We start from the raw sequence: 115,343 nt of genomic DNA on the forward strand, positions 1-115,343 counted from the left end.
GCGGAGCGGGTCACATGGGGAGAGGAGCCGCAAGGGAGCGGACGGAGTTTTCCGCATAAAGCGGGAAACGGAGGAAGCGGACTTTGCGGCGACGACGCCCGGCGTGGCCTGCCTGCTGGACAAGTAAGAAAGTTTCGTGCCGGGCAGCTCCCGGGGGACCCCATGTGAGCCCAGCGGAGCGGGTCACATGGGGAGAGGAGCCGCAAGGGAGCGGACGGAGTTTTCCGCATAAAGCGGGAAACGGAGGAAGCGGACTTTGCGGCGACGACGCCCGGCGTGGCCTGCCTGCTGGACAAGTAAAAAGTTTCATGCCGGGCGGAGTCACCGTCCCCGGCAGGCGTACCACGCCTGAAAAATAGCCCATCCCGCCCCGGGTTTTACCCGGGAGGGATGCAGGGCGGGATGGTCTGGCCGTCTTCCATGCCCGACCAACCGGATGCTTCGCGGAAAAAACGATGTTTTTGAAAGCAGAAGTGCACTATTTTCGATTTTTCGCTTGACAAGTTTGAAAAATAACGTAAAATAATTGAATTGGGCCGCATGTGTCATCCTGCGCCCCGTTTACCGAGATTTCAGCGGCGTAGTTCTGCAAAAGTCGTTTTGAAACGCCAACGGAAAGAAGCATTTTTGAGGAGGCCAAACAGCCATGAACAGAAGATACCGCAAGACCATCATCGCCGGCAACTGGAAGATGAACAAGACCCTCTCCGAGACCCGCGCTTTTGCCGAAGAGCTCAAGCCCCTGCTGGGCAAGCCCAAGTGGTGCGAGGTGGTGCTGTGTGTTCCCTACGTGAACATCCCCGCCGCCGTCCGCCTGTTCAAGGAGTGCCGTGTGGCCATCGGCGCGGAGAACGTTCACTACGAGTCTCACGGCGCCTACACCGGCGAGGTCTCCGCGGAAATGCTCAAGGAGCTGGGCGTGAAGTATGTCATCATCGGCCACTCCGAGCGCCGCAGCTACTACAATGAGACCGATTTCACCGTCAACAAGAAGGTTCACGCCGCCCTGGAGGCCGGCCTGTACCCCATCGTGTGCGTGGGCGAGAGCCTGGAGCAGCGTGAGCTGGGCGTGACCATGGACCTGATCTCCTATCAGGTGAAGGCCGCGCTGGCCGGCGTGCCCGCCGAGAAGATGCGCCATGTGGTCATCGCCTATGAGCCCCTGTGGGCCATCGGAACCGGCAAGACCGCCACGGCCGAGCAGGCCGGCGAGGTGTGCGAGTCCATCCGCGCCGTCATCCGCAAGCTCTACGGCGCCCGCGTGGCCCGCTCCGTGACCATCCAGTACGGCGGCTCCATGAACGCCAAGAACGCCCACGAGCTGCTGGCTCAGCCCGACGTGGACGGCGGCCTCATCGGCGGCGCTGCCCTGAAGGCCCCCGACTTCGTACAGATCGTCAACGCTGCCAACCAGGAGTAAGCCTGCGGCGGCGGGCGGACCCGTCCTCCAAGGAGGGCCCAGAACGCGCCGCTCTTCTTCATTTTGTCAGAACCGAGGTTTATCTATGAGTAAAACGCCGACTACCCTCATCATTATGGACGGATTTGGCCTGACCGATGTGGAAAAGGGCAACGCCATCACCAACGCCCGCACGCCCAACCTGGACCGGATCTTTGCCTCCTGCCCGGGGTGCAAACTCTCGGCCTCCGGCCTGGACGTGGGCCTGCCCGAGGGGCAGATGGGCAACAGTGAGGTGGGCCACACCAACATCGGTGCGGGCCGGGTGGTCTTCCAGGACCTGCCCCGGATCACCAAAGCCATTCAGGACGGGTCTTTCTTTGAGAACACCGCCTATCTGGAGGCCATGGGGGACTGCAAAGAGCGCAACAGCGCCCTGCACCTCATGGGTCTGCTCTCCGACGGCGGCGTACACAGCCACATCACCCATCTCTTCGCCCTGCTGGAGATGGCCAAGCGCCAGGGCCTGAGCAAGGTCTATATCCACTGCTTCCTGGACGGCCGGGACGTGCCCCCCGCTTCGGGCAAGGGCTATGTGGAGCAGCTGGTGGCCAAGTGCAAGGAGCTGGGCATCGGCCAGGTGGCCACCGTCATGGGCCGGTTCTACGCCATGGACCGGGATAAGCGCTGGGAGCGAGTCCAGCGGGCCTACAACGCCATGGCCAATGGGGACGCCCCCTTCTGCGCCGACCCGGTGGAGGCCGTTCAGAAGTCCTACGATGCCGGGGTGACCGACGAGTTTGTGGAGCCCGTGGTCTGCACCAAGGGCGCCACGGTGAACGAGGGCGACTCCATCATCTTCTTCAACTTCCGCCCCGACCGTGCCCGGGAGATCACCCGCTGCTTCGTGGACAGCGCCTTCGGCGATGTGGAGCGCAAGCGGGGCTTCCTGCCCGTCACCTATGTGTGCACCACCGAGTATGACGCCACCATGCCCAATGTGTCGGTGGCTTTCCCCCACAAGGAGCTCCAGAATATCTTTGGAGAGTATATCAGCAAGCTGGGCCTCACCCAGCTGCGCATCGCCGAGACCGAGAAGTACGCCCATGTGACCTTCTTCTTCAACGGCGGCGCCGAGCAGGTCTTCCCCGGGGAGGACCGGGTGCTCATCGCCTCTCCCAAGGTGGCCACCTATGACCTCAAGCCCGACATGAGCGCCCACGAGGTGGCCGACGAGGCCGTCAAGCGCATCGAGAGCGGCAACTATGACGTCATCATCCTCAACTTCGCCAACTGCGACATGGTGGGCCACACCGGCGTGTACGAGGCCGCTCGCCTGGCCGTGGAAGCGGTGGACGAGTGCGTCAACCAGGTGGTGGAGGCCACCTCCCGGATGGGCGGCGTGACCCTCATCACCGCCGACCACGGCAACGCCGAGCGGATGCTGGACGCCGACGGCTCCACCCCCTATACCGCCCATACCACCAATCTGGTGCCCTTCTATATCGTGGGCGCCGATGTGAAGCTGCGGGACGGCCGCCTGGCCGACATCGCCCCCACCATGCTGGATCTCATGGGCCTGGAAAAGCCCGCTGAGATGGACGGCGAAACTCTCATTGAGAATTAAGGGCGTTTCCAGGCCCACCCCATGCCGGGGCAATTCACTTGTCCCGGCAGATGCAAAGAGACGGGGTCCCCATGCGGCCTGCCGCATGGGGAATCTGGAAAAGCCCGCTGAGATGGACGGCGAGACTCTGATTGAGAACTAAGGACGATTTCCCGCCATATATTCCCGCGTCAGCCCGCCCGGCCGGCCCGCGCCGGCCTCCCTTCGCGCGATGGGACCGGGCAGAGATAGAGAGCCCCTTCCGGGGCGCAGCCGGCACTGCCGGCGGGAGGGATTCCCTCCCACACTAGAAAGGAGTAGATTCCCCATGAAGCAGATCATTGAGATCGTTGACGTCCTGGGCCGTGAGATCCTGGATTCCCGCGGCAATCCCACCGTTGAGGTCGAGGTCTATCTGGACGACGGCACCATGGGCCGCGCCGCGGTGCCTTCGGGCGCTTCCACCGGCGTGCACGAGGCCTGCGAGCTGCGGGACGGCGACAAGGGCCGTTACCTGGGCAAGGGCGTGCTCACCGCGGTCGAGAATGTGAATACCGAGATCGCTGAGGCTCTGATCGGCATGAACGTGCTGGATCAGGTGGCCATCGACAAGGCCCTCATCGACCTGGACGGCACCCCCAACAAGAGCCGCCTGGGCGCCAACGCCATTCTGGGCGCCTCCCTGGCCTGCGCCAAGGCCGCTGCCGAGAGCCTGGGCACCAGCCTGTACAACTATATCGGCGGCACCAACGCCAAGGTCCTGCCCGTGCCCATGATGAACATCCTCAACGGCGGCGCGCACGCCACCAACAACGTGGACATTCAGGAGTTCATGATCATGCCCGTGGGCGCCTGCTGCTGGAAGGAAGCCCTGCGTATGTGCGCTGAGGTCTTCCACACCCTGAAGAGCGTCCTGAAGGAGAACGGCACCCCCGCCGCCGGCGTGGGCGACGAGGGCGGCTATGCCCCCAACCTGAAGAAGGACGAGGACGCCTTCAAGTGCATCGTGGCCGCCATCGAGAAGGCCGGCTACAAGCCCGGCGAGGACTTCATGATCGCCATCGACGCCGCTGTGTCCGACTGGTACAACGCGGAGACCGGCTGCTATGACCTGCCCAAGGCCAAGAAGAGCATGACCAAGCAGCAGATGGTCAACATGTGGAAGAAGTTCGCCGACAACTACCCCATCATCTCCATGGAGGACTGCATGGGCGAGGACGACGTGGAGGGTTGGCAGATGCTGACCAAGGCCCTGGGCGGCCGCGTCCAGCTGGTGGGCGACGACCTGTTCGTCACCAACACCGAGCGCCTGAAGATGGGCCTGGAGAACAAGATCGCCAACTCCATCCTCATCAAGGTCAACCAGATCGGCACTCTGACCGAGACCCTGGACGCCATCCAGATGGCCAACCGGGCCGGCTACACCGCCGTGGTCTCTCACCGCTCCGGCGAGACCGAGGACACCACCATCGCTGACATCGTGGTGGCCACCAACGCCGGCCAGATCAAGACCGGCGCTCCCAGCCGTACCGACCGTGTGGCCAAGTACAACCAGCTGCTCCGCATCGAGGAGGAGCTGGGCGACGTGGCGCAGTACCTGGGCAAGGACGCTTTCTTCAACCTGAAGTAAGGTAATAAAGGAATAAGAGGCCGCCGGCAGTTGCCGGCGGCCTCGTTCTATATGTCGCCCAGCTCCGGGGTACCCCGGCCGGGCCCAGCGAAGCGGGCCGGCTGGGGAAGAGGAAACGCAAGGGAGCGGATGGAGGGATGCCCATACCTGGGCGTCCCGAGTGGAGCGGACTTTGCGGCGACGAGGGCGACGTGGCGCAGTACCTGGGCAAGGACGCTTTCTTCAACCTGAAGTAAGACGGAAGCGCGGAGCCGTTGTGAGCAGGGCGGATGGACTGGAGCGAGGGCGAAAAACCAAAAGACTGCGAAGCAGGCTTTGTTTTGAACCCGAGACGGAGGGAAGCCGCCCGTCGCGAACAGGCAAAGCGTGACAAAATCAGAGCGCTGAAGTCCCGGAGCAGGCGCACAGGGGACCGCGGAGGCAAAAAAGCAGTTTGGCCTTTGGCCAAAGGTGTTTTTTGCGGAGCGGTTCACAGTGTGCCGTTGCGGAGGGACGGGAAGCGTGACAAGGAAATAACAAGAGGCCGCCGGCAAATAGCCGGCGGCCTCGTTCTATATGCGGGGTTTTTCAGGTTCAGCAAGGTACACCGTTTTATTTTTGAGACCTTCTAAAAAGTTTTTTGACATAGAAAAGTGTATTATTATACAGGAATATTTTCATAATTTGCCATTCTGGTCTGGGGAGAGGACAGAACGGGAGGCGACGGAGAACAACTTTGGTAGAATCCACAGACTTTAGAAATCTCTATAAAAAAGTTTTTCTATGAAGTTGACACATTTACCAAAAAAGTCTTATAATCTCTATAGGAGTTTTGGAGAGAGATAATATACTCCAACCTCCCAAATTGAAAGATGCAGATCACTGCAAGGAGAGGAGACATTTTCTATGTCCACAGGAACGAAAGAGACAAGCCGTTCTCTGTATGTCTTCGACAGCAAACCTCCCATTCGCAAAGCGCTGCCGATTTCACTGCAACACATCATGGCCATGTTCTTGGGAACCGTCACGGTGCCCATCGTCGTGGCCGGCGCGGCCGGAGCGGATCCGGCCACCAAGACCCTGATGATCCAGTACTCCCTGATGATGTCCGCTCTGGCCACCCTGATCCAGGCCTTCCCCCTGGGACCGGTCGGCTCCAAGCTGCCCATCATCTTCTGCGCGGGCTTTACCTGCGTGCCCGTGTTTACCCCCATCGCGACTCAGTACGGCCTGGCGGGCGCCTTCGGTGCACAGATCCTGTGCGCGGTGGTGACCATTCTGCTGGGTTTCTGCGTTGGAAAGCTCCATAAGTTCTTCCCCACCGTGGTGACCGGTACCATCATCCTGGCCATCGGTCTGTCCCTCTATCCCATCGCCCTGAAGTACATGGCCGGCAACGCCAGCTCCCCCAGCTACGGCCAGCTCAATAACTGGATCGTGGCCTTCATCACCCTGGCCGCCGTGCTGATCTTCAACCTGCTGGGCAAGGGTGTGGTCAAGATGGCCTCCATTCTCCTGGGCGCCGTGGTGGGCTACATCGTGGCCGTCTGCATGGGCATGGTGAGCTTTGACGGCGTGATCTCCGCCGGTTGGATCGCCATTCCCAAGCCCTTCTTCTTCGGCGCTCCGGTCTTTGACGTGTCCATGGTGCTCCCCGTGGTCCTGATCACCGTGGTCAACGTGATGCAGTCCGTGGGCGACATGACCGGCACCACCGTGGGCGGCTTTGACCGGGAGCCCACCAGCAAGGAGCTGACCGGCGGCGTGCTGGCCTCCGGCCTTGCAACCCTGCTGGGCGCCGTGTTCGGCGTGCCCGCCGTGTCCTCTTACAGCCAGAACGTGGGCATCGTCTCCATGAACAAGGTGGTCAGCCGCCGGGTCATCACCGTGGCCTCCGTCATCATGCTGGCCCTGGGCGTGGTGCCCAAGTTCAGTGCCCTGGTGTCCACCCTGCCCGCCCCCGTCATCGGCGGCGGCACCCTGATCGTGTTCGGCATGATCACCCTCACCGGCCTCAAGCTGGTGACCAGCGAGCCCCTCACCGCCCGCAACAGCACCATCGTGGGTGTGTCCATCGCCCTGGCCATGGGCCTGTCCACCCTGGAGGGTACTCAGGCTCTGGAGAACTTCCCCAGCCTGGTCCAGACCCTGCTGACCAAGCCCGTGGTGGTGGCCGGCGTCATGTCCTTTGTCCTCAACCTCATCGCTCCCAACAAGACCGTGGAGGAAGAGGCCAAGGAGCGCGCCGAGCTGGACGCCAAGTAATCCATTCTCTGTATCCGGAGCGGCCGGGACCTTTTGGGTCCCGGCCGCTTTTGCGTGTGTCCGAGCCTTGCGCCACGGGGCGAAATTTGATATAATCTCGGGGATAAAACGGAACGGAGGAGCAGCTATGGACACCATGATCATCGGCATCGCCGGGGGGACCGGTTCCGGTAAGACCACCCTGACCCGGCGGCTCAAGGAGCGCTTCGGAGGGCACGTGAGCGTGCTCTATCACGACAACTACTACAAACAGCACGACGACATGCCCTTTGAGGAGCGCTGCAAGCTCAACTACGACCACCCGGACGCCTTTGACACCGACCGGATGATCCAGGATATCCAGGCCCTGCGCCGGGGAGAGACCGTCCACTGCCCCACCTATGACTATACCGTCCACAACCGCTCCGCCGAGACGGTGGAGGTGCATCCCACCAAGGTCATCCTCATCGAGGGCATCCTCATCTTCGAGAACAAAGAGCTGCGGGACCTGATGGACATCAAGATCTTTGTGGACACCGATGCGGACGTGCGCATCCTCCGGCGCATCCTGCGGGACGTGAAGGAGCGGGGCCGCTCCCTGGACTCGGTGGTGGAGCAGTATCTGACCACGGTCAAGCCCATGCACGAGCAGTTTGTGGAGCCCTCCAAGCGCTGCGCCGACATCATCGTGCTGGAGGGCGGCCACAACATCGTGGCCCTGGACATGATCATCGAGCGCATCCGCAGCCACGTGGAGCAGGACTGAGCGGGGATCGATCCGCGGTTTTTTGGGCAGAATTTCATCGGATCTACACCCCTGGGGCGCCGGTACACGGGTACCGGCGCCCCGCTGTATGGCGGAACAAGCACCATTGCCCGGAGAGAAGGGAGAAATACGCCGAAATTGGAGGCACACCCTATACAGGGCGGTATGGGTGTGGTATAATACGCACTTGAATTTGAAAAAATCAGAATAGAGAGGGGAATGTCTGATTATGAACCGGATCGGCTTTGACAACGACAAATACCTGGAGATGCAGTCGGCCCACATCAAGGAGCGGATCTCCCAGTTTGACAACAAGCTCTACCTGGAGTTTGGCGGCAAGCTCTTTGACGACTACCACGCCTCCCGGGTGCTGCCCGGCTTTGCGCCCGACAGTAAAATCCGTATGCTCACCCAGCTCAAGGACAGCGTGGAGGTCATCATCGCCATCTGTGCCTCCGACATCGAGAAGAACAAGGTGCGGGGCGATCTGGGCATCACCTACGACGTGGATGTGCTCCGCCTCATCGACGCCTTCCGTGGACAGGGCCTGTTCGTGGGCAGCGTGGTCATCACTCAGTACGCCGGACAGCCCGCCGCCGACGCCTTCAAGCGCCGGATGGAGCACCTGGGCCTGCGGGTGTACCTGCACTATCCCATCGCCGGCTACCCCCACAACATCCCCCTCATCGTCAGCGACGAGGGCTATGGCAAAAACGAGTATGTGGAGACCACCCGTCCCCTCGCGGTGGTCACCGCCCCCGGCCCGGGCAGCGGCAAAATGGCGGTGTGCCTGTCCCAGCTCTACCATGAGTACAAGCGGGGCGTCAAGGCCGGCTACGCCAAGTTCGAGACCTTCCCCATCTGGAACCTGCCCCTCCAGCACCCGGTGAACCTGGCCTATGAGGCCGCCACCGCCGACCTGGGGGATGTGAACGTCATCGACCCCTTCCACCTCCAGGCCTACGGCAAGACCACCGTCAACTACAACCGGGACGTGGAGATCTTCCCGGTGCTCTCGGCCATGTTTGAGAAGATCATGGGGGAGTGCCCCTACAAGTCCCCCACCGACATGGGCGTGAACATGGCGGGCAACTGCATCTTTGACGACGAGGCCGTCCAGGACGCCGCCCGGCAGGAGATCATCCGCCGCTACTACAACGGCCTGAGCGACCGCCGCCAGGGCAAGGCCGACGATTCCCTGGTGTACAAGCTGGAGCTGCTCATGCAGCAGGCCAAGGCCAGCGCTGCCCAGCGCCCGGTCATCGCCGCCTCCCTCCAGGTGGCCGAGGAGACCGGAAACCCGGCCTTCGCCATCGAGCTGCCCGACGGCCAGGTGGTCACCGGCAAGACCACCGAACTCCTGGGTGCCTGCTCCGCCGCCCTGCTCAACGCCCTCAAGGTGCTGGCCGGCATCGAGCACGAGTACCATCTGATCTCCCCCGAGGCCCTCACCCCCATCCAGACCGTAAAGGTCAAGCACCTGGGCTCCAACAACCCCCGCATCCACAGCGACGAGACCCTCATCGCCCTGGCCATCTCGGCCGCCGCCGACCCGGTGGCCGCCAAGGCCCTGGCCCAGCTCTCCAAGCTGCGGGGCTGCGAGGCACATTCCACCGTGATCCTCTCCCAGGTGGACAACTCTACCTACTCCAAGCTGGGCATGCACCTGACCACCGAGCCCCAGTACGAGACCAACAAGCTCTACCACAGATAAAAAGTTTCTCAAAAATGCACTGCCCCCCATCCGTTCGGATGGGGGGTTTATCTTTGGCTGTGCGAGACACCATACCCAAAACCGGCGCGGCAGCTGCCCGGAATTGAGGCGTGGGGGTGACTCGGGGCCCCACGCAACCGGGACCTCCCAGGTGTGGATACCGTCAGGCCATGCCCCCCGGCCACCCGGTGTTCTGGTCTTTGCCAGGAAAAATGGGAGGGGGCCGGGGGAGTCTTCCCCCGGGCCTTCTTTCCGCCCCTTTCTTCGCGAAGAAAGGGGCGTTCCCGCCGAACAGGCGCGGCTCCCGGCAAAAAAACCGCGCCCCATCCGAGAGCGGACAGGGCGCGGAGAAGGGAGCTATTTACTTACATAGCTCCACGATGGCGTGGGTAAAGATCTTGCAGGCGCACAGGAGCTGCTCCACATTGGCCTGCTCGTCGGGGGCATGCATCTTGGGATCAAAGCCGGGGAAGACACAGCCGAAGGCCACGCCGCCGGGGATGTCGTGGACATAGGTGCCGCCGCCGATGGCCAGGGGCTTGGACTGGGTGTCCCCGGAGAAGGTCTGATAGCTCTCCATCAGGGTGGTCACCAGCTTGGAGTCGGCGGGGACGCAGTGGACGCTGGTCATGTCCGGGTCGGCGGTGACCGCGATGCCGTGGCGGGCCAGGCTTTCCTCACAGGCCTTCTTGCAGTTGTCCTCGTTGGAGGAGACCGGGTAGCGCACGTCGAACTTGGCGGAGAAGCCCTCCCCGTCCAGCTCCATGAGGGCCAGATTCAGGGTGAGGGGGCCGGACTCGGCGTCCTCCTTGGCGATGCCCAGGGCCTTGCCGCGGGTGTCGCCGAAGGGGAAGAGGGTGTGCATGGACCGGAGGGCCTGGGTGCTCTCGCACTCGGCCAGGGGGAGGCGCGCCAGCAGCTCCAGGAGGCCCGAGATGGCGTTGCGCCCGTCATCGGGGGAGGCGGCGTGGGCGTTCTGACCGGCGCAGTGGATGCGCACGGACTCTCCCTCGGCGGTGACGGTGAAGGGGGTGTGGGTGGCAGCGGCCACCGCTCCGGCCGCCTCCTCCACCTGGGCGGGGGTGAGACCGGAGACCACGCACTCGGCCTCGGGGGGCACCACGTTGGTGCGGAAGCCGCCCTTCAGGCCGGTCACCCGGGGCAGAGCGGTCTCCGCAGCCCAGCGCTTGCCGAAGGAGGGGTGGTAGTGGCCCTTCTCGATGTGGATGACCGGGAAGTCGGCGTCAGGGGTGAAGGCGTAGGGGGCGAAGGGGTGCTTGGAGTAGTAGTAGGCGATGTCGCCCGAGCCGCTCTCCTCATCGGTGCCCATGAGCAGGCGCACGTTGGCCGAGAGGGGAAGGCCCAGCTCCCGGATGGCCTTCATGGCCATCAGAGCGCAGACCACGGGGCCCTTGTCGTCGGAGACGCCGCGGCCGTAGAGCATGCCGTCCTTTTCCACACAGGTGTAGGGGTCGGTGGACCAGCCCTTGCCCTCGCCCACCACGTCCAGGTGGCCCAGGATGTGCAGGCGGGTCTCCTTGTCGTTCAGGTCGGCGGTGCCCACCTGGTTCTCATGGTTCTCGGTGTGAAAACCCCACTCGCCGGCCAGCTTCAGGCCCTCGGCCAGAGCGGCGGCGGGGCCGGGGCCGTAGGGCATGCCGGGCTGGGCCTCGCCCCGGACGCTCTTGACCGCCACCAGGCGGGAGATGGCCGCGATGAGGGTCTCACGGGCCTTGGGGTCGTCAAAATAGGCGTGGATCTGTTCCTCGTACATGGTAAATTCCTCCTTGCAGATGGGTCAGAGCTCACCGGGCTCGTCGGCGTCGCCGCCGCCCTGCTCGGCCAGCTCTCCCAGGTATTTGTACACAGTATAGCGGGAGACCTGGAGCCGCTTGGATACGAAGGGCACCGACTTGCGGAAGGAGAAGGCGTTCTTCTGATCCAGCAGGGCGATGACCTTCATGCGGTCCTTTTTGGTCAGGGAAGAGACCGGCTTCCCAACGGCGGCAATGCACTCATCAAAGATGTCGGCCAGGCGGCTGTCCCCGCCCTGCCACATGGCGCTCTGGAGATCGGCCTCGGCATTCATCAGGTCCACCAGGATGCGGTTGGCGTACACCAGGGAGGTGTAGTCAAAGTTGATGCCCAGGGCCAGGTTGTAGCCGTCCTTCCCCTCCTGGATGATGTGGAAGGTACTGCTCTTGATCTGCTGGCCCGAGGGGGTGGTGGCGTAGAGGTTGACGAAGTCGGTGGTCAGGGCGGTCATGTCCAGCTCCTTGGCGGTGCCCAGGATGTCCATGGTGGAGCCCACCGTGCGCCCCGACACATGGCCGTTGTAGATGGAGAGGATGGGATGCTTGGGGTCTCCCATATCGTGGACCAGGGTCTCACAGGAAGAGCCGAACATTTCCGCGATGCCTCTTGCGGTCCGGTCGAGAAATTCAAAAGCTTCCGCGCGGGTCATGGCGGAATCACCTCACAAAGCTGAAATCTGGGATAACAATTCATTTTAGCATCTTTCCCATGGGGAGGCAAGGGGGCAGAAGGGGCGGCACCCCAGAAAGGAGATGATTTATGCGGGGAGCTGTGATATAATAAAAAAACTGCGGGTCTTTCGACCCCACCAAGCGCGACTGGAGGAAGGAACCCATGCTTTTCAACTCCCTGGATTTCCTCATCTTTTTCCCCATAGTCACCCTGGCCTACTTCCTGCTGCCCCACCGGGTGCGCTGGGTGTGGCTTCTGGCGACCAGCTACTATTTCTATATGTGCTGGAACCCCCGGTACGCCCTGCTCATGGCCCTGTCCACCGGCATCACCTTTGTGAGCGGACTGCTCCTCCAGCGGGCGGGGCAGGTGGAGGACGGGGAAAAGCGCCGGCGATTGCGCCGGCTGTGGGTGACCCTGAGCTTTCTCTCCAACCTGGCCATCCTCTTCTTCTTCAAATACTGGGGCTTCTTCTGGGACAATGTGGAGGCCCTCTTCGCCCTGGGCGGGATCGCCCTGCACAAGCCGGTCTTTGATGTGATCCTGCCCGTGGGCATCTCCTTCTATACCTTCCAGGCCCTGAGCTACACCATGGACGTGTACCGGGGCGAGGTGGAGGCCGAGAAGAATTTCTTCCGCTACGCCCTCTTCGTCTCCTTCTTCCCCCAGCTGGTGGCCGGACCCATCGAGCGCTCCAAGAACCTGCTCCACCAGGTCCATGAGGAGCACACCTTTGACCCCCTCCGGGCCCGGGACGGGCTCCTCCTCATGCTGTGGGGCCTCTTTGAGAAGATGGTGGTGGCCGACCGGGTCTCCATCGTGGTGGACCAGATCTTTGACCACTACCAGGAGATGCCGGCCTGGGCCATCGTGCTGGGCACCGTGCTCTTCGCCTTCCAGATCTACTGTGACTTCGGGGGGTACTCCAATATTGCCATCGGCGCGGCCAAGGTGATGGGCTTCTCCCTGATGGAGAACTTCCGCCAGCCCTATCTCTCCAAATCCTGCGGGGAGTTCTGGCGGCGGTGGCACATCTCCCTGTCCACCTGGTTCCGGGACTACCTCTACATCCCCCTGGGGGGCAACCGGAAGGGAAAGAGACGCAAGTATTTCAACAACCTGGTCACCTTCCTGGCCTCCGGCCTGTGGCACGGGGCCAGCTGGAACTATGTGGTGTGGGGCGGCCTCAACGGAGTCTACCAGGTGGTGGGGGAGATCCTCCGTCCCGCCCGGGAGCGGCTGTGCGCCGCATTGAAGATCGACCGCTCCGGACGGCTCTGGCAGGTCCTCCGGGTGGGGATCACCTTTGTGCTCATCGACTTTGCCTGGCTCTTTTTCCGGGCGCCCTCCTTCTCCACGGCGGTGGACATGCTCCGCGTCCTTCTGGCGGGCGGCGCCGCGGTGGGCGAGGGCTTCACCCTGGGACTGGAGGGGGCCGAGCTGCGCCTCATGTTCCTCTCCATCCTGGTCCTCATGGCGGTGGACCTGTGCAACAACGCGGGGGTGGAGCTGCGGCGCGGGCTGGTGCGCCTGCCCCTGCCTGTGCGGTGGGTGTGCTACCTGCTGGCGGTGTATGTGATCCTGATCTTCGGCATCTATGGGCCGGGCTTCTCCGCGTCCCAGTTCATCTACTTCCAGTTCTAAGGAGGAGTGCGCCTTGTCATCCACGAAAAAATTCCTGCTCAGCGGCCTGGCCCTCTTCCTGCTGCTGGTGCTGACGGCGGGGCCGATCACCTGGATCTTTGCCCGCAAGTCCCTGGAGGGCCCCTGGGACATGACCAACAAGATCGGCGGGTTCTACAACGAGCCCCGGGGGGAGTTCACTGCCATGTTCTTCGGCTCCTCCCACATCTACGCCTCCCTCTCGCCCCTGGAGCTGTGGCATGAGACCGGGGTGAAGAGCTATGTCTTTGCCACCCAGCTCCAGCCCATGTGGGCCACCTATACCTATCTGAAGGAGGCCCTCAAGTACCAGTCCCCCCAGCTGGTGGTGGTGGAGTGCAACATGATGGGCAACAACACGGAGTACCACGACAACGGGGTGAACTTCTCCTATATGGACGACCTGCGCTTCTCCCTGGACAAGGTGGCCCTGGCCAAGGTATCCGCCCCCAAGGGGGAGCGGGCCCCTCTGCTGTGGAACTTCATGATGTACCACGGCCGCTGGGATGAGCTGGAGGAGGAGGACTACCACACCCGGAAGGAGGACCTCCACGACCCCTACAAGGGCTATGTGCTCCTCCCCGGACAGGCCGTCCGGCCCGAGACCATCCCGCCCGAGGAGGGGGAGAGCGGGGCCTTGAGCGAGAAGAATGTCTACTGGCTCAACCGGATCATCGACCTGTGCCAGTCCCGGGGGATCGACCTGTGGCTCATCAAGGCCCCCTCCAACACCGCGCTGGAGGAGACCCAGCGCTTGCGCATGGAGGAGGTGGCGCGCATCGCCGCCGAGCGGGGGGTGCCCTTTGACGACTTCAACAACAGCTACCAGGAGATGGGGCTGACGCTGGACGACTTCTATGACCAGCGCCATCTGAACGGCGGGGGCGCGGTGAAGTTCACCGACTATTTCGCCTACCTGATGAACCGGCGCTATCCGGACCTCTTCGCCGAGTCGGAGGACGCCGACTGGCAGGCCGACTATGAGGCCTATGCCGCCAAACTGGCCGAACTGGCCTGATTGTAAGAAAAAGCGCATGTCCCGGTAGGGACATGCGCTTTTTGATTGGGTGTTTATTTGGCCAGCCAGACCAGGTTCTTGTCGGTGACGAAGTTGGAGACGCTGTAGAGGACCAGGGCCTCGTCGATGCCGTTCTCCTGGATGTAGTCGGCCACCGAGAGCTTGTAGTAGCGGGGGTCCACCAGATGGATCTCCGAGAAGTGGGCGGTCAGGAAGGGGACCAGGCTGTCGGTGTAGGAATCCCGCACGATGAGGAGCTTGGGGGCGTCGGTGTGGGGGGTGCGCACCACGGCCAGGGGCTGGTTGCCGCCCAGGAACATGGAGTACTTGTCCTTGACGCTCAGGAAGGAGGTGTCGTAGAGGGGACGCTCCTCCTCCACCGGGTTGCCCTTGTTGTCATAGGTGTGGGAGGTGACGGTGATGCCGTCGGCGGGCACATAGGTGTCGATGCAGTCGGGGCGGACCCAGCGCACGCCGGAGGAGGAGAAGATGGTGCCGTAGAAGGAGTCGGACACGGTGGTCTTGGTGTAGTTGGAGAGGGGCACGGCCTCCATCCCCAGGGCGTCCATGAGGGCGGTGTAGCCGTAGTAGGCGCCCAGGCTCGTCCAGTGGTGGTCGGTGCGGTAGTAGATGTCCTCGTCGCTGTGGGCGTCCATAACAGAGTAGGTGTCATAGACCAGGGCGTTCTTCAGCGTGGAGGCGGCCTGGTCGATGACGGCCTTCTGACTGGCGTTGGGCGCGCCCTCGGGCAGGCGGTCGGACCAGATCTCCGCCGCGCCGGGAATGAGGGAGAAGTAGACGGGCACGCCCGCCTTCTGGGCAAACTGGTCCACATAGCTCAGGTTGTTGGCCACGTTCTGGGCGTCCGGGGTGTCAAAGCGGGTGATGAGGGTGTCCTCCTTGCAGAAGTACACGCTGTTGTTCTCCTGCTTGCCCATGGCTTTCTCGGTGCGGGCCTTCAGGTCCACCCAGGCGTCCCGGCCGGGGAACTGGTCGGTGGTGTAGGTCTCAAAGTCGGACATGAACTTGCCGTTGAGCACGGTCTCCACCGTGGGGGTGGGGAGCTGCTGAAGGGTGCGGTTCTCCAGCTGGGAGAAGGACTGGTCGGGGCTCACCGCGCCCGCCACCAGAAAGACCGCCAGGAAGGCGCAGAACAGAGCCGAGAGGAAGATACAGTAACGCTTGCTCATACAAACATACCTCCTATTAGAAACGGAAATAGAGGAAGGGGTTATAGGTGGCATCCACCAGATAGGCGGTGGAGAAGAGGAGGCCGGCCAGCACCAGAATGGGGAGGAGGACCAGCCGGGGCCGCTCCCGGAGGCGGCGCCACAGACCCGCCCCCAGGGGCAGGGAGGCCACGCACCCCACCAGCAGGGTCAGGCCGTAGGAGCGCAGGTAGTAGCCGAAGGCGGGGTCGGCCAGACCGCCCTGGGCCATGCCGAACATGGCGCCCAGGTAGGCCCCCATGTGGGAGAAGTCCTCCACAGCGAAGATGGCCCAGCTCACCAGTACGAAGAAGAGGGCGTAAAGGTGCTGAAGGGCGGCGGGCAGGCGCTTGAGATACTGGAGCAGGAAGAATTTCTCCACGATCAGCAGCACGGCGAAGTAGAGGCCCCAGATCAGGAAGTTCCAGCTGGCTCCATGCCAGATGCCGGTGGCGGCCCACACCACCAGGAGGTTGAAGAGGAGCCGGGGCTTGCTCACCCGGTTGCCGCCCAGGGGGATGTAGAGGTACTCCCGGAACCAGGTGCCCAGAGACATGTGCCACCGCCGCCAGAACTCGGTGATGGACTTGGAGATATAGGGGTAGTTGAAGTTGGGGATAAACTCAAAGCCCAGCATCCGGCCCAGGCCGATGGCCATGTCGGAGTAGCCCGAGAAGTCAAAGTAGAGCTGGAGGGAGAAGGCCACGATGCCCAGCCAGGCCCCCGCCGTGGTCAGCTCGCTCACGGGCATGGCCTTGTAGGCGTCCCAGAGCATGCCCAGGTTGTTGGCCAGCAGCACCTTCTTGGCCAGACCCACCACGAAGACCTGCACGCCGGAGGCAAACTGCTCCGGGGAGTGAGTGCGGTGCTCCAGCTGGTCGTCCAGGTCCTTGTACTTGATGATGGGACCGGCGATGAGCTGGGGGAAGAGGGTGACGAAGGTGCTGAAGGTGATGACGTTGCGCTGGCACCGGGCATCCCCCCGGTAGACGTCGATGGTGTAGCTCATGGTCTGGAAGGTATAGAAGGAGATGCCGATGGGCAGGCGGATGTTCAGCACCGGCATGAAGGGCAGGCCCACGGCCGCCAGGGACTGGGCCAGGAAGTCCCAGTACTTGAAGAAGAAGAGCAGGGCCAGATTGAAGATCACCGAGGAGGCCACCGCCATCCGGGCGCCCCGGTCATTGCCCTTGGCCTTGCACCGGGTGACCAGCATGCCATGGGTGTAGTCGATGGCGATGGAGGCAAACATGATGAGGATGTACTTGGGCTCCCCCCAGCCGTAGAAGATCAGGTTGAAGAGGAGGAGTACGGCGTTGCGCCATTTCAGAGGCGTCACATAATAGGCCAGAAGGACCACTGGCAGGTACAAAAAGAGAAAATACAGGCTGGAAAAGACCAATCACAATCACCTTCCAAAGGAAAAATAGCAGACGTCCGGGGCACGGCCGCCGCCGGACGCCTGCTTAGTATACCCGATATTTCTTACTTTGTATAGGTGTTGAAGGCAGAAACCGCCTCGTCGGCGTACTCGCTCACCACGAAGAGGACGTAGTTGCCATTGGTCACCAGCTGGTAGTTCTTCACCAGCTCATACTGCTCGGGGAGGTACTGGCTCCACTGCTGGTCCAGGGCATCCTGGCGGGCCTCCAGAGAGGCCTTCACGCTGTCCATCTTGCCATCCTTGACCTCGGCGATGAAGTACTCGGTGGCCGTCACATTGATGAGGGGGATCTTACAGACATAGTCCACCAGATCGTCGGAGGAGATGCCGTAGACCGCCTCCAGCGTGGCGGCATCCACGTCGCTGAGGGAGGGGAGATCGGAGCTCTTGGCGATCTCATTCCACACAGAGTCCACCGCGGAGGTGGCGGGAGCGGGCGTGGGCGTGGGGGCCGGAGTGGGGGTGGGCTTGGCCGTCGGCTTCGCCGTGGGCTTGGCGGTGGGTTTGGCCGTGGGCTGCGCGCTGGGCTTGGAAGAAGGTGCGGTGCTGGGGGCGGAGGAGCTCTCCGGCGCGGCGGAGGGAGTGGCCTCGGGCGCGGGGGTCTCCGAGGGGAGGAGGCTCTCGCTGGGAAGGGGCGCGGGGGTCTCGGAGACCACCGGCGCGGAGGGATCGGGCGAGGGCGTGGAGGGGGGCGTGGAGGCGCCGCAGCCGGTCAGAAGACCGGCGGTGAGGAGGCCGGCCAGGGCCAGAGAGGAAAAGCGGTGATTCATATGTGTCATAACTCCTTTTAAAAATACAAGATGAAATCAGATTTGCGCCGGAATCCCGGCTGCATGAAATTGGACGAGAGGGCGGGAGAAAAAGTTCCCGCAAAAAAGGACAAAGTTTCAAGGGGGCAAAAAAATCCCTCCGGCGCGTTGGCACCGGAGGGATTTTGCGCTGTGGTGTCGGAGGAGCGATCAGATCCGGGCCACGCCGGACTGACGGGCGGCCTCGGCCACAGCCTTGGCCACCGCGTCCTTCACGCGGGGGTCAAAGGCGGCGGGGATGATATACTCGGGGGAAAGCTCGTCCTCGCTGATGAGGGAGGCAAGGGCCTTGGCGGCGGCCACCTTCATGGCATCGTTGATGTCGCTGGCCCGCACGTCGAAGGCGCCCCGGAAGATGCCGGGGAAGGCCAGGACGTTGTTGATCTGGTTGGGGTAGTCGCTCCGGCCGGTGGCCATGACGGCGGCGCCGGCGGCCTTGGCCTCCTCCGGGAAAATCTCGGGGGTGGGGTTGGCGCAGGCGAAGAGGATGGGGTCCTTGGCCATGGTGCGCACCATGTCGCCGGTGAGGACGCCGGGGGCGGAGACGCCGATGAACACGTCGGCACCGGCCAGCACGTCGGCCAGGGAGCCGCTCTTCTTCTCCAGGTTGGTGACCTGGGCGATCTCCTCCTTGACCCAGTTCATGCCCTTCTCCCGGCCGGCGTAGACCGCGCCGGTGCGGTCGCACAGGATGATGTTCTTGGCCCCGGCGGAGAGGAGAAGCTTGGTGATGGCGATGGCGGCGGCGCCCGCGCCGTTGACCACGATGCGGACTTCCTCCATCTTCTTGCCCACCACCTTGAGGGCGTTGACCAGTCCGGCCAGGGTGATGACAGCGGTGCCGTGCTGGTCGTCGTGGAAGATGGGAATGTCGCAGCACTCCTTCAGACGGCGCTCGATCTCAAAGCAGCGGGGAGCGGCGATGTCCTCCAGGTTCACCCCGCCAAAGGAGCCGGCCAGCAGGCGCACCGTGTTCACGATGTCGTCCACATTCTGGCTGCGCACGCACAGGGGGATGGCGTCCACATCGCCGAAGGCCTTGAAGAGCACGCACTTGCCCTCCATGACGGGCATACCGGCCTCGGGGCCGATGTCCCCCAGGCCCAGTACGGCGGAGCCGTCGGTGACCACGGCCACGGTGTTCCACCGGCCGGTGAGCTCATAGCTCTTGGCGGGGTCCTTCTGGATCTCCAGGCAGGGCTGGGCCACGCCGGGGGTGTAGGCCAGAGAGAGGGCCTCCTTGGAGTCGACCGCCATCTTGGGGACGGTCTCCAGCTTGCCCTTCCACTGGGCGTGGAGCTTCAGGGATTCCTTTGCGTAATCCATGGGTCATTCCTCTTTTCATGGGAGAGTCAAAGTTGTCCGTCCAGGACGGACGGCGGCACGCCGCAGCGGACCGCGCCTTGCAGTATCCCCATTATACTACGGCGGGGGAATGGGATGCAAGAGGTGATGCAGGCGGGGCGGTTTCCCTTTACCGGGGAAAGGGGGCATGCTATAATATAAAGGATTGAATCCACAGAGAAAGGGGGCGCGGCCCTTGCGGAAGAACCTTCTGCGGCGGATGACGCTGTGCGCGCTGGTCCTGGCCATTCTCCTGGTCCTGCCCTGGGGCAGCGCCGCCGGGGAGCCTGAGGTCTACCAGCTGGCGGTGAACGAGAGCTTTCTGGACAAGGACGGCCTCACCACCGCCAATATGCCCGTGGCGGTGGGGGGGACCATCTATGTGCCCTACACCGTCTTTGACAAGAACAAGAACAACACCGGCGTGGACCTGGGGATCTCCTGTCTGGAGTACAAGGACGCCGAGTCCCACGCCCTGACCATGTTCAGCCTCAAAGGGACGCTCATCTTCGACATCAACGCCCAGACCTGTCTGGCCAATGACGAGTATGTGGAGATGCGGGCTATTGTCCGCAATGGAAAGACCTTTGTGCCCGCCAACGGGGTGTGCCAGTTCTTCGGACTCCAGTACAGCTACCGCCCCACCGAGACGGCGGGGACCCTCATCCGCATCAAGAACAGCTATGCCACCCTCAGCGACGAGCGGCTGCTCAACTCCTCGGAGTCCTACCGGCAGGACCGGTATGACCGGTACATCCAGAGCCTGAACGCGGTGCCCACCGCCACGCCCACGCCCACCCCGTCCGCGACCCCCATCCTCCCCGATCCCACGCCGGAGGTGCCCGAGGAGACGTCGGGGCTGTGGGTCTATCTGGCGGTGCGCTGCGAGGGGGAGGATACCCGGCTGGACGGGGCTCTTACGGCCCTGAAGCGCAGGGGGGAGCAGGCCCTCTTCCTCTTCCGGCCGGAGGAGCTGGCTGAATTGGACGAGCAGGTGCGCCGGGTGGTGGGCGCGGGCCACGCCGTGGGACTGCTGGTGGACGGCAGCGATGCCGAGACCACCCTCGCCGCCCTGGAGGAGGGCAACGCCCTGCTGGCCGATCTGGTCTGGAGCCGCAGCCACATCGTCTGCCTGGAGAACGGGAACGAGACCACCCGCCGGGCAGTGGAGGAGGCGGGCTGGCACCTGTGGAGCGCCAACCTGGACGCCTCGCCCTATGATGGAACGAGCGCCATGAATGTGTCGGGCATCCTCTCCCGGCTGGAAAAGCGGCGGAGCACCGTGCGCATGGAGCTGACCGGCAGCGCCGCCACCTCTGCCTCGCTGGAGCGGCTGCTGTTACAGATGGAACAGAACGATTACCGCCTGCGCCCGGTGCTGGAGACCGAGCTGGGCTGAGAGAACAACGGAGGGACAAGCGCGATGAGACGTGTATACATGGACAACGGAGCCACTTCTTACCCCAAGGCCCCCGGCGTGGGAGAGGCCATGGCCGACTATATCCTGAATGTGGGGTGCAACATCGGGCGGGGGGACTATGCCGCCGCCTACGACGCGGCCTCCCTGGCCCTAGAGACCCGGGAGCAGGTCAAGCGCCTGGTCAACGGCCCCGGGGCCCGGAACGTGATCTTCACCCCCGGCTCCACCCACTCCCTGAACTATCTCATCAAGGGCCTGCTGCGGCCCGGGGACCGGGTGGTGACCTCCCCCATGGAGCACAACGGGGTGCTGCGCCCCCTCACCCAGCTCCAGGCGGAGGGGGTGGAGGTGGACTTCCTCCCCTGCAATGACAAGGGCGAGCTGCTGCTGGAAGAGGTCCCGGCCCATCTGACCCCGGGGACCCGGGCGGTGGTCCTCACCCACGCCTCCAATGTCTGCGGCACCATCCTCCCCATCGGGGCGGTGGGCAAGCTCTGCCGGGAGCGGGGGATCCGCTTTCTGGTGGACGCCTCCCAGACCGCGGGGGCGGTGCCCATCGACATGGAGGAGATGGGCATTGACGGCCTGGCCTTCCCGGGCCACAAGGCCCTGCTGGGCCCCCAGGGCATCGGCCTCATGGTGGTGACCGACGCCCTGGCCGGGGAGCTCACCCCCCTGGTGGCCGGGGGAACGGGGAGCGTCTCCCACGAGCTCACCATGCCCTCCTTCCTGCCCGACCGCTTTGAGGCGGGCACGTTGAACCTGCCGGGGATCTACGGCCTCCACGCCGCCCTCACCTATCTGGAGGAGCAGGGGGAGGAGCTCCGGAAGCGGGAGCACAAGGTGGCCTGTCATCTCTGGGCCCGCCTCAAGGAGCTGGAAGAGGAGGGCCTGCGCGTGGTGGGCACCGACGATCTGACGGCGCGCACCGGGGTGGTCTCGGTGGACTTCACCACCGGGGACAACGGGGAGATGGCCTTCCGCCTGGAGCAGGAGTACGGCATCTCCACCCGCTGCGGCCTCCACTGCGCCCCCACCGCCCACCAGACCCTGGGCACCTATCCCCAGGGGACGGTGCGCTTCTCGGTGGGGCCCTTCACCACCTTTGAGGAGGCCGACTATGTGGGCTGCTCGGTGGAGGAGCTGCTCCTGAGCAGCCGGGACTGACCATGGGACACACCATTTTTCTGGTGGAGGACGAGGCGGGCATCCGGCAGGAGCTATCCGCCCTCCTGAGCCGGTACGGCTACCGGTGTGTGACCACCGCCGACTTTGAGGACGTGGCCGGGCAGGTCTGCGCCTCGGGGGCCGACCTGCTGCTGCTGGACCTGAACCTGCCCCGGTATGACGGCTACCACGTCTGCCGGGAGGTACGCCGCCGCTCCCAGATGCCCATCATCGTGGTCACCAGCCGGGCCACCGAGCTGGACGAGCTCATGAGCATGAACCTGGGGGCGGACGATTTTCTCACAAAGCCATACAATACACAGATCTTGCTGGCCCGGATGGCCCGCCTTCTCCAGCGGGCCTGTCCCGGCGTGTCCCCCGCCGTGAGCCGGGGCGGGCTCACGCTGGACCTGGGCCGGGGCGTGGCCGCCCGGAACGGGGTGGAGGTGGAGCTCACCCGCAATGAGAGCCGCATCCTCCAGACCCTGCTGGCGGCCGAGGGGCGCATCGTCTCCCGCAATGCCCTGATGGAGGCGCTGTGGAAGTCGGACGCCTTCGTGGACGACAACACCCTCACGGTGAACGTGGCACGGCTGCGCCGGCGGCTGGAGGAGCTGGGGCTCTCAGAGGTCCTAGCCACCCGGCGGGGACAGGGGTATCAGCTGTGTCTCTGATGGAATATGTCCGGGACCGGGCGGGGGTGCTGGCCGGGGGCGCGGTGTCCATGGCCTTTGCCGGGGCACTGCTGATGGCCCTGGGGGTGGACGGCCGGGCCATCGGCCTTCTGGAGCTGGTGCTGGCCGTGTGCCTTCTTCTGCCGCTGCTGGCCGATTGGCTGCGCCGGCGGCGCTTTTACCGGGCGGTGGAGGAGACCGGAGATGGGCCGGACGGGCTCTTTCTGCCCGATGCGCTGCCCGAACCCGACTTCTGGGAGGGGGAGCTCCTGTGCCGCCGCCTGGGAGAGCTGGGCCGGGCGGGCAATGACCGGCTGGGCCAGGCCCGGCGGGAGAGCCGGGAATACCGGGAGTATGTGGAGACCTGGATCCACGAGGTCAAGACCCCCATCGCCTCGGCCCGTCTGCTGCTGGAGAACCACCCGGGGACCCTGGCCGACGCATTGGAGGAGGAGCTCTTTCAGATCGACCGCTATGTGGAGCAGGCCCTCTTCTACGCCCGCAGCGGCACCGCCGAGCGGGATTACCGGGTGCGCACCATGGCGCTGGAGGAGTCGGTCCGGGCGGCGGTGCGCCAGTATGCCCGGCCCCTCATAAGGGCGGGCTTCCGGCTGGAGCTGGGGGAGTGGAAGGCCACCGTGTACACCGACCCCAAGTGGGTGGAGTTCATCCTGGGCCAGCTTCTGGCCAACGCGGTGCAGTACCGCTCGGAGCAGCCGGTGCTGCGCTTTGCCTGCCGGTGTGAGCGGGACGCGGTGCTCCTCACCGTGGCGGACAACGGCATCGGCATCCCGGCGGAGGACCTCCCCCGGGTCTTTGACAAGGGCTTTACCGGAGCCAACGGGCGGCGGGCCGCCCAGCGCTCCACCGGTCTGGGGCTCTACCTGTGCCGGAAGCTGTGCGCCCGGCTGGGCCTGTCCATCCGGCTGGACTCCCAGCCGGGGCAGGGGACTGAGGTCACCCTGGTCTTTCCCCGGGGGCGGTTCCACCAGCTGGAGGACTGGGCGGGGAGCGCCCCGGCAGAGCAGATGCCCATAGAATAAGAAAACGCGGCCCGGAATCTCGGAGGAGAGATTCCGGGCCGCATTTGTGTGCGGTTCGGCTCACGCGCTCTTGGACTGGACCGGCTCCCCGGTCTGGGCGGCCGGCGCGGGGAGGACCACCGTCATGCGGGTGCCCACCCCCTCCCAGGAGACCACCTCGAACCAGCCGCCGTGGCGCTCCACGATCCACTTGGCGATGGCCAGGCCCAGGCCGGTGCCGCCGGTCTGGCGGGTGCGGGACTCATCGGTGCGGTAGAAGCGGTCGAAGATGTGGGGGAGGGAGGCGGCGTCGATGCCCTGTCCCTCGTCCTGCACGGAGAGGCGGGCCTCGCCCCCCTCGCAGGAGACCGACAGGGTGATGGCCCCGCCGGCGGGGGTATACTTGATGGCGTTGTCCACCAGGATGCGCAGGGCCTGCTTGATGAGGCCCACGTCGGCCACCACGGGCACCGGGCCGCCCCACCGGGACTGGAAGCGGTGGCTGCGGTCGATCATGCCGGTCTCCTTGAAGACCTCGGCGGCGATCTCGGTCAGGTCAAAGGACTCCATCTCGATGTGCATGGAGTCGTTGTCCCCCCGGGCCAGGAAGAGGAGCTGTTCCACCAGCTCCTTCATGGAGTCGGCCTCGCTTTTGATGGCGTCGATGGCCTCCTGCCGGGTGGTGGGGTCGTCCTTGCCCCAGCGGTTGAGGAGGTTGGCATACCCCTGGATGACCGCGATGGGGGTGCGCAGCTCATGGCTGGCGTCCGAGACAAAGCGCATCTGGGAGCGGTAGGCCTCATCGATCCGGTCCAGCATGGCGTTGATGGCCCCGGCCAGGATCTGGAGCTCCTTCTGGGTGCCCGGCACCGAGATGCGGGTGTCCAGATGGGTGGCGTTGATCTGATCCAGCTTGCCGGCCAGGGAGCGCAGCTCCTCCGGGGACATGGCCCCGGGATGGCCCAGCCGGTTGGCGGCGGCGGCCAGCTCCTGGATGGGCTTGAGGGTGCGGCGGATGGTGCCCGCGTTGCGGAAGAGATTGCTCAGCAGAGAGAGGAGCTGGAAGAGGAGCAGCAGGCGCAGAGCCACCTCCATCACGGTCACCGGGCCCTGGATGTCCAGCCGGATGTCGTAGGGCTGTCCCTGGCTGCTGCGCAGCTCCACAGTGTAAGTGGCCCGGGTGAGCTGGGGGAGCCCCTGGCCGGTGGACGTCCCCTGGAGGTCAATGGTGTGGAGGGCATTCTCCAGCCCCGGGAGGGGGGAGACCAGAGGATAGGAGAGGCCCTGGGGCGGCCGGTCCAGGGCGGTCACGGTGTAGTCTCCCGCCGACATCCACACGGCGGCCTCGGCGGAGGGGACGCCCCGTTCCTCGACCAAGGCGGCGATGTCGGCGCACTGGTGCTCGGCCCAGAAGAGCATGCCCCCCAGGCACAGGGCGGCCAGCAGCAGGTCCATGACCAGATAGATGCCCAGCAGGCGGAAAAAGAGTTTGGTGTTGAGCCGCAGCACGATGGAGGACTTGATGCGCTGGAGGGGCGCGGCTGTCTCACGGGGAGATCGGGGCATACCATCACCTCTCTCGACGGATCATGTGTGAAACTCCAGCCAGGTCAGCACGGGGGAGAGGAGCTTTTCCGAGGTGAAATCGCCCCCCTGGACCAGAACGGTGTGCATGACCCGCTGTTCCGGCTCCTGGGACTTGGCGGTCATGCGGAGCATGGGCTGCATCATGAGCCGATACATCCCCCGCACCCGGTCGGGGGCGTATCCGCCCCGGAGGTAGAAGAGAGGGGTGCTGCCCAGACGGTGGGCGGCGGCCAGTCCCTTCACACCCTCAGGGGGCATGGGGGCAAGGCCCACGGCGCAGACGGCCTGGACCTCCCAGCGCTTGCGGGCCTGGGCCAGGCCCTGGATGCGCCCGGCGCACAGCCAGCCCAGATAGAGCACGCCCGAGCCGGGGGCGGGGAGCTCCTTCCGCTGGGACAGGTCATAGGCGGGGATGCCCGAGGCCCGGGCCAGCATCCCGGCGTAGCGCTTGGTAAAGCCAGTGTGGCTGGTATAGACAATGGCAGTGAGTTTTTTCATTTGGTACCTCCTCCGGTCTCCCGGATCACATAGCCCACACCCCGGACGGTGTGGATCAGCTTTTCGCCAAAAGGCTCCTCCAGCTTGGCCCGGAGGAAGCGGATGTACACATCCACGGCGTTGGTCTCGCCCACATAGTCAAAGCCCCACACGTGGTCCAGGAGGGACTCCCGGGTGACCACCTTCTCCTTGTTTTCCAGCAGATAGCGCAGGAGATCAAACTCCCGCCGGGTGAGCTCCACGGCGGTGCCCTGCATGGTGACGGCGTGGCGGTCGGTGTCCATCACCAGACTGCCCGCGCGCAGGGTGCGGGTGGGCATGGGGGCGCGCTTGCGCAGGGCGGAGCGGATGCGGGCCAATAGCTCTTCAATGGCAAAGGGCTTGGTAATATAGTCGTCGGCCCCCGAGTCCAGCCCGGAGACCTTATCCACCACGGTATCCCGGGCGGTGAGCATGATGACGGGGACCTGGCTCTCCCGGCGCAGGCGGCGCAGGACCTCCATGCCCGAGAGGGCGGGGAGCATGATGTCCAGCAGGATCAGATCAAAGGCGCCGGAGAGGGCCCGCTCCAGGCCGGTGCGGCCGTCAAAGGCCTTTTCCACCTCGTACCCCTCATAGCGCAGCTCCAGCTCCACCATGCGGGCCAGCTTTTCCTCGTCTTCCACCAGCAGGATGTGTTCGGACATAATGGATTCTCCTTCTCGGTCCGGACGGGGCCGGACCGGTGATCAGTCTTTGGGGGGACGGCGGCGGAAGGACTCCTTCCAGTCCTCCACCGTGTCAGAGACGGCGCCCAGAGCCCCGTTGAGGACCTCCAGGTTCACATGGGGGCTGGCGAGCCGGTAGCGGCAGCCTGCCACCAGGCCGATGAGCAGCAGGGGCAGGGTGATCCAAAAGGCGAACATCACCGCCAGAAGCAGGATGAGAAGGGGCACGGCGGTGAGCTGCCGGCCGTCCTGCCAGATCTCCAGCACGGAGCTGGGGCGGAGCACGTCGCCCACCGCCCGCAGTCCCTCCCGGATCTGCTCCCAGAAGGCGTCGCCGCTGTGGGCGCCGTTCCGCTCCTCCCGCGTCCGGCCCCGGTCGGAGGAAGCGGTGGGAGTGGCGGCGGGATGGGCGCCGGGGCGGGTGGAGTAGGTCCCCCCGCCGCCGGGCCGGAGCCGGCCCTGCCGCTCCAGTTCGATGAGGGCGTCCAGCAGATCGCCGTGGCAGCGCTCCAGCAGGTCCCGGGCCTCCTCATAGGAGAGACCGCTCTTCTCCCGCAGGCGCTCTACCTGTTCCAGTGTGATCTCCATGCCGCAGCACTCCTTTCGCCCCTGTCCTTCTCTCATAGTATACGGTACCAGGGGAGAAAAGGGATTTAGATTTTCTGAAATTTTCATTAAAATGGGAGGACACAGCCCCATTGTACCCCAGGGGCCCGGAGGGTGCAAGCAAAGAAATTGCCGTTTCCGTGCAACAAAAGGGGCGGCTGGATTGTATATCAGACAGAACGGCCAATGGGCCGGAAAGGATGTGCAGTCAATATGAAATACCATCAGATGATGCTCACCGCCGCCTGTGCGGTCAGTATGATGCCCGCGGCGCTGGCAGCCGCTCCCATTGCGCCCGCGCCCGTCTCCGCCCCTGCCGTGACCGTGGAGGGGACGGCGGTGGATCTGGGGGGAGCCGCCCCCTATCAGGAGAACGGCGTGTGGATGGTCCCCCTCCGGGCGGTGGCCGGTCCCATGGGCTATGAGGTCACATGGTGCCCGGAGGACAACGGCGTGCTGGTGGCGGACGAGGCGGTGAAGATGAACCTCACCTACGGGGTGGACAGCTATGCCCGGGCCTCGCAGACCGCGCTGGGCATGACTGCGCCCCAGTCCTACGGCGCCGGTCCGGAGGCCTGGGCGGGCGTGACCTATGTGCCGGCCGGGATGTTCTCCCTGCTGGGCTATACCGTGGAGGAGGGGGAGGATACCCTGGCCTTCACCCAGGAGCAGGCCCAGCTCCCCAACCCCATGGTGGCCTGGGACACGCTGGAGGAGGCCGAGGAGGCCGTGGGCTTTGCCCTGCCCGACTGGAAGGGCCTGGAGGGGCGCGAAATCCAGGAGGTCTTTGTGATCGGCGGGGAGCTTCTGGAGGTCCGCTATGAGGACGGCCTCACCTGCCGCATGGCCCGGGGCACACAGGATGTGAGCGGGGACTATCAGGTCTATGCGGAAGAGACCACCCGCACGGTGGACGGCCGGGAGGTGACCCTCAAGGGCAAGGATGGAAGGGTCTCTCTGGCCGTGTGGAATGACGGCACCTATACCTGGTCCCTCTCCTGGGCGGAGGGGGTTGCCCCGGAGACCCTGGAAGGCTTCCTGGCCTGAGCAGAGCTCCGCCGGGAAAGAACCCTTGGAAAGGAGGAAGGAAGATGGAAGATACGGCAGTGGAACAGGCGCTGGAGGCCCACGGCGCGGCCATCCTCCATCTGGCCTACGCCTATCTCCACGACCGGAGCGAGGCGGAGGACGTGCTCCAGGACACCCTGGTGCAGCTGCTCAGCCGGGCCCCCGCCTTTGAAAGCGGAGACCACGAGCGGGCCTGGCTCCTGCGGGTGGCGGCCAACCTGTGCAAGAACCGCCTGAAGGCCCCCTGGCGGCGGCATGAGGCCCTGCCGGAGGACTATCCCGCCCAGGGCATCCCGGAGGAGAGCGTGGCCCTCTTCCAGGCGGTGTGTTCCCTGCCGGTCAAGTACCGGGAGGTCATCCATCTCTTTTACTACGAGGACTACACCACCGCCCAGATCGCCCAGGTGCTGGGCAAGCGGGAGGGGACGGTGCGCTCCCTCCTGAACCGGGGGCGGGAAAAACTGCGTCAGATCTGGAAGGAGGGTGCGGATGGAACGCTATAAGCGGGCCTTTGACGGCATACAGGTCCCCGAGGACATGGCCCGGCGGGTCCGGGAGGGGAGACGCGCCCCCCAGCGCAGCCGCCTCCCCCGCTGGAGCGCGGCGGCGGCCTGTCTGGCCGTGGCGGTGGCCCTGGGCGGCTGGGGGATCACCCAGGGGATTTCCTCCCCCGCGCCCGCGCCCACTCCCACCACCGGGGTGAGCGTGGGAAACCCGGTCCAGCCGGCAGAGAATCTGGATGCCCTCCAGAAGGCGGTGTCCTTCCAGATCCAGCTGCCGGAGGAGCTACCCGAGGGATGGACCCCGTCGGCCTATACCGCCATCGGCGGCGTGCTGGCCGAGGTGCGCTATACGGATGGAAGCGGGGAGACCGTGCTGGTCTACCGCATGGGCGAAGGAGAGGACGTGAGCGGCGACTTCCAGACCTGGGCCTGGACCGATACCGTGGAGACCGGGGACGGACCGGTCACCCTGAAGGGGGACGGCACGGCGGTCTTTCTGGCGGTCTGGGTGCGGGACGGCCTTGCCTTTTCCCTCCAGAGCCAGCAGGGCATGACCGCCGAGGCCATCCTGGCCGCGGCGCAGTCGGTGAAATAAGTTTGTAAATAAGCGAAGAGCTCCCCGCGCCGAAAAGGCGCGGGGAGCTTTTTTAACGGGATGGGATTTGTGATTATTTCTGTGCCATCAGGGCGGCGATGGCGGCATCGGCGTCCGCCTGGGTGAGGGTGCCCTGGGGGGCGAACTGGTTGTCCGCACCCACGGGGAGGTACTTCTGGATCACGTTCCACATGACGCCCTCGCTGGCCCAGGGGGAGATGGAGGAAGCGTCTGCGTAGGGGATCTGAACGGCCCAGGTGCCCTGGGGACCCTTGTCCAGCGCGGCGGCGGCGTTCATCAGCATGACCGCGGCCTGCTCCCGGGTGATGGGGGCGTTGGGGTTGAACTTGCCGGTGCCGTCACCGGAGATGACCTTCTGACCGGAGAGCCAGAGGATGGCGGTGTTGTCCGCGATGTCGGTGAAGGGCTCGTCGGCGGGGGCGGCGAGGGTCTCAGCGTCGGCGGTCATGGCCTGATAGAGGCTCTCGGCGAACTGGAGACGGGTCACAGTGTCGGCGGCGGGAGAAGTACCGGCGTTCAGGGTCCAGTGGCTCTTGGCCACGGGCGGGGTGATCTCCTTGCCCTCGGCGGTCATGGCCTTGATGTACTCCGCGATGACCAGGGTGACCGAGCCGCCGATGGAGCCGAACTCCTCAGAGACCGAGCCGTCCCACAGCACCGCGTCTGTGCCCATGGTGATGCCGGTGGTGGCGTACCAGCCGAACTCATCGCCGGCGGCGTTGGCCGACAGGCGGTAGGAGTTGAGGGCCACCTTGAAGGTCTGGTCGTCGGTGACGGGCTTGCCCTGATAGGTGAGGTTGACCACGCGGCTGCCCTCGGGGTTGCCCATGTAGATGTCATAGTCCATGCCGTAGAGCTGGTCGGTGCCGAAGCCGCCTCCGGTGATGGTGCCGTCGGCCTCCACGGTGAAGTCTTTGGTGCAGTCCTCCAGCCAGTCCTTGATCTGCTTGCCGGTCATCTGGATCATGTAGATGAGGTTGTTGTCGTACTTATAGAAGGAGTAGCAGTCCTTCAGGCTGATGGGGGCGGAGTCCTTCCCATCCAGGAGCTGGCCGATGCAGAAGTCCTTGTTGGCCACGGGAGAGGCCAGGGACAGGTCCGCGCCGGTGGCCCACAGCTGGGCCTCGTGGACCAGGTTCATGGTGTCGCTCTGGACGTGGAAGAGGTCGGTCTCGTCGTCCCAGTCGCCGGAGAGGGTGCCGATCTGCTCAGTGATGAAGGGCAGGGTCCGGTCGTAGTAGGGCTGCATGAGGGCCTTGAGGCCGGCGTCGTTCTCATAGGTGGTGAGGTCCAGGTTCTCGCTCTCACCGATGGTGAAGGTGCCGTCGGAGCGGATGGTGACCGGCGTCTTGGTGAGGGTGGAGGTGCCGCCGTTGACGCAGGGGACGGTCTGGCCGTCGGCATTCTTCATCTCGGTGACGCCCACCTTGTGGTTGTGGCCGGCGATGACCATGTCGATGCCGGTGGTGTTCTCCACCAGGTGGCGGACCTGGTTCTCGGGGGAGAAATCGGTCTTGCCGGTCTCCACGGCGTCGCCGTCACCGGCGCCCACCAGACCGCTGTCCTCGCCGGAGTGGCTGGCCACGATGACGAAGTCGCAGTCCTCCTTCTCCCGCAGCTCCTTCTGCCAGTAGTTGACCCACTCGTAGGCATAGGTGCGCTCGGTGTTGTCCTTGTGGACGAAGTCGGAGCCCTCATAGTGGGTGGGCAGGTCCCAGTTGGGGACGTTCACGTTCTCAAAGCCCAAGATACCCACCTTGAACTCAGAGCCGCCCACATCGAAGGTCATGACCTTGTAGGGGGTGAGGTTGGGCTCCTGAGTGGCTACATTGATGTAGTTGGCGCACAGGGCGTCCACCGGCTTGCCGGGGTACTTGGAGCTGGTGTCGGAGAGCATATCGTAGAAGATCTGCTGGGTCTCCATGTCAAAGTTGAACTCGTGGTTGCCGGGGACAAAGGCGTCATAGCCGATGTAGCGCAGGCAGATGGCCATGGGGTTGTCCTTGCCGCCCTCCATGTTCATGTTGTAGCTGATGATGGAGCTGCCCTGGATGATGTCGCCGTTGTCGATGAGGATGGTGCCGTCCATGGCGGCGCGCTCCTCCTCCATGGCGGTGGCCACCTTGAGGTAGCTGTTCTTGACCTCTTTGCCGTCGATGGGGTTGAGGTCGTAGCACTTGCCGTGCATGTCGGTGGTGGAGTAAATGCCGATTTCCAGGGAGGCCGGTTCGGCGGCCAGGGCGGGGACGGCGGCAAAGCCGGCCGCCAGTGCTCCGGTGAGCACACAGGCGGTCAGACGCCGGGCGGTGCGAGAGGTTCCTTTCATGACAATGCTCCTTTCCTGTTTGGTGGACTCATGGGGGTCTGCTGGCCACAGTATACCATAACCCGTCAGAAATGACAAATGCAAAGAAAAGATCCGGTGTGTTCTTGTGCAGAACACACCGGACCTTCCGCGCGTCGAACAAGTTCGACACGCTTCTCAAAAATGCAAGCATTTTTGAGAGGGAATGCAGTCCGCTGCGCGCACTCGCTGACGCGCGCACACTTGCGGCCTGAGAGGAGTGTTTTCCGACGTACACGCCGCCGGAAAACACGATTTTACTTCCTTCCGCCGTCTACGAAACGGCGGAACTCTGCGAGGCTCTTGCAGCACAGATCGCAGGAATACACTTTGACAGACAAAAATCCGGTGTGTTCTTGTGCAGAACACACCGGATCGAAAAGAGAATCAGAGATTAGACATTGGACATCTCGTAGCACTTGAAGTTCTGGTTCTTCTTGAACTTGAACTCCATGCTCAGCAGGTGGCCCTCCATGCGCTGCTCCATCTGCTGGTCCAGCTCGATGCACCAGCCGGACTTGTCATGGCTCTGCCAGATGTCGTAGTCGGCCCAGTAGATGACCACATTGATCTCACCGGGCACGTCCCGGCTGATCCAGATCTCCTTGCCCAGGAAGCCCTCGGAGACCTTCAGGCGGCTGGTCCAGACCTCGTCGTCCAGCTCGACCCAGCGGTCGACCCAATCGGGGGAGACCATAACGCGGATCTCCTCAACGGCGATGGGCTTTTCCAGCTTGTTGATGTGCTTGAGTTCCATGTGCGCTGCCCCTTTCTGCGGACGGATATGTCCGTCTCTCTATTTAGTGGTACTATACTACTAAATAGTATACCAGAAGAAGGGGAAAAAGCAAGTGGATTTTTGTGCAGAACCGTCAGTTCAGAGCGGAGAGGGCGCAGGCGGTCCGGGCGGCCAGGCGGGCGTTGTTGAAGACCAGCTGGATGTTGGAGTCCAGGCTGCTGCCGCCGGTGATCTCCTTGATCTTGGCCAGCAGGAAGGGAGTGGTGGCCTTGCCGTGGATGCCCTGGGCCTTGGCCTCGGCCACGGCGTCCTCAATGGCCTTGTTGATGACGGCGGGATCCATGGAGTACTCCTCGGGGATGGGGTTGGTCACCAGCATGCCGCTGCGGAAGCCCAGGTCCAGGCTGGTGCGGAAGGCGGAGGCCAGCTCCTCGGGGGTGTCCAGCTGGTAGTCCACGCCGAAGCCGCTCTTGCGGGTGTAGAAGGCGGGCAGCTCCTTGGTGCCGTAGCCGATGACGGGCACGCCGTGGGTCTCCAGGTACTCCAGGGTGAGGCCCAGGTCCAGGATGGACTTGGCGCCGGCGCAGACCACCATCACGGGGGTGTTGGCCAGCTCCTCCAGGTCGGCAGAGATGTCCATGGTGGTCTCAGCGCCCCGGTGCACGCCGCCGATGCCGCCGGTGGCGAAGATCTGGATGCCCGCCATGTGGGCGATGATCATGGTGGTGGTGACGGTGGTGGCGCCGTCGGCTCCCTTGGAGACCAGCACGGCCAGGTCACGGCGGCTGGCCTTGTTGACCTTGGTGCCCTCCTTGCCCAGGTACTCGATCTCTTCATGGGTGAGGCCGGCCTTCAGGCGGCCGCCGATGATGGCGATGGTGGCGGGCACGGCGCCGTTCTCCCGGATGATCTCCTCCACCTTGAGGGCGGTCTCCACATTCTGGGGATAGGGCATGCCGTGGGAGATGATGGTGGACTCCAGGGCCACAACGGGCTTTCCGGCGGCAACCGCGGCGGCAACTTCAGGGGCGACGTCCAGATACTTGTTCAGATTCATTTGAGATACCTCCATAGATCGTAGTGGCATTTCTAATTTGCAGCAGGGGCGCACCGTGTGCGCCCGCGGGTCAGGCGTTCATTCTGGCGTTCAGGGTCTCGGCGTTCAGGGCGGGGTTGATGGTCTCGGCGCTCTCCATGGCGATGGAACCGGCGGCCAGGGCGGCCCGGGTGGTGCCCAGCAGGTCGGTGCCCTCCAGATAGGCCCAGGCCACGGCGGCCATGGCGGCGTCCCCGCAGCCGGTGGTGTTGACCATCTCCCCCGGGAAGCAGGGGACGTGGACGCGCTCGTGGTGGTCGGCGGCGAAGATGCCGTCCCCGCCCAGGGAGATGAGCACCCGGCGCAGTCCGGTATCCAGCAGCACGTCGGCGGCCCGGTTGAGGCTCGCCTCATCGGTGATGGATACCCCGGAGAGGAGCTCGGCCTCGATGCGGTTGGGCTTGAGGGTGTGGAGCTTGCCCAGCACGGGGCGGAGCTTCTCGGCCTTGGCGGTGGACACCGGGTCGGAGAAGAGGGGGACCTTGGCGTGATGGGCCAGCCAGGCGATGGCCTCAGCGGGCAGGTTGGTGTCGAAGACGATGAGCTGGGCATTGTCCAGCAGGGCCTGCCGGGACTGGAGATAGGCGGGAGTCACGTGGGAGTAGATCTCCATATCGGACACGGCCAGGGCCATGTCCCCCCGCTCGTCGGCAATGAAGAGATAGGTGGAGGTGGCGGCCCCCTTCACCTGGAGAGACTGGGAGATGTCGATGCCCAGCTCTCCGCAGGAGGCGGCGATCTTCTGGGCGTACAGGTCGTCCCCAAAGGCGGTGAGGAGCCGGACGTCCACCCCCAGAAGGCTCATGTTGTGGGCGATGTTGCGCCCCACGCCGCCCAGGCTGATGCGCACCTGACCGGGATTGGAGTCCTGGGCCACCAGCTTGTGGGCGGGGCGGCCGCCGATGTCCATATTCACCCCGCCGATGACCACGGCGTAGGGGGCGGTGTGGACGATGTAGCCCTTGCCCACGATGTATCCTTTTTTCATCAGATTGGAGATATGCACGGCCACCGAGGACCGAGTGATGCCCGCCTTGTCTGCCAGCTCCTGCTGGGAGATGAGGGGATTCTCCTCGATCCATCGGAGCAGCTGCCGTTCCCGCTGGGTCATGGCGCTCACTCCTAAACAAAAATAAAGTAAGTAATCTTGTGCTTATATAATAATGCCGCCTGGGCCGGATGTCAAGGGGGAAGTTCTGCTGAAAGCGCAGAAAAAAAGACCGGACCTCCGGGGAGCGGAGATCCGGCCAAGGGACTGATTATTTCCAGAGCTGTTCGGGATAGAGGCCACGCTGGGTCATGTCGGCAATGGCCTGGACCACGGTGGGCTTATCCTCCTTGTAGGTGACGCCGTACCAGCGGTCGTGGCTGCGCAGGACCTGCACCCGGGCTTTGCCCTCGTCGATGAGCTGGCTGACCACGCTGGGGAGGAAGTACTCCCCCTTTTCCGGCTGCTCGGTGAGGGCCCGGTCCAGGAAAGCGGGGAAGCGGGACTGGGCCTCCCGCAGGAAGCTGGGGGTGAAGCCCCACAGGTTCATGGAAACGATGGTGTCCCCGGGCAGGGCGGACCAGGTGGCGCCGCCGTCCTCAGTGAAGCGGGCGTGGTCCCCGTCCTTTTCAATGTGGGTGTGCTCGGTGACCTGGCGGAGGTAGTGGTTTTCATCCTCCACACATACGCCCCGGGCCACGTGTCCGTGCTCGGTGACCGTGTTGCCCAGCAGGTAGCCCACCATGGCGTACTCATAGTAGTCCCCGTCGGGATGGGAGAGGAGATAGTCGTAAATGGTCCGGAAGGCCTCGGGGCCGTAGTAGTCGTCCGAGTTGATGACGGCGAAGGGGCCGTCCACCACATGCCGGGCGGCCAGCACCGCGTGGCAGGTACCCCAGGGCTTGACACGCCCCTCGGGCACGGCGTAGCCCTCGGGCAGATCGGTGAGCTCCTGGTAGGCATAGCGGACCTCCATGACCTGGGAGAGCCGGTCGCCGATGGAGGAGCGGAAGGTCTCCTCCAGCTCCCGCTTGATGACAAAGACGACGGTATCAAATCCGGCCCGGTGGGCGTCGTAGATGGAATAGTCGATGATGAGCTGGCCGTGACTGCCCACAGGGTCCACCTGCTTGAGTCCGCCATACCGGCTGCCCATGCCGGCGGCCATGACCACGAGAACGGGTTTCTGCATCGTAAAACACTCCTTTTTCCTCTGCCGCAGCAGGGTGGGGGCCATTCCCCGGCGGGGCGCGGCCTGCCTTCCTATTATACCGCCCCGGGGGACGTGCCGCAACCCCTGGCCGGAGGGAGCGGCACGCAAAAACGCCGCGCCCGGAAGGGACGCGGCGTCTTTGCTTGAGTCAAAGAGTTTTGGGAAAATGGGAAAGGAAAAACTTATTCACCCTTCACCTTGTGCAGAAGGTCGGTGAAGGCGCGGGTGATGAGGGTGGTGGCCATGCCGATGGGGATGTACTGGAAGCCCTGCTCCGCACGCATCTTGGCGATCTCGGGGTACTCGGCGTACACACCGGGGATCTTGCCGTACTTCTTACAGGCGGCCAGCACGATGTCGGCGGCCTCCTGGATGCGGGGGTGATCGGTCTGGCCGGGGATGCCCATGGACTGAGACATGTCGTAGGGCCCGAGGAAGAGGACGTCCACGCCATCCACGGCGGCGATCTCCTCAATGTTCTGCAGGCCGATGATGTTCTCAATGTGGACGGAGACCAGCGTCTCAGCGTTCTCGTGCTCGATGTAGTCCGTAAAGGGGGTCTTGCCGTAGTCGCAGGAGCGGGTCATAGCCGAGCCGCGGATACCCATGGGGTAGTACTTGGCGCGGCGGACGGCCAGCTCGGCGTCCTCCCGGGTGTTGATCTGGGGGACCTGCACGCCGTGGGTACCCACGTCCAGGGCGCGGAGGATCTCGGTCTCACCGTTGAAGGTGACCCGGGTGATGGGGGTGGTGCCGCCCGCCTGAGCGGCGCGCACCAGATGCATGGTGGCCTCGGGGGACAGATAGCCGTGCTCGCAGTCCAGAATGACAAAGTCGAAGCCGGCCAGGCCGCCGATTTCCACCACGTCGGTGGAGTTCAGGCACATGAAGGTGCCGAAACAGGTCTTACCGGCGTAGAGGTCGTGTTTGAGTTTGTTGGTAAACATGATTTATTCCTCCCTGCATTCTGTCGGGGTGCGGTGGGAAGGCCGCACCGGGGGCAGAACAATCAATCACAGCGATTGCCCTCTTTGCATTTCATATTGCGGAATCAAGTTCCATAATACGAAAGAAAAAAGAGCCGGTCCTGAGTTCAAACTCAGACCGGAGCCGGAAAAAACCGGTTCTGCTGATATAATAGCGAAGGCCGGGCCGCTTGTCAAGGGGCGGATTGTGTATTTTCGGCAAAAAGGCCCCAGAGGGACAAAGTATCTGAGCGATACTTGCCAGAGCGGACGGGGATGCTATAATGGTCTTTGCACATCTGAGAACAACCGCCCGACCCAGGTCCCGGAGCGGGAGGAGAAAGAAGGGGCGCACATGTACGATACGCATATTTTTCTGGATTTTGAGATGAATCCCATTCCCCGGGAGTACCGGGAGGCCCGGGAGATCGCCCGGAGCGAGATCGTAGAGATCGGGGCGGTCAAGCTGGACCGGGAATACCGCCTGGTGGACCGCTATTCCTGCTATGTGAAGCCGGAGTACGGCCCCATCCACAAGCGGATCACCCAGCTCACCGGCATCACCGACGCCGACGTGGCGGGGGCCAAGCCCTTTGCCCCGGCCATGGAGGATTTTGCCGCCTGGATCGGAGAGGGGAGAGGGCGCATCTACTCCTGGAGCCGCAGCGACCAGTACCAGCTCTACGATGAGAGCTGGCTCAAGGAGGCTGAGCTCCCCTGGCAGCTCAACCAGCGGTGGATCGACTTCCAGGCGGTGTATACCCGGCTCATCGGGCTCTCCCGCTCCAATCCGCTCTCCCTGCAGAATGCCCTTGGCGCGGCGGAGTACCGCTTTGCGGGGGAGGCCCACCGGGCGGTGCAGGACGCGGAAAACTCGGCCTCCCTCCTGATCCTGGTGAAGGAGGGCCGCCTGGCCCAGCAGGCCGGCGTGGTCATGCAGGCCATGCGCCCCAAGGAGGAGCACAGCTTTGCCCTGGGCGGGGAGGCGGCCGAGAAGCTCCGGCAGTTCCTGGCCAGCCAGGAGCAGGGGTAAGCGCTCCCCCTTTACAAGGCGCGGGAAACATGCTAGAATACCTCCCGACTGGTTTCCAACCCAGTCCAAGCACGGCGCAGCCGTGTTCGTTCGGCGGGGCAGGTCCCCCGATCCGTTCTCTAAACAAAAAATGGGAGGAAAATTCAATATGAAAGTCAATCAACCCCAGAACACCCGTACCCGCACCCGGGAGCTGACCATGGCCGCCATGGTGGCCGCCCTCTACGCCGTACTCAGCTACTTCGGCAACTTCTTCGGCCTGACCTATGGGCCCATCCAGTGCCGGTTTGCCGAGGCACTGTGCGTGCTCCCCTTCCTCTTTCCGGCCACGGCGCCGGGGCTCTTTGTGGGCTGCCTGGTGACCAACCTGATGAGCACCGTGGGCCCGCTGGATATCGTGCTGGGTTCCCTGGCCACGCTGCTGGCCGCCCTCTGGACGGCCCGGATGCCCAACCGCTGGCTGGCTCCGCTGCCGCCGGTGCTGTGCAACGGCGTGATCGTGGGCGCCATGATCACCTGGTATGAGGTGGGCTTTGGCCCTGGTTTCTGGGGGATGTTCGCTTTCAATGGCGTGACGGTTGCCCTGGGTGAGCTGCTGGCCTGCTATGTGCTGGGATCCATCCTGCTGACCGTTCTGCCCCGTGTGGGTGTCCTCCGTGCCCAGATCCCGGCCGGACGCCTGCGTACCGAGAAAAACTGAGTTTCCTTGGATGCCCCGCCGCTCCCGGTAACGGGAGCGGCGGTTTTTCTGGCCTTTTTCCCCAAACTGTGGTACACTGGGGACAATCCTTTGAATTTGATTACTGAGGAGGTCTTTCACTGTGAAAGTGCGTAAAGCTGTCATCCCCGCCGCGGGGCTGGGCACCCGGATGCTTCCGGCCACCAAGACGGTACCGAAGGAAATGCTTCCCATGGTGGACAAGCCGGTCATCCAGTATATCATCGAGGAGGCCGTGGAGGCCGGCATCGAGGATATCCTGATCGTCACCAACCGGGCCAAGTCGGCCATGGACGACTATTTTGACTACTATCCCGAGCTGGAGACCCGGCTCAATCAGGCGGGCAAGGAGAAGGAGCTCACCGAGGTGCGCCGGGCCGCCGATCTGGCCAACATCTTCTATGTGCGCCAGAAGGAGACCAAGGGCCTGGGCCACGCCATCTGGCGGGCCAAGCGCTTCGTGGGAGACGAGCCCTTTGCCGTGCTCCTGGGCGACGACATCATGCGGGCCCGCAAGCCGGTCACCCGGCAGCTCATCGAGGCGGCCGAGAAGTACGACGCGTCGGTGGTGGGCGTGCAGAAGGTCTCCACCCAGGCCATCTCCAAGTACTCCTCCGTCAAGATCTCCCCCCTGGAGGAGCGGATCTTCTCGGTCTCCGACATGAATGAGAAGCCCCGGCCTGAGCAGATGTTCTCCAACTATGCCATCCTGGGCCGCTATGTGCTCAAGTCGGATATCTTTGACATCCTGGAGAACCTCCAGCCGGGCTATGGCGGAGAGATCCAGCTCACCGACGGCCTGAAGGAGCTGTGCCGCCGGGACCGGATGGTGGCGGTGGACTTTGAGGGCCGCCGCTACGACACCGGCAACCTCCAGGGCTTCCTGGAGGCCACCCTGGACTTCGCCCTGGACCACCCCGCCACCGGGGACTGGCTGCGCCACTTCATCAAGGAGAAGGCCCGGGTGCTGTAAGAGTTACTTCCAAATAAAAGAAAACATCCTCCCTGTGGTCGGAACGGCCGTGGGGAGGATGTTTTTTTGTTTCCATCATTTGCCTCTGGCCTTCCAAAAGCAGCCCGCGCACCCGGCGGCAAAGAGAAGGAGCCAGGCCAGAAGGTAGACAAGCCACATCTCCAAAGTGGGCAGGAAGGGCTGGATCAAAACATTGGAGAGGGTAAAGCCCAGGGACAGAAGGGGGAGAAAGTAGAGCTGCGGGGCAGCGCCCAACAGGTTGACCCAGTATCGTCCCATCACCAATTCCTGATAGAACACCAGGAGGAGCATCAAAAGACCAAAGGCACTGAGGAGAAGGGCCTGGACGATGGGCCGCCCCTCCCGGGCGGAGACGCGGCGGGCCAGCAGGACCCAGAGGAGCAGAAAACCGATCGATACGGCATATAGCAAAATGCTGGAACTGGGCAGAGAGAGTATGACGAAATTCAGGGCATACCCCAGCGGCAGGGGGAGGATACCAAGCAGCAGCAACGCGATGTTTCTCTTCATGGCGCGCACCTCCGATTCACGATCTTGCTGGATGATTGCACATACAGTATACCGAATGTGGAGAGAAAGCGCAACAAAAGGTACAAAGGAGAGGGATCAGACCGCCGATTCCTCCAGCCCGGCGAAGAGGACGGCCCGCCGGCGGCGGTAGTAGAGGAAGCCGGCCAGATCGGCCAGGAGCCAGCCGATGGGCACCGACCACCAGATGCCCAGCACGCCCACGGCGGGGATGGCGGAGAGGGTGTAGGCCAGCAGCACCCGGGTCCCCAGGGAGATTACGGTGAGGACCAGGGACATCCCGGGACGGCCCACTGCCCGGTACAGGCCGTAGAGGAGGAAGAGACACCCGATGCCGCAGTAGAAGGCACCCTCCACCCGGAGGTACTGCACGCCGATGGCGAGGATCTCCACCTCCTCGGGCTGGACAAAGAGGAGCATCAGGGGGCGGGCGAAGAGACAGACCGCCGCCGAAATCACCACGCAGAAGAGCAGGGCGGCCGCCACGGCGCTGCGGATGCCGGAGCGGATGCGCCCGGCCTTCCGGGCGCCGTAATTCTGGGCCACAAAGGTGGAAAAGGCGTTGCCGAAGTCCTGCACCGGCATATAGGCGAAGGAGTCGATCTTGACCGCCGCGGCAAAGGCGGCCATGACGGTGGTACCGAAGCTGTTGATGAGCCCCTGTACCATGAGAATGCCGAAGTTCATCACCGACTGCTGGAGGGAGGTGAGGAAGGAGAACTGGGCGATCTCCCGCAGCTGCTCCATCCGGATACGGAAGCTGCTCCGATCGGGGCGGAACTGGGGACAGCGCACCCAGGTGTAAAGGCCGATGCCCAGGCCTGAGACATACTGGGACAGCACCGTGGCCCCGGCCGCTCCCGCCACTCCCCAGTGGAACACCAGGACAAAGACCAGGTCCAGGGCGATGTTGAGCAGGGCGCACACCGCCAGAAAGAGCAGGGGCACCAGGGAGTTGCCCACTGCCCGCAGAAGAGAGGCAAAATAATTGTAGAGGAAGGTGGCCGCAATGCCCCAGAAGATCACCCATAGGTACTCCCGCATCAGAGGGCGGGTATCCGGTGGTACCTGAAGGAGGGTGAGAATGGGGTCCAGCAGGAGAAAGACTGCCAGGTTGAGGACCAAAGTCACCCCGCCGATGAGCAGGAAGGAGGCGGCCAGGCTGCGCTGGAGCCGGTCTTTGTCCCCGGCGCCATGGCAGATGGAAAAGACGGCCCCGCTCCCCATGCACAGTCCCAGCAGGATGGAGGTGAGGAAGGTCATCAGAGTGTAGGACGACCCCACCGCCGCCAGGGCGGAGGCGCCGAGAAAGCGGCCCACGATGAGGGTGTCGGCCACGTTATAGCACTGCTGGAGCAGATTTCCCAGCATCATGGGCAGCGCAAAGAGCAGCATGGTGGCGGTGATGGGGCCGCGGGTCAGATCGCCGGACATATCCGTCCTCCTCTCAAAAGCACAGATTCTGTACTACTATAACATGAAAGGGCCGCCTGCAAAAGGGGGGAGGACGGGCGAGAGAAAAATTTTGCAAAAAAATGGGAAAGAGGTGCGGCCTTCCTCCAGATATCCGATATAGTAGCAGCAAACTACGGGAGGGGTTCTCTGCTTGTCATTCACGCTTTGATGTGCTAAAATGCATGTAAGGTACAAAAAGGGGGAGAGAGTATGATTTTTGTCTATATCATCCCTGTATATGTCATCTTGGCGGCCATTCTCATTGCCATCGGCGGAATCTATCATATCGTCACGGAGATGTATGTGCTCCTCTTTACGATCACCACGTTTCTGACAGTCATCGGGGGGATCTATACCTTCTTTGTGTCCATCTCGAAAGCCGTCTCTACCAAGAGAGTCTATCTTCTGCTCCCCGGCGTGCTCTTCCTGGTGTTTGGGGCGTTCGCCACCAGCGTGTTCAAGCAGAGCCTCTGTCTGTCGCAGCGATGGCTCGAGAGTGTCAGCTTGGAAACCCTGGGTACCCTGACGATCCATAAAAACGCCGTTTTTCTGTGGTCGATCCTGGCTGCAGTTGTGCTGTCCCTGCTGTTCGCGGTGTTCTTCCGCAAGTCGTATCAGACCCCCAAAACGGGAAGCAGTGTGCTCTTCAGCCTGCTCTCCTGCCTGATTTTGATCGTTCCGGTATTTGCCGTGCACGGATATGCGGAGCATGCGTACTATGAGCAAAACAGCACGTCCTATGAGCAGGTGTACACCGTCAAAGAAACGGTGGCCGTAAAACGGTATGTAAATGAAAGCTATCGCGGAAGCACGCTGACGGTCCAAGGCGGGGACGATCTGATCCGGATGCTGTTCCCCCAGAAGCTGGAAAAAGGGGAGACCGTCTATGGGGAGGCGTATCAATCCGGCGATATCCTGGTATTCAATGATGACCATGTGATCGGAGAGGTCCCGTCCGAGTACCTGGAACCGCAATAAAGCCGGAAAGAAATCTTTGCAGAAAATGGGGAAAGGGGCTTGACTTTCCCGGAAAATCCGATATAATAAAAAGGCTTGTTTAGAAAACAAGCACATCCTTGCCCCCGCATGATACGGGGGCCATATGTCCATAAGGAGGTGCAACGAAAATGGCAAAGCTGAATGCGAACTACGAGGCCGTCTACATCCTCGATCCCAACCTGGGCGAGGAGGCTACCGCCGCTCTGGTGGCGAAGTTCAAGACTCTGGTCGAGAACAACGGCACTCTGGCCGAGGTTGACGAGTGGGGCAAGCGCCATCTGGCCTATCCCATCAACGACCTGAACGAGGGCTACTATGTCCTGATGACCTTTAGCTCCGCTCCCGCCTTCCCCCAGGAGCTGGACCGAATCTTCCGCATTACTGACGGCGTGATGCGCTCCATGATCATCTGCAAGGATGAGTAAGGAGGCGCTTCCATGCTGAATCGCATTATCCTCATGGGTCGCCTGACCCGGGATCCTGAGCTCCGCCACACCCAGACGGGGACCCCTGTGGCCTCCTTCTCCCTGGCGGTGGACCGGGATTTCAAAGACAAGACCACCGGCGAAAAGGCCACCGATTTCATCGATATCGTGGCCTGGCGGCAGACGGCTGAGTTCGTCTCCCGCTTCTTCACCAAGGGCCGCCTGGCCGTGGTGGAGGGCCGCCTCCAGCTGCGCGACTGGACCGACAAAGACGGGAACAAGCGCCGCAGCGCCGAGGTCGTGGCCGACAATGTCTACTTTGGCGACTCCAAGCGGGATGCCGAGGGCGGCGGCTATGCGCCCCCGCCGCCGGCTTATGGCGGATACAGCGCCCCGGCGCCGTCCGCGCCCGCTTATGCCGCGCCGCTCAGCGGCGGCGACCAGTTCGCCGACCTGTCCGACGACGACGGCGAGCTCCCCTTCTGAGGAGCGACTGTTTTGCAGTTCAGCCGGTTCTTCCGGCTTGGCGTTAAGCGCCATTCCGCTCCGCGAAAGCGCTCCGGCTCTTGCGGAAGCATCGTTGAAAGGAGTACTGTACCATGGCTATGGATAGAGAGCGTCCCCGCGGCCGCAAGCGCCGCAAGGTCTGCACCTTCTGTGTGGACAAGGTGGAGCACATCGACTACAAGGACGCGGCCAAGCTGCGCCGTTTCCTGTCTGAGCGTTCCAAGATCCTGCCCCGCCGTACCACCGGCACCTGCGCGATGCATCAGCGCCAGCTGACCGAGGCCATCAAGCGCGCCCGTCAGATCGCCCTGCTGCCCTTCGTGACCGACTAATCGGAACGATTTGAGAGCGGACCAGCCTTTTGCTGGTCCGCTCTTTTTTGCGTGTCGAAGTTTTTCGACACGCTTCTCAAAAATGCTTGCATTTTTGAGAGGGGATGCAGGACGCCGCGCGCACTTCGTCGGGTCAAAGTCCGCACCGTTCGCCCCGGCCTAACGGCCAGGGTTCACTCCGCTCCCTTGCCCCTCCTCTCCCAAACAAACCCACTTCGCTGGGCTTTGTTTGGGTTCCCGGTTCGCACACTTGCGTCCTGAGAAGTGTTTTTTCGAGGCACATGTCCTCGAAAAAACGGATTTGGATGTTTTTCTGCCGTCTGCGGATGGCAGAACTCTGCGAGGCTTTTGTACCTAGTATCGCAGGAATGCACTTTATTGCTAGACGGAGCGGACCAGCTTTTTGCTGGTCCGCTTTTTTTGTTTTACCCCCCTTTCCGGGTCTGATCCGGGAAGGGGGCGTATTTTTTGGGGCCATCCCGGTTTCTTTAGGTTCACTTTAGGACGGCGGAGTATACTAGACAGGCCCGCGGACGGGGGCCGTCCGCAGGCCGAGAATAACAAGCGAGGAGGTTCCTCCATGATCAAGGTCGAGCACTTGACAAAGTACTACGGCGATTTCCTGGCGGTGGACGATCTGTCTTTTGAGATCGACGAGGGCCATGTGTATGGATTCCTGGGGCCCAACGGCGCGGGAAAGAGTACCACGATGAATATGATGACAGGCTGTCTGTCGGCCACTTCCGGCCGTGTGGAAGTGGGCGGATTTGATCTGTTCGAGGACGCCGATCAGGCCAAGAAGCTGATCGGCTATCTGCCCGAACAGCCCCCCCTCTACATGAACGAGACGCCGGCGGAGTACCTGCGCTTCGTGGGAGAGGCCAAGGGGCTCCGGGGCGCCGAGCTGGAGCGCCAGATCCAGGCGGTGATCGAGCAGGTCCGGATCGCTGAGGTCAAGAACCGGCGCATCTCCGCCCTGTCCAAGGGCTACAAGCAGCGGGTCGGGATCGCCCAGGCCCTGCTGGAGCTGACACTGAAACGGGCCAGCCTGGAGGACATCTTCCTGGAGCTGACCGAAAACGGAGACCCGGCCGACCAGACACCGGCCGGAGAGACCACGGAGGAACAGGAGGGAGAAGGCGCATGACAGCCGTTTTAAAGCATGAATTGAGAAGCTATTTCCACTCCTTCACCGCCTATGTGTTCGGCGCGTTTCTGCTGGCCATCGTGGGCTTCGGCGCCATGCTGTACAATTTGCAGGCGGCGGTGAGCAATTTCGAATATGTGCTCAGCTTCGGCAGCATCGTCTTTGTGGTCATCGTGCCCATCCTGACCATGCGGGTCATTGCCGAGGAGCGCAAGCAGAAGACCGATCAGCTCCTCTACTCCCTCCCCATCACCACCACCCAGGTGATTTTGGGGAAGTATCTGGCCCTGCTGGCGGTCTATCTGATCCCCCTGGCCGTCATTTCCATCTATCCGCTCATCTTCGCCCAGTTTGGCGATGTATACCTGCCCACCTCCTACGGGTCCCTGGTGGCCATCTTCATCATGGGCGCGGCCCTGGTGGCGCTGGGGGTATTCATCTCCTCCCTGACCGATAACCAGGGCCTGGCGGCCGGAATCGGGATCGCCGTGATCCTGTTCAACTATTACAGCGTGAGCCTCTCGGAGTATGTCTCCTCCACGGCCGCCGGCACGGTGATCGCCCTGGGCGTCCTGGTGCTGGCCCTGGGTGCGCTGATCCGGTATCTGACCCGGAACGAGTATCTGGCCTACGCCGTCGCCTTTGTGCTGCTGGCCGCCATCTGCATCACGGGCTTTGTGGACCCGGAGGCCTTTGAAGGACTCCTGCCAAACATCATGCGGCAGCTGTCCCTCTTTGAGCGGTTCAATACCTTTGTCAGCGGCGTCTTTGACCTGACCGCCATCGTCTATTACCTGTCGGTCATCGTCTTTTTCCTGTTCCTGTCGGTCCAGTCCCTGGAGAAAAGGAGGTATCATTGATGAAACGCTGGAAACTCCTTTCTGACGGGGGACGGGCGGAGAGAAACCGCATCGCCTTCCAGGGAGGCTCGTATTCGCTCATCGCCACCGCGGTGGTGCTGGCCATCCTGATCGCACTGAATATCCTGGTCTCGGCTCTGCCGGCCAATCTGACGAAATATGACATCAGCGCCAGCAAGCTCTACTCCATCACCAGCAACACCAAGGTGGTGGTCAATGCGCTGGAGGAGGACGTGACCATCTACTGGATCGTCCAGTCCGGCGAGGAGGACGATGTGATCGAGACCCTCCTGAACAAATATGACAGCCTCTCCGACCACATCACGGTGGTCAAGAAGAATCCCGACGTCTATCCCACCTTTGCCGAGCAGTACACCAGCGAGACGGTGCAGAACAACAGCCTCGTGGTGGAGTGCGGGGAGCGCAGCCGCTTCATCGGGTACGACGACATCTACGTCCAGGAGCCCGATATCTACTCCTACTCCTACAACACCTCCTTTGACGGCGAGGGTGCCATTACCTCCGCCATCGACTATGTGGTCACCGAGGATCTCCCCCAGCTGTATGTGGTGGAGGGACATGGCGAGCAGGCTCTGCCCGACAATTTCCAGGAGCAGATCGAGAAGGAGAACATCGAGATCAACACCCTCTCCCTCCTTACCGTGGACGCCATCCCGGAAGAGGCCGACTGTGTCCTGATCTATGAGCCCTCCTCCGACCTCTCCGAGCAGGAGGTGGAGATGCTCTCCAGCTACGCGGAAGCGGGCGGAAAGCTGCTGGTCATGGCCGGCCCCACCGAAGAGGGTTCCCTGAGCAATCTGTACAGCCTGCTCTCCGACTACGGAGTGAGCACCACCGAGGGCATCGTGGTGGAGGGAGACCGGGAGCACTATACCGGCTATCCCTACGTCCTTCTCCCCGAGATGTCCAGCCATGCCATCACCGACCCCCTCATGGAGGAGCACTACTATCCCAACATGCCCATCTCGCAGGGCATGACGGTGGATGAGACGGCGGGCAGCGCGGTCACGGTGCTGCTCTCCACCTCGGAGGAGGCCTTCAGCAAGAGCGCGGGCTATCAGCTCACCAGCTATGAGAAGGAGGAGGGCGACGTGGACGGTCCCATTGCCGTGGGCCTCTCCATCGACTGCTCCAATGAGGGACAGATCGTCTGGTTCTCCTCGGCGGCCTTCCTGGACGATATGTACAACGCCCTCTCCTCCGGGTCCAACTCGGATCTGGCCATGAACGCCCTGTCCTCCCTGATCGGAGAGAGCGAGGCCATGGCTATCCGCAGCAAATCCCTGAACTATAACTATCTGTCCATCAGCGACTCCACCGCGTCGCTGCTCAAGACCCTGATGATCGGCGTATTCCCCCTGGGCTACCTGGGCATTGGCGTCTGCGTCATTGTGAAGAGAAGGAGGGAGCAACATGAAGCGGGCTAAACGGCTCTATGTGCTGCTGGGCGTTCTGGTGGTGGTCTGCATTGCCGCCTTCGCCGTGGTGAAGCACGAGGAGCGGCAGGAGGAGATCCGCAACAGCGGCGAGATCATCCTGGAGATCGACCCCGAGACGGTGGATGCCCTCTCCTGGGAATACGAATCGGAGAGCCTGGCCTTCCACAAGGATGAGACCTGGCAGTACGACGAGGATGCGGCCTTCCCGGTGAGTGAGGAGAAGATCCAGGAGCTGCTGGAGCCCTTCCAGGCGCTGGAGGCGGCCTTCATCATCGAGGAAGTCACCGATTACAGCCAGTATGGGCTGGACAATCCGGTCTGCACCATCCACCTCTCCGCCGGGGAGGAGGACTATGAGATCAAGCTGGGCAATTACAGCACCATGGACTCCCAGCGCTATCTCTCCACCGGGGACGGCAACGTCTACCTGGTAGAGGACGATCCCATGGAAGACTACGAAATTACCATCCGCGACATGATCGCCAACGATGAGACCCCCTCGTTCGGCCAGGTCACGGGCATTCAGTTTGAGGGCGCGGACTCCTACCAGGTGGTCTATCAGGAGTACTCGGAGGAGAGCCCCTACACCTATTGCAGCGAGGACGTCTACTTCCGGCAGGAGGGGGAGGACCTCAAGCCCCTGGACACCAACCTGGTGGAGAGCTATCTCAGCGGGATCGAGAATCTGACCCTGGATAACTATATGACCTATCAGGCCGGGACGGAGGATCTGTCTCAGTACGGACTGGATGCACCGGAGCTGACGGTCACCGTCACGTACACGCCGGAGGAGGATGAGGAGGGCGAGAGCCAGACCTTTACCCTCCACATCAGCCGTCTCCCGAAGAGCGGGCTGCGGCCGAGAACGACACCGCGTCGGAGGAGGACGAGGAAGAGGAGATCACCGCCTATGCCCGGGTGGGAGACTCTGAGATCGTCTATCAGATCACCGGCGAGAGCTATGAGAAGCTGATCGCGGCCGGATATGATGACCTGCGGCACAAAGAGGCGCTGACGGCGGACTTTACCCAGGTGACCGGTCTGGACATCACCCTGGAGGGCACGGTCTACAACCTGACTTCCGAGGGAAACGGAGAGGACAAGACCTTCCGCTTCGGCGAGGAGGAAGTGGACGTGGCAGACCTGCAATCGGCCCTGGAGGGACTGACTGCCGACAGCTTCACCCAGGAGGAGCCCACCCAGAAGGAGGAGATCGCCCTGACGGTCTACCTGGACAGTGAGGTCCATCCCAGCGTGCAGATCCAGCTCTACCGCTATGACGGGGAGAACTGTCTGGCGGTCATCGACGGGGAGCCGGTCTCTCTCATCCCCCGCTCTGCGGTGGTGGATCTGATCGAAGCGGTCAACGCCATCGTGCTGTGATCTGGCAGCAATCCGGAAACCCGAGACAACGAAAGGCCCCGGCGCGTCAGCGCCGGGGCCTTTTTGGGTGAATCAGCTGATCTTGACTTCCTTGGCCTGCTCAGGGAAGAAGGAGTTGTCCAGATCGTACTTGTTGTGGGCGGTGGAGTCCCGCAGGACCCGGCCTTCCAGGGAATAGCAGCGGATGAAGCGCCGGCCGTCCACCGTGCTCCAGTGCTCCACGTCCCAGGTGAGGTAGCCGTCCTCATCGGTCTTTTTCTCGGGGAGATAGAGGTCCACCTGACGGTTGTTGAGCATCAGGTCGATGAGACCCTGGCGGTCTACCTCCAGCTCTTCCTTGTGAATGGTGTCGTACGCTTTCATGGGAAGTTCCTCCTGTCATACCAGTATGAATGACTCCATTCTAGCGCATTTGACGGCGGTTGGCAAGAGGGGGGATCACCGGCCCAGATCCCAGTTCTGCAGGGTGCGCAGACGGTAGTAGTCGGGGTTGAAGTAGTGGGTGTTGTAGACCACCGGCTCATCCCCGATGTCATAGAAGACCTGGTGGCTGCTGTCGATGGGGGTACCCTTGGGGACCTTGAAAATGTCCACCAGCTCGTCGGGCACGCCCATGGGCACATACTCGTTGAGGGCGTGGGCCACATCCCGGCCCATATAATCCCGGATGAGCACATGGATATAGGCAAAGGACATCTCCTCCACATCAGTGCGGATGAGAAGCTTTTCCGGCATCATGCCCATGGTGTAGACCGCCGGGTGATCGTCGGCCAGATAGACCAGACGGTTGACCAGCACCCGCTCGCCCTCCTCCAGGCGGAGCATCTTGCGGGCCTCCTCGTCGGCGGGACGCCACTCCTGAGAGAGCAGCTTGATGGCGGTCTGATAGCCCTCTTTTTTCAGATATTCGGTGAAGTAATAGCTGCGGTTCTCATAGTCCAGCGTACTGGGGTGGACATAGTTGCCCGAGCCGTGCCGCTTGGTGATATAGCCCTCCAGAGCCAGCATCATCAGCGACTCCCGCAATGTCACAAGACTGATTCCCAGTCGGCTGGCCAGTGCGGCTTCCGAAGGCAGCTTGTTTTTTTCGAAGGTTTCCGTACGGAAAATCTCCATGATCTTGTTTTTTATGGCCATGTAGGCACTGTAATTCGTTCTGGACATGCCGTCTTCCTCTCTCGTACCGGTCCGTCAGGGCGGGATGATACGAATTCTTCATATCACTATATCAAATTGGGATGGCTCCCGTTAAGTATCATAACGCATATTTTAGCAAATATCAATATTGAATAAAAATTTTTTATTTTATATTAAAAAACGTTGCACATTTACCAGAGGTAAGCCTAACCTTCCGGGAAAGCCATCTCTTCCATGTAACAGGTGGAGAAGCCGGGGTGCTGGGCCAGCTCCAGATACTCTGTCCCGGAGGCCAGGGAGGCGCACCGGGCATACTCCGCCCAGCTGAGGGCGGCCAGACAGGCCCCCTCTCCCGCGGCGTTGCCCACGGGGCGGATCTTCCCCAGCAGCTGGGGCGGGATGAGGCCGATGCGGCAGGCGCTCTCCGGGCGCATGAAATTGCCGAAGGCCCCGGCGATGAGTACCGTCTGGATGTCCTCCAGCTCGGCGCCGTAGGCCTGGGCCAGCAGATGGATGCCGGCGGCAATGGCCCCCTTGGCCAGCTGGAGCTCCCGGATGTCCTTCTGAGTGAGGACCACCGGATCCCCGCCCGGCTCCGGGGCCGGAGCCAGGAGAACAGCGGAGGCCCCGTCCACCTCGGTGAGGCAGGCGGCCAAACGGGGATCGGAGAGCTCCTCAGGCTCCAGCAGGCAGCCCGACTCGTCCAGGACCCCGCCGTCCAGCAGGGCGGCCACGGCGTCCAGCAGGCCGGAGCCGCAGATGCCCCGGGCCGCTCCCTCTCCGATGACATGACAGACCAGGCGTCCGTCCTCCAGATGGACGTGGTCGATGGCCCCCTCGGCGCCCCGCATGCCGCAGCGGATCTTGGCCCCCTCAAAGGCGGGACCGGCCGCCGTGGAGCAGGTGATCCGCCGTTCCCGGTTGCCCAGTACCAGCTCGCCGTTGGTGCCGATGTCCAGGAGCAGGGTGAGCTCCTCCCGGCGGACAAAATCCCCGGCGAGGAGGCAGGCGGCGGTGTCCGCCCCCACGAAGCCCGCCAGGTTGGGAAGCATGGCCACCTGTCCGGCGGGGTGGACGGGGAGATTCCACCCGGCGGCGGGGAGGAGAAGGGGCTCCCGCAGGACGGGCAGGTAGGGGGCCAGGCCCAGGGAGGCGGGGGAGAGGCCCAGGGCCAAATGGTGCATACAGGTGTTTCCGGCCAGGACGGTGAGGACGATCTCCTCCGCCGGGCGGCCGGCCCGGGCGGCCATCTCCGCGGTCATACGGGAGAGGGTCTGGAGCAGGGCCTCCCGCAGGGGAGCGGGGCCCAGCTCCCGGGCCGCGTCGATGCGGGCGATCACGTCGGCGCCGAAGGAGGCCTGGGGATTGCGGTCGCTGCCCACCGCCAGCGTCTCCCCGGTCACACCGTCCAGCAGGTAGCCGGCCAGGGTGGTGGTGCCCAGGTCAAAGGCCAGCAGCAGGGGGGCGGGGGGATCGGCGCGCAGCGCCAAAAGGGTCTCCCCGGACAGAAGGGCCCAGACCTGGGCGGTCTCCTCCGCCAGATACCGGGCCAGCTCCCCCAGCACCGCGGGGGAGGGGACGGCGGGGGCGATCCCAAAGGCGGTATGGAGGGCCTGGGAGAAGCCCTCCCACAGGCTGCGGCTGCGGCGGCAGTCCGCAAGGGAGACCGGATACCAGCGGACCAGGGGGTCGGCTGCGATGCGCCGCCCGGCTCCGTCGGTGAGGATGTGCAGCCCTCCGGATTCCTGGGGCAGGCGGACTTCCAGATCCTCGGTGACCGGGGTCTGACAGGCCAGGACCGAGACCCATTCGGTGCCCCGGCGGAGCTCCACACGGCACTTGCCGCAGGTTCCATTTCCGCCGCAGGGGCTGTCCAGCCAGAGACCGGCCGCGCGGCAGGCCTCCATCAGCGTGCTTCCCAGGGGGACGGAGCAGCGCACATCCGCCGGGAAAAAGCGTACCTGTTTTTCTTCCATGGTATGCATACCCTCCAATTCATTCCGATTCGTCTGAATGAGATCCCATTTTTGGCTCCGGCTGAGCCGCTTGAGGGCGGCCTCCCGCCGGAGGGCCTGGGAGCGGCTGGCACAGCGCTCCCGATAGACCAGAAGGACGGGGCGGCGGCCCCGGGTGTATTTGGCGCCCCGGCCCGTATTATGGGCGCGCAGGCGGCGGGGGATGTCGTCGGTCATGCCGGTGTACAGTGTCCCGTCGGCACAGAGAAGGATGTAGACCCACCAGCTCTTTTCCGCTCCTACCATCCCGGCACGGTCTCCGGCCGGAGGGGGAGCTCGGTGAAGATGCGCTCCACAGCGGCCTCAAAATCCCGGGGATCGGAGGCCTTCCGGAGCTGTTTGCCATAGCGCTCGGCCCCCTCGAAGCGGTGGATCAGATAGAACCAGAGCTCCTTCATGCGCAGCATGGCGTTGCGGCGGCTGTCAAAGGCCTGGGCATACGTCTCGTAGAGGGCGTCGTGGAAGGCGCGCAGGGTCGTGCGCTCCAGAGGCTTGCCGCCCTGGAGCACCGAGATGAGGGCGGGGTCGGCCATCAGGCCCCGGCCGATCATCACGGCCTCCAGCCCGGGGAAGGAGTTGGTCAGAGCCGAGAGGTCTCCCGGACGGATCAGATCCCCGTTATAGCAGACCGGATTGCGGCTTTGTGCCAGGATGGGGGCCAGATACTCCCCCCGGACGGGGTGGCGGTACATATCCTTCTGCACCCGGAGATGGACGGTGAGCTCGTACACCGGATAGCGGTTGTAGCACTCCAGAATGGGCCAGAACTCCTCAGGGTCCCGGATGCCCAGCCGGGTCTTGATGGAGACCGGGCCCTGTGCCCCGGCAAAGATTTCTGCCAGAAAGGCGTCCAGCTCCTCGGGAAAGGCCAGAAAGCCCGAACCCTTCCCCTTGGCGGTGACGGTGCCCGAGGGACAGCCCAGGTTGAGGTTGACCTCCGGATAGCCCATCTCGAAAAGGCGGTTGGCGGCCCAGAGAAAGTCCTCCGCCCGGCGGGTCAGAAGCTGGGGCACCACGGGCAGGCCCTCATTATATTCCGGCAGGATCTCCCGTTTCTCCCGCTTGGTAAAGACATGGTCATGGCTGGGGGAGAGAAAGGGGGTGTAGTACTTGTCCGCGCCGGGAAAATAGCGGTGGTGGATGCGGCGGAAGATCGTGCCCGTCAATCCCTCCAGCGGCGCTACATAATATCGCATGGGGTCCTCCTGTATAAATGGATATTTTCATATTATAACATATACAAGAGTCATTTTTCCAGTTGAAAATGAAACTCCGGCCCGGCGCATTGTGCGGCCGGGCCGGAGCGTATGGGGAAGGGGAAAATTACGCGGCGGTCTGCGCGGGCAGGAGGGACTCCAGGTCCTGAAGCATCCAGTCCAGCGCGGTGATGCCGCCCTCGGCGGTGTACCACACGGCGGGGTGGGCCAGGTAGACGATGTGGCCGTCCTGATAGGCCTGGGTGCCCATGACCAGCTCGTTCTCCACAATGTCCTGGGCCAGCTTTGCGCCCTCGGCGGCGATGGCGGCGTCCTTGTCCAGGACGAAGAGATACTCCGGATTCTGCTGGAGCACGAACTCAAAGGAGGCCTCATTGCCGTGGGTGGAGGTGGCGGCGGCCTCGTCTACGCCGACGTTGGTGAAGCCCACCTCCCGGCCGATGAGGGAGCAGCGGCCGTCGTCTCCCAGCACGTTGAAGCTGCCGCTGGTGCACATGCCGATGATGGCGGTCTTTCCGGCGGCGAACTCGGACAGGGTCTGGATGCGCGCCTCAAAGCCGGACAGGAGCTCCTCGGCCCGTGCCTCCAGACCGAAGAGGGAGGCGACGGTGGAGGCGTTGCGGCGCACGCTCTCCACCACGCCCAGCTGGGTGTCGGTGGACAGGTAGACCACGGGGGCGATCTCACTCAGAGCCTGGTAGCTGCTGGCCAGACGGCCGCCGATGAAGATGAGGTCGGGCTCACAGGCCATGACCGCCTCCAGATCGGCCTCCTTGATGGTGCCCAGAGGGGCCACGGAGTCGCTGTTGATGTAGGACTGGAGGTATTCCAGGGTGGTGTCGGCGCTGCCCACCACCCGGTCGCCCACGCCAAGGGCGTCCAGAATGTCCAGGGAGGCCATGTCCAGCACGGCCAGGCGCTGGGGATCGTAGGGGACCTCCAGCTCCACGGTCTCCTTGTCGCCGTTCAGGGTCTGGATGGTCACGGTGGAGGGCTCGCCCTCGGGCTGGGCGGAGGGCGTGGAGGTGGGGGCGGCGGCGGTGCCGCAGGCGGTGAGGCCCAGGCCGAGGAGAAGGGTGAGGGCGAGGGTGGGAAGAATCTTCATGGGATATACGCTCCTTTGCAGTGTTTCAATATGGAAATTTAGTAGTAGATGGACAGGGGACGCCCCTCCACCTCCATGATCTCAAATTGGACCCGGTAGATGTCGGAGAGGGTCTCCTTGGTCATGACCTCGGCGACGGTGCCGAACTTGGCGATCCTGCCGTCCTTGAAGGCACAGATGTAGTCGGAGTAGAAGGCGGCATAGTTGATCTCGTGGAGCACGAGGATCACGGTCTTGCCCAGCTCGTCGCACAGGCGGCGGACGATCTTCATAAGGTTGGTGGCGTGGTAGATGTCCAGGTTGTTGGTGGGCTCATCCAGGAGGATGTACTCGGTGTCCTGGGCGATCACCATGGCGATGTAGGCCCGCTGGCGCTGGCCGCCCGAGAGCTCGTCGATGAAGCGGTCCTGGAACTCCTCCAGCTCCATGTAGGCGATGGCCCGGTCTACGATGGCCTGGTCCTCCCCGGTGAGGCGGCTGCCCGAGTAGGGGAAGCGGCCGAAGGAGACCAGCTCCCGCACGGTGAGCTTCATCTGTACGTTGTTGCTCTGGGTCAGGATGGCCAGGTGCTTGGCCAGCTCCTTGTTTTTCCAGCTGGTGATGTCCCGGCCGCCCAGCTCCACCAGGCCGCTGTCCCGGGCGATGAGGCGGGAGAGCATATTGAGCACGGTGGATTTTCCCGCGCCGTTGGGGCCGATGAGGGAGATGACCGTCCCCTTGGGCAGGGAGAAGCTGATGGAATCCACCACGGTCTTCTCCCCGTATCGCTTGGTCAGTTCTTTGATCAACATGGTTTCAGACCCTCCTGTCGGTCAGCAGAAGATAGAGGAAGTACACGCCGCCCCCCACGGTGATGAACACGCTGACGGGGATGGCGTAGGTGTAGACATGCTCCACCAGGAGCTGTCCTCCCACCAGCACGGCCGTGCCCAGAAGGGCGGCACCCAGGATCAGGTGGGCATGGCGGTAGGTCTTGAGAAGCTGGCGGGAGAGGTTGGCGATGATGAGGCCCAGGAAGGAGATGGGGCCTACCAGGGCGGTGGCCACGGCGATGGAGAGGGTCACGCCCAGCAGCAGCCGCCGGACGCACTTGTCATAGTCCACCCCCAGGTTGATGGCCTGGTCCTTTCCCAGGGTGAGCACATCCAGCAGGGAAAGCTCCCGGCGCAGGACCAGGACCAGCAGGGCCAGCAGGAGCACCGAGAAGGCCAGAATGCTCCCGTTGATGTTGCTGAAGCTGGCCACCAGGGTGGTGAGGAGGCTGTCGTACTCATTGGGGTCCATCACACGGGTGAGGGTGGTCTGGATGCTGGAGAAGAAGGAGCTGAGCACGGTGCCGATGAGCAGGACATAGAGAATGTTGTGGTTGGTCTTCTGGAAGAGCACGCTGTAGATCAGAGTGGCCACCACCCCCATGATGAGCAGGTCTGCGGCAAAGGACAGGTTGGCATTCCGGGCCAGCAGGCTGCCCGAACCGGCAAAAAAGACCACCGCGGTGTGGATGAGGGTATACAGGGCGTTCATGCCCAGCAGGCAGGGGGTGACGATGGTATTCTGGATGATGGACTGAAAGACGATGGAGGCTCCGCCGATGGCAAAGGCGGTGACCACCATGGCCGCCAGCTTGGGGAGGCGGAGCTTCATGGCGTACTGGAAGAGACGGGTGTGCTCCAGAGAGACCTCCACCAGCAGGTAGGCCAGGGCCGCCAGAGCGGCCAGACCGGCCAGCAGGACCAGCTTGCGCACATTGGCGCGGTAGGCGGCAGTGTGCATCAGCCCTCACCTCCTTCCGGGAGGGGAGAGCAGCATCCGCTGCCGGGATTCCCGCCCAGGCGGATGGCCTTCTGCCCGTGGCGTAGGCGGTAGAAGAGCAGAAGCACAAAGAGGAGGCTGCCCAGGATGCCCGAGATCAGCTCGATGGGGAGCTCATAGGGGAAGAGGATCACCCGTCCGATGAGGTCGCAGACCAGCACGAAGAGGGCGCCGAACAGGGCGGTGTCCACCAGGGTGCCCTGGATCTTGTCCCCCTTGAACATGGCCACCACGTTGGGGACGATGAGACCGATGTAGGAGATGGACCCCACGACCACCACCACGCTGGCCGTGATGAGGGCGGACAGGGTCAGCCCCAGAAAGAGCACCAGGCGGTAGGGGACTCCCAGGTTGTGGGACATGTCCCGGCCCATTCCAACGATGTTGAAGTGGTTGGCGAAGAGAAAGGCCAGGGCCACCAGGGGGAGGGTCAGGTAGACCAGCTCATACCTCCCCCGGAGCACCAGGGAGAAGTGCCCCACCAGCCAGGAGGAGAGGGCCTGGGTCAGCTCATACTGGTAGGCCAGATAGCTGGTGACGCCGCCGATGATGTTGCCGAACATGATGCCCACCAGCGGGACCATGACCACGTCCTTGAACTGGACCCGCTGGATGAACCACACGAAGATCCAGGTGCCCAGGGTGGCGGTGCAGAAGGCGAAGAGGGCCCGGCTCCAGAGGGTGGAGTTGGGCAGGAAGAGCAGGGCCAGCAGGATGCCGAACTGGGCGGAAGAGATGGTGGCCCCGGTGGTGGGGGAGACAAACTTGTTCCGGCAGAGATTCTGCATGATGAGTCCCGCCACGCTCATCCCCACGCCGGTGCACAGGATGGCCATGAGCCGGGGAAGGCGGGAGATGAGAAAGAGCTGGAGATGCTCCAGGTCGCCCCGCAGCAGGGCGGCGGCGTCCAGGTCGATGACCCCCACGAAGAGGGACACGACGGAGAGCAGCGCCAGGGCGAGGGCCAGAAAAAGGGTGATGTGCTTTGCTTTGATGGTACATTCCTCCTGATGGTTAGCGATAGCTAACGGCTGGGCATGAAAAAGCACGGTATCCACCGGACAGAAGGCCGGGTGGGTATCGTGCCATCACGAAGCGGTTAGCAAATGCTAACTAATGGCGTAAAAAAGAATGGGTAGGGAAGAAATTCCTCCTCTGCTCATTTCTGCGCCATTATAGCATAGCCAAATCCCAGATGCAAGTGTTATTTTTTGGAATAGAACGCAGGGGGAGGTCCCCCCGCGTTACGCCTCAGAAGGCTCGGACGCGGCAAGGGCCTCCCCCTCGTTGGCCTCCTCGGTGGTACAGGTCTGCTCGGGGGGCTGGTCGGGAAAGGTGATGTGGAGCACGGCCTGGGGCCAGTTGACCCGGACCTGGACATAGCGGCTCCGGGCCCGGGCGGCCTCCTCCAGCGGGGGGAGGAGCTCCTCCAGCACGCCCCGGGTGAGTGCCCCGCCCCGCCAGTGGAAGAGGAGGGGCTGCTTCTTGCGCAGGGCCTGCTCCCCCCGCCGGACCACCTCCTCCACGCGGGTGAAGGAGCGCTTCTGCACCCGGTAGTAGAAGGCGTCTCCGTCGGTGCAGGCGGGCGCGGGGTAGACCAGGGGCTGGTGGTCCCGGAAGATGCGCCGGTCATCCAGATTGAAATAGTCGTAGCGGATGGGCCCCTCCCCGCTCAGGGTGCGGTCAAAGGTGGCGTCCAGGTGGTAATAGCTTCCCCCCAGACGCAGGATGTTCCAGGCGTGGCGGTAGCGGATTCCCTGCTCGGGGGCGGCGTGGGAGACCACCACGATGCACCAGAGCCCCAGGGCGTCGCACAGGGCCTTGACCGACTTGGCCATCCCCTCGCACACCCCCACCCCCTGGCCCAGAGGGCCCAGGATCTCGTGGGAATAGGGCTTTTTCAGCTTGTCATAGCGCACGTTCTGGCAGATGAAGTCGTGGACATAGCGCTCCTTCTCCCAGTCGGTCATGGACTGGGCCGGACGGGCCAGCTTGGTCACCCGGGCGGACAGTGCCCGCTGGTGCTCCCGGATCTTCCCCTTGTCAAAGAGGTACTGGGGAATGAACTCCACACTGGCGGCCTGGGGGTGCACCCGGTAGGAAAAGCCGGTGACATAGAAGAGCTCCGGGCGGTCCAGCCGCAGGCGGAAGAGGACCTCACTGAGCTCCTTCCCCTCCATCCGGGGGACCGGAAAGGAGGGACTCAGGTCGGTGAGCCCCTCCTGGATGGCGTGGTAGACGCTCTGGCCGTACTTGTCCAGCTGGCGGAAATAATAGGCTTCCATCTCAGCGGGCGCGGCGGGCCTTCAGGAAGGCGAGGAAAGCGGCGCTGTCCCGGTTCATGACCAGCTCCTCGGGGAAGTTCAGCTCCTGGAAGAGGGCGTCGGCGTACTGGTGATTGCCCACGTAGGAGACAAAGTGGGCGTCGCTCCCCACCACCACGGGGACCCCCTGCTTTTTGCACTCCCGGAGCATCTCGGCGCAGTGGAGCGGGCCGTTGACCCGGAAGCCGCCGGGGGTGAGGGAGCTGTTGTTGACCTCCAGCAGCACCCCCGCGTCGGCGGCGGCGCGGACCAGGGTGGGATAGTCCAGGGGATAGCGGCCGTCGTCGGGATGGCCGATGATGTTCACATAGGGGTTCTTCATGGCCTGCAAGAGGCCGTTGGTATAGCCCTCGGCGGTGCCGCCGGTGGGGATGCACTTGGTGTGCAGGCTGACGATGGCCATATCGGTGCGGCGCAGGAGGGGCTCGTCCAGGTCCACGGTGCCCTCGGTGTCCAGCAGATTGAGCTCCACGCCCATCCGGATCTGCACGCCGAAGAGCTCCCGGTCGATGACCCCCAGATTGGCAAAGTAGTCCCGGCAGGTGGTGCCCTCCATGGCGGGGGCGTGGTCGGTGATGCACAGCAGCTCCAGCCCCCGGTCGGCGGCGGCGCGGGCCATCTCCAGCACGGTGCAGTAGGCATGTCCGCTAGCGATGGTATGAGTATGGCTGTCCAGGAGATATTTCATGGTGATTCGCCTCATTCATGGTTCAGATTTCAATGATTACGATTAACAGAATACCCGAATCCCATACAAAAAGCAAGCCAGGCACCGGGCGAGTGCCCGATGCCTGGCGAATTTCGTCGGAAGAGACAAATCAGTCCCGGTGAAGGGCCGCCCGGTTGATGGCCGAGAGGATGCCCTTGAGGGGAGCCAGGTTGATGTTGTGGCTCATGCCCACGCCGAACCAGTCCGCTCCGTTCTCGTCCCGGAGGTGGATATAGGCCACGGCCTGGGAGTCAGAGCCCTGCTTGATGGCGTGCTCCTTGTAGTCCACGAAGGTGAAGTGGTCCATCTTCTGGCCGTGGATGGCGTTGAAGAAGGCGTCGATGGGGCCGTTGCCCGAGCCCTGGACCTGGAAGGTGGTGTCGGCATGGCGGAGAGTGCCGGCGAAGGTGACGTGGGAGTGGCCCTCCTCGTCGGTGAACTCGGCGAAGGAGTGGCGCACCAGCTCATAGGGCTTGACGGCGTCGATGTAGTTCTCCCGGAAGAGCTCATAGATGCGCTCGGGCTTGAGCTCGGTGCCCACCCGGTCGGTCTCCACCTGGACGATGTGGCCGAACTCCGGGTGCATGGCCTTGGGCAGGTCGAAGCCGAAGGAGTGCTGCATGACGAAGGCCGCGCCGCCCTTGCCCGACTGGGAGTTGATGCGGATGATGGGCTCGTACTCCCGGCCCACGTCGGCCGGGTCGATGGGGAGATAGGGGATCTCCCACTTGCCGCTGCCGCTGTCGCGCATGTACTGGGTGCCCTTGTTGATGGCGTCCTGGTGGGAGCCGGAGAAGGCGGTAAAGACCAGCTCGCCGGCGTAGGGCTGCCGCTCGCCCACCTTCATCTTGGTGCAGCGCTCGTACATCTCCTTGATGCGGTTGATGTGGGAGAAGTCCAGCTCCGGGTCCACGCCCTGGGTGTGCATGTTGAGGGCCAGGGTGACGATGTCCACGTTGCCGGTGCGCTCGCCGTTGCCGAAGAGGGTGGCCTCGATGCGCTCGGCCCCGGCCAGCAGGCCCATCTCGGCGGTGGCCACGCCGCAGCCCCGGTCGTTGTGGGGATGGAGGGAGATGATGGCGCAGTCCCGGCTGGGCAGCTTGGAGATGAAGTACTCCAGCTCGTCGGCAAAGTAGTTGGGCATGCAGTTTTCCACCGTAGTGGGGAGATTGAGGATGACCCGCTTCTCCGGCGTGGCATGGAGCTCCTCCAGCACGGCCTGGCAGATCTCCACCGCGTAGTCCATCTCGGTGCCCATGAAGGACTCGGGGGAGTACTCATACCGCAGGTCCATGCCCTCGGCGATGACGCTCTGGGAGAGCTCGTAGATGAGCTTGGCCGCGTCGGTGGCGATCTTGGTGATGCCGGGCATATCCATGTGGAAGACCACCTTGCGCTGGAGGGTAGAGGTGGAATTATAGAAGTGCAGGATCACGTGCTTGGCGCCCCGGATGGCCTCAAAGGTCCGCTGGATCAGATGGGGCCGGGCCTGGACCAGCACCTGGATGGTCACGTCGTCGGGGATGTGGCCGCCCTCGATGAGCTCCCGGCAGATCTCAAACTCGGTCTCCGAGGCGGAGGGGAAGCCGATCTCGATCTCCTTGATGCCGATGTCCAGCAGGGTGTGGAAATACTCCAGCTTTTCCTGGAGATTCATGGGGTCCACCAGGGCTTGATTGCCGTCCCGCAGGTCCACAGAGCACCAGATGGGGGCCTTGGTGATCTGCTTGTCGGGCCAGGAGCGGTGCTCCATCTTGAGGGGGACAAAGGGAATATACTTCTCAAACGACTTGCTCATGATGCATACCTCCGAACTTGAGCGATTGGTCAGAAGACAAAACAAAAAGCCCCTGACCGGTTAAGGTCAGGGGCGTCATTTCATACGCGGTACCACCCTGGTTCCGTCCGCCGTCACCGGCGGACGCTCACGGCCTCCAACAAGGCCACGGCCGCTAACGGGGCCAGCCGTCCCGCCCTACTGAGGTTCAGGCGGACCGCTCGGGGACCAGAATACACAGGCCCTGCACGTACCGGTTCACACCAGCCACCGGCTCTCTGAACGGAGGAAACCTGTCTTTTTTCCCTTCATCGCTTTGCCACATTATAGCGTGGACGTGCCGGTTTGTCAACCCCGGGACGTCCCTCACTCCCGGTCGGTGTTCTCGGAGAGCAGGCGGCGGATGGTCTCCTCCGGATAGGAGAGGAGGCGGCCGTAGTCCCGGGCGATGCGGCTGCGGTTGCCGCCGAAATAGGCGCCGGCCTCCACCGTGGCGGCCTTGCGGTCCTTGAGCCGGATGTACTCTTCGATCACATGATCGGCCTTGTAGAAGAGGATATTGTACTTCCCGCGGTTGAGGGAGGCGGGAAAGAGATCGGTGATGAGGGGATCGCACTCGGGATAGAGCTTGGTGCCGTGCCGGCGGCAGCTCTCGTGGGCATAGGCGATGAGGGCCTCCATCTCCTCCCGGGTATCCATGGGGTGGCTCAGGGCCAGGGCCTTGACCTCGGCTGCCACCATCTCGTTGAAGGCGTCCACCACGCCGCACTGATAGGAAAAGGAATCACGTTGTTCCATGATTAGGGCCTCCTGTCTGACATACAAGTCTATTGTACTGCGTTTGACCGGGCCCTGCAAGAGAAAAAGGAAGAAACAGGAACGGGAGCAGGAGAATCAGTGCTCGGCCCAGTCCAGGCTGCGGCCCACTGCCTTGTGCCAGCCCCGGAGGAGCTCCTCCCGGCGGGGTGCGGGGAGGGCGGGGGAGAAGCGGGCGTCCTCCTTCCACAGGGCGCGGATCTCCTCCCGGTCTTTCCACACGCCCACGGCCAGTCCGGCCAGGCAGGCCGCGCCCAGAGCGGTGGTCTCCCGGATGACGGGGCGCAGGACGGGCCGGTCCAGTATGTCGGCCTGGAACTGAAGGAGGAAGGCGTCCCGGCTGGCCCCGCCGTCGGCCCGCAGAGCCGAGAGGGGAAGGCCGGTGTCCTTCTCCATGGCAGCCACCAGGTCGGCCACCTGATAGGCGATGGACTCCTGGGCGGCCCGGATGATGTGCTCCCGCCGGGTGCCCCGGGTGAGGCCCACCAGACAGCCCCGGGCGTACATGTCCCAGTAGGGGGCGCCCAGACCGGTGAAGGCGGGGACCAGATAGACGCCCCCGGTGTCGGGGACTTTCTGGGCATAGTACTCGGCATCCCGGCTCTCGGTGAGCAGGCGCAGCTCGTCCCGCAGCCACTGGATGACGGCGCCCCCCACAAAGACCGACCCCTCCAGGGCGTACTGGACCGCGCCGTCCAGGCCCACGGCGATGGTGGTGATGAGGCCGTTGCTGCTCTCACAGGGGGTCTCACCGGTGTTCATGAGGAGGAAGCAGCCGGTGCCGTAGGTATTTTTCGCCTCACCCGGGGAGAAGCAGCCCTGGCCGAAGAGGGCGGCCTGCTGATCCCCGGCGATCCCGGCGATGGGCACCCTTACCCCCTGGAGGTCGGTATAGCCGTAGATGGCGCTGGAGTCCCGCACCTCCGGGAGGATGGAGCGGGGGATGTCCAGGGCCTGGAGGAGGGTCTCATCCCAGCACAGGCGGCGGATGTCATAGAGCATGGTGCGGGAGGCGTTGGTGTAGTCGGTGACGTGGACGGCGCCGCCGGTGAGTTTCCAGAGCAGCCAGGTGTCCACCGTGCCGAAGAGGAGGCGGCCCTGGTCGGCCAGAGCCCGGGCCCCCTCCACATGGTCCAGCAGCCACTTGATCTTGGTGGCCGAGAAGTAGGCGTCGGGGACCAGTCCGGTGGTCCGCCGGATGTGCTCCCCCAGGCCCTGCTCCAGCAGGGCGTCCACCATGGGGGCGGTGCGGCGGCACTGCCAGACGATGGCGTTGTGGATGGGGCGTCCGGTCTCCTTGTCCCAGAGGATGGTGGTCTCCCGCTGGTTGGTGATGCCGATGGCGGCGATGTCGGCCGGGTCCACGCCGGACTGGGCCAGCACCTCCATCATGACGCTGTACTGGGAGGACCAGATCTCCATGGCGTCGTGCTCCACCCAGCCCTCCCGGGGATAGTGCTGGGTGAACTCCTTCTGGGCGGTGCCCACGATGCGCTGCTCCCGGTCGAAGAGGATGGCGCGGGAGCTGGTAGTGCCCTGATCCAGGGCCAGCAGATAGGTCGGCATAAGATTCCCTCCTGAGTGCATATGGTTGTGCGTGGGGCGGCGGGGAAAAATGGCGTGTTGATGGAACTTTTTACCCAACGATCACGTCAAAGTCTTTTGACTGCGTATCTTGTTCTCCTACCAGGGAGATAATGAGCTTGTTGGGAAGACAGATGATCTGCTCTCCGGCCTCGTCGATCCAGCCGGTGTGGACACAGTCCTGGCTGGGACAGTCGCTGTGGGAGATACGGACCCGGCGGCCGTCCAGTTCCAGCGTAAGGGGCCAGGGGGCGTTCACGTCCACATAGACGGGGGCGTCGGCCTCCTCCAGAGGATAGGAGCCGATCAGGGTGCCGTCCAGCCGGACCTCCACCGTCAGCTCCCCGGCCGGGGCGGGACGGAGCAGCCAGAGCAGCGCCAGCGCAGCGCACAGGACCAGCAGGACCACCAGAGCGTCCCCCGGAGCGGGGCGGAGGCGGTCAGCGGCGGACGATCTCGCAGGTGTAGCCATGGGAGTCCTCCTCATTGTACAGGAACTGGTCCTCCAGTCCCTGGGTGATCAGGATGCGTCCGTCCTCCAGGCAGAGCACGCACTCAAAGGAGTTGTCCGCCCGCCAGAGCTCCAGCGCCTGCTCCGGCCCGGCCACGAACAGAGCGGTGGAGAGGGCGTCGGCCCGGGCGCCGTTGTCGGAGACCACCGTGACCGAGAGGATGCCGGTCTGGGCGGGATAGCCGGTCCGGGGGTCCAGAATGTGGTGGTAGGTGACGCCGTTCTCCTCAAAGTGCTGCTCATAGGCCCCCGAGGTGGACAGGGCCTGGTCGGACAGGGAGAGAAGCAGGATCTGCTGCTCCTCGTCCTGGGGGTCCTTGAGGGCCACCCGCCAGGGCTGGCCGGAGGGATTGTTCCCCACCAGGGTGATGGTGCTGGAGCCCAGATTCAGCAGGGCGGAGGAGACGTCGTACTCCCCCAGCAGCTCCACCAGCCGGTCGGCGGTATACCCCTTGGCGATGCCGCCCAGATCCACCTCCATGCCGGAGCGGTCCAGCCGGGCGGTGTTCCCGGCGGTATCCACGTGGAGAGCGGCGCTGTCCACCAGGGGCAGGAGGGCCTCCAGCTCCCCTTCCGAGGGGAGGCGGTACTGCCCGGCGTCCCCGGTGCCGAAGCCCCAGGCGTCGATCACCGGAGCCACGGTCACGTCAAAGGCGCCGGCGGTGGCCGACGTCTCCTCCAGCGCCAGGGAGAGCAGCTCCGTGGTCTCGGGAGAGAGGGGGACGTCGGTTCCGTCCCCGGCGTGGGCGTTGAGGCGGGCGATGTCGCTCTCGGACTGACTGCGGGAGAAGAGCCGGTCCAGCCGGTTGACCTCTTCCACCGCGGCAGAGAGGGCGTCCTCGGCCTCCTCGCCGGTGATCTGGAGGGTCATCAGGGTGTTCATGGCAAAAAATTGCCGCTGGGCCGGCTCTGCGGCGGAGGTCTCTCCGCCGGGGAGGGCGCAGGAGGAGAGCAGAAGCGCGGAGAGCAGGAAAAAGGTGGGGATGGCACGACTTGACATAAAAAATAAACTCCTATGGGATAGATTCTGGAAAACAGAAGAAGAGAACCGGCTCTATTTTAGCACAGAAAAACAGGATGGGTAAAGAGCGCACTTGGGAATCCGGGGGTTTTTCTTGTTGCAAAAGGGGCTGTAATCTGCTAAAATATACGAATGCGAGACGAATGCTGCATAGCACAGGAGATGAATACATGGATAAGAGAGAACGAGCGGAGCGGGCCAAGCAGGAGGAAGCGGCCATGAACCGGGTCCTCATCTGGATCGGCGGTTCGGTCGTGCTGGAGGCTCTGCTTTTGCTCCTCAATCGCTATTATGTCAATTATCAGGTAAAAGATATCGAGATCGCCATGGCGCTGCGGAACGTGTTCAGCGTGCTGGCGGTGGTCCTTCCGGTCTGTTTCCTGGGCTGTCTGGCCTGGTGGGTGACTTCCTGGAAGAAGGGGTCCCGTCGGGTGATGCCCCAGGTGCTGACCACCATAGCCGGAGTTCTGGCGGCCTGCGCCCTGATCGTGCATTTTTACGACAAGACGGGTGTCAAGGCCCTGTATGTGGGTGTGCCCTGTCTGGCGGTGCTGGCCCTGATCTACTACCTCTATCAGCGGGAATTTTTCGTCATGTCCCTGATGAGCGGTGCCGGGCTGCTGGGCCTGTGGCTGCTCAACCGCCGTCTGGCCCATCCGATGGAGGTCTACGGGTATCTGGCGGTGGAGATCCTCTTCCTGGTAGCCGTGGCGGTCACGTCTCATCTGCTTCAGGAGCGTAACGGCGTGTTCCAGCGGGGCGACAAGCGCATGGTGCTCCTGCCCAAGGACGCCAACTACACCATGCTTTACGCCACCTGCCTGGTGGTGGCCCTCATCCAGGTGATCGGCCTGGTGATGGGGCCGATGATGCTCCTGTACGGGGTGCTCATCGTGTGGCTCCTGGCCATGGCGGTCTACTACACCGTAAAGCTGATGTAAAATCGAATATGTATGAAAAGAGCCGGGATCGATTGCGATCCCGGCTCTTTTTGTCTGGTTGACTCAGCGCGAGGTGAGGGGCGCGGCCTCCAGGGGCGCGTAGTATTTCTGGCGGTACTCCTGGAACATGGCGTCAAACTCCTGGTCCTCACCGTGGTGCAGGGCGTGCATATAGGCGTGGGAGTCGGTCCGGATGAGCGCGTCGGCGGGGGAGGTCTCCCGGACGATGTAGAGGGCGATGTTGGAGCAGTGGTCGGAGATGCGCTCCAGGCTGATGAGCAGCTCCAGGAACTGGCTGCCCAGCTCCACGGTGCACTCGCCGTTTTTCAGGCGCTCGATGTGGCGGCTGCGCAGCTCGTCCCGCAGGAGGTCCACCACCTCTTCGATGGGCTCCACCTCCATGGCCAGATCGTGGGAGCGCTTGGTGTAGCACTCCAGCGCGCGGACGATGGTCTCCTCCACCGCGGAGGTCATGAGGCGCAGCTCCTGCTTGGCCGAGGGCGAAAAGACGATCCCACGGTCGTGGAGGAGGACGGCGCAGTCGGAGAGATTGACCGCATAGTCGCCGATGCGCTCAAAATCGGACAGGGTGTGGAGCAGCTCCGAGACCTTGGCGCTGTCCTCCGGGGAGAGGGAGGAGCGGTCGCTCAGGCGGACCAGGTAGTTGTCCAGCAGGCCCTCCAGCTTGTCCAGAGCGGCCTCGGTCTCCTGGAGGCGCTCTAACTTTTTGGAGTCAAAATGGTTGAGGAGCTCCACCGACAAGCGGTAGTTTTCCAGGGCGAAATGGCCCATCTGCACCACGGTATCGTGGGACTTTTCCAGGGCCAGGGAGGGGGTGGAGAGGAAGCGCTCATCCAGCACGGAGACCTCCTTCTGGTCGGTATCGCCGGGGATGAGCCGCTCCACCAGGGTGACCAGCAGGCCGTTGAAGGGCAGGAGGAGGAGGGTACAGCCCACATTGAAGGCCAGGTGGAGGTTGGCGATGCTGCCCCGGTCCATCTGGGCGGTCCAGAAGGAGAAGTGGAACAGGGCGTTGCAGCCGTACAGCAGGATGAGGAAGAAGAGGGTGCCGATCACATTGAAGAGCAGGTGGATGCAGGCGGTGCGCTTGGCATTTTTGCTGGCGCCGATGCCGGAGAGCAGGGCGGTGACGCAGGTGCCGATGTTCTGTCCCATGATGAGGGGGATGGCGATGTGAAAGGTCACCACACCGGTGGAGGTCATGGCCTGCAAAATGCCCATGGAGGCGGAGGAGCTCTGGATCAGGGCGGTGACCAGCGCGCCTACCAGGACGCCCAGGAAGGGATTGGAGAAGGCCACGAAGAGCTCCTGGAATTCCGGCAGGTCCTGAAGGGGAGCCACTGCGCCCTCCAGGGTTTTCATTCCAATAAAGAGGAGGCCCAGACCCAGAATGATCTGCCCGATGATCTTTTTCCGTCCGCCCCGGAGGAACATGTAGAAGAGAATGCCGATCACCGCCAGGATGGGACCCAGGGTGGCCGGCTTCAGCAGGAGCAGGAGGGGCTGATCGGAGGAGAGATCACCCAGACGGAGCAGCTGGGCGGTGACTGTGGTGCCGATATTCGCGCCCATGATGATGCCCACGGTCTGCCGGAGCTTCATGATGCCGGCGTTGACGAAGCCCACGCACATGACGGTGGTGGCGGCCGAGCTCTGGATGAGTCCGGTGACCAGCGCCCCCAGAAGAACGCCCTTCCAGACGTTGCTGGTCAGACGCTCCAGAATGGACTCCAAACGTCCGCTGGACAGTTTTTCCAGACCGTCGGTCATCGTGGACATTCCGAACAGGAATGTGGCAATGGCGCCCAGCATGGTAATGATGTCTGTGATCCCCATTTGCGGTGGCCCCCTCAATTCTCCAAATCAAAACAAAATTCAGCGTGTCTTTTTTTATTATATACGTCTTTTTGCACAGCGTAAATGCTCGGAGGGGGGTGGGAAGAAAAAATTTCTGTTTCGAATAAAAGGGAAAGAGATATTTTGTCAAAATTAGTTCTTGCATATCAGGGCGATACATAGGGACTTGCACCGGGGGAATAGGATGGGATGGAGCCCATACGCATTGTGACGGAAAGGGAGGAATGAAGCATGATCCCGGCATGGATTGCCCTGATACTCAACGGGCTGTTTCTCACGCTTCGGCTTTCGGGAGGAGAGGGAGGGTCCTTTCCCAGACCTCTGAAGGCGGAGGAGGAGCAGGAATGTCTGGAGCGGATGGCGGCGGGAGATCTGGAGGCCCGCAACCGGCTGATCGAGCACAACCTGCGCCTGGTGGCCCACATCGTGAAAAAGTACTATACCCCCAACGGGGATCAGGACGACCTGATCTCCATCGGAACGATCGGACTCATCAAGGGCATCACCACCTTCAAGCCGGACAAGAAGGTGCGCCTTGCCACCTATGCCAGCCGATGCATTGAAAATGAGATCCTGATGTATTTTCGCTCCCAGCGCAAGCTGCAGGGGGAGGTCTCCCTGTCGGACACGCTGGATGGGGACGGCGACAGCAATTCCCTCTCCATTTTGGACACCATCCGGGTGGATGACAATATGCTGGAGGAGCTGGACACCCGGGATGCCTGCGCAAAGGTCCGCGCCTGCGTGGAGCAGTGCCTGGACGAGCGGGAGGCAATGGTCATCCGGATGCGCTATGGGCTGGCCCGCAGCCACCCCCTGACCCAGCGGGAGGTGGCCGCGCAGTGCGGCATCAGCCGCTCCTATGTATCCCGCATCGAAAAGAAGGCCCTCAAAAAGCTGGAGGCTGCCATGGAGAGCGGGAAGGGCGGCGTATCATAAATAATAGAAGCGCCGCAGGGATTCCTCCCTGCGGCGCTCTCTCTTTGATATGGGGTAAGTATGCCGTCCATAAGGACGGCATATCGGTGGATCAAGACCAGGATCAGTCACAGCAGCTTCGGATTTCCTCTGCCAGCTCCCATCCGCAGCTGCGGGCCGCCTCGGCCAGGGCCCACCCACAGCTGCGGGCTTCCTCGGCCTGGGCGCATCCGCTGCCGCAGAGGAACGAGGGGACCGACACCCAGTAGGAAGAGGCGTAGCCGGAGCCGGAACTGCGGTTCCAGCCGGAGCAGGAGGCCGAGCTGGTGGAGCTGGAGCAGCCGCAGCCATTGGAACGGGCGGAGCCGCCGCCGCAGGAGCAGCCACAGCAGCCCGAGCAGCAGGAGCAGCGGGAACAGGAACGAAGCGCGTTGTTTCGATAGCAGCACATAACGAGATTCCCCCATATCAGAGTACGGCGGGAAGGACCCGCCTGCACCATACTATGGGAGGGAGGACGAAGAGGTGCGGCGCCCGGAGGGGCTGCCGGGAGAAAAGAAGGGCCGCCAGGCCGCGGCCAGCCGCTCCATGGCGGGGACCATGTCGGCGGGGTCCAGCCGTCCATAGCCCAGGACCAGGACGGGGCCGGGTGTATCCGGGGGCGTAATGGAGTAGGCGCTGAGCGGGGAGACCCCCACCCCGGCCTCCGCCGCGGCCTCTACCAGAGCACCCTCCGGAACGGGGGAGGACACCCGAAAGAGCAGGTGGAGCCCGGCCTCCATGCCGGCGAAGGAGCCCCACGCCAGGAGCCCGGCCCCCTTCGCCGCCGCCAGCAGGGCATCCCGGCGCTGGCAGTAGATGGTCCGCATGCGGCGGATGTGGCGCTCGAAGTGGCCCCGCTCCAGAAAACGGGCCAGGGTGTACTGTTCAAAGGAGGGGACCGTGGAGGAGTAGAGCCGGAATTCCTCCCGATAGCGCCGGATCAGATGGGGCGGAAGGACCATATATCCGATACGGAGAGAGGGGGCCAAACTCTTGGCAAAGGTGTTGAGGTAGATGACCCGTTCATTCTTGTCCAGGCTCTGGAGGGCGGGGACGGGGCGGCCGTCAAAGCGGAACTCGCTGTCGTAGTCGTCCTCGATGATATACCGGTCGGGCTGCTCTCCGGCCCAGCGGAGGAGGGCCTCCCGCCGGGGCATGGACATAACGGTGCCCAGGGGAAAATGGTGGGAGGGGGTGACGTGGACCACCCGGGCGCCCGACCAGCGCAGGGCGTCGGTGCGCAGGCCCTCCCGATCCAGCGGAATGGGGCAGACCAGCGCGCCGGTGTGGGAGAGGATGCGCTGGACCTTCCGGTAGCCGGGGTCCTCCACCGCCCATCCTCCGCCCCGGCCCAGGAGCTGGAAGAGCAGGGTGGTGAGATATTCCGCGCCGGCCCCCACCACGATCTGGTCCGGGTGGACGTCGATGCCCCGGAAGTCGTGGAGGTAGCGCACGATGGCCGCGCGCAGCGCCGGCACGCCCTGGGGGTGGGGGGAGGAGAGGAGGGCGCTGTCCTCCTCGCTGAGGACCTCCCGCATCAGACGGGCCCAGGTGGAGAAGGGGAAGTGCTCCGTGTCCACGGCGTTGGTGGAAAAGTCATAGGGAAGAGGGGACACCTCCGCAGGCGCGGGTGGGGCGGGCGCAGAGGGAGCGGCCGGGGAAAGGGGACGCTCGGTCTCCTGGGACTGGACAAAGAAGCCCCGCTTGGCCTGGGTGTACACGTAGCCCTCGGCCAGCAGCTGTTCATAGGCGTTTTCCACCGTGATGACCCCCACCTTCAGGTGGGCGGCCAGGGCGCGCTTGGAGGGGAGGCGCTCCCCGGGGCGGAGAGCGCCCCCTTCGATCTCCCGGCGGATATGGCGGTAGATCTGTTCATACAGGGGCTGAGAAGCATTTGGGTCCAGGACAGGTGTGAGCATGGCATTACCTCCCGATCCGGCGGCTGGAGCGCCCGGTCAAAGTTCACTCTATTATAAAAGAAAGGATACCGGCCGGCAAGAGAAAGAAACTTCGTGCCGTGCTGCCAGAGGCGGCACATGGCAATGCTGCCGTGCTTCTGCACAGCAAAAAGCCGGGGGGCGCGGCCGCTTGGACCGCGCCCCCCGGACAGGGGATGTAAATTAGCCCTTCTTGGGAACGAACAGGGGCAGGGAAGCGTAGAAGGAAATGGCCTTCATCAGCTCATCGATGGGCATCTTGTCCTGAGTGGAGTGGCACAGGGAGCCGTCGCCGGGGCCGTAGCCGATGGCGGGCACGCCCATGCGGCCGCACAGGTGGGTGGCGTTGGTGCAGAACTCCCAGGAGCCGACCACGGGCTTCTCGCCCCACAGCTCAGTGTAGGCATCCACGCCGGACTGGATCAGGGGATGATCCTCGGGCAGCACCCAGGAGGGGAAGTAGTCCACGCAGGTGATGTCATAGCCCGTGTAGGTCTGGACCTTCTCGGTGTCGATGGCAGCGGTGACGCCGGGGATATCCTTATAGAACTGGGAGACCTCGGCCAGCAGGTCGTCGATGGACTCACCGCAGGAGATGCGGCGGTCGCAGGTGATGACGGCCTCACCGGGGATGGTGTTCAGGGAGGGGGTCTTACAGTCGACCTTGGTCACCTCGATGGAGCCCTTACCCAGGAAGGGATCCTCCACGAAGTCCTGGAACTTGTCCACGCGCTCCATGATGGGCAGAGCCTTGATCAGGGCGTTGTCGCCGCGCCAAGCGGTGGAGGCGTGGGCGCACTTGCCGGGAACGGTGATCTTGATGAGGGCGCGGCCCTTGTGACCACGGATCACGCGGCCCTCGGAGGCCTCGGCCACCAGCACGAAGTCGGGCTTAATGTCGGGGTTCTCCTCGGTCATAGCCTTCACGCAGGAGCCCTCCACGTCCTCCTCGGACAGGGAGCCGGACACCCACAGGGTGAAGTCCTGATCCAGACCCAGGGCCTTGAGGGCCTTGCCGGCGAAGGTGATGCCGGTCAGGCAGCCCTTGTCGTCCACGGCGCCGCGGCCGCGGAGGACCTTGCCCTCCTCCATCTGGGCCTCCAGGGGGTTCATGCCGCCCCAGTCGGCGGGCTCGCCCAGCTCCACGGTGTCGATGTGGGCATCGTAGAGGAGGACGGTCTTGCCGGAGCCAACGCGGCCAACCACGTTGCCGACCTTGTCGATGCGGACCTCGTCGAAGCCGAACTCCTTCATCTTATTGGCGAGAAATTCAACGGCCTTTCCCTCGTTGTAGGTGACGCTCTCGATGGCGATGAAGTCCTTCAGGAACTGAATGACTTCCTCTTCCTGAGAGGCCACGTACTCCTTGATTTTTTCCAGCGCTTCTTTTTTTGTAATCATGTGAATTCCTCCTTGATTTTTTCGAGAGATGCTGGTATGATTATACCATAAAGTATTCTAGAGATATAGAGACTTTTGAAAAAATTTTTTGGGAGGTTTTTATCATGCAGACAGGTCTCAAAGGTAAGCATTTTCTCTGTGAGCAGGATTGGACGAACGAGGAGCTGGAGACCCTCATGGACGTGGCGTCCGCTCTGAAGATGGACAACCTGCTGGACACCCACAAGTATGATGAGCTGCTGAAGAACAAGTCTCTGTTCATGCTGTTCTTCGAGGAGTCCACCCGTACCCGTAACGCTTTCGAGTGCGGCATCACCCAGCTGGGCGGCCACGGCAACTACCTGACCCCCAAGGCCACTCAGATCGACCACGGCGAGACCCCCCAGGACACCATCGAGGTTCTCTCCCGCATGGGCCACGGCATCGGCGTGCGCAACACCCTGGTGGGCGGCCATGCTTACATGCAGAAGCTGGCTAAGTACTCCAAGATTCCCATCTACAACATGCAGTGCGACCTGTGGCACCCCACTCAGTCCATTGCCGACCTGTTCACCATCAAGGAGAAGTTCCACAATGAGCTGAAGGGCCGCAAGTTCGTCATCTCCTGGACCTCCGCCGGCAACTACATGCGTCCCCTGTCCATGGCTCAGTCCCTGATCACCCTGATGCCCCGCTTCGGCATGGACGTGACCCTGGCTGTGCCCAACAAGGACTTCGAGCTGATGCCCGAGGCCATGGAGACCGCCCGCAAGAACGCTGAGTTCTACGGCTCCAAGTTCGAGGTCTGCAACGACATGGACGCTGCCTGCGAGGGCGCCGACGTGGTCTACGCCAAGGGCTGGGGCCCCATCATGGCCGTGGGCGACGACGAGAAGACCGGCGTCGAGATGATCAACGCCAATCCCGGTTGGTGCGTCGACAGCCGCCGCATGAGCCTGGCCAAGAACACCGCTATCTACATGCACTGCATGCCCGCTGACCGCGGCATCGAGGTCACCGACGAGGTCGCCGACAGCGCTCAGTCCGTCATCTACGACGAGGCCGAGAACCGCATGCACACCATCAAGGCTCTGATGGCTCTGACCATGGGCAACGTGGCCAGCCGCCGCTAAGCCTCGGCAAATCACAATTGACCCATTCCGCCCGCCGGCCCAGCGCCGGCGGGCGGGGGGAACATTCCCCTGCGATGCAGGAACTCAAAAACAGGCGCCTGTGCGCTGAAACGAAACATGGCGGCACATGCGACAAGATGTGTCGCCATTTTTTCACCGGTCTGGGGAAAACCAGGGAGTTTACCAGAGAACGGAACACGTTTCGGCGCCGGGACTGCCGGGAAGGGTGTATGTATGGAAGCGGCAACTATCATCCGTGGCGGAGCAGTGCTCCTGAAGGAAGGTCTCAAGACCGGATGGGGCGTCAAGCTCAGGGACGGTCTCATTGCAGAAGTGGGGCCCAACGAGACCCTGAGCGCTCAGGCGCAGGATACGGTGATCGAGGCTACCGACCAGGTCATCCTGCCCGGTTTCATCAACGGGCACAACCATATGTATAATGTATTCTCCCGCGGCATCAGCACCGATGCGGTGGTGACCGAGTTCTCCAGCTTCCTGGACGACTTCTGGTGGCCCTACATCGAGAACCGGATCACTCCGGAGCTGGCGGAGATCACCACCCGCTGGGCCAGTGTCGAGATGATCGACAGCGGCGTGACCACCTTCTTTGATATTCTGGAGGCGCCCAATGCCATTCCGGGCGCGCTGGAGCGGGAGGCTCAGGTCATCCGTGAGGCCGGTCTGCGCGGCATCCTCACCTTCGAGGCCTGCGAGCGGATGAGCAGCGAGAATGCAGAGCTTGGACTGAAGGAGAACGCGGATTTCATCCGGAATCACGCCGACGATCCTCTGGTAAAGGGCGCGATGAGCATCCATACCCTCTTTACCTGCTCCAAGGAATATGTGCAGAAGGCCCGCGCCATGGCAAAGGAGCTGGGCTCCAAATTCCATATGCACCTCTCTGAGAGCGTGTTTGAACCCAACTGGACCCAGGAGCACTACGGCAAGCAGCCTGTGTGCATCTATGATGAGCTGGGCTGTCTGGACAGCGATGTCCTGGCCTCCCAGGTCGTACAGGTCAACCAGGAGGAGATCGACATCCTGGGCCGCAGCGGCGCCAGTGCCGTGACCATGCCCCTGTCCAACTGCGAGGTGGGCGGCGGAGTCGCACCGGTCACCGAGCTTCTGGAGGCCGGGGTCAAGGTTGGGATTGGCACCGACGGCTACATCAATAATTTCTTCGAGGTTATGCGCGGCGCATTTCTTATCCACAAGGCACATCGGCAGGACCCACAGGCGATGGGCGCCCGGCAGGTCTACCAGATGGCCACGGATATGGGGGCCAAAGCCCTCGGCATGGAAAATACGGGGTGTATTGCCCCGGGAATGCTGGCGGACGTGATCACGGTCAGCATGAACGATACGCCCACGCCCATCAACGAAAAGAATATTTACGACCAACTGATCCTGTACCGGAACCCCGCCGACGTGAAAAACGTCTTTGTCGGCGGAAAGCAGCTCAAGAAGGACGGCGTTATCACGACGCTGGACGTTGAGAAGGCCCGCGCCGACATGCGGCAGGCCTGTGCGGAGTTCTGGAAGTTCAAGTAATCCGGACTTTTTCGACCCGACTGTACCTTTAACACCGGAGAAAAGGTCCCGTTCCGGATGGGATTTCCATGCAAGAGGAAGGTGATTTCATGCCCCTGTTAGGCGAGCTGAAGAAGAATTATAAAATTGTCAACCACTCGGTCCCCCGCATCGACGGTATCGACAAGGTGACCGGACGCGCGCACTACGCCGCGGACCTGAAATTTGTCGATATGGTGTACGGCGGCTGCCTGCGCAGCGGCCGCTCCCACGCCAAGGTGACCCGGATCGACACCGAGAAGGCCAAGGCCATTCCCGGCGTGCTGGCCGTGGTGACGGCGGACGATATGCCCAAGCCCAAGAGCTGCGCGGGCAACGCCCCCTACATGTACCTGACCAAAGAGGTCAAATATGCCGGCGACGTGGTGGCCATCGTGTGTGCCGAGACCAAGGCCCTGGTGGACGAGGCCCTCAAGGCCATCGAGGTGGAGTATGAGGATCTGCCCGGCGTCTACACCATCCGCGACGCCATCAAGCCCGGCGCCCCCGCGGTGCACGAGCAGTATCCCGACAACGTCTTTACCGACTCCATCTACCCCATCCGCAAGGGCGACGTGGAGAAGGGCTTTGCCGAGGCCGACCTCATCATCGAGCGGGAGTACGAGACCCAGTACATCGAGCACTCCTACATCGAGCCCGAGGCCGTGGTCTGCATCCAGAATCCCGCTGACGGCGTGATGACCGTCCACTCCTCCAGCCAGAACCCCTTCTTTACCCGCCGCTATGTGGCCGACATCCTGGGGGTGGGCATGCACGACGTGCGCGTGTTCCAGGAGACCCTGGGCGGAAGCTTCGGCGGTAAGGAGGAGGGCGTCGGCATGCTGGCCGCCCGCTGCGCCTATCTGTGCCGCCTGGTGGGCCGCCCCGTCAAGATGACCTTCTCCCGGGAGGAGTCCTTCCTGGAGAGCGCCAAGCGCCATCCCTTCCTGCTGCGCTACAAGGTGGGCGTGAAGAAGGACGGACATATCGTGGCCTGGGAGGGCACCCAGATCGACAACTGCGGCGCCTACAACAACCAGACCCAGTTCATGAACTCCCGCGCCAGCATCCACAGCTGCGGCGCCTACACCATCCCCAACGTCAAGACTGATACTTACGGCGTGTTCACCAACAACATCCACGGCGGAGCCATGCGCGGTTACAGCTCTCCCCAGCTGATCTGGGGCCAGGAGCAGCTCATTGAGGAGATTGCCGAGGAGCTGGGCATGGACCCCCTGGAGTTCCGCCGCATCAACTGCCTCAAGGACGGCACCACCAATGCCACCGGCACTGTGCTGGACCACGTGAACATGCAGGAAGTCATGGACTACACCGCAGAGAAGACCGACTACCAGCGCAAGCACGAGGAGTATAAGCACCAGACCTCCACCAAGAAGCGCAAGGGCATCGGCATCGCCATCGGCCACCGCGGCTGCGGCCTGGGCGCCGAGTCGCCCGACGCCTCCGGCGCCATGGCTATCGCCAATGAGGACGGCACCGTGCTCATCAACACCGGCCTTGCCGAGAACGGCCAGGGCCTGAAGACCGCCTTTGCCCAGATCGCTGCCGAGGCCATCGGCGTGCCCTACGAGGCCATCCGCTTCTACGGCACCGATACCCAGGCCATCGCCGACTCCGGCATGACCGTGGCCTCCCGCGGCACCGTGATGGGCTCCCAGTCCACCCGCAAGGTGGGCTACAAGCTCAACGAGATCATGCGCGCCAACGCCCTGGCTCTGGGCTTCTTCAAGGACCAGGAGAACGTGAAGAGCATCGAGCAGATCGTGCTGGAGGACGGCTTCTTCCACACCACTGAGAAGCCCGACGTGAAGGTCGCCTTCAAGGACGTGTGCAACGCCTCTCTGTGGACCGGCCGCCAGATGGCCGCCTATGAGTGGTATATGCCCCCCGCCTGCATCCAGGATCACCACACCGGACAGGGCGTCGCCTTCCCCAACTACGCCTACGGCTGCGTGGTGGCTGAGATCGAAGTGGATATGGAGACCGGCTACGTGGACGTGCAGAAGGTCACCGCCAGCCACGACGTGGGCACCGCCGTCAACCCCGCTCTGGTCATGGGCCAGATCTACGGCGGCATCCTGATGGGCCAGGGCTACGCCACCACCGAGGAAGTGGAAGTGAGCAACGGCAAGGTCCGCAACCAGAACTTTGAGAACTACATCGTGCCCACCGCGGCCGATATGCCCGAGATGGACGTGAACATCTTCGAGTGCGACGACCCCCGCGGCACCTTTGGCGCCAAGAGCATCGGCGAGCCGGCCACCGAGGTGGTGGGCGCCGCCATCGCCAACGCCATCTACAACGCCACCGGAAAGCGCATCCGTGAGAATCCCGCCAACCTGGAGCGGGTGCTGCTGGGCAAGAAGCTGAGATAAGGGGGATACCATGCAGAAGCTGAGTTATCTGAAGCCCCAGACCCTGAAGGAAGCTCTGGGCTATCTGAAGGAATACGGCGAGAAGGTTAAGCCTTACGCCGGCGGCACCGATCTGATGGTGCAGCTGCGGGAGGGTTCCTCCCGCCTGAAGGACGTGGAATACCTGATGGATGTGCAGGCGCTGCCCGAGCTGCGCGGCATTGAGGTCCGGGAGGACTCCATCCGCATCGGCGCCATGACCAGCCACACCGAGGTCAACGAGTCGGAGGTCCTGCGCAAGCATGTGCCCTTCCTCTCCATCGCCTCTTCCACCGTGGGTTCCACCCAGATCCGCAACAAGGGCACCGTGGGCGGCAACATCTGCAACGCCTCCCCTGCGGCCGACACCCTCTCTCCCTTTGTGGCGCTGAACGCCCGCCTGGTGGTGGTCAGCGTGGACGGAGAGCGGGAAGTGATGGTGAAGGACGCCATGGAGAAGGCCGGCAAGCTCAAGCTGGCTCCCCATGAGATGGTCACCAGCATTCTCATCGACCGGATCGACGACTACTCCACCGCGTTCATCAAGCTGGGCCGCCGCAAGGCTCTGGCCATCTCCCGTATGAACGCTGCCGTGGCTCTGAAGATGGAAAACGGCGTCATCGCCGCCGCCCGCATCGCTCCCGGCTGTGTGTTCTCCACCCCCGACCGGGTGGAGAAGGCCGAGGCCCTCATCGTGGGCAAGGCTCCCTCCGCCGCTCTCTTCGAGGAGGCCGGCAAGGCCGTCTCCGAGGAGATGATCGCCCGTACCGGCATCCGCTGGTCCACCGAGTACAAGAAGCCTGTCATCGAGGCCCTCATCCAGCGCGCGCTGTGCCGTGCCGCCGGGCTGCCCGAGGACTGAGGGGGTAAATGGATATGAAGAAGATCACTTTGAATTTTATCCTCAATGAGGAGCCGGTCTCCCTGGAGATCGACGAGAACGCCCGCCTGCTGGACGTCATCCGCGACGTGGCCGGCCTCACCGGCACCAAGGAAGGCTGCGGCGTGGGCGAGTGCGGTGCCTGCACCGTCATCCTGGAAGGGGAGGCTGTGGACTCCTGCATCGTCCTGGCCGCCTCGGTGGAGGGCAAGCATGTCACCACCGTGGAGGGGCTGGCCAAGAACGGCAAGCTGGACCCGGTGCAGCAGGCTGTGCTGGACCACCACGCCCTCCAGTGCGGATTCTGCACCCCCGGCTTCCTGATGAGCGCCAAGGCGCTGCTGGACAAGAAGCCCAACCCCACCCGCGACGAGATCAAGATGGCCATTGCCGGCAACCTGTGCCGCTGCACCGGATATCAGCAGCTGGTGGAGGCCTTTGAGGACGCGGCCAAAGAGTATCAGAAAGGCTAATCTGACGGAGAAAAGAGGAGAAATAGATGTTTGATAAGGAAAAGGTGAAAGGCGCCTCCATTGGCGTCAAGTTCTGTGGTTATGACCTCCAGAGTCCCTTTATCGTAGGCTCCGGCCCCCTCACCTATGGCTCCGAGGGCATGATCCGTGCCTATCAGGCCGGCGTGGGCGCTGTGGTCACCAAGACCATCCGCCTGGGCGCCGCCATCAACCCCGCCCACCACATGGCCAAGATCAACAACGAGGCCATTCTGAACTGCGAGAAGTGGGCCGACTCCGACCGCTTCCAGTGGTATGAGAAGGAGATCCCCGAGGCCGTCAAGGCGGGCGCCATCGTCATCGGCTCCGTGGGCCACACCCCCATGGAGGCTCAGGCCATCGTGGAGGACGTGGAGAAGGCCGGCGCGCACATCATCGAGCTGGTCTCCTACACCGAGGACACCCTGCTGCCCATGCTGGACTACGCCAAGGCTCACGTGAACATCCCCGTGATCTGCAAGCTCTCCGGCAACTGGCCCGACGCGGCGGCTACCGCCAAGAAGTGCTATGAGCACGGCGCCGACGGCATCTGCGCCATCGACTCCATCGGCCCCACCCTGATGATCGATGTGGAGAAGCGCGCCCCTGTCATGATGAGCAACGACGGCTACGGCTGGATGACCGGCGCCCCCATCAAGCCCATCTCCATGCGCATCAACAGCCAGATCACCCGCAACATCCCCGGCTACAAGAACCTGTACGGCACCGGCGGCGTGATGAAGGCGGACGACGCCATCGAGTACCTGATGATCGGCTGTAACGCCGTGGGCATCTGCTCCGTGGGCATCCTGAAGGGCCTGGACTATGTGGAGAAGATGTGCTATCAGCTCTCCGACCGTCTGGCTCAGCTGGGCTTCTCCTCCATCCAGGAGGCCATGGGCGTGGCCCTGCCCAACTTCCCCAGCACCGAGAACATCACCGACATGGGCTTCCACTACGAGCCCGGCAAGTGCACCAAGTGCGGCCGCTGCGAGACCGTCTGCTGCTACAACGCCCGCAAGGTGGAGTTCCCCGAGATGAAGCTGGACCGCACCCTGTGCCGCTCCTGCGGCCTGTGCGCCGACGTCTGCCCCACCCACGCGCTCACCAGCTTCGTGGAGGAGCAGTCCGCCGAGAACGCCAAGCGGGCCGCCGCTTCCAAGGAGTTCGACGCCCTGGTGAAGGAGCAGTCCCCCAAGCTGCTGGAGCACTAAGCATCCAGGAGCAGCGCAAAGTCCCGACAAAGTGACCTGAACACCGAGGTATGACCCTCTCTTATGCGCGGTAGAGCTATTGTGCTTGCTACCCTGGCCGCCGGGAGAGCCCGTGAGGGTAAGGTGCGGGTGTATGAAGACGTGCATGTGAACCACTCCGTTTGGATGGAGGCGGAACTGCAGCTTTGTTTGGCACGAAGAATACAGGGAAGCAGGCGCCTCCATCCAAAAAAAGATGGAGCGCCTGCTTTTTTATACGCATTTTTCAATCACAAGGCAAACAAAACGGCTACTGTACGCCGGGCATACCTGAGTGTCGGAACCACCGGGCGGTGCAGAGAGCACCGGCGGCATCGGCACCGGGCTCCAGGCTATGTGAATCGTGTACGGGCTACGTCAAAGGATGCCGTGGGCAGCTCAGATGGCCGTAAATCGGATGAGGAGATGAATACATATGGAGGATTATAGCCGGATTGGTGAGAGTACCCCCATTCGGGACGCGGCGCTGAAGGTGACCGGCCGAAAGATGTATGTTGGTGACATGAAGCTCCACGGGATGCTGTACGGCGAGGTCCTGTTCAGCAAGGTGGCCCATGCCAAGATCAAGTCCATTGATACCAGTGAGGCCGAGGCCCTGCCCGGCGTGCGCGCCGTGGTGTGCTACAAGAATTCCCCCGATACCCTGTACAACAGCGCCGTGCGCTTCTATGAGCACCAGATCCCCGACACCGAGCGGGTCTTTGACGACACGGTCCGCTTTGTGGGCGACCGTGTGGCGGCGGTAGCCGCCGATACCCAGGCCATCGCCAAGAAGGCCGTGGGACTCATCAAGGTGGAATATGAGCCCCTGCCGGTCTATCTGGACCCGGAGGAGGCCGTGCAGGAGGGGGCCTACCCCATCCACGGCGACAAGAACGCCATCACCACTATGGTCCACAACGCCGGTGATCTGGAGCAGGGCTTTGCCCAGGCCGACCGCATCTTTGAGGACCGGTATACCACGCAGGCGGTGCACCACTGCGCCATTGAGCCCCATGTGTCCATCGCCGACTACGACTATTCCGGCAAGCTGACGGTCTACACCTCCTGCCAGAATACCTTCGGTTACCGCATCGCCCTCCACCGCATCTTCAAGCTGCCTATGAGCCGCATCCGGGTGGTGACCCCCGCCATCGGCGGCGCCTTCGGCGGCAAGCTGGAGATGACTCTGGAGCCGGTGGCCGCCCTCCTCTCCATGAAGGCCGGCCGTCCGGTGAAGGTGACCTACTCCCGTCAGGCCTGCATCGACTCCACCCGCACCCGCCACGCCTCGGTGGTCTACCTCAAGACCGGCGTGAAGAACGACGGCACCATCGTGGCCCAGGATATCCGCATCATCACGAATACCGGCGCCTATGCCACCAGCGCCCTCAACGTGCTGGGCGCCCTGAGCCATAAGGTATTCAAGGTCTACAAGATCCCCAACATGCGCTTTACCGGCATCCCGGTGTACACCAACACCCCCATCGCCGGCGCCATGCGCGGCTATGGTTCTCCCCAGGCCTTCTTCGGCCAGCAGCGCCAGTTCCAGAAGATCGCCAAGGCCCTGGGCATGTCCCTGGTGGACTTCCAGATGAAGAACCTGGTCAACCCGGAGGACAGCGATCCCATGGGCTTCAAGCTGGGCAACCCCCATCCCAAGGACTGCGTCCGTCGGGGCGTGGAACTGATGGCCAACTGGAAGCCTCTCTCCGATGAGGACGGAAAATACTCCATCGGCGTCGGCATGGCGGTGGGCGCCCACGGCTGCGGCTGCTTCGGCGCACACCGGGATCAGGCCTGCGTCATGCTCAAGATGAACGAGGACGGGACCTGCACCTACTTCACCGGCACTCACGACATGGGCAACGGCTCGGTCACGGCCCAGACCCAGGTGGTCTCCAACACCCTCCAGATCCCCCTGGAGTCCATCACCACCATGGAGGCCGATACCGATGCCTGTCCCTGGCAGCTGGGCGACTACTCCAGCCACGGCATCTTCGTGGTGGCCAGCGCCGCCAAGAAGTGCGCCGAGTCGGTGGGCCGTGAGCTGGTGAAGGAGGCCGCCCTTCTCCTGGAGGAGAAGGAGGAGGACCTGGAGCTGGTCCCCGGCGGAATCCACTCCAAGGCCACGGACAAGACGGTCTCTCTCAGCGACGTGGTGGTCTATGCCCAGGATAAGTCCAAGCGGGAGATCATCTGCTCCGAGACCTATCCCATGCCCAACGGTCCCACCGCCTACGGCGCCCACTTCGCCCGGGTCAAGGTGGAGAAGGCCACGGGCAAGGTGACCGTCACCGACTACGTGGCCGTCCACGACGTGGGCAAGGTCATCAACCGCATGGGCATTGAGGGCCAGCTCCACGGCGGCATCCAGATGGGCCTGGGCTACGCCCTGTGCGAGGGACTCAAGTATGACGAGAACGGTCGCAACGTGTACAACAATTTCCGCAAGTACAAGATGTTCACCGCCGACCAGATGCCCAGCATCCAGGTGGACTTCATTGAGGCCCATGAGCCCAACGGCCCCTATGGTGCCAAGAGCATCGGCGAGGCTGCCGTGGTGCCCTCCAATCCGGCGGTGCTCAACGCGGTGTGCGACGCCCTGGGGAAGGAAATTTACAGCTCTCCCTACCGGGATTGGGAAGAGAACTGAGAAGGGGGATCGTTTATGAGCAACAACCGCAGGGATGTCCTGGCCAAGGTCACCGGCAAGGCCATCTATGCCAATGATATCCAGATGCCGGGTATGGTCTTCTGTAAGGTCGTGCGCTCCACCATCGCCAGCGGGCGCATTCGCTCCATCGACACGGCCCGGGCCGAGCAGGTCCCCGGCGTGCTCCGGGTGTTCACCGCCAAGGACATCCCCGGCATCCCCAACCAGCCCTGTGACCGGCCCGTCATCTGCGGCGACCGGGTGCGCTATATCGGCGACGCGGTGGCCCTCATCGCCGCCGAGACCCGGGAGCAGGCCGAGGAGGCCGCCGCCCTGGTGCAGGTGGAGTATGAGGAGCTCCCCGCCAATTTCGATCCCCTCCGCGCCCTGGACGAGGACGCCCCTCTGATCCACGAGGGCGGAAACACCATCTGCCGCTGGAAGACCCAGCGGGGCGATGTGGAGGAGGCCTTCCAGCACTGCGACCACATTCTGGAGCGGGACTATGTGACCTCCCGGGTCCAGCATGTCTGCATTGAGACCGAGGCGGCCGTGGCCTACACCGATCCGGTGACCAACGAGGTCATCGTCCGCTGCCCGGTCAACAGCCCCTTTGTCATCCGCAAGACGGTGGCCGAGACCCTGGGCGTGCCCTACACCCAGGTGCGGGTGATCCTGGCCACCATCGGCGCCTCCTTCGGCGGCAAGAACTACGACATCGCCATGGCCTCCAGCCGGGCGGCGCTGGTGAGCACCCTGCTGGGCCGGCCCTGTAAGGTGTGGCTCACCCGGGAGGAGTCCATCCTGGAGGGGACCAAGCGCCATCCCATCCACGCCCATTACAAGGTGGGCTTCAATGACGACGGCAAGCTCCAGGCCATGCAGGTCCGGCTGGTGCTGGACGGCGGAGCCTACAAGAGCAAGACCTTCCCGGTCACCACCCGCATGGCCATCGAGGCGGCGGGTCCCTATATCGTGCCCAACATCGACACGATCTCCACCAGCGTCTACACCAACAACGTCTACTCCGACGCCCTGCGTGGCTTCGGTTCGCCCCAGGTGGACTTCTGCTCCGAGTCCCTCATGGACGAGATCGCCAAGGAGCTGCACATGGACCCGGTGGAGCTGCGCAAGAAGAACATGCTCTATGAGGGATGCACCTCCACCACCGGCCAGCACATGACCAACGTGACCCTGGACCAGTGCTATGAGGCCCTGGACAAAGCGGCTCAGATCCAGGAGCGGCGGGCGCGCATCGCCGCCTACAATGCCAGCCACACCGGCACGAAAAAGGGCCTGGGGATCGCCTTCCTGCACCGGGGCGAGTCCTTCGGCGCGGCCGGTCAGGGCATCGACACCGCCAGCGGCATGATCGCCCTCCAGCCCGACGGGAGCGTCACCGTGGCCTCCTCCATCGCCGAGGTGGGCCAGGGCGGCCCCAACATGCTGGTGAGCGTGGTCCATGAGACCCTGGGCGTGGCCCGGGAGAAGATCCACGTCACCCCGGTGGATACCGGCTACCTCACCGACGCCGGTCCCACGGTGGCCACCCGCGGCACCGTGTTCTCCGGCGGTGCGGTGTGGAAGGCCTGCCTCAGCGTGCGGGAGAAGCTGACCGGCTACGCCGAGAAGCGCCTGGGCACCCGGGATGTGGTCTTTGCCGAGGAAAAGATCACCGACGCCAAAAATCCGGCCAACTCGGTGGCCCTTCTGGAGGTCATCGGGGATGCCTTCAATAACTCCGATCACCTCAACTCCCTGGGCTACTTTGCCGCCCCTCCCTTCAACTACGACCGGAGCACCGGCGTGGGCGACGCCTATTGGTCCTGGGTCTACGGCGCGGCGGCGGCCGAGGTCACGGTGGACCTGAAGACGGGCGCCGTGTCGGTGGACGACTACTTTGCCGTCCACGACGTGGGCCATGCGCTGGACATGGAGGAAGTCAAGGGACAGATCCGGGGCGGCGTGGCCATGGGCATCGGCTATGCCCTCACCGAAGAGGTGGACCTCAAGGAGGGCCGCATCCGGAACCTGAACCTGGAGAACTACATCGTGCCCACGGCGCTGGATGTGCCGGACCAGATCCACGCCATCGCCCTGGAGATCCCCAGCGAGATCGGCCCCCTGGGGGCCAAGGGCCTGGGCGAGCCGGCCACCTGCAACGTGGCCCCCGCCATCATCAATGCCATCGACGACGCCTGCGGAAAGCGGATTCGGGAACTGCCTGCCAATCTGGAGCGCATTGTCCTGGGTCATTCCATGAGCAAATAAGCGACGCCGTGAAGTGAAACAAATGGAAAGGAAATGATCGGTATGAACACCCTCTTCCGCAATCCCTGGATCGTGACGATGAACGACGACTTTGAGATGATCCGCAACGGATACGTCTACGTCGTGGAGGATAAGATCAGCGAGGTGGGCTCCGACCCGATGCGCATGGCGCAGCTGAGCCTGGAGGCCGATTCGGTCATCGACGCGGCCGACAAGATCCTGATGCCCGGTATGGTGAGCGCCCACACCCATCTCTTCCAGACCTTCATGCGGGGCCTGGCCGACGACCTGGAGCTCTATCCCTGGCTGTCCACCCAGGTGTGGCCCTTCTCGGAGCTGATGACTGAGGAGGACTTCTACTACGCGGGCCTCATCGGCTGTCTGGAGAACCTGAAGACGGGCGCCACCAGCTGCATCGACCAGCACTATATCTTCACCTCCCTGAACAACGGGGACCACATCTTTGAGGCCATGCGGGACTCCGGTATCCGCGGCAATATGTGCCGGTGCTTCGCCAACATCGTCTACTATGAGAAGTTCCGGGAAGAGGACCAGGACCGCATCCTGGACGACATCAAGCGCCTGCACAGCCAGTGGGCGGGCACCGAGAATGGCCGCCTCTCCCTGAGCGTAGGCCCCCTGAATCCCTGGGGCGTCTCCCCCGACCTGTTCCAGAAGAGCAAGCAGCTCTCCAAGGACCTGGGCGTCAAGTTCCAGGTCCACACGGCGGAGGACCAGGACGTGGTGACCAAGACGGCCGCCATGTACGACGGCATGCGCAACCTGGAATTCTTCGACTCCCTGGGCATCCTGGATGAGGACACCCAGCTGGCCCACGCCATCTGGCTGGACGACCACGAGATGGAGATTCTGGAGAAGCGCCGCTGCCAGCCCATCCACTGCCCCGTGGCCAACGCATATCTGGCCGACGGTGTGGCCCGGGTGCCCGAGATGCTGAAGATGGGTCTGCCCGTGGCCCTGGGCACCGACGGACCGGGCAGCAACAACGCCCAGGATATGCTGGGCACCCTGAAGTACACCGCGCTGATGCACAAGAACCACAACCTGAATGCCCACATCATCTCGAACAAGGACGTGCTCACCATGGCCACCCGCAACGGCGCTGTGGCCATGGGCATGGACGGCCAGATGGGCCAGATCGTCCCGGGCATGAAGGCCGACATCATCCTGGTGGACTGGAAGAAGCCCCACATCGCCCCGGTCCACCATCCCGAGTCCGCCCTGGTGAACAATGCCAACGGCAACGACGTGGACACCGTCATGGTCAACGGCGAGATCGTGGTGCGCAACAAGAAGTCCACCAAGATCGACGAGATCGCCCTGATCGACGAGTGCCAGAAGCGCATCGAGTACATCAAATCCAAGATGTAAGTTTGTAAAGTTACAAAGAAAGGCCCCGTTTCGCCGGATTCCGGCGAAACGGGGCTTAAAATGTAACGGAAAGCGCTGCGAGAAGGGAAAAACGTTGACAGTCCGGGGGAAAAAGGGTATGCTAGGTGTAAAAGGCTCTGTATGGAGGACATGGAAACAGGAAGACCCCGACAGAGCGTGGGAGGAACAGAGATGGATCTGAACACAATGGCACAGACACTGGGCCTGGATTTGACGGGAACACTGGCGCGCTTTGGCGGAAGCGAGGCGCTGCTGGTGCGGTTTTTAAAGAAATTTCCCCAGGACGGAAGCTTTGCGGCCCTCTGCGCCGCGGTGGAGCAGGGGGACATGCAGGGGGTGGAGCACGCCGCTCACACCCTGAAGGGAGTCGCGGCCAATCTGGGCCTGGAGCGGCTGAAGGAGCACAGTGACGCCCTTGTGGCGGCGGTGCGCAAGGGTGAGACAGAGGGCGTCCCCGCCCTCTTCTCCCAGGTGCGGGAGGACCATGCGGCCATCCTGTCCGCACTGGAGAAGCTGTAAAGTTGAGCCAAAACGAGGAGGAAGCCGTGATATGCAGGAGGAACGACAGACCATATTGATCGTCGATGACGTGGAACTCAACCGCGCCATTCTCCATATGGTCTTTGAAGAGGAATTTGAGATCCTGGAGGCGGAGAACGGTGCGGAAGCCCTCTCTGCCATCGACGCGCATCCCAGCGGCCTGGCGGCCGTGCTGCTGGATGTGGTCATGCCGGTCATGGACGGGTTTCAGGTTCTGGAAGAGCTGGGGAAGCGGGGACTGCTGGAGCAGCTGCCGGTCTTTCTCATCACGGCGGAGAACGATCCCAATGTACTCAAGCGGGGGTATGACCTGGGGGCGGTGGATATCATCGAGAAGCCCATTACCCCCTACTTCATCAAGCGGCGCATCGGAAATGTGATCCAGCTCAACAATCTGGTGCGCACCCAGGATGAGATGCTCCGGGAGCAGGCGGAGGAGATCCGCTCGCTCAACAGCTCCATTCTGGAGACCCTGGCCACCGCCATCGAGTTCCGGGACCAGGAGTCGGGGGAGCACGTCCTGCGCATCCGGGAGCTGACCATGCTGCTGCTGCACGGGATGATGGAGCGCGATCCCCAGCGCTATCAATTTGACGAGGAGGAGCTGCGCCTGATCGGAGACGCGGCGGTCATGCACGATCTGGGCAAGATCGCCATACCGGATCAGATCCTCAATAAGCCGGGCAAGCTGACACCGGAGGAGTTTGCCATCATGAAGACCCACACCACCCAGGGGTGCATCCTGCTGGACAGTGTGCCCCAGGTCCGCTCCAACCCGGTGTACGACTACGCCTACGACATCTGCCGGCACCACCATGAGCGGTGGAACGGCCGCGGGTATCCGGACGGTCTGGCCGGGGATGAGATCAGCATCTGGGCCCAGGTGGTGGCTCTGGCCGACGTCTATGACGCGCTGGTGAGCGAGCGGGTCTATAAGAAGGCCTTCTCCCACGAAAAGGCCGTGGATATGATTTTGAACGGGGAGTGCGGGGTCTTCAACCCCGAGCTCATGGAGTGCCTGCGGGAGATGGCGGGCGAGATGCGCACCCGGTATCTCCAGGTCCGCAAGGACGGGAAGTCCTGATTGTTTTCCATACTGCGCTGCTGCGCCGGTCTCAGAGCGAGGCCGGCGCAGTTTTTTGTACTCAGAGTGTGTTTTCCGGCCGGGGCGCGGAGCAGTGGGCGGCGCTGCGGAAGAGGCGCAGGAGCCAGGGGCGGAAGCGCCGGCACAGAAAGGTGAGCCCCAGCAGGACCAGTGCGGTGGGCGGGGCCAGCAGGCCCAGGAGGTTCCAGCCGTCCCGGGTGAGGGGCGTGAGCTGGAACCAGGGGAAGAAGAGGAGGACGGCCCCTGCAAAGGCGGCCAGGATCAGGCCCAGTACCAGCCCCCGGTAGGGGGTGAAGGGCCGGCACAGGAGCACCAGGACCAGAAATCCGTTCAGACTGAGGAGCAGGGTGCAGACCGTGGAGATCTGCTCCATGGGCAGCGCCATGGCGCTGCCCGCCCAGACGCAGGCGAAGATGGCGCACACATCGGCCAGTCCGCCGGGCAGGGCGTTGACAAAGACGCTGCGCAAGAAGTGGCCCCGGATGCGCTCGTAGGAGGGCTCAAAGGTCAGCAGGAAGGAGGGCACACCGATGAGCAGGCCGCTCACCAGGCTGACCTGGGCCGGGCGGAGGGGATAGAGCAGCGGGAGAACCAGCAGGATAGCCGAGGCCAGGAAGGAGAAGATGTTCTTGACCAGAAAGAGGGAGGCCGAGCGGGCGATGTTGTTGATGACCCGGCGGCCCTCCCGCACCACCTGGGGCAGAGCGGAGAAGTTGGAGTCCAGCAGCACCAGATGGGAGACCTGCTGGGCCGCGTCGCTGCCCGCCGCCATGGCGATGCTGCAATCGGCGTCCTTGAGGGCCAGCACATCGTTGACCCCGTCCCCCAGCATGGCCACCGCGTGGCCCCGCCGCTGGAGGGCGTGGAGGAGCTGCTGCTTCTGCTGGGGGGTGACCCGGCCGAAGACGGTGTACTGCTCCGCCAGGAGTTCCAGATCGGCGTCGGGGGGCAGGGCGGAGAGGTCCAGCCAGCGCTCGGCGCCGCTTACTCCGGCCCGCTGGGCGATGTGGGCCACCGAGGCGGCGTGATCCCCCGAGATGACCTTGACGGTCACCCCCTGCTCCCGGAAATAGGCCAGGGTCTCGGAGGCGTCCGGGCGGAGCTGGTCGGAGAGGAAGAGGAAGGCCAGCGGCTCCGGTCGGGCGGTGAGCTTGTCCCCCGCCAGGACCTGGCGTCCCCGGGCCAGCAGGAGCACACGCTGCCCGGCGGCGGCCGCCTCCTCCAGACCGGGGGCGTACCGGGCCCAGTCGGGCCCCAGCAGGCCCTCCGGGGCGCCCAGCAGATAGCTCTCTTCCTCCGGGAGGACGAGGGCGCTCCACTTGCGCTCGGAGGAGAAGAAGACCTCCCGCACCGGGGACCAGGGGACCTCCGGCGGGGCAAAGCGGGCCTTGAGGGCCTGGGCCGTGGCGTTGTCACTGGCCGAAGCATGGACAAAGGCCCCCAGCAGTTCTTCAGCCCGGTGGGCCGGGATGGAGAGGGGGAGGAGCCGGGAGACCTCCATCTTCCCCTGGGTCAGGGTCCCCGTCTTATCCAGACAGAGAACGTCCACCCGGGCCAGATGCTCGATGCAGGAGAGCTCATGGACCAGGGTGCGGCGGCGGGCCAGATTGGCCACGCTTACCGCCAGGGCCACGCTGACCAGGAGATAGAGCCCCTCGGGGATCATCCCCACCATGGCGGCCACCGTGGAGCTGACCGCGTAGGGGAGGGAGGTGTGGAGGAGCACATACTGCTTGTAGAAGAGCACGGTGCCCAGGGGGACGATGGCCACCCCGATGAAGCGGAGCAGCCGGTCCAGGGAGCGCATCATTTCCGAGCGGCTGGTACGCCGGCCCTTGGCGGCCCGGGCGATCCCGGCGGCATAGGAGTCGCCGCCCACCTTCTCCAGACGGGCGGAACACCGGCCTGAGGCCAGAAAGCTGCCCGAGAGTAGGGGATCGCCCGGGCGCTTGAGAACGGGGTCGGACTCGCCGGTGAGGAGGGACTCGTTGACCTCGGCGCAGCCCTCCTTCAAAACGGCGTCGGCGCAGATCTGGTCTCCGGCGGAGAGCAGGATGATGTCGTCCAGCACCAGCTCCTCCGTGGGGAGGGTAAGGCGCTTTCCGTCCCGCACCACGGTGGCCGTGGGGGCGGAGAGCAGGGCGATGCGGTCCAGGGTGCGCTTGACCCGCAGCTCCTGCACGATGCCGATGAGGACGTTGCACACCACAATGCCCAGAAAGAGCATGTCCCGGTAGGCCCCCACCGCGAAGAGGCACAGGGCCAGGGCCACAAAGAGCGCGTTGAAAAAGGTGCACAGGTTGTCCCGGATGATCTGGCTGACCGGCTTGGGCAGCTGATTGGGGTCCCGGTTGGACCATCCGGCGGCGGCGCGCACAGCGGCCTCCCGGGTGGTGAGGCCCTGGGCAGGGGCGGGGTCCAGCCGGGGGACCGGCGTGCGCTGAGGCGCTTTGGCGCGGGGCTTCATAGGCATCGTCCTCTCATTGGGATCTTTTGCTAAGGAAAGTGTACCAGCTTTGTATGAAGAGTCAATGAGTCTTTTCTTACGATTTTTTAAAAAAGCGGGCAAAAACCGCAAAAGATGCAAAAAATCCCCCCTGCCCGTAGGCAGGGGGGAAAACATTTGCGGATGCGGAGGGGAAATTACTCCTCCAGACGCTCCAGATCCTTCAGGTAGTCGGTCTCACAGCAGAACTGCTTTTCGGCCTTCTTGGCATACTTCTTCACGGCGGCGGCCGACTTGTCGATGGGCTGCATGGAGCCCGCACCCGCCACACAGCCGCCGGGGCAGGCCATGCCCTCCAGCAGGTAGCCGTTGTACTTACCGGCCTTGGCCATGACCATCATCTTGCGGCAGTCCTCCAGACCCTGGGCGCTGGCCACCTTGATCTCGCCGTGCTCGGGGTACATCTTCTTGATGCAGTTGACCACGGCCTGGGCCACGCCGCCGCTGACGGCAAAGTTACGGCCGTCGGCGCTGGACTCGGAGAGGAACTCCTCCTCCTCGATGTTCTGGATGTCGATGTTCCGGGCGTTGAAGAGGCCCATCATCTCCTCAAAGGTGAGGACGAAATCGATGTCGCTGCGGATGCTCTTGCGCATGGCCTCCAGCTTCTTGGCGGCACAGGGACCGATGAAGGCCACCTGGGCGTTGGGGTGCTTCATCTTGATGAGGCGGCCGGTGAGCACCATGGGCGTGAGGGCCATGGAGACGCAGTGGGCAAGCTCCGGGAACTGCTTCTTGGCCATGACGGACCAGGCGGGGCAGCAGGAGGTGGCCATGAAGGGGAGATTCTCAGGCACGTTCTTGATGAAGTCCTCGGCCTCCTCGGCGGCGCACAGGTCGGCGCCCACGGCCACCTCGATGACGTCGGTAAAGCCCAGCTGCTTCATGGCGGCGCGGAGCTTCTCCGGGGTGACGTTGGGGCCGAACTGGTCCACGAAAGCGGGGGCCACGGCGGCATAGACATGGGAGCCGCCCTTCATAGCGGTGATGAGCTGGAAGATCTGGCTCTTGTCGGCGATGGCGCCGAAGGGGCAGTTGACCAGGCACATGCCGCAGGAGACGCACTTGTCATAGTCGATCTCGGCCCGGCCGTACTCGTCGGAGCCGATGGCCTTCACACCGCAGGCGGCGGCACAGGGGCGCTCCTGCTTGATGATGGCGTTGTAGGGGCAGGCGTCCACACAGCGGCCGCACTTGATGCACTTGTCCTGGTCCACCACCGACTTGCCGCCCACGATGTGGATGGCGTCCTTGGGACAGACCAGAGTACAGGGGTGGGCCAGACAGCCCTGGCACCCCTCCGTGGAGATGACCTGCTTTTCCGGGCAGGCATGGCAGGCGAATTTGATGATGTTGATGAGGGGAGGCTCATAGTAGGTCTCGGGCCGGGTGCTGTCCTCAATGCCCTTGGAGATGGGGGCCGACTCCGCCGCGGAGCGCACGGGCAGTCCCATGGCCAGACGCAGACGCTCGCCTACGATGGCGCGCTCCAGGAAGATGCTCTCCCGGTACTGGGCCTGCTCGCCGGGGAGGATCTCATAGGGAAGCTCCTCCAGCTTCCGGGCGTAGTCCCCGTCCTCGTAAGCCATACGGGCGATCTCGGTAAAAATACTGCGACGGATGTCGGTAATGGAGGTGTAAATTCCACGCATATCCAAAAAGTCCACCTTTCACTGCTTGCCTTGCAGCTGTCTCAATTCAAGTTCAGTTTTAAGTATAGCCGGAAACCAGTGGATTGGCAACGGAGACTGAGCAGTTTTGCAAAAATTTACAACATATAAACAAGAAAAAAGAAAAATAGATGGCAAAAAAGACGGAAATGAGAAGAATCTAAGGGGAAAAGATGTGACGGGAATGAACGGGTCGGTTCAAACAAACTAACCGGTCAGGGAAAAGGACACCCGGCGGTCGGGATCGGTCATGCGGACCACCAGCGCAGCGGTCTCGGCCCGGGTGATGACGCTGTTGGGGCGGAAGGAGCCGCTGGCATCCGACCCGGCAAAAATACCGGCCCGGTAGAGCTGATAGACGGCGGGGCCGTGGAGGTCGCTCTCAGCCAGATCGGGAATGCGCTCCACCGTGTTGATGGGGGGCAGGGCACTCCCCGGCAGAGAGCGGGCCAGGAAGGTGGCAAATTCCGCCCGGGTGAGGGGGGCGCTCAGCTCCGCGGCGGAGAGATCCTGGGTCAGGATGCCCTGGGTACGGGCATAGTCCACATAGGGCTGATACCAGGGAGAGCCTGGGGAGATGGTCTCCCGGCCGTTGTGATGGCGGTCGTGGATGCGGCTGGCCAGGGCGATGCCCTCGGCCCGGGTGAGGGTGCGCAGGGGGGAGAAGGAGGTGCCGCCCGTCCCCTTCATGAGTCCGGCCTCATAGGCCGCGCATACGTCCTCATAGTACCAGCTGCCCGGCACCAGGTCGGTGAAGGGGTGGGAGGCATCCTCCCGCAGGGTGCGGGTAATGGCGGCGAGGAGGCTCTTGGCGGGGGCGGAGGTGTCCTGGGTGATCTCCCAGATCATGACACCCCCCAGCTCATCCCGGGCATACCGGGTCTTGGCCTGGATGGTGGACAGGCCGTTGTACCAGACCGTGCGGCCCTGGTAGGTCACCGAGTCGCTCAGGTGGGCGTTGGGGACGGCGGAGAGGATGTCCCGGTAGGCCGTCCCGCCGGGGCGGGCATAGAAGGGGAGGCCCAGGACCACCTTTTCGGCGGGCACCCCCCGGGTCTTGTGCCAGTAGTCCCCGGAATAGCGGGCGAACTGGTAGGTGGAGTGGCGGGCGCCCTCGTCCCCGTCATAGGCCATGACATTGATCCAGTCCACGGCCTGGAGGACCGCGTCGGTGTGGGCGGCCGAGTCGGAGTAGACCGCGCCCTCCGGAGACACCCCGCAGAGCACGGCGCTGGTGAGGAGCTTCCCCTTGGCGTGGAGGCGCTGGGCCAAGTCCAGCATGAGGGCCTCGTACTGCCGGTATGTACCGTCCTTAAGGCGGGGGTGCTCCCAGTCCATGTCCACGCCGTCAAAGCCGTACTGATCGCACATGGCGATGATGGCATCGGCAAAGGCCTTCCGCTTGGCCTCGGTGGCGGTGGCGGCGGCAAAAGTGGGCTCCAGGACCACGCCGTTGTAGCTCCAGCCGCCCACGGCCAGGAGGACCTTGACCCCCTTCTGGTGGGCGGTCTGGATGAGCTGCCGGGCCGCCTGGGCGTTTTCCAGGGGGCGCAGACCGCCCTCCGCGGTGGGGATGGCAAAGGCGTAGTTGAGATGGGTCACCTGGTCATAGGGGATCTGGGAGAAATAGCCGCTGCGCCAATAGGGGACATAGCCCACCACTTTTTTCTGGGAAGAGGTGCCGCCGGCGGCCTCCAGCCCGGGGGAGACCAGGGAGAACGCGGTGAACAAGGCGAGCAGCAGCGCCAGAAAGGAGAGGGCGCATGTTGTTCGTCGGTGCATGATAAAATTCCTGCCTTTCTCAAGATTGCGTGTGGAAGATACCACAGAGAGCATGATACCATGGAGAACAGGGGCAATGCATTAGGAGAGTATAGGAAAAAAGGGTCCGCCGGGGACAGTGATCTGTCCCGGCGGACCCTTTGCAGAGGTTGAACATTCAGTTGTCGTCGCTCCACAGGACCACGGTCCCGGCTGCGCGGGAGCGATTGAGATCGATGAGACGCTGGTTGGAGGAGCCGCGGAAACGCAGGGTAATGTCCTTCTTCTCCTCCACAAATTCCCCGTCCACCAGTACGTCGATGAGAGAGAGCATCTCGTCGGTGACCTCGCACCGGGCCCGGCTCTCGCCCAAAAGCTCGGTATCATAGACGTATCCGGAGAAGGCCCAGATATCCTTGTCCGGGAAGCGCGCCTTGACCCGGCGCAGGAAGGGGAGGAGGGCACGCTGATTGTCCGGCTCAAAGGGCTCTCCGCCCAGGAGGGTGAGTCCGTTCATATAGGAAGGGGAGAGGTCCTCCAGAATGGCGTCCTCCACCGCGGGGGTGAAGGGCTGGCCGTAGTGGAAGTCCTGGGCCTCCTCATTGAAGCAGCCCTTGCAGTGGTGGGTACAGCCGGAGACAAAGAGGGAGACCCGCACGCCGATGCCGTTGGCGATGTCCCGCCGTTTGATAGCGGCGTAGTTCATAGCGATCCGTCCTTTCCGGTGCCTTACAGGTGGAGCACCCGCTCCTTGATCTCCTGGGTGCGGCCCTGATTCCAGTACTGAGTGCCGATGTAGCCGCAGGTGCGGCGGGCCACGTTCATCTTGTCCTGGTTGCGGTTGTGGCAGTGGGGGCACTCCCAGACCAGCTTGCCGTCCTCGTCGGTGACGATGCTGATCTCGCCGTCATAGCCGCAGACCTGGCAGTAGTCGCTCTTGGTGTTGAGCTCGGCATACATGATGTTGTCGTAGATGAACTGCATGAGCTGGAGCACGGCCTCCAGGTTGTTCTGCATGTTGGGCACTTCCACATAGCTGATGGCGCCGCCGGGGGAGAGGGTCTGGAACTGGGCCTCAAAGGAGAGCTTCTGGAAGGCGTCGATCTCCTCCGTGACGTGGACATGGTAGCTGTTGGTGATATAGGCCTTGTCGGTCACGCCGGGGATGATGCCGAAGCGCTTCTGGAGGCACTTGGCAAAGCGGTAGGTGGTGGACTCCATGGGGGTGCCATAGAGGGAGAAGTCTATATGCTCCTTGGCCTTCCAGCGGGCGGTGGCCTGGTTCATGTGCTCCATGACCGCCAGAGCGAAGGGGGTGGCCTCGGGATCGGTGTGGGACTTGCCGGTCATGTACTTGACGCACTCGTAGAGGCCGGCGTAGCCCAGAGAGATGGTGGAGTAGCCGTTGTAGAGGAGCTTGTCGATGGGCTCGCCCTTCTGCAGGCGGGCGATGGCGCCGTACTGCCACAGGATGGGGGCGGCGTCCGAGAGGGTGCCCTTGAGGCGGTTGTGGCGGCACATGAGGGCCCGGTAGCACAGGTCCAGGCGCTCGTCAAAGACCTTCCAGAAGGCGTCCATGTCCCCGCCGGAGGAGAGGGCCACGTCCACCAGGTTGATGGTGACCACGCCCTGGTTGAAGCGGCCGTAGTACTTGGGCTTGCCGGTCTCGGGGTCCACATAGGGGGTGAGGAAGGAGCGGCAGCCCATGCAGGTGTAGCAGTGGCCCTCGCCGTTCTGGTCCACCTTGTTCTGGAGCATGATCTTTTCCGAGATATAGTCGGGCACCAGGCGCTTGGCGGTGCACTTGGCGGCCAGCTTGGTCAGGTAGTAGTAGGGGGTGCCGGGACGGACGTTGTCCTCCTCCAGCACATAGATGAGCTTGGGGAAGGCGGGGGTGACCCAGACGCCCACCTCGTTCTTCACGCCCTGGTAGCGCTGATTGAGGGTCTCCTCGATGATGAGGGCCAGGTCCTTTTTCTCCTGCTCGTTCTTGGCCTCGCCCAGGTACATGAACACGGTGATGAAGGGGGCCTGTCCATTGGTGGTCATCAGGGTGACCACCTGGTACTGGATGGTCTGCACACCCCGGCGGATCTCTTCCCGCAGGCGCTTCTCCACGATCTTGTGGACCACGTCGGGTTCGGTGGAGCCACCGCAGATGGCCAGATCGGCCAGCACTTCGGCCAGGATCTTCTTGCGGGAGACATCCACGAAGGGGGCCAGGTGGGCCAGGGAGATGGACTGTCCGCCGTACTGGTTGGAGGCCACCTGGGCGATGATCTGGGTGGCGATGTTGCAGGCGGTGGAGAAGCTGTGGGGCTTTTCGATCATGGTGCCGGTGATGACGGTGCCGTTCTGGAGCATGTCCTCCAGGTTGACCAGATCGCAGTTGTGCATGTGCTGGGCGTAGTAGTCCATGTCGTGGAAGTGGATGATGCCGGCCTCATGGGCCTCCACGATCTCCCGGGGGAGGAGGTGGCGCTTGGTGATATCCTTGGATACCTCGCCGGCCATGTAGTCCCGCTGGACCGAGTTGACGGTGGGGTTCTTGTTGGAGTTCTCCTGCTTGGCCTCCTCGTTGTTGCACTCGATGAGGGAGAGGATCTGATCGTCGGTGGTGTTTGCCGACCGGCGGAGGTTGTGGTCATAGCGGTAACGGATGTAGTGCTTGGCCGTCTCGTAAGCGCCGTCCTTCATGAGCTCGGTCTCCACCATCTCCTGGACCTCTTCCACAGAGGGAGCTCGGCCCATCCGGAGGCAGTCGGCCTCGATTTTTTGCGCAATGGCCTCGATCTGCTCCTCGGTGAGTTCCGGAATGGTAGAGGCGGCCCGGCTGGCCTTGGTGACAGCGGCGACGATTTTCTCCCGGTCAAACAGGGCCTCGGCGCCGCTTCGCTTCATGATCTTCATATTTGCGCTCGCTCCTCTTACGTATCTATTTGGACCGCCCGCCGCCTCAGCGGCGGACATAGCGGCCCATGAAAAGAGGCAATCTCCCACACACAAGATCTTGGGGGGAGAATGCCCTCGAACTGGAAAACTGTGTACATTATATAGTGCCTGTTTTGAAAAAGCAACCCATATTTAGCGTTGGGAAAGAATCGAGGGGCGAGGCGCAGTCAATTTGCATGAAGGGGAGAAAACCCATGCCGCAGGAAGGGGTTGCGGTCTTATGACCGGGGAAATGACCCGCCGGTGGACCGGAAAAGAGATAGGCCCATGGATGGAAAAACAGCAAATCGACGGAAGTGAAAAAGAGGGTTGACACACGCCCCAAAACAGGGGGAGTAGACATAACCATATATAATGTGTCAAGTACCCCCAAAAATTTTATGAGAAAGGGAAAAAGAGCGGTTGACGCGGCGGGGCGAGAATGTTACTATATCAAATGTCAAATTCGCATATATAAAAACGATTCGTATATCGGAATTTTGTGAGAGATAAACGGATGCAGAGAGGAGAATGTATAATGCATCGCAGTGAGAAAATTCTGCGCGGAATCGACAACCAGTACTACAGAGCGACTTACAAGTCCATGGGCTTTACGACCGAAGATCTGAAGCGGCCCATCATCGGTATCGCCAATGCCTGGAGCGAGTGCGTGCCCGGACACTTCAATCTCCGGCAGGTGGCCCAGCGGGTCAAGGACGGCATTTACCGGGCCGGCGGTACGCCGGTGGAGTTCGGCGTGATCGGCGGCTGTGACGGTATGGCCCAGGGACACGACGGCATGCACTATATCCTGCCCTCCCGTGAGATCATTGCCAACTCGGTGGAGTCCATGGCCCAGATCAACCTCTTTGACGCCATCGTGCTGCTGGGCTCCTGCGACAAGATCGTGCCCGGCCTGCTGATGGCGGCCGCCCGTCTGGACATCCCCTGCATCCTGCTGCCCGGCGGACCCATGGAGGGCGGCATCGTGTTCGACGGCCGTCAGTCCGACCAGACCTCCAGCGCCGAGGCCTACGGCATGCTCTCGGCCAACAAGATCACCGAGGAGGAGTATAAGGTGCTGGAGGAGTGCTCCTGCCCCACCTGCGGCTCCTGCTCCTACCTGGGCACCGCCAACACCATGTGCTCCCTCTCCGAGGCTCTGGGCATGACCCTGCCCGACGGCGGCATCGTCCCCGCCTCCTCGGCCGCCCGTCTGGCCGTGGCGGAGGAGACCGGCATCAAGATCATGGAGCTGCTGGAGAAGGGCATCACCTCCCGGAAGATCATCACCAATGAGAGCATCCGCAACGCCATCAAGGTGTGCCTGGCCATGAGCGGCTCCACCAACGCGGTGATGCACCTGACCGCCATTGCCCACGAGGCTGAGCTGGACATCGACGTGCTGGAGGAGTTCGGCACCCTGTCCAAGACCACGCCCCAGGTGGCCAAGATCAACCCCGCCTCCAAGTACAACATGGTGGACTTCTACCGGGCCGGCGGCGTGGTGCGCCTGATGAGCGAGATGTCCTCCATCCTGGACACCGACCAGATGACGGTCAGCGGCAAGACCGTGGCCGAGAACATCGCCGGCCACCGCTACCTCTATCCGGTGGACCGCCGGGTCATCCGCACTCTGGACGATCCCTTCGGCTACACCGGCGGCGTGGCCGTGCTGCGGGGCAACCTGGCCCCCGACACCGGCATCACCAAGCCCGGCGCCTTTGACAAGAGCCTGCATCACTTTGTGGGCGAGGCCATCTGCTTCGACTCCGAGGAGGAGGCCGAGGAGGCCATCATCGCCGGCAAGGTGCGGGAGGGCCACGTGGTGGTCATCCGCTACGAGGGCCCCAAGGGCGGCCCCGGCATGCGCGAGATGTTCAAGGCCATGAAGTACCTCTATGGCCGCGGCCTGGCTCTGACCACCGCGCTGATCACCGACGGCCGGTTCTCGGGCACCAACAACGGCTGCTTCGTGGGACACATCTCTCCCGAGGCGGCTGAGGGCGGCCCCATCGCCATCGTGCAGGACGGCGACAAGATCGAGATCGACGTGGACAACAGCAGCCTGAACCTGCTGGTCAGCGAGGAGGAGATCGCCGAGCGCCTCAAGCGCTGGAAGCGTCCCGAGCCCAAGTTCAAGAAGGGCTATCTGGGCCTGTACTGCAAGCTGGCGGCCTCCGGCGCGAAGGGCGCCATCATGGATTACAGCCTGCTGTAAGACAAATCAGACCGAAATACACAATCAAGAGGGCCGGAATGCGATCTGCATTCCGGCCCTCAGGCTGTCGATAAAGTGTATTTCTGCGATTTGTGCAGCAAGAGCCTCGCAGAGTTTCGCCGTCCGCAGACGGCGGAAGAGTGTCAAATCGTGTTTTCCGGCGGCATGTACGTCGGAAAACACACTTCTCAGGCCACAAGTGTGCGAGCGAAAGCGAGTGCGCGCAGCGGCCTGCACCCCCTCGAAAAAATGCTTGCATTTTTGAGAAGCATGTCGAAGTTTTTCGACATGCTGGAGGACCGGAATGCGATCTGCATTCCGGCCCTTTTTTGCACTTCATATCAGGGAATGTGGATATTCACGCCGTTGACCTCCACGCCCTCGTCGGCGCGGATGAGGATGTACTTGACGCCGTTGATGACCCGGGTCTCCACCAGATCGCCCCGCTCCGGGTTGACCCGGATGGTGACGTTGGGGGTGCGCACCTCAAAGCGCTTGGGGTCCACCAGGTTCTGGGGGGGCAGCTGGGTGTCCGAGCCGAAATGGGTGTCGAACTTGGTGTCGAAGAGGGCCATCTGGGTCTCGTTGACGCCGCAGGAGCCGAGTATCTGCCTGACCATGTCCTTGGTCATGACCAGAGGCTCCTCCTCCTTGTTGAGCTTGTGGGCCTCGATGAGGTCCCGGATCTGCTCATGGACGGCCTGGACCGCATCAAAGCTGCAATCGTCCTCCAGGGTCTCCTCCAGAATGCTCTGGAAGGCCTCCTTCTGCTCGTCGGCAGGCATGGGGAGGGTGCGGGAGAACACGGCCTCCACGAACGAGGCGTGGTTCTCGGCGCTGTTGCGGGTGTAGTAGAGGGTGTTATAGAGGTTGGTGCTCCGGTCGTCAAAGGAGGGGAAGATGAAGCCCAGCTCCGGGGTCGAGACCAGCCAGTCGGAGGTGCGGTTGTGGAAGGCATTCTCCGCCACATAGTAGCTCAGGGCGGGCTTGGTCAGCTTGATGGGGCAGACGCTGCACAGAATGTAGGAAAAGACCTCGGAGGAGGCGTCGGCCTGGGTATCCCCGTCCTTGGAGCGGTAGGGGACATCGTAGGTGTCGTGGGCCAGCAGGATGAGATAATTTCCCTCCAGCGCGGCGGACTGAATGACCTTCTGGAAGAAGGTGTCCACCGCCTCCTCATCCTTCAGGGAGGAGTCACGCAGAGCCATGAGCAGACGGTGCTCCTCACTGTTGACCACCTGCTGGGTGTCAAAGGCCAGGTCGATCAGATTTTTGCCCAGGCTTCCGCTGAGGGTGCGCTTGAGGATGGAGAGAAAGGTGTCGGTCTCCTCCTCGGACATCATGGCGAGAGACTGGTCGAAGCGGGCGACGATCTCCTGATTTTCATTCACATAGCAGCCGCGGATATGGGTGATATTGCTCTTGTCCTTGCGAAAGCGGCGGCGAATTTCAGCAACTTCTTTTTCGTTCATAGGGAACCTTCCTTCTATCTATCATCGGTCAATGGAATGCGGCAGAGAAGGTAAGAGGACAGTGTCACAGAACATGAAACATCCCCACCTCGTGGGAGAGGTGAGGGGGCGGGGCCGGCTTGTGCGGCGGTTTCTCATGCGCAGATGGAGTGCTTCAGACCTTCGTGATTCCGGACCGATCCGAGGCACCCCGGATCGGTCCCATTATTTTACCATATGGGAGCGGACTTTTGCATCATCAAATTTTACACTGCGCCTCCTCCGGGCAGGGCAGCACCAGGAGAAAACGGCTTCCACCGCCCTGGACCGCCTCCGCCCGCACGCTGCCGCCGTGGAGCTCCGCAATGGCCCGCACCAGGGAGAGGCCCAGCCCGGCCCCGCCCAGCTGCCGGGAGCGGGATTTGTCCACCCGGAAAAAGGGCTCAAAGATCTGCTCCCGGAACTCCGGAGGGATCCCCACCCCCTCGTCGCAGACCTCCACATGGGCATATGCTCCCGCGCGCGTGGCCCGGACGGTCACGGTCCCGCCGGGACGGTTGTATTTGACGGCGTTTTCCATGAGATTGAAGAGGGCGCGCTCCAGCAGGATGGCATTTCCCAATACCGTTACAGGTTTGCACTCCAGTTGGATGGCAATGTTCTGCGCCCGGGCCGCCCCCTCCAGGGTCCCGGCCACCTGGGTGAGCAGCGGGGAGAGATCCACGCGCGCGCTGCGCTCCAGATCGTCCAGGTTGGTGAGGGAGAGAAGGTCGTTCACCAGAGCGGAGAGCCGCTCCGTCTGCTCCTCCAGTACGTCCAGCAGCGCGGCTGTCTCGGGCGTGGTGCACAGCCCCTTCTTCCGGAAGAGGGCCATGCGGGTCTTGAGCACAGCCAGGGGCGTGCGCAGCTCATGGGCGGCACACTGGGCAAACTGCTTTTGCTGCTGGAAAGCCCGGCTGAGGTTTTGGGACATCTGGTTGAAGGAAACCGTCAGTCCGGCCACCTCGTCCCCGCTGGCGGGCACGGGAAGAGGGGGGTCCAGGTCGGAGGCGGTCCGGCTGCGGATCTGTTCGTCCAGCCGGCGCAGGGGGGCGAGTGCCTTCCCAGTGAGCCAGTAGACCATCAGGCAGCCGCTCACCACGATGATCCCCATGGCGGCCACGCTCTGCATCCGGAAGGTCTCCCGGGCGGGGCGGCTGACCGCCGCCATGGGGAGCTGGGAGAGCGCTCCCGTCTCGCATGCGCCGATCGCCTGGGCCGGCTGAAGGGGGGTGGCCTCAATGGCGTCAGCCATCTCATAGGCGGAGTAAGTATGGCTGACGGTCAGCAGCAGGCAGCACACGGCCAGCAGCACGCCGCAGACCAGCGTCACCCGCAGACGCAGAGAGATCTTCCGGCTCAAGTCCTCACCTCCAGACGGTATCCCTGTCCGATCTTGGTCACGATGGGGTCATAGCCCAGGGCGGTGCGCAGCTTTTTCCGCAGGGAGGAGATGTGCATCCGCACCGCGTGGCTGAAGGGGTTGGAGTCGGCCTCCCAGATGTGCTCCAGGAGCTCCTCCTGGCTGACCGCCTGCCCCGCCCGGAGCATGAGATACTCCAGGATCCCAAATTCCTTGCGGGTCAGGGAGAGGGGGAGACCCTCGGCGGAGATCTCCCTCCGCTGGGTATCCAGCGTGAGTGGCCCCACCACGAGGGCCGTATCCCGGGAGGCAAAATCCCGGCGCAGCAGGGCGCGCACCCGGGCTTCCAGTTCCTCCAGGGCAAAGGGCTTGGTGAGGTAGTCGTCCGCCCCCAGGTCCAGTCCGGCCACCCGGTCGGCCAGGGTGCTCCGGGCGGACAGGATGAGCACCCGCAGCTCGGGCTTTTCCCTGCGGACCGCCCGCAGGATATCCAGCCCGTCCATGCCGGGCAAGTTCAGATCCAAAATCACCAGATCGTAGGACTCCACCAGAATGCGCTCCCAGGCCTCCAGCCCGTTATAGCAGCGCTCCACGGTGTAGCGCTCCAGCTCCAGGTCCTCGGCGATGTCGTCGCACAGCTGGCGCTCGTCCTCTACCACGAAAATCTTCATCACAAAACGCCTGCTGTTTTTCTCCTATGGTAACACAGTCCCGGTCAAATCTGTGTCAAGAACTTGACAGGGACTTGACACGCTCTATGGTATCATGTCCGGCGTCAAATGAAAACACAGGAGGAATCCCCATGAAACAAAACGCGATTCTGGCCGGCGCGCTGGCGCTGTGCCTGACCCTCTCCGCCTGCGGGAGCAAGGCCCCCAGCCCGGAGGAAGTGGAGGCGGCCATCCGCGACGGCTCGGTGACCATCGAGGACGCCCTGGACAAGGGGTGGATCACCCAGGAGTGGGCGGACAGCTATCTGGAAGAGCGCTCGGTCCCTGCGGCGGACAAAATGGCCGTGAACAAGGTGGGCGCATTTGAGACGGAGACCCTGACCGGAGAGACCTACACCGGGGCGGATCTTCCGGACACTGCCTTTCTGGTCTTTCTGGACCCGGAGGACCCCGGAGCCGCGGATTTCTAAACCGGACTGGTGGATGCGGTGGAGGATGTCCGCGCCGCGGGGGCGGACATCGTGGTGTGCAGCAAGGGGGACATGGACCATGAGCTGTTCCAGGGCGCGCCCTTCCCGGTGGTGGCCTACAACGAGTCCATGCAGGAGGCGCTGGCCCAGAATGACGAGATGGCCTCGGAGATCCCCTGTGTGGGCGTGTGGTATGTGAACGGCTCCCTGATCTCCGCCTGGACTTCCCAGGTGGAGGCGGAGGATCTGGCGGCCTCCGCGCCCAGCTTTGTCGCCATGGCCCAGGAGGACGACCCCTCCGGGGAGGATGGGATGGCCGCCGCTGCGATGGGATGAGAGGAGCGGGACGATGAAAAAGATCCCGGTCTGCCTTCTGCTGGCTGCGGGCGTCCTGATCGCCGCGGGCATCCTGCGCGGGGAAACGGCCACCGTCTGGAACAAGGGCATCAATCTGTGTCTGGAGTGTGTGGGCATTGGCTAAACAACGGAAAACAAGCGGACGGTGGAAGATCCAGGCGGCGGCAGCCCTGGCTTCCAACCCCTTTCTGCTCCATTTTTTCAGCGGGAAATTATACCGGGGGCGGCTGAAAAGCCTCTGTGTGCCCGGACTCAACTGCTACTCCTGCCCGGCGGCGGCGGGCTCCTGCCCCATTGGATCGCTGCAGGCGGTCATCGGCGCGCCGAAATATCAGGTGTCCTACTATATCATGGGAATCCTGCTCTTCTTCGGCGTCCTGCTGGGGCGGGCGATGTGCGGCTTTCTGTGCCCCTTCGGGTGGTTTCAAGAGCTGCTCCATAAGATCCCCACGAAAAAGTTTGGGACCCGCCGGCTGCGCTGGCTGACCTATCTGAAATACGGTATCCTGGTCCTCTTTGTGATCGTGCTGCCCATGACGGTGGTCAATGAGGTGGGACTGGCTGACCCGTTTTTCTGCAAGTACATCTGCCCCGCCGGGATTCTGGAGGGGGGCATTCCCCTGGCGCTGGCCAACGAGAGCATCCGGGCCAGCCTGGGGGCGCTGTTCACCTGGAAGAGCTGTATCCTCCTGGGTGTCATCCTGCTGGCCGTCTTTTTCTACCGGCCCTTCTGCAAGTGGATCTGTCCTCTGGGGGCCTTTTACGGCCTGTTTCACAAGGTCTCCCTCTACCGCCTGTCGGTGGATGGGGAGAAGTGTACTGCCTGCGGCGTGTGCAGCCGCGTGTGCGGCATGGATGTGGACGTGTTCCGCCATCCCAACCACGCCGAATGCATTCGGTGCGGGGACTGCATCCGGGCCTGCCCCCACCAGGCCATCCAGAGACAGGCCCCCTGGATCATGAACGAAAAAAGGAGCACAAACCATGGATAAAAGAATTGCTACCCTTCTGACCACGGCCCTGGTTCTGGGGCTGAGCGCCTGTTCCTCTTCCGACGAACTGGTCTCCAAGACGCCGTTTCCCACCTTCTCCGAGGTGGACATGGAGGGAAATGAGGTGACGAACGACATCTTTTCCGAGTACGACGCCACCATCGTCAACTTCTGGAACAACGGCTGCGGCACCTGCATCGAGGAGATGCCGGAGCTGGAGGAGTATTTCCAGGATTTTCAGGAGAAGAACATCAATCTCATCGGCGTGGCGTCCGATTCCGGCGAGAGTGAAGAGCAGCTGGAGACCGCCCGGAAGATTTTGAAGGAAAAAGGGGTCACCTACACCAATCTCTCCCCGGACCCAGACCAGGCGCTCTATACGGACTTCATCTCCCAGCTGGCGGGATACCCCACCACATACGTGATCGACAGCGAGGGCAACATCGTCGGCGCGTCCATCATCGGGAACGTAAAAGCCCAGGAGGACACCCTGAACGCCCGCCTGGAGCAGGCCATGGACGGCTGAGTCCCTGGCGGTCAGGCCGAAAAACCGGGTCATATCCGTCGTCTGGACTGGTATGACCCGGTTTGTATGCTATAATAATAGATCAGAGACAAGAGAAGGAACTGGAGGCGGGAGCAACATGGAGTTTATACCGGTCGATCTGGACACCTGGGCCCGAAAGGAGCACTTTGAGCACTACTTTCACCAGGTGCCCTGCACATATAGCATGACGACAAAGCTGGACATCACGCCGCTCATCGAGGCAAAGGAGCGGCTTTATCCGGCCATGCTCTACCGGATCGCAAAGGCGGTCAATCAGTATCAGGAGTTTCGCATGGACCTGGGGCCCGACGGGACGCTGGGATTTTATACGGAAATGCATCCCTGCTACACGATTTTCCACCGGGACAGCGAGACTTTCTCCAATCTGTGGACCGAATACACCGACGATTACGAGGCCTTCTGCCGGGCCTATCAGCAAGATCTGGAGCAGTTCGGAAGCTGTAAGGACATGATGGCAAAGCCGGACGTGCCGGTCAACACCTTCCCGGTCTCCATGGTCCCGTGGGAGAGCTTTGAGGGATTCAACCTGAACCTGCAAAACGGCTACCGCTACCTGCCCCCCATTTTTACCATGGGGAAATACCAGCGAGACGAGCGCGGCGTGTGGCTGCCGCTGTCCATTCAGGTAAATCACGCGGTCTGCGACGGCTTCCACGTCTGCCGGTTCATCGCTGCGCTGCGGGAGATGCTCTGAAGAGCTTCCACCCTGTAGTCAGACGGACGGAATGGAGAAAGAAATGGAGCGTGGTCATATGACGGAAAAAATCAGATGCAGCTGGGCCAATCCCAAGAATCCTCTCTATATCCGCTACCACGATGAGGAGTGGGGCATTCCCGTCCACGACGACCGGAGGCTGTTTGAGATGCTGGTTCTGGAGGGCTTTCAGGCGGGCCTCTCCTGGGAGTGTATCCTCAATAAGCGGGAGGCATTCCGCCGGGCCTTTGACGGCTTTGATCTGGAGAAGGTCTGTGAGTACGACGCGGAAAAGCTGGAGGCACTGAGGCAGGATCCCGGCATTGTCCGGAACAGGCTGAAGATCCGCGCCGCGGTAAAGAACGCCAGGATTTTTCGGGACATGCAGCGGGAGTGGGGGAGCTTTGATCGCTACCTCTGGCACTGGACGGAGGGGAAGCGCATCCATGAGACCGGACAGGTCCGCTCCGAACTGTCCGACGCGGTGTCTGAGGATCTGAAGCGGCGGGGCATGAAGTTCGTGGGGAGCGTCATCATCTACTCCTATCTGCAGGCGGTGGGCGTGATCGACTCCCATGAGGAGACCTGCTTTTGCAGGCAGGGAAAGAGAGCATAACTTCGACCGCACCATATCGAGGAGGAACTATGAGACAGGACAATATCATCATCCGCCGGGAAACACCGGCGGACTACGCTGCCGTAGAACATCTCACCCGGGAGGCCTTCTGGAACGTATACCGCCCCGGCTGTCTGGAGCACTATGTGGTCCATGTGCTGCGCCGGGACCCGGACTTTGTGCCCGAGCTGGACCTGGTCATGGAGCGGGACGGAGCGCTCATCGGCCATGTGCTGTATATGCGCGCCAAAATTGTGGCCGATGACGGCCGGGAGATCCCCATGATGACCTTCGGGCCCATCAGCATCCGCCCGGACCTCCAGCGGCAGGGATTGGGCAAATATCTGCTGGACGAGTCCATGGAGCGGGCCAGGGAGTTGGGGGCGGGGGCCCTGTGCATCGAGGGCAACATCGACTTCTACGGCAAGTCCGGCTTTGTAGTGGCCGGGACCCGGGGCGTCCACTACCACGGGGAGCCGGAGCAGGAGATCGTCCCCTATGTCCTGCTCAGGGAGCTCCAGCCGGACTTTTTGAAGGGCATCACCGGGGTCTACCACACGCCGAAGGGCTACTATGTGGATGAGGCCGCGGCGGAGGAATTTGACCGGAACTTCCCGCCCAAGGAAAAATTAAGGCTGCCGGGACAGCTGTTTTGATCCGGGCGCATGTGAAGATCGGCCGCAGGAAAAACTGCGGCCGATGTTTCATATAGGGCGGATCGGAGTGCATGGAAAGGAACGATTCCGAAGACGGAAGGCGCCTCTGCCGCAGCCGCACCGCGCTGCCCGCTTCCCCAAAATCCCCCTTTCGAGGGAGTGACAAGGCCCCCCTTTTTTCCTATAATAAAAGATAGGAACGGGGTGAGCAAATGGATACGCTCTATTTTTCGCAAGATATCCAACAGAAACTTTCTCACATCTATCAAAGCAGTCTGACCATGATCGAAGCGCCTGCGGGCTATGGGAAAAGCACGGCGGTCCGCTGGGCCATGCGGGAGATTCCTCACGAGCAGGTCCACTGGTTCACAGCGGTGAGCTTTTTGCAGGACACCAGTCTGGACTGGTTTATCCGGCAGATCGGCACCCTGGACGCGGACGCAGGCGCCGCACTGCGGGGGCTTGGCTTTCTGAACCGCAGCAATGTCAGCGCCGCTGCGGACATCCTGGCCCGCCTTTCGGTCTCCTCACCCTGCTATCTCATTTTGGACAATTTTCAGCTGATCGGCGACAACTGGCCGTTGCCCCTTCTGCAGGCGATAGCGGACCGGCCCCGGGATGGCCTGCATGTGGTGCTGATCTCCCAGAACTTTAAAAAGCTGCGGGCCGTCTTTGAAAGCAGCTCCGGCGTCTCCCGGCTGAATTCCCGGGATTTTCTGCTGGGCAAGAAGGACATCCTGCAATATGCCCAGCAGCTGGGCCTGAACCTGACCCGGCAGCAGGCCGACATGGTCTACCGCAATACCGAGGGCTGGGCCGCCGCGGTGGCCCTGTATTTGAAGAGCTTACAGGACAATCCCGACAAGCTGCCGGAATTTCACGATATGGACGGGCTGCTCCACGAATTTTTCTGGCGGAAAGTCTCCTGTAAGGAGCAGGAGATGCTGCTGCGGGTGGCGGTGTATGACTGCATCCAGGAGGAACGGCTGCCGGACATTGCCCCCGGCCAGGAGGCGGCTTTGCAGAACCTCCTGGTGCGCACGCCTCTCATGCACCACGACATCCGGGCCAGAACCAGCTATCCCCACGAGCTGCTGCGGCATTTCCTGCTGGAGATGCTGGAATCCATGCCCCCGGACTTCCGCTGTCAGGTCTATGAGGCCGCGGGCACCATCTACCGCCGGACCGGGAACAACAAAAAGGCCGTGGAGTGCTTTTTCCAGGCGGGCAACGACGAACAGCTGCTTTCCTGCGAGCTGGTGGGGCTTCTGGGGGAGACCTTCGGCTCGATCCCCTACACCGCCCTGGCCCGCAGGGTGCTGCAGCGCTGTCCCCGGGAGACATTGGCCCAATACCCCCTCTCCATGCTGCGGCTGTGCCTGGCCCTGTTTGCAGGCACGGATTTCCGGGGCTTTGAAGCCGCGCTGGAGGAGAGCCGGGAGATCCTGGCGGAAAACGGCAGCCGGCAGCTCATGTGGGAGTGGTATCTCCTCTCCGCCTTCCGGGAGTTTCCCGACATCCCCCGCATGAAGGCATGTTACCAGGAGGCTGCCGCCTGGATGAGCGAGCCCTCCCGGCTCTTCAACCGGCGGGAGCCTTATCTGTTCGGCACCACCTCCATGTGGTATCTCTTTTACCGCACACCGGGGAAGATGATGGAGACGGCAGAGGCGCTGCGGGACATGCTGGAGGTCTACAATCCCCTCACCGGCAATCACGGGGCCGGGGCCTATGAGCTCTACCTGGGCGAGGCCCTCAGCGTCCAGGGGCGGTTTGACGAGTCGGACATCTACGCCCACCGGGCGGCGCTGCTGTCGGAGCAGTGGCAGAACGCCACGGTGACCTACGGCGCGGCCCTGCTGCTGGGCATCAACGCCATCTACCAGTCGGACATGATCTCCCTGCAGAAGGCCATCGAATATCTGGAGACCAAGGCCCTGGCCTATCCCTTTTTGCAGCACACCGCCATCAACACCCAGATGGCGGAGACCGTCCGTACCTATCTGCTGGGCCTCATGATGGAGCCGGACCGCTCCGCGGCCTGGGCCAGAGGGGCGGCGGACATGCTGGGGGACCTCACCTTTACGAATTTCATGGCCAAGACCAACCGCATCACCGACCTGATTTTGAAGAAGGAGTACAAGCGGGCCATTGCCAGCGTAGAGGCCTCCCTCCAGCTGGACAGCCGTCTCATCTCCCTGTCCACGCGCAATTTCATGTGTGTGGGCCTATCCCTGTGCTACCTGTCCATGGGGGCGATCCCCCGGGCGGTGGAGTGGCTGGAGCAGTCCCTGTCCCTGGCGGAGCAGGACAAGAACTATACCTTCCTGGCCTGCTTCCGAAAGTATCTCTCGGTTTTGTTTCTGCTTCCCTCCATCAAAAAGAAGCATGAGACCGCCATCGCGGAGATCAAAGCCATGGAGATCCACTATACCAGGGCGGAGGAGAGCCGGATCTTTGCCATGCTGGAGAAGTACCCGGATCAGATGACCGAACTCAGCGAGCGGGAGCGGGAAGTGGCCCGGCTGGCGGCGGAGGGCCTGCGCAACAAGGAGATCGCCCAGCGCCTCTTCATCTCGGAGGAGACCGTGAAGAGCCATATCCGCAGTATCTTCAACAAGACCAACATCGACCGCCGGAGCAAACTGGTGGATCTTTTGAAATAACTCCCCCCAAAATCCCCCTTTCGGGGGATGTGCGCAGCATAGGAACTCGGTATGATAAATACAGAGTTCCTATGCTGTTATTTTTGCGCGAAAGGAGGAGAGCTTATGGACGCCTCCGGCATCACTTTACAGGTACTTCCCAACTATCAGCTCAAGCTGAGTTTTCCCAACGGCAGCGAGGCGGTCATTGACATGAAGCAGCGGGTCCACGCCATCCGGTTTGGAAGGCTGTCGTCGCCGGAGCTGTTTAAAACCGCCCGGCTGGTGGACAGCGAGGTGGTCTGGGACAATGGGGCCTACTGCGTGCGTGCATCCATCAATGAGCTGCTGGATTCCATGCAGATGGACGGATAGAAGGAGGAATGTGTGTGAAAAAGAGAGTGTTGAGCCTGCTGCTGGCAGTCTGCATGACCCTGTCATTGCTGCCGGCCACGGCTTATGCCGCCGTAGGCGGCTTGTTGGGCAATCCGCCGGAACGGAATGAAAGCCTGCTCCAGCAGCTGGAGCAGTTCACCGGCGAGAGCTATGAGGAGGTCTATGACCTGCTCGACACCCTGGGTCTCCTGGACGAGGACGGCAATCTGGTCACTGACCGGACCATCGACCTGGACGGGGAGACCTATACCCTGGAGGAGATGGAGGCCCTGCTCAGCGATCCGGCCACCGATCTCACCCAGGTGGCCGAGGTGGACGGGGTGCCCATCGCCCTGAAGGACCTCAAGACCATCATCGCCATCGAGCGGCAGCTGCAGTATCTGCAGGAGAAGTATTTTACTGGGGCCACCTTCGAGGGGGAGACCCTGGAGAATCTCAACAGCCTGCTGGAGCAGCTCCAGGGCGAGGGCATGACCCTGACGGCCAACCGCGATCAGGTCGTCTTTGACACCAGCAACGTGCAGGTGAAGGACGACACCTATTACATCAGCACCCCCGACGTGACCATCCCGCGGGGCACCACCCTCTCGATCAAATTCAAGGTGGATTTTTCCAATGTGCTCAAGGCCATGGGATTCTGGGGCGAAGAGTCTGTGAGCAATATGTTTAACCGTGGGCTTGCCGTCTACCTGTCCGATCAGACCAGCAACCGTTATTCTCTGGGGAACAACAGCGGTGAAATCATTTACTTTTTTACCCCAGAGGAAATGTCACAGGTGGACGGAACAGAGTACACACTGACGACAGATGCGTTCAGGAATGATTACACCGGGCCGCTGTATCTCTGCATTAGTGCGCCTGGGATCTCGGATTATGCGACAACATGGAAAAATTATCTTTCATTTGGTGAGATTTCCTTCGGGGATATCTGGCAGAATGTGTCCTTCTATGACGCCCAGGGCTTCTTCTTCCAGGACGGGAGCGGCCTGAGCGACTGCTGGAACGGCTACTTTTCCATCTCCAATCCGTTGCCGGCCATGCCAGGCTCTGCAAGCGCCTCCCAAGAGATGACCTCTTCTAACAAGATCGATTACGAGCTCGTTAGCCAAATAGGGTTTTCACTGGCGTTGAGCACCGATCTCGAGGCACTGGAGCAGACGCTGACTTATCTCCAGCAGTGCCTTGACACGCTCGACTCCGACAGCGCGATACGCACCCACGTCACCGCCACCATCAAGCAGGAGAACACCGATGATTACCAAAATATCACCGGGGAACAGCACCGCACGCTGATTGTGCCGCAGAGCGTCCTTCTCGGCGCGAACCCCTACATCGACGCAAACAGTGTCAACGGTTTTCCGCTCAGCCTCCCCTCCGGCAGGGGGACGGCGGACATCTCCTACAACATCATCTCCACAACGATGTCCTCTTACCCCGCGGTCTATCCCCTGAATTTTCTTCTGAAATTAAGTATCTGCAAGGATGACACGGTACAATGGGATCAGATCAGCGACGGCGACTTTGACGAAACCTACGTTTACTATGTAAATGGCTATACCGCCACTACTACCAAGTCCAGTTTTGAACTGGTAAATGACGGCGAGGACCCCATCCTCACCGTCTCCGCACCGCAGGGTACCTACCGGAGCGGCGATGTGATTCCCATTACCATTACTGCCGATGAGTTCATTCAGGCCACGAATGATACCCAAATCACCATCAACAATACTCCGTACACACTGGAAGAGCTCCACGGCTCCACCAGCGGCAAGTACATCACCTTCTTCTATGAGGTCAAGGAAATGGATGATGGTGTCCTTACCGTGGGCGTGGCCTCTAACTCCGGCATCACAGACTACTGGGGCAACGAGGCCAAAGAGGTGAATAACGTTACCGTCTCCGGCGTGACCTTGGATACCCCCATTCTGAAGAATGCCGTGGAGAACCTGGATGTCACCTATGATGAGAGCGGCAAGGCGCTGAATTTCGCCATCTCGGCCAAGCAGGGCGAATATCAGCAGATGTACAGCGAATATCTGACCGATCCCACCGGCCTGATGCGGCTGCTCGTCAGCGTGAACGGCGCCCCGGATCAGGAGCATACGGTTACCATGGAGGAGGGGGCCAATGACTCCTACACCTTCACCGCAAAGCCGTACCCCCTCACGCCCACAACGGTGGAGCAGAACGTCACCGTCCAGCTCCAGGTAAAGAACGGAGAGAGCTGGGAGACCGTGCCCTGGGAGACAAAATCGGTCACCATCGCCAGGCGTGTGGATGTGGCCGATGTGGTCATCAGTGTGGTCGGCGCTGGGCCGGACTACAACTACACGATTGCCCTCAGCGACGAAGCCATCCCCAAGCTCCAGGCGCAGACCAGCCCGGAGGGGGCGGCCACCAGCGGCACCTGGCACAGCACAGACGAAACCGTTGCCACCATTACCAAGGAGGGCCAGATCGAGCTCCAGTCCAAAACCGGCAAAGTGAGCTTCTACTACGTGGCCGACAACGGTACGCCGGAGGATACAAAGGATGATAAGGAATCCAATCATTTGGAGTTTACCATCACCGCCGGCGACAAGCTGTATCTGGGCATCCCCCAGTATGCCCAGGAGTCCCTGCTCCAGAGCGGCAGCAGCGCCACGGTGAAGTGGAACACCAATGTCTTTGACCTCTATCCGGGACAGGATATCACCTTCACCGTCAAGCTCTTTGCGGGCACGCAGGCCACCGGCGAGCCCAGCAAGAGCTATGAAGTGAAGAGTACGGCCGGGGGGGAGCGGATCACCTCCTGTACCATCCCGGCCACAGACCTGCCGGTGACCTATCCCCAGAGCCAGTACACCGTGGAGGTCGGGATGGAGAGCCCCGAGAAACGCGCGGCCACCTCGTCCATTACGGTGCTCTCCCCGCCCACCCAGCTGCGCATCACCTCGGACAAGACCGACCTCACCGATGCGGAGACCGCCACGCTCACCTGCACCATCTCGGGCAATCCGGATGCAAAGGGCACCCTGTCCGCCGCCCGTATGGCGGACGGTGCGTCGACGGCGGAAGAGGTCACCAGCCAGTGCCTGTCCGCCACATCGGTAGACGGGGGCAGCGGTACGGTGCGTTTTACACCGGCAGCGGTAGGCAGCGGCCTCTACGACACCTACACCATCACCTTTACCGAAAATGAGACCGGCAGCCCGAACTTTGCCCCCAGCTCCGACTCCATCGTGCTGCGGGTCTACCGCTCCGGCGCGCTGGAGATCCAGCCGGAAGGCCCGATCACCATGGATAACACCTCCAAGGTGAGCGGCAGCCTTCCCACGGACAGCAAAAGCATTCTGGAGCTGCGCCAGGAGCTGGGCCTCATCGAGTACGTGAGCATCAACGCGGATGCCTACAACTGGAGCAGCTTCCGGGACGGCATCCGGTGGGTCTCGGACCACCCGGAGGCCGTGGGCATCTACTACCGCCAGGGCGGTCTGTGGGACAACATTGCGGATCTGAGCTACGAGACCTATCTGCCCCGGACGCAGATGGCGCTCTCCGCCACCACGGACGGCTCCGCCACCATCACGGCCACCCATGCGGCCACCGGCATGAGCGACAGTGTGACCGTGAATGTGAACACCCTGCGGGACAAGTTCTACCTCTTCCAGGTCACGCCCGCGGTGACCACGGAGGTCACCTACACCAACGGCGCGGGCGAGAGCAAGACGGTCCAAACCAATGCGGACGGCCTTCTGGCCCTCTATGAGCCCAGCGGCATCCAGAGCGACGTGTATTTCCGCTCAGGCAGCGAGAAGGAGCCCAATCTGGGCACCATTCTCAACAGCGCCCTCTCCAGCGGGGAGCGGGACGCGGCCAAGCTGCAGCTCTATCCCCTGAACACCGTCACCCTCCGTCCCGCCGCCAAGGCGGAGCTGTACCTGGTGAACCCTGACGGCACACCCTTTGCCAACGAGACCGTCACCCTCCGGGGCGGCGTGTACCTGGGCGGCTACTACTGTGAAAGCGCCCAGATGGGACCCACCTCCGGCAGCCTGATCTCCGGGGCCACCGACGGCAAGTACACCACCGATCAAGACGGCAAGCTGACGGTGTACATGGACGCCACCCAGTTTGCGGCCGATGGCTATACCGGACAGCTGACCAACGCTGCGCTGGACTACTGGTTCGAGCTCAGTGACCTGGACAATAACAAATATTATCCCACTCTGGTGAACATCCAGGGCAGCATGTCCGCCGACCGCATCCTGCGCACCGGCAGTGCGGTGGTCACCCTGGAGGAGGTTCCCCAGGGCCAGGAGGAACAGCCCTTCCTCACCGCCCAGACCATGGCCTACGGCAAGGAGAGCGGAACCGACCTGCAAATCCGGGATGTCATGGGCTCCACCGGCCGAGTGGGTCCCAACAGTACCTACAAGTATGCCGAGCTCACCAGCCGCTTTATGCTCTGGGGCGTGGAGGCGGAAAATGGCAAGGCCACGGTCTCCATGACCGGGGAAAACGGATTTGTACCCGAGGGACAGACCGTGGAGGACAGCACCTTCCCCTTCTCCTCCATCCCCATCGTCACCAACACCATGGTCCTGACCAAGAAGACCATGACGGAGTCCGGCTGGCTCAAGCCCGAGACGGCCGCTAAGCTCCGGGCCTGTGTGTACCAGAATGACCAGCTGCTCAAGGACGTGTCCATGCCCTTCCAGGTCATTGACCTGACCGATGTGAAGCTGGTCAACGAGGACGCCAAGGCGGTGGTGCTGGATATGCAGGGCAGCTTCCAGAACGGCCTGAACAGCAACAGCAGCCGCTTCACCTTTGGCAACAGCTCCATCAGCAGCGCCTTTAACGGGGATATCGCCTCGATGCTGCGCTCTGTGGCCAATTCCAGCAACCCCCTGTTCAAAGTACTCATCACCCCTACGGAGGACAGCACGGTCTTCAATGTGCTCATCTGGGGCGGCTATGACAGCCTGGAACTGGAGGACTTCGACTACGACCAGGACGGCCTGTCCATGAACTATGAGCTGCTGGACACCGAGCGGCAGGTGGGTGTGCCCAGCGTGGGCGACCTCAGCGATATGGCCCAGGGCAACTACCACCCTAGACAGGACCTGAGACAGAACTATCTGAAGACCACCAACTCCGGCCTGGACTTCGGCGCGCAGCTGACCGGCTGCTACGAGGGCCAGTTCTACTACGACACCGACCAGCACGCGTGGGCTTTCCGTGTGGTAAGCGGCGGCTTTACCGCCGGTGCGGGCGTGGGCTTTGAGGCCAACGTGAACTTCTTTGCCGGTCCGATCCCCATCACCGCCTCCTTCGGCGCGGGTCTGTCCCTCCAGCTGGACTACAAGGCCGCCACGGTCTACACCGACCAGGTGAAGGATACCTCCGGCTGGAGCGAAGAGGCCAAGGCCTCCGACTCCGTCAACGATTTCCTCACCACCCTGCGCATCAACGGCTATATCAGCGCCTTTGGCGGCGTGGGCTTTGATTACAGCATCGTGGCGCTGAAGATCGGCCTGTTCGGCAAGCTCACCGGCGACTCCACCAACCAGTTCCTCTCCCGGACCTATCTGACCAGCGGCCAGCAGCGCAACGGACAGGCCCTCGGCGTGGAAGGCGAGGTGGGCCTCAAAGTGGTGGTCAAGCTGCTCTTCATCTCCTATGACGGAGCGCTGGTCTCCGGCAAGGTCAATTACAACGAAAAATTCGGCGACTATCAGTACATCAACGACTACTGGAGCGGAAACGGCACCAGCACCACGTCTCTGGCGGGTACGCCCACCCTGCTCAGCCGCAGCTATCTGGAGGCCTACGCCAATGGGGAGCGCGCCTGGAATACCCCCGGCTTTGACAGCGATGCTACCGTGGTGCAGAGCGACGCCAACCCCGGCTCCGAGCCGGTGGTGAATGACGACGGCAGCCTCTCGGCCTACATCAGCGACGGCAACAGCGAGGACTTCTATGCCAGCCGCATCCGGGCCGGCAAGGTGGGCGATGAGGGCGCGGTCATCGACGACGACGGGGACGACACCAACAACGGCTTCGGCGACCTGTCCCCCTCGCTCTCCGGCACCAGCGGCTTTACCGTGGCCGCCTGGTCCCGTCTGAGCACCAATCTGGACAAAAACGCCGGCGATCCCA

The 115,343-nt window shown here is 62.8% G+C and carries 97 protein-coding genes and 1 other annotated feature (1 of these 98 running past the window's edge); of the genes, 52 read left to right on the forward strand and 45 right to left on the reverse strand.

Annotated features, from left to right (window positions below; translation table 11 throughout):
* The first annotated feature begins 646 nt into the window (after nucleotides 1-646).
* The 6 genes from tpiA to INF37_RS06520 all read left to right on the forward strand — a co-directional run bounded on the left by tpiA (nucleotide 647) and on the right by INF37_RS06520 (nucleotide 9,338).
* Nucleotides 647-1,420 carry a triose-phosphate isomerase gene (gene tpiA / locus INF37_RS06495; RefSeq protein ID WP_101691817.1) on the forward strand — a complete coding sequence of 258 codons (774 nt, stop codon included), beginning with the start codon at nucleotides 647-649 and terminating at the stop codon, nucleotides 1,418-1,420.
* Between the two features lie 85 nt (nucleotides 1,421-1,505).
* Nucleotides 1,506-3,026 carry a 2,3-bisphosphoglycerate-independent phosphoglycerate mutase gene (gene gpmI / locus INF37_RS06500; protein ID WP_186963445.1) on the forward strand — a complete coding sequence of 507 codons (1,521 nt, stop codon included), beginning with the start codon at nucleotides 1,506-1,508 and terminating at the stop codon, nucleotides 3,024-3,026.
* 307 nt (nucleotides 3,027-3,333) lie between these two features.
* Nucleotides 3,334-4,635, forward strand: coding sequence for a phosphopyruvate hydratase (gene eno / locus INF37_RS06505; protein ID WP_101691819.1), 1,302 nt, complete (start codon nucleotides 3,334-3,336; stop codon nucleotides 4,633-4,635).
* Nucleotides 4,636-5,520: 885 nt separating this feature from the next.
* A complete protein-coding gene (locus tag INF37_RS06510) occupies nucleotides 5,521-6,879 on the forward strand; it encodes a uracil-xanthine permease family protein (RefSeq protein ID WP_101691820.1) in 1,359 nt (452 codons plus the stop codon).
* Between the two features lie 127 nt (nucleotides 6,880-7,006).
* Complete coding sequence (gene udk / locus INF37_RS06515; RefSeq protein WP_101691821.1) at nucleotides 7,007-7,624, forward strand: uridine kinase; 618 nt, start codon at nucleotides 7,007-7,009, stop codon at nucleotides 7,622-7,624.
* Between the two features lie 229 nt (nucleotides 7,625-7,853).
* Nucleotides 7,854-9,338, forward strand: coding sequence for a DUF1846 domain-containing protein (locus INF37_RS06520; RefSeq protein ID WP_101691822.1), 1,485 nt, complete (start codon nucleotides 7,854-7,856; stop codon nucleotides 9,336-9,338).
* Between the two features lie 361 nt (nucleotides 9,339-9,699).
* Here INF37_RS06520 and INF37_RS06525 read toward each other — a convergent pair whose 3' ends face one another.
* Both INF37_RS06525 and INF37_RS06530 read right to left on the reverse strand, forming a co-directional pair.
* On the reverse strand, nucleotides 9,700-11,112 hold the full coding sequence (locus tag INF37_RS06525) for a Sapep family Mn(2+)-dependent dipeptidase (protein WP_186963441.1): 1,413 nt from the start codon (nucleotides 11,110-11,112) through the stop codon (nucleotides 9,700-9,702).
* A gap of 24 nt (nucleotides 11,113-11,136) precedes the next feature.
* Entirely contained in the window at nucleotides 11,137-11,802 is a 666-nt protein-coding gene (locus tag INF37_RS06530) for a helix-turn-helix transcriptional regulator (protein WP_193537211.1), read from the reverse strand.
* A gap of 185 nt (nucleotides 11,803-11,987) precedes the next feature.
* On the opposite strand from INF37_RS06530, the gene INF37_RS06535 reads away from it, so the two are divergent.
* Together INF37_RS06535 and INF37_RS06540 are read left to right on the forward strand one after the other, a co-directional pair.
* Nucleotides 11,988-13,469, forward strand: coding sequence for an MBOAT family O-acyltransferase (locus INF37_RS06535; RefSeq protein ID WP_193537214.1), 1,482 nt, complete (start codon nucleotides 11,988-11,990; stop codon nucleotides 13,467-13,469).
* A 13-nt stretch (nucleotides 13,470-13,482) separates the two neighbouring features.
* Nucleotides 13,483-14,505, forward strand: coding sequence for a hypothetical protein (locus tag INF37_RS06540; RefSeq protein ID WP_193537216.1), 1,023 nt, complete (start codon nucleotides 13,483-13,485; stop codon nucleotides 14,503-14,505).
* 53 nt (nucleotides 14,506-14,558) lie between these two features.
* Here INF37_RS06540 and INF37_RS06545 read toward each other — a convergent pair whose 3' ends face one another.
* The 4 genes from INF37_RS06545 to INF37_RS06560 form a co-directional block, all read right to left on the reverse strand.
* Complete coding sequence (locus INF37_RS06545) at nucleotides 14,559-15,695, reverse strand: DHHW family protein (RefSeq protein ID WP_101691827.1); 1,137 nt, start codon at nucleotides 15,693-15,695, stop codon at nucleotides 14,559-14,561.
* Between the two features lie 16 nt (nucleotides 15,696-15,711).
* Nucleotides 15,712-17,115 carry an MBOAT family O-acyltransferase gene (locus tag INF37_RS06550; RefSeq protein WP_101691828.1) on the reverse strand — a complete coding sequence of 468 codons (1,404 nt, stop codon included), beginning with the start codon at nucleotides 17,113-17,115 and terminating at the stop codon, nucleotides 15,712-15,714.
* An 83-nt stretch (nucleotides 17,116-17,198) separates the two neighbouring features.
* Entirely contained in the window at nucleotides 17,199-17,927 is a 729-nt protein-coding gene (locus INF37_RS06555) for a DUF4358 domain-containing protein (protein ID WP_193537218.1), read from the reverse strand.
* Between the two features lie 189 nt (nucleotides 17,928-18,116).
* Complete coding sequence (locus INF37_RS06560) at nucleotides 18,117-19,292, reverse strand: NAD(P)-dependent malic enzyme (protein WP_193537220.1); 1,176 nt, start codon at nucleotides 19,290-19,292, stop codon at nucleotides 18,117-18,119.
* A gap of 214 nt (nucleotides 19,293-19,506) precedes the next feature.
* Here INF37_RS06560 and INF37_RS06565 point away from each other — a divergent pair, with 214 nt between their 5' ends.
* Genes INF37_RS06565 through INF37_RS06580 form a run of 4 tightly spaced genes read left to right on the forward strand, consistent with a single transcriptional unit; the run spans nucleotide 19,507 to nucleotide 23,614 of the window.
* Entirely contained in the window at nucleotides 19,507-20,709 is a 1,203-nt protein-coding gene (locus tag INF37_RS06565; RefSeq protein WP_193537223.1) for a hypothetical protein, read from the forward strand.
* 24 nt (nucleotides 20,710-20,733) lie between these two features.
* A complete protein-coding gene (locus tag INF37_RS06570; RefSeq protein WP_101691834.1) occupies nucleotides 20,734-21,897 on the forward strand; it encodes an aminotransferase class V-fold PLP-dependent enzyme in 1,164 nt (387 codons plus the stop codon).
* Nucleotides 21,898-21,899: 2 nt separating this feature from the next.
* Nucleotides 21,900-22,571: a response regulator transcription factor gene (locus INF37_RS06575; RefSeq protein ID WP_186963423.1), complete on the forward strand. Its 672-nt coding sequence runs from the start codon at nucleotides 21,900-21,902 to the stop codon at nucleotides 22,569-22,571.
* Complete coding sequence (locus INF37_RS06580; protein WP_235964253.1) at nucleotides 22,571-23,614, forward strand: sensor histidine kinase; 1,044 nt, start codon at nucleotides 22,571-22,573, stop codon at nucleotides 23,612-23,614. The genes INF37_RS06575 and INF37_RS06580 overlap by 1 nt, the downstream gene beginning before the upstream one ends.
* Before the next feature lie 60 nt (nucleotides 23,615-23,674).
* Here the strand turns inward: INF37_RS06580 and INF37_RS06585 are convergent, their stop codons facing one another.
* Genes INF37_RS06585 through INF37_RS06600 form a run of 4 tightly spaced genes read right to left on the reverse strand, consistent with a single transcriptional unit; the run spans nucleotide 23,675 to nucleotide 26,973 of the window.
* Complete coding sequence (locus tag INF37_RS06585) at nucleotides 23,675-25,159, reverse strand: sensor histidine kinase (protein ID WP_193537227.1); 1,485 nt, start codon at nucleotides 25,157-25,159, stop codon at nucleotides 23,675-23,677.
* Between the two features lie 21 nt (nucleotides 25,160-25,180).
* A complete protein-coding gene (locus tag INF37_RS06590) occupies nucleotides 25,181-25,678 on the reverse strand; it encodes a hypothetical protein (RefSeq protein WP_193537230.1) in 498 nt (165 codons plus the stop codon).
* Entirely contained in the window at nucleotides 25,675-26,364 is a 690-nt protein-coding gene (locus INF37_RS06595; protein ID WP_101691839.1) for a response regulator transcription factor, read from the reverse strand. The genes INF37_RS06590 and INF37_RS06595 overlap by 4 nt, the downstream gene beginning before the upstream one ends.
* A 42-nt stretch (nucleotides 26,365-26,406) precedes the next feature.
* Nucleotides 26,407-26,973: a UBA domain-containing protein gene (locus INF37_RS06600; protein ID WP_193537232.1), complete on the reverse strand. Its 567-nt coding sequence runs from the start codon at nucleotides 26,971-26,973 to the stop codon at nucleotides 26,407-26,409.
* A gap of 231 nt (nucleotides 26,974-27,204) precedes the next feature.
* Here INF37_RS06600 and INF37_RS06605 point away from each other — a divergent pair, with 231 nt between their 5' ends.
* Genes INF37_RS06605 through INF37_RS06615 form a run of 3 tightly spaced genes read left to right on the forward strand, consistent with a single transcriptional unit; the run spans nucleotide 27,205 to nucleotide 29,157 of the window.
* A complete protein-coding gene (locus INF37_RS06605; protein ID WP_193537234.1) occupies nucleotides 27,205-28,038 on the forward strand; it encodes a stalk domain-containing protein in 834 nt (277 codons plus the stop codon).
* Between the two features lie 44 nt (nucleotides 28,039-28,082).
* Complete coding sequence (locus INF37_RS06610; RefSeq protein WP_193537236.1) at nucleotides 28,083-28,562, forward strand: RNA polymerase sigma factor; 480 nt, start codon at nucleotides 28,083-28,085, stop codon at nucleotides 28,560-28,562.
* Nucleotides 28,549-29,157 (forward strand): hypothetical protein, encoded by a 609-nt coding sequence (locus INF37_RS06615; protein ID WP_193537238.1) that lies wholly within the window; start codon nucleotides 28,549-28,551, stop codon nucleotides 29,155-29,157. The genes INF37_RS06610 and INF37_RS06615 overlap by 14 nt, the downstream gene beginning before the upstream one ends.
* A gap of 73 nt (nucleotides 29,158-29,230) precedes the next feature.
* On the opposite strand, the gene INF37_RS06620 is transcribed toward INF37_RS06615, so the two are convergent.
* The 6 genes from INF37_RS06620 to INF37_RS06645 form a co-directional block, all read right to left on the reverse strand.
* Nucleotides 29,231-31,504 (reverse strand): 5'-nucleotidase C-terminal domain-containing protein, encoded by a 2,274-nt coding sequence (locus tag INF37_RS06620; RefSeq protein WP_193537240.1) that lies wholly within the window; start codon nucleotides 31,502-31,504, stop codon nucleotides 29,231-29,233.
* Nucleotides 31,505-31,916: 412 nt separating this feature from the next.
* Nucleotides 31,917-32,279 (reverse strand): TIGR03792 family protein, encoded by a 363-nt coding sequence (locus INF37_RS06625; protein WP_101691845.1) that lies wholly within the window; start codon nucleotides 32,277-32,279, stop codon nucleotides 31,917-31,919.
* Nucleotides 32,280-32,394: 115 nt separating this feature from the next.
* Entirely contained in the window at nucleotides 32,395-33,318 is a 924-nt protein-coding gene (locus INF37_RS06630; RefSeq protein WP_101691846.1) for a pseudouridine-5'-phosphate glycosidase, read from the reverse strand.
* 70 nt (nucleotides 33,319-33,388) lie between these two features.
* Complete coding sequence (locus INF37_RS06635; RefSeq protein ID WP_193537242.1) at nucleotides 33,389-34,468, reverse strand: PfkB family carbohydrate kinase; 1,080 nt, start codon at nucleotides 34,466-34,468, stop codon at nucleotides 33,389-33,391.
* Between the two features lie 148 nt (nucleotides 34,469-34,616).
* A complete protein-coding gene (locus INF37_RS06640; RefSeq protein WP_101692056.1) occupies nucleotides 34,617-35,537 on the reverse strand; it encodes a nucleotidyltransferase family protein in 921 nt (306 codons plus the stop codon).
* A gap of 203 nt (nucleotides 35,538-35,740) precedes the next feature.
* A complete protein-coding gene (locus INF37_RS06645; protein WP_193537244.1) occupies nucleotides 35,741-36,505 on the reverse strand; it encodes an HpcH/HpaI aldolase family protein in 765 nt (254 codons plus the stop codon).
* 373 nt (nucleotides 36,506-36,878) lie between these two features.
* Here INF37_RS06645 and INF37_RS06650 point away from each other — a divergent pair, with 373 nt between their 5' ends.
* From INF37_RS06650 to galU, 3 genes are all read left to right on the forward strand, one after another.
* Nucleotides 36,879-37,556, forward strand: coding sequence for a 3'-5' exonuclease (locus tag INF37_RS06650; RefSeq protein ID WP_101691849.1), 678 nt, complete (start codon nucleotides 36,879-36,881; stop codon nucleotides 37,554-37,556).
* A gap of 148 nt (nucleotides 37,557-37,704) precedes the next feature.
* Nucleotides 37,705-38,256, forward strand: coding sequence for a QueT transporter family protein (locus INF37_RS06655; protein ID WP_101691850.1), 552 nt, complete (start codon nucleotides 37,705-37,707; stop codon nucleotides 38,254-38,256).
* Nucleotides 38,257-38,377: 121 nt separating this feature from the next.
* Nucleotides 38,378-39,247: a UTP--glucose-1-phosphate uridylyltransferase GalU gene (gene galU / locus INF37_RS06660; protein WP_101691851.1), complete on the forward strand. Its 870-nt coding sequence runs from the start codon at nucleotides 38,378-38,380 to the stop codon at nucleotides 39,245-39,247.
* 75 nt (nucleotides 39,248-39,322) lie between these two features.
* On the opposite strand, the gene INF37_RS06665 is transcribed toward galU, so the two are convergent.
* Both INF37_RS06665 and INF37_RS06670 read right to left on the reverse strand, forming a co-directional pair.
* Nucleotides 39,323-39,778 (reverse strand): hypothetical protein, encoded by a 456-nt coding sequence (locus INF37_RS06665; RefSeq protein WP_193537246.1) that lies wholly within the window; start codon nucleotides 39,776-39,778, stop codon nucleotides 39,323-39,325.
* Between the two features lie 96 nt (nucleotides 39,779-39,874).
* Nucleotides 39,875-41,230: an MATE family efflux transporter gene (locus INF37_RS06670; protein WP_186963401.1), complete on the reverse strand. Its 1,356-nt coding sequence runs from the start codon at nucleotides 41,228-41,230 to the stop codon at nucleotides 39,875-39,877.
* A 231-nt stretch (nucleotides 41,231-41,461) separates the two neighbouring features.
* Here INF37_RS06670 and INF37_RS06675 point away from each other — a divergent pair, with 231 nt between their 5' ends.
* The 9 genes from INF37_RS06675 (at nucleotide 41,462) to INF37_RS15680 (ending at nucleotide 48,364) form a co-directional block, all read left to right on the forward strand.
* Nucleotides 41,462-42,229: a hypothetical protein gene (locus INF37_RS06675; RefSeq protein ID WP_193537248.1), complete on the forward strand. Its 768-nt coding sequence runs from the start codon at nucleotides 41,462-41,464 to the stop codon at nucleotides 42,227-42,229.
* Between the two features lie 149 nt (nucleotides 42,230-42,378).
* A complete protein-coding gene (rpsF, locus tag INF37_RS06680; protein ID WP_101691855.1) occupies nucleotides 42,379-42,675 on the forward strand; it encodes a 30S ribosomal protein S6 in 297 nt (98 codons plus the stop codon).
* Nucleotides 42,676-42,687: 12 nt separating this feature from the next.
* Nucleotides 42,688-43,161 carry a single-stranded DNA-binding protein gene (locus tag INF37_RS06685; RefSeq protein WP_101691856.1) on the forward strand — a complete coding sequence of 158 codons (474 nt, stop codon included), beginning with the start codon at nucleotides 42,688-42,690 and terminating at the stop codon, nucleotides 43,159-43,161.
* A gap of 113 nt (nucleotides 43,162-43,274) precedes the next feature.
* Nucleotides 43,275-43,514: a 30S ribosomal protein S18 gene (gene rpsR, locus INF37_RS06690; RefSeq protein ID WP_087238992.1), complete on the forward strand. Its 240-nt coding sequence runs from the start codon at nucleotides 43,275-43,277 to the stop codon at nucleotides 43,512-43,514.
* 580 nt (nucleotides 43,515-44,094) lie between these two features.
* Entirely contained in the window at nucleotides 44,095-44,661 is a 567-nt protein-coding gene (locus INF37_RS06695) for an ABC transporter ATP-binding protein (RefSeq protein ID WP_235964246.1), read from the forward strand.
* Nucleotides 44,658-45,521 carry an ABC transporter permease gene (locus INF37_RS06700; protein ID WP_193537250.1) on the forward strand — a complete coding sequence of 288 codons (864 nt, stop codon included), beginning with the start codon at nucleotides 44,658-44,660 and terminating at the stop codon, nucleotides 45,519-45,521. Before INF37_RS06695 ends, INF37_RS06700 begins: the two co-directional genes overlap by 4 nt.
* Nucleotides 45,521-46,969 carry a Gldg family protein gene (locus tag INF37_RS06705; protein WP_193537252.1) on the forward strand — a complete coding sequence of 483 codons (1,449 nt, stop codon included), beginning with the start codon at nucleotides 45,521-45,523 and terminating at the stop codon, nucleotides 46,967-46,969. Before INF37_RS06700 ends, INF37_RS06705 begins: the two co-directional genes overlap by 1 nt.
* Nucleotides 46,956-47,954 (forward strand): DUF4340 domain-containing protein, encoded by a 999-nt coding sequence (locus tag INF37_RS06710; protein WP_235964247.1) that lies wholly within the window; start codon nucleotides 46,956-46,958, stop codon nucleotides 47,952-47,954. The genes INF37_RS06705 and INF37_RS06710 overlap by 14 nt, the downstream gene beginning before the upstream one ends.
* Complete coding sequence (locus INF37_RS15680; protein WP_328821045.1) at nucleotides 47,900-48,364, forward strand: DUF4340 domain-containing protein; 465 nt, start codon at nucleotides 47,900-47,902, stop codon at nucleotides 48,362-48,364. The genes INF37_RS06710 and INF37_RS15680 overlap by 55 nt, the downstream gene beginning before the upstream one ends.
* Before the next feature lie 72 nt (nucleotides 48,365-48,436).
* On the opposite strand, the gene INF37_RS06715 is transcribed toward INF37_RS15680, so the two are convergent.
* The 15 genes from INF37_RS06715 to INF37_RS06785 form a co-directional block, all read right to left on the reverse strand.
* Nucleotides 48,437-48,727 carry a hypothetical protein gene (locus INF37_RS06715; protein ID WP_101691859.1) on the reverse strand — a complete coding sequence of 97 codons (291 nt, stop codon included), beginning with the start codon at nucleotides 48,725-48,727 and terminating at the stop codon, nucleotides 48,437-48,439.
* Between the two features lie 75 nt (nucleotides 48,728-48,802).
* Nucleotides 48,803-49,528: a GntR family transcriptional regulator gene (locus INF37_RS06720; protein WP_193537254.1), complete on the reverse strand. Its 726-nt coding sequence runs from the start codon at nucleotides 49,526-49,528 to the stop codon at nucleotides 48,803-48,805.
* A 179-nt stretch (nucleotides 49,529-49,707) separates the two neighbouring features.
* Entirely contained in the window at nucleotides 49,708-51,762 is a 2,055-nt protein-coding gene (locus INF37_RS06725; RefSeq protein WP_193537256.1) for an ASKHA domain-containing protein, read from the reverse strand.
* Nucleotides 51,756-52,712 carry a tRNA dihydrouridine synthase gene (locus INF37_RS06730; protein WP_193537258.1) on the reverse strand — a complete coding sequence of 319 codons (957 nt, stop codon included), beginning with the start codon at nucleotides 52,710-52,712 and terminating at the stop codon, nucleotides 51,756-51,758. The genes INF37_RS06725 and INF37_RS06730 overlap by 7 nt, the downstream gene beginning before the upstream one ends.
* A gap of 127 nt (nucleotides 52,713-52,839) precedes the next feature.
* Nucleotides 52,840-53,838, reverse strand: a complete 999-nt coding sequence (locus INF37_RS06735) for a siderophore ABC transporter substrate-binding protein (protein ID WP_193537260.1) — start codon at nucleotides 53,836-53,838, stop codon at nucleotides 52,840-52,842.
* 38 nt (nucleotides 53,839-53,876) lie between these two features.
* Nucleotides 53,877-54,629, reverse strand: a complete 753-nt coding sequence (locus INF37_RS06740) for an iron ABC transporter ATP-binding protein (RefSeq protein WP_193537262.1) — start codon at nucleotides 54,627-54,629, stop codon at nucleotides 53,877-53,879.
* A 4-nt stretch (nucleotides 54,630-54,633) separates the two neighbouring features.
* Nucleotides 54,634-55,611, reverse strand: a complete 978-nt coding sequence (locus INF37_RS06745; protein ID WP_193537264.1) for an iron chelate uptake ABC transporter family permease subunit — start codon at nucleotides 55,609-55,611, stop codon at nucleotides 54,634-54,636.
* Nucleotides 55,611-56,699: an ABC transporter permease gene (locus INF37_RS06750; RefSeq protein WP_328821046.1), complete on the reverse strand. Its 1,089-nt coding sequence runs from the start codon at nucleotides 56,697-56,699 to the stop codon at nucleotides 55,611-55,613. The genes INF37_RS06745 and INF37_RS06750 overlap by 1 nt, the downstream gene beginning before the upstream one ends.
* A 195-nt stretch (nucleotides 56,700-56,894) precedes the next feature.
* Nucleotides 56,895-57,935, reverse strand: coding sequence for a transglutaminase domain-containing protein (locus INF37_RS06755; RefSeq protein ID WP_193537266.1), 1,041 nt, complete (start codon nucleotides 57,933-57,935; stop codon nucleotides 56,895-56,897).
* A gap of 1 nt (nucleotide 57,936) precedes the next feature.
* The gene (locus tag INF37_RS06760; protein ID WP_193537268.1) at nucleotides 57,937-58,662 is read right to left on the reverse strand and encodes a phosphatase; all 726 of its coding nucleotides are present in this window, start codon (nucleotides 58,660-58,662) and stop codon (nucleotides 57,937-57,939) included.
* Nucleotides 58,663-58,792: 130 nt separating this feature from the next.
* A complete protein-coding gene (gene leuA / locus INF37_RS06765; protein ID WP_101691868.1) occupies nucleotides 58,793-60,481 on the reverse strand; it encodes a 2-isopropylmalate synthase in 1,689 nt (562 codons plus the stop codon).
* Between the two features lie 65 nt (nucleotides 60,482-60,546).
* Nucleotides 60,547-60,781, reverse strand: a binding site (T-box leader).
* Nucleotides 60,782-60,826: 45 nt separating this feature from the next.
* Nucleotides 60,827-61,258, reverse strand: a complete 432-nt coding sequence (locus INF37_RS06770; protein WP_101691869.1) for a hypothetical protein — start codon at nucleotides 61,256-61,258, stop codon at nucleotides 60,827-60,829.
* Nucleotides 61,259-61,354: 96 nt separating this feature from the next.
* Nucleotides 61,355-62,842 carry a glycerol kinase GlpK gene (gene glpK / locus INF37_RS06775; RefSeq protein ID WP_101691870.1) on the reverse strand — a complete coding sequence of 496 codons (1,488 nt, stop codon included), beginning with the start codon at nucleotides 62,840-62,842 and terminating at the stop codon, nucleotides 61,355-61,357.
* Between the two features lie 70 nt (nucleotides 62,843-62,912).
* A complete protein-coding gene (locus tag INF37_RS06780; RefSeq protein ID WP_101691871.1) occupies nucleotides 62,913-63,332 on the reverse strand; it encodes a NusG domain II-containing protein in 420 nt (139 codons plus the stop codon).
* Complete coding sequence (locus INF37_RS06785; RefSeq protein ID WP_186963384.1) at nucleotides 63,301-64,371, reverse strand: FAD:protein FMN transferase; 1,071 nt, start codon at nucleotides 64,369-64,371, stop codon at nucleotides 63,301-63,303. The genes INF37_RS06780 and INF37_RS06785 overlap by 32 nt, the downstream gene beginning before the upstream one ends.
* 191 nt (nucleotides 64,372-64,562) lie before the next feature.
* Here INF37_RS06785 and INF37_RS06790 point away from each other — a divergent pair, with 191 nt between their 5' ends.
* Nucleotides 64,563-65,333: a hypothetical protein gene (locus tag INF37_RS06790; RefSeq protein ID WP_193537270.1), complete on the forward strand. Its 771-nt coding sequence runs from the start codon at nucleotides 64,563-64,565 to the stop codon at nucleotides 65,331-65,333.
* 63 nt (nucleotides 65,334-65,396) lie between these two features.
* On the opposite strand, the gene INF37_RS06795 is transcribed toward INF37_RS06790, so the two are convergent.
* Nucleotides 65,397-67,190, reverse strand: a complete 1,794-nt coding sequence (locus tag INF37_RS06795) for a Na/Pi cotransporter family protein (RefSeq protein ID WP_235964248.1) — start codon at nucleotides 67,188-67,190, stop codon at nucleotides 65,397-65,399.
* 252 nt (nucleotides 67,191-67,442) lie between these two features.
* On the opposite strand from INF37_RS06795, the gene sigK reads away from it, so the two are divergent.
* A complete protein-coding gene (gene sigK, locus INF37_RS06800; RefSeq protein WP_193537273.1) occupies nucleotides 67,443-68,150 on the forward strand; it encodes an RNA polymerase sporulation sigma factor SigK in 708 nt (235 codons plus the stop codon).
* Nucleotides 68,151-68,253: 103 nt separating this feature from the next.
* Here sigK and INF37_RS06805 read toward each other — a convergent pair whose 3' ends face one another.
* From INF37_RS06805 to INF37_RS06815, 3 genes are all read right to left on the reverse strand, one after another.
* Nucleotides 68,254-68,580 (reverse strand): hypothetical protein, encoded by a 327-nt coding sequence (locus INF37_RS06805; protein WP_193537275.1) that lies wholly within the window; start codon nucleotides 68,578-68,580, stop codon nucleotides 68,254-68,256.
* Nucleotides 68,581-68,632: 52 nt separating this feature from the next.
* Nucleotides 68,633-70,090 carry a MocR-like pyridoxine biosynthesis transcription factor PdxR gene (pdxR, locus tag INF37_RS06810; protein WP_193537277.1) on the reverse strand — a complete coding sequence of 486 codons (1,458 nt, stop codon included), beginning with the start codon at nucleotides 70,088-70,090 and terminating at the stop codon, nucleotides 68,633-68,635.
* Nucleotides 70,091-70,291: 201 nt separating this feature from the next.
* Nucleotides 70,292-71,509 (reverse strand): YgeY family selenium metabolism-linked hydrolase, encoded by a 1,218-nt coding sequence (locus tag INF37_RS06815; RefSeq protein ID WP_101691898.1) that lies wholly within the window; start codon nucleotides 71,507-71,509, stop codon nucleotides 70,292-70,294.
* 104 nt (nucleotides 71,510-71,613) lie between these two features.
* Between INF37_RS06815 and INF37_RS06820 the strand changes: the two genes are divergently transcribed.
* The 11 genes from INF37_RS06820 to INF37_RS06870 all read left to right on the forward strand — a co-directional run bounded on the left by INF37_RS06820 (nucleotide 71,614) and on the right by INF37_RS06870 (nucleotide 87,171).
* Nucleotides 71,614-72,621, forward strand: a complete 1,008-nt coding sequence (locus tag INF37_RS06820) for an ornithine carbamoyltransferase (RefSeq protein WP_101691899.1) — start codon at nucleotides 71,614-71,616, stop codon at nucleotides 72,619-72,621.
* Nucleotides 72,622-72,855: 234 nt separating this feature from the next.
* On the forward strand, nucleotides 72,856-74,172 hold the full coding sequence (locus tag INF37_RS06825) for an amidohydrolase family protein (RefSeq protein ID WP_193537279.1): 1,317 nt from the start codon (nucleotides 72,856-72,858) through the stop codon (nucleotides 74,170-74,172).
* Nucleotides 74,173-74,261: 89 nt separating this feature from the next.
* The gene (locus INF37_RS06830) at nucleotides 74,262-76,586 is read left to right on the forward strand and encodes a xanthine dehydrogenase family protein molybdopterin-binding subunit (RefSeq protein WP_101691901.1); all 2,325 of its coding nucleotides are present in this window, start codon (nucleotides 74,262-74,264) and stop codon (nucleotides 76,584-76,586) included.
* 10 nt (nucleotides 76,587-76,596) lie between these two features.
* The gene (locus INF37_RS06835) at nucleotides 76,597-77,466 is read left to right on the forward strand and encodes an FAD binding domain-containing protein (RefSeq protein ID WP_186963363.1); all 870 of its coding nucleotides are present in this window, start codon (nucleotides 76,597-76,599) and stop codon (nucleotides 77,464-77,466) included.
* A 14-nt stretch (nucleotides 77,467-77,480) separates the two neighbouring features.
* A complete protein-coding gene (locus tag INF37_RS06840) occupies nucleotides 77,481-77,957 on the forward strand; it encodes a (2Fe-2S)-binding protein (protein WP_101691903.1) in 477 nt (158 codons plus the stop codon).
* Between the two features lie 26 nt (nucleotides 77,958-77,983).
* The gene (locus INF37_RS06845; RefSeq protein WP_101691904.1) at nucleotides 77,984-79,189 is read left to right on the forward strand and encodes a 4Fe-4S binding protein; all 1,206 of its coding nucleotides are present in this window, start codon (nucleotides 77,984-77,986) and stop codon (nucleotides 79,187-79,189) included.
* A 454-nt stretch (nucleotides 79,190-79,643) separates the two neighbouring features.
* Nucleotides 79,644-81,863, forward strand: coding sequence for a xanthine dehydrogenase family protein molybdopterin-binding subunit (locus tag INF37_RS06850; RefSeq protein ID WP_193537281.1), 2,220 nt, complete (start codon nucleotides 79,644-79,646; stop codon nucleotides 81,861-81,863).
* 15 nt (nucleotides 81,864-81,878) lie between these two features.
* Entirely contained in the window at nucleotides 81,879-84,134 is a 2,256-nt protein-coding gene (locus tag INF37_RS06855) for a xanthine dehydrogenase family protein molybdopterin-binding subunit (protein ID WP_193537283.1), read from the forward strand.
* 42 nt (nucleotides 84,135-84,176) lie between these two features.
* Nucleotides 84,177-85,526: an amidohydrolase family protein gene (locus INF37_RS06860; RefSeq protein ID WP_193537285.1), complete on the forward strand. Its 1,350-nt coding sequence runs from the start codon at nucleotides 84,177-84,179 to the stop codon at nucleotides 85,524-85,526.
* A gap of 192 nt (nucleotides 85,527-85,718) precedes the next feature.
* Nucleotides 85,719-86,066, forward strand: coding sequence for an Hpt domain-containing protein (locus INF37_RS06865; protein WP_193537287.1), 348 nt, complete (start codon nucleotides 85,719-85,721; stop codon nucleotides 86,064-86,066).
* 31 nt (nucleotides 86,067-86,097) lie between these two features.
* A complete protein-coding gene (locus INF37_RS06870; RefSeq protein WP_193537289.1) occupies nucleotides 86,098-87,171 on the forward strand; it encodes an HD-GYP domain-containing protein in 1,074 nt (357 codons plus the stop codon).
* Nucleotides 87,172-87,232: 61 nt separating this feature from the next.
* Here the strand turns inward: INF37_RS06870 and INF37_RS06875 are convergent, their stop codons facing one another.
* From INF37_RS06875 to nrdD, 5 genes are all read right to left on the reverse strand, one after another.
* Nucleotides 87,233-89,665 (reverse strand): HAD-IC family P-type ATPase, encoded by a 2,433-nt coding sequence (locus tag INF37_RS06875; protein ID WP_235964249.1) that lies wholly within the window; start codon nucleotides 89,663-89,665, stop codon nucleotides 87,233-87,235.
* 170 nt (nucleotides 89,666-89,835) lie between these two features.
* Nucleotides 89,836-91,350, reverse strand: a complete 1,515-nt coding sequence (locus tag INF37_RS06880; protein WP_193537291.1) for a 4Fe-4S dicluster domain-containing protein — start codon at nucleotides 91,348-91,350, stop codon at nucleotides 89,836-89,838.
* Between the two features lie 225 nt (nucleotides 91,351-91,575).
* Nucleotides 91,576-93,150 (reverse strand): glycosyl hydrolase family 18 protein, encoded by a 1,575-nt coding sequence (locus INF37_RS06885; RefSeq protein ID WP_207730458.1) that lies wholly within the window; start codon nucleotides 93,148-93,150, stop codon nucleotides 91,576-91,578.
* 157 nt (nucleotides 93,151-93,307) lie between these two features.
* Nucleotides 93,308-93,835 carry an anaerobic ribonucleoside-triphosphate reductase activating protein gene (nrdG, locus tag INF37_RS06890; protein ID WP_101691913.1) on the reverse strand — a complete coding sequence of 176 codons (528 nt, stop codon included), beginning with the start codon at nucleotides 93,833-93,835 and terminating at the stop codon, nucleotides 93,308-93,310.
* 23 nt (nucleotides 93,836-93,858) lie between these two features.
* Nucleotides 93,859-96,039 (reverse strand): anaerobic ribonucleoside-triphosphate reductase, encoded by a 2,181-nt coding sequence (gene nrdD, locus INF37_RS06895; RefSeq protein ID WP_101691914.1) that lies wholly within the window; start codon nucleotides 96,037-96,039, stop codon nucleotides 93,859-93,861.
* Between the two features lie 559 nt (nucleotides 96,040-96,598).
* On the opposite strand from nrdD, the gene ilvD reads away from it, so the two are divergent.
* On the forward strand, nucleotides 96,599-98,281 hold the full coding sequence (ilvD, locus tag INF37_RS06900) for a dihydroxy-acid dehydratase (RefSeq protein ID WP_193537296.1): 1,683 nt from the start codon (nucleotides 96,599-96,601) through the stop codon (nucleotides 98,279-98,281).
* A 341-nt stretch (nucleotides 98,282-98,622) separates the two neighbouring features.
* Here ilvD and INF37_RS06905 read toward each other — a convergent pair whose 3' ends face one another.
* The 3 genes from INF37_RS06905 to INF37_RS06915 form a co-directional block, all read right to left on the reverse strand.
* Complete coding sequence (locus INF37_RS06905) at nucleotides 98,623-99,753, reverse strand: DUF4317 domain-containing protein (RefSeq protein ID WP_193537298.1); 1,131 nt, start codon at nucleotides 99,751-99,753, stop codon at nucleotides 98,623-98,625.
* A 238-nt stretch (nucleotides 99,754-99,991) separates the two neighbouring features.
* A complete protein-coding gene (locus INF37_RS06910) occupies nucleotides 99,992-101,134 on the reverse strand; it encodes a HAMP domain-containing sensor histidine kinase (protein ID WP_193537300.1) in 1,143 nt (380 codons plus the stop codon).
* Nucleotides 101,131-101,805: a response regulator transcription factor gene (locus INF37_RS06915; protein ID WP_193537454.1), complete on the reverse strand. Its 675-nt coding sequence runs from the start codon at nucleotides 101,803-101,805 to the stop codon at nucleotides 101,131-101,133. The genes INF37_RS06910 and INF37_RS06915 overlap by 4 nt, the downstream gene beginning before the upstream one ends.
* A 131-nt stretch (nucleotides 101,806-101,936) precedes the next feature.
* Between INF37_RS06915 and INF37_RS06920 the strand changes: the two genes are divergently transcribed.
* The 11 genes from INF37_RS06920 to INF37_RS06965 all read left to right on the forward strand — a co-directional run.
* A complete protein-coding gene (locus INF37_RS06920; RefSeq protein WP_193537302.1) occupies nucleotides 101,937-102,275 on the forward strand; it encodes a hypothetical protein in 339 nt (112 codons plus the stop codon).
* An 18-nt stretch (nucleotides 102,276-102,293) separates the two neighbouring features.
* Nucleotides 102,294-102,611 (forward strand): hypothetical protein, encoded by a 318-nt coding sequence (locus INF37_RS06925; RefSeq protein WP_193537304.1) that lies wholly within the window; start codon nucleotides 102,294-102,296, stop codon nucleotides 102,609-102,611.
* Nucleotides 102,612-102,624: 13 nt separating this feature from the next.
* Complete coding sequence (locus tag INF37_RS15870) at nucleotides 102,625-102,756, forward strand: CD1871A family CXXC motif-containing protein (protein WP_252192538.1); 132 nt, start codon at nucleotides 102,625-102,627, stop codon at nucleotides 102,754-102,756.
* Nucleotides 102,749-103,624, forward strand: a complete 876-nt coding sequence (locus tag INF37_RS06930) for a 4Fe-4S binding protein (protein ID WP_193537306.1) — start codon at nucleotides 102,749-102,751, stop codon at nucleotides 103,622-103,624. The genes INF37_RS15870 and INF37_RS06930 overlap by 8 nt, the downstream gene beginning before the upstream one ends.
* On the forward strand, nucleotides 103,617-104,150 hold the full coding sequence (locus INF37_RS06935) for a TlpA family protein disulfide reductase (protein ID WP_193537308.1): 534 nt from the start codon (nucleotides 103,617-103,619) through the stop codon (nucleotides 104,148-104,150). The genes INF37_RS06930 and INF37_RS06935 overlap by 8 nt, the downstream gene beginning before the upstream one ends.
* Nucleotides 104,151-104,268: 118 nt before the next feature.
* Nucleotides 104,269-104,886 carry a type A chloramphenicol O-acetyltransferase gene (catA, locus tag INF37_RS06940; protein WP_193537310.1) on the forward strand — a complete coding sequence of 206 codons (618 nt, stop codon included), beginning with the start codon at nucleotides 104,269-104,271 and terminating at the stop codon, nucleotides 104,884-104,886.
* Between the two features lie 58 nt (nucleotides 104,887-104,944).
* Nucleotides 104,945-105,502: a DNA-3-methyladenine glycosylase I gene (locus INF37_RS06945; protein ID WP_193537312.1), complete on the forward strand. Its 558-nt coding sequence runs from the start codon at nucleotides 104,945-104,947 to the stop codon at nucleotides 105,500-105,502.
* A 29-nt stretch (nucleotides 105,503-105,531) separates the two neighbouring features.
* Entirely contained in the window at nucleotides 105,532-106,158 is a 627-nt protein-coding gene (locus INF37_RS06950) for a GNAT family N-acetyltransferase (protein WP_193537314.1), read from the forward strand.
* A gap of 281 nt (nucleotides 106,159-106,439) precedes the next feature.
* Nucleotides 106,440-108,824 carry a LuxR C-terminal-related transcriptional regulator gene (locus tag INF37_RS06955; RefSeq protein WP_193537316.1) on the forward strand — a complete coding sequence of 795 codons (2,385 nt, stop codon included), beginning with the start codon at nucleotides 106,440-106,442 and terminating at the stop codon, nucleotides 108,822-108,824.
* A gap of 105 nt (nucleotides 108,825-108,929) precedes the next feature.
* Nucleotides 108,930-109,178 (forward strand): DUF2442 domain-containing protein, encoded by a 249-nt coding sequence (locus tag INF37_RS06960; protein WP_101691926.1) that lies wholly within the window; start codon nucleotides 108,930-108,932, stop codon nucleotides 109,176-109,178.
* A 14-nt stretch (nucleotides 109,179-109,192) separates the two neighbouring features.
* Nucleotides 109,193-115,343: the 5' portion of an S-layer homology domain-containing protein gene (locus INF37_RS06965; RefSeq protein WP_193537318.1), read on the forward strand. It continues 3,095 nt past the right edge of the window; the window shows 6,151 of its 9,246 coding nt (coding positions 1-6,151); the start codon lies at nucleotides 109,193-109,195; the stop codon falls past the right edge of the window.

The sequence above is a fragment of the Pseudoflavonifractor gallinarum genome, assembly GCF_014982855.1.
GTDB classification, from domain to species: domain Bacteria; phylum Bacillota; class Clostridia; order Oscillospirales; family Oscillospiraceae; genus Pseudoflavonifractor_A; species Pseudoflavonifractor_A gallinarum.

Coding starts and splice junctions, on each gene's coding strand:
- tpiA (WP_101691817.1), top strand. CDS start 647: ATGAACAGAAGATACCGCAAGACCATCATCGCCGGCAACTGGAAGATG.
- gpmI (WP_186963445.1), top strand. CDS start 1,506: ATGAGTAAAACGCCGACTACCCTCATCATTATGGACGGATTTGGCCTG.
- eno (WP_101691819.1), top strand. CDS start 3,334: ATGAAGCAGATCATTGAGATCGTTGACGTCCTGGGCCGTGAGATCCTG.
- INF37_RS06510 (WP_101691820.1), top strand. CDS start 5,521: ATGTCCACAGGAACGAAAGAGACAAGCCGTTCTCTGTATGTCTTCGAC.
- udk (WP_101691821.1), top strand. CDS start 7,007: ATGGACACCATGATCATCGGCATCGCCGGGGGGACCGGTTCCGGTAAG.
- INF37_RS06520 (WP_101691822.1), top strand. CDS start 7,854: ATGAACCGGATCGGCTTTGACAACGACAAATACCTGGAGATGCAGTCG.
- INF37_RS06525 (WP_186963441.1), bottom strand. CDS start 11,112: ATGTACGAGGAACAGATCCACGCCTATTTTGACGACCCCAAGGCCCGT.
- INF37_RS06530 (WP_193537211.1), bottom strand. CDS start 11,802: ATGACCCGCGCGGAAGCTTTTGAATTTCTCGACCGGACCGCAAGAGGC.
- INF37_RS06535 (WP_193537214.1), top strand. CDS start 11,988: ATGCTTTTCAACTCCCTGGATTTCCTCATCTTTTTCCCCATAGTCACC.
- INF37_RS06545 (WP_101691827.1), bottom strand. CDS start 15,695: ATGAGCAAGCGTTACTGTATCTTCCTCTCGGCTCTGTTCTGCGCCTTC.
- INF37_RS06555 (WP_193537218.1), bottom strand. CDS start 17,927: ATGAATCACCGCTTTTCCTCTCTGGCCCTGGCCGGCCTCCTCACCGCC.
- INF37_RS06560 (WP_193537220.1), bottom strand. CDS start 19,292: ATGGATTACGCAAAGGAATCCCTGAAGCTCCACGCCCAGTGGAAGGGC.
- INF37_RS06570 (WP_101691834.1), top strand. CDS start 20,734: ATGAGACGTGTATACATGGACAACGGAGCCACTTCTTACCCCAAGGCC.
- INF37_RS06575 (WP_186963423.1), top strand. CDS start 21,900: ATGGGACACACCATTTTTCTGGTGGAGGACGAGGCGGGCATCCGGCAG.
- INF37_RS06580 (WP_235964253.1), top strand. CDS start 22,571: ATGGAATATGTCCGGGACCGGGCGGGGGTGCTGGCCGGGGGCGCGGTG.
- INF37_RS06585 (WP_193537227.1), bottom strand. CDS start 25,159: ATGCCCCGATCTCCCCGTGAGACAGCCGCGCCCCTCCAGCGCATCAAG.
- INF37_RS06590 (WP_193537230.1), bottom strand. CDS start 25,678: ATGAAAAAACTCACTGCCATTGTCTATACCAGCCACACTGGCTTTACC.
- INF37_RS06595 (WP_101691839.1), bottom strand. CDS start 26,364: ATGTCCGAACACATCCTGCTGGTGGAAGACGAGGAAAAGCTGGCCCGC.
- INF37_RS06600 (WP_193537232.1), bottom strand. CDS start 26,973: ATGGAGATCACACTGGAACAGGTAGAGCGCCTGCGGGAGAAGAGCGGT.
- INF37_RS06605 (WP_193537234.1), top strand. CDS start 27,205: ATGAAATACCATCAGATGATGCTCACCGCCGCCTGTGCGGTCAGTATG.
- INF37_RS06610 (WP_193537236.1), top strand. CDS start 28,083: ATGGAAGATACGGCAGTGGAACAGGCGCTGGAGGCCCACGGCGCGGCC.
- INF37_RS06615 (WP_193537238.1), top strand. CDS start 28,549: ATGGAACGCTATAAGCGGGCCTTTGACGGCATACAGGTCCCCGAGGAC.
- INF37_RS06620 (WP_193537240.1), bottom strand. CDS start 31,504: ATGAAAGGAACCTCTCGCACCGCCCGGCGTCTGACCGCCTGTGTGCTC.
- INF37_RS06625 (WP_101691845.1), bottom strand. CDS start 32,279: ATGGAACTCAAGCACATCAACAAGCTGGAAAAGCCCATCGCCGTTGAG.
- INF37_RS06630 (WP_101691846.1), bottom strand. CDS start 33,318: ATGAATCTGAACAAGTATCTGGACGTCGCCCCTGAAGTTGCCGCCGCG.
- INF37_RS06635 (WP_193537242.1), bottom strand. CDS start 34,468: ATGACCCAGCGGGAACGGCAGCTGCTCCGATGGATCGAGGAGAATCCC.
- INF37_RS06640 (WP_101692056.1), bottom strand. CDS start 35,537: ATGCAGAAACCCGTTCTCGTGGTCATGGCCGCCGGCATGGGCAGCCGG.
- INF37_RS06645 (WP_193537244.1), bottom strand. CDS start 36,505: ATGTTTACCAACAAACTCAAACACGACCTCTACGCCGGTAAGACCTGT.
- INF37_RS06650 (WP_101691849.1), top strand. CDS start 36,879: ATGTACGATACGCATATTTTTCTGGATTTTGAGATGAATCCCATTCCC.
- INF37_RS06655 (WP_101691850.1), top strand. CDS start 37,705: ATGAAAGTCAATCAACCCCAGAACACCCGTACCCGCACCCGGGAGCTG.
- INF37_RS06665 (WP_193537246.1), bottom strand. CDS start 39,778: ATGAAGAGAAACATCGCGTTGCTGCTGCTTGGTATCCTCCCCCTGCCG.
- INF37_RS06670 (WP_186963401.1), bottom strand. CDS start 41,230: ATGTCCGGCGATCTGACCCGCGGCCCCATCACCGCCACCATGCTGCTC.
- INF37_RS06675 (WP_193537248.1), top strand. CDS start 41,462: ATGATTTTTGTCTATATCATCCCTGTATATGTCATCTTGGCGGCCATT.
- rpsF (WP_101691855.1), top strand. CDS start 42,379: ATGGCAAAGCTGAATGCGAACTACGAGGCCGTCTACATCCTCGATCCC.
- INF37_RS06685 (WP_101691856.1), top strand. CDS start 42,688: ATGCTGAATCGCATTATCCTCATGGGTCGCCTGACCCGGGATCCTGAG.
- rpsR (WP_087238992.1), top strand. CDS start 43,275: ATGGCTATGGATAGAGAGCGTCCCCGCGGCCGCAAGCGCCGCAAGGTC.
- INF37_RS06695 (WP_235964246.1), top strand. CDS start 44,095: ATGATCAAGGTCGAGCACTTGACAAAGTACTACGGCGATTTCCTGGCG.
- INF37_RS06700 (WP_193537250.1), top strand. CDS start 44,658: ATGACAGCCGTTTTAAAGCATGAATTGAGAAGCTATTTCCACTCCTTC.
- INF37_RS06705 (WP_193537252.1), top strand. CDS start 45,521: ATGAAACGCTGGAAACTCCTTTCTGACGGGGGACGGGCGGAGAGAAAC.
- INF37_RS06710 (WP_235964247.1), top strand. CDS start 46,956: ATGAAGCGGGCTAAACGGCTCTATGTGCTGCTGGGCGTTCTGGTGGTG.
- INF37_RS06715 (WP_101691859.1), bottom strand. CDS start 48,727: ATGAAAGCGTACGACACCATTCACAAGGAAGAGCTGGAGGTAGACCGC.
- INF37_RS06720 (WP_193537254.1), bottom strand. CDS start 49,528: ATGTCCAGAACGAATTACAGTGCCTACATGGCCATAAAAAACAAGATC.
- INF37_RS06725 (WP_193537256.1), bottom strand. CDS start 51,762: ATGGTAGGAGCGGAAAAGAGCTGGTGGGTCTACATCCTTCTCTGTGCC.
- INF37_RS06730 (WP_193537258.1), bottom strand. CDS start 52,712: ATGCGATATTATGTAGCGCCGCTGGAGGGATTGACGGGCACGATCTTC.
- INF37_RS06735 (WP_193537260.1), bottom strand. CDS start 53,838: ATGAAGATTCTTCCCACCCTCGCCCTCACCCTTCTCCTCGGCCTGGGC.
- INF37_RS06740 (WP_193537262.1), bottom strand. CDS start 54,629: ATGTTGATCAAAGAACTGACCAAGCGATACGGGGAGAAGACCGTGGTG.
- INF37_RS06745 (WP_193537264.1), bottom strand. CDS start 55,611: ATGCACACTGCCGCCTACCGCGCCAATGTGCGCAAGCTGGTCCTGCTG.
- INF37_RS06755 (WP_193537266.1), bottom strand. CDS start 57,935: ATGGAAGCCTATTATTTCCGCCAGCTGGACAAGTACGGCCAGAGCGTC.
- INF37_RS06760 (WP_193537268.1), bottom strand. CDS start 58,662: ATGAAATATCTCCTGGACAGCCATACTCATACCATCGCTAGCGGACAT.
- leuA (WP_101691868.1), bottom strand. CDS start 60,481: ATGAGCAAGTCGTTTGAGAAGTATATTCCCTTTGTCCCCCTCAAGATG.
- INF37_RS06770 (WP_101691869.1), bottom strand. CDS start 61,258: ATGGAACAACGTGATTCCTTTTCCTATCAGTGCGGCGTGGTGGACGCC.
- glpK (WP_101691870.1), bottom strand. CDS start 62,842: ATGCCGACCTATCTGCTGGCCCTGGATCAGGGCACTACCAGCTCCCGC.
- INF37_RS06780 (WP_101691871.1), bottom strand. CDS start 63,332: ATGGCTACACCTGCGAGATCGTCCGCCGCTGACCGCCTCCGCCCCGCT.
- INF37_RS06785 (WP_186963384.1), bottom strand. CDS start 64,371: ATGTCAAGTCGTGCCATCCCCACCTTTTTCCTGCTCTCCGCGCTTCTG.
- INF37_RS06790 (WP_193537270.1), top strand. CDS start 64,563: ATGGATAAGAGAGAACGAGCGGAGCGGGCCAAGCAGGAGGAAGCGGCC.
- INF37_RS06795 (WP_235964248.1), bottom strand. CDS start 67,190: ATGGGGATCACAGACATCATTACCATGCTGGGCGCCATTGCCACATTC.
- sigK (WP_193537273.1), top strand. CDS start 67,443: ATGATCCCGGCATGGATTGCCCTGATACTCAACGGGCTGTTTCTCACG.
- INF37_RS06805 (WP_193537275.1), bottom strand. CDS start 68,580: ATGTGCTGCTATCGAAACAACGCGCTTCGTTCCTGTTCCCGCTGCTCC.
- pdxR (WP_193537277.1), bottom strand. CDS start 70,090: ATGCTCACACCTGTCCTGGACCCAAATGCTTCTCAGCCCCTGTATGAA.
- INF37_RS06815 (WP_101691898.1), bottom strand. CDS start 71,509: ATGATTACAAAAAAAGAAGCGCTGGAAAAAATCAAGGAGTACGTGGCC.
- INF37_RS06820 (WP_101691899.1), top strand. CDS start 71,614: ATGCAGACAGGTCTCAAAGGTAAGCATTTTCTCTGTGAGCAGGATTGG.
- INF37_RS06825 (WP_193537279.1), top strand. CDS start 72,856: ATGGAAGCGGCAACTATCATCCGTGGCGGAGCAGTGCTCCTGAAGGAA.
- INF37_RS06830 (WP_101691901.1), top strand. CDS start 74,262: ATGCCCCTGTTAGGCGAGCTGAAGAAGAATTATAAAATTGTCAACCAC.
- INF37_RS06835 (WP_186963363.1), top strand. CDS start 76,597: ATGCAGAAGCTGAGTTATCTGAAGCCCCAGACCCTGAAGGAAGCTCTG.
- INF37_RS06840 (WP_101691903.1), top strand. CDS start 77,481: ATGAAGAAGATCACTTTGAATTTTATCCTCAATGAGGAGCCGGTCTCC.
- INF37_RS06845 (WP_101691904.1), top strand. CDS start 77,984: ATGTTTGATAAGGAAAAGGTGAAAGGCGCCTCCATTGGCGTCAAGTTC.
- INF37_RS06850 (WP_193537281.1), top strand. CDS start 79,644: ATGGAGGATTATAGCCGGATTGGTGAGAGTACCCCCATTCGGGACGCG.
- INF37_RS06855 (WP_193537283.1), top strand. CDS start 81,879: ATGAGCAACAACCGCAGGGATGTCCTGGCCAAGGTCACCGGCAAGGCC.
- INF37_RS06860 (WP_193537285.1), top strand. CDS start 84,177: ATGAACACCCTCTTCCGCAATCCCTGGATCGTGACGATGAACGACGAC.
- INF37_RS06865 (WP_193537287.1), top strand. CDS start 85,719: ATGGATCTGAACACAATGGCACAGACACTGGGCCTGGATTTGACGGGA.
- INF37_RS06870 (WP_193537289.1), top strand. CDS start 86,098: ATGCAGGAGGAACGACAGACCATATTGATCGTCGATGACGTGGAACTC.
- INF37_RS06875 (WP_235964249.1), bottom strand. CDS start 89,665: ATGCCTATGAAGCCCCGCGCCAAAGCGCCTCAGCGCACGCCGGTCCCC.
- INF37_RS06880 (WP_193537291.1), bottom strand. CDS start 91,350: ATGCGTGGAATTTACACCTCCATTACCGACATCCGTCGCAGTATTTTT.
- INF37_RS06885 (WP_207730458.1), bottom strand. CDS start 93,150: ATGCACCGACGAACAACATGCGCCCTCTCCTTTCTGGCGCTGCTGCTC.
- nrdG (WP_101691913.1), bottom strand. CDS start 93,835: ATGAACTACGCCGCTATCAAACGGCGGGACATCGCCAACGGCATCGGC.
- nrdD (WP_101691914.1), bottom strand. CDS start 96,039: ATGAAGATCATGAAGCGAAGCGGCGCCGAGGCCCTGTTTGACCGGGAG.
- ilvD (WP_193537296.1), top strand. CDS start 96,599: ATGCATCGCAGTGAGAAAATTCTGCGCGGAATCGACAACCAGTACTAC.
- INF37_RS06905 (WP_193537298.1), bottom strand. CDS start 99,753: ATGAACGAAAAAGAAGTTGCTGAAATTCGCCGCCGCTTTCGCAAGGAC.
- INF37_RS06915 (WP_193537454.1), bottom strand. CDS start 101,805: ATGAAGATTTTCGTGGTAGAGGACGAGCGCCAGCTGTGCGACGACATC.
- INF37_RS06920 (WP_193537302.1), top strand. CDS start 101,937: ATGAAACAAAACGCGATTCTGGCCGGCGCGCTGGCGCTGTGCCTGACC.
- INF37_RS15870 (WP_252192538.1), top strand. CDS start 102,625: ATGAAAAAGATCCCGGTCTGCCTTCTGCTGGCTGCGGGCGTCCTGATC.
- INF37_RS06935 (WP_193537308.1), top strand. CDS start 103,617: ATGGATAAAAGAATTGCTACCCTTCTGACCACGGCCCTGGTTCTGGGG.
- catA (WP_193537310.1), top strand. CDS start 104,269: ATGGAGTTTATACCGGTCGATCTGGACACCTGGGCCCGAAAGGAGCAC.
- INF37_RS06945 (WP_193537312.1), top strand. CDS start 104,945: ATGACGGAAAAAATCAGATGCAGCTGGGCCAATCCCAAGAATCCTCTC.
- INF37_RS06950 (WP_193537314.1), top strand. CDS start 105,532: ATGAGACAGGACAATATCATCATCCGCCGGGAAACACCGGCGGACTAC.
- INF37_RS06955 (WP_193537316.1), top strand. CDS start 106,440: ATGATCGAAGCGCCTGCGGGCTATGGGAAAAGCACGGCGGTCCGCTGG.
- INF37_RS06960 (WP_101691926.1), top strand. CDS start 108,930: ATGGACGCCTCCGGCATCACTTTACAGGTACTTCCCAACTATCAGCTC.